Origin of the sequence: Gulosibacter massiliensis, from assembly GCF_900626105.1 — a bacterium.
Lineage (GTDB): Bacteria > Actinomycetota > Actinomycetes > Actinomycetales > Microbacteriaceae > Gulosibacter > Gulosibacter sediminis.
The window spans coordinates 1-115343 of the sequence record NZ_UYZX01000002.1 but is presented as its reverse complement, the minus strand read 5'-3'; the positions used below and the strand labels follow the sequence as shown (position 1 = coordinate 115343).

Annotated in this window: 99 protein-coding genes, 2 pseudogenes and 1 riboswitch (1 of these 102 running past the window's edge); of the genes and pseudogenes, 44 read left to right on the top strand and 57 right to left on the bottom strand. The window is 68.3% G+C overall.

What is annotated here, in order from left to right:
- The 9 genes from EJL01_RS10320 to EJL01_RS10280 all read left to right on the top strand — a co-directional run.
- Positions 1-441, top strand: the 3' portion of a protein-coding gene (locus EJL01_RS10320; protein ID WP_125107571.1) for a hypothetical protein. Its footprint begins 108 nt before the window's first position; only the last 441 of its 549 coding nucleotides appear in the window; its start codon lies beyond the left edge, outside the window; its stop codon occupies positions 439-441.
- The gene (locus tag EJL01_RS10315; RefSeq protein ID WP_125107570.1) at positions 441-1271 is read left to right on the top strand and encodes an HTTM domain-containing protein; all 831 of its coding nucleotides are present in this window, start codon (positions 441-443) and stop codon (positions 1269-1271) included. Before EJL01_RS10320 ends, EJL01_RS10315 begins: the two co-directional genes overlap by 1 nt.
- Positions 1272-1379: 108 nt before the next feature.
- Positions 1380-2504 (top strand): P-loop NTPase family protein, encoded by a 1125-nt coding sequence (locus EJL01_RS10310; RefSeq protein ID WP_125107569.1) that lies wholly within the window; start codon positions 1380-1382, stop codon positions 2502-2504.
- On the top strand, positions 2504-4204 hold the full coding sequence (locus EJL01_RS10305; RefSeq protein ID WP_241209202.1) for an ABC transporter transmembrane domain-containing protein: 1701 nt from the start codon (positions 2504-2506) through the stop codon (positions 4202-4204). Before EJL01_RS10310 ends, EJL01_RS10305 begins: the two co-directional genes overlap by 1 nt.
- Positions 4205-4312: 108 nt before the next feature.
- Positions 4313-5416, top strand: coding sequence for a hypothetical protein (locus EJL01_RS10300; RefSeq protein WP_125107568.1), 1104 nt, complete (start codon positions 4313-4315; stop codon positions 5414-5416).
- Positions 5417-5494: 78 nt separating this feature from the next.
- Positions 5495-7804 (top strand): phosphoribosylformylglycinamidine synthase subunit PurL, encoded by a 2310-nt coding sequence (gene purL / locus EJL01_RS10295; protein WP_125107567.1) that lies wholly within the window; start codon positions 5495-5497, stop codon positions 7802-7804.
- Positions 7805-7845: 41 nt separating this feature from the next.
- Positions 7846-8325 (top strand): hypothetical protein, encoded by a 480-nt coding sequence (locus tag EJL01_RS10290; RefSeq protein ID WP_125107566.1) that lies wholly within the window; start codon positions 7846-7848, stop codon positions 8323-8325.
- Positions 8326-8474: 149 nt separating this feature from the next.
- A complete protein-coding gene (locus tag EJL01_RS10285; RefSeq protein ID WP_413229352.1) occupies positions 8475-9590 on the top strand; it encodes a fatty acid desaturase family protein in 1116 nt (371 codons plus the stop codon).
- A gap of 61 nt (positions 9591-9651) precedes the next feature.
- A complete protein-coding gene (locus EJL01_RS10280; RefSeq protein ID WP_125107564.1) occupies positions 9652-10329 on the top strand; it encodes a metal-dependent transcriptional regulator in 678 nt (225 codons plus the stop codon).
- A gap of 6 nt (positions 10330-10335) precedes the next feature.
- On the opposite strand, the gene EJL01_RS10275 is transcribed toward EJL01_RS10280, so the two are convergent.
- Positions 10336-11574, bottom strand: a complete 1239-nt coding sequence (locus tag EJL01_RS10275; RefSeq protein WP_125107563.1) for an Nramp family divalent metal transporter — start codon at positions 11572-11574, stop codon at positions 10336-10338.
- A gap of 361 nt (positions 11575-11935) precedes the next feature.
- Here EJL01_RS10275 and EJL01_RS10270 point away from each other — a divergent pair, with 361 nt between their 5' ends.
- The 3 genes and pseudogenes from EJL01_RS10270 (at position 11936) to EJL01_RS10260 (ending at position 14547) form a co-directional block, all read left to right on the top strand.
- On the top strand, positions 11936-12790 hold the full coding sequence (locus EJL01_RS10270) for an ABC transporter permease (protein ID WP_241209201.1): 855 nt from the start codon (positions 11936-11938) through the stop codon (positions 12788-12790).
- Positions 12791-12949: 159 nt separating this feature from the next.
- Positions 12950-13726: pseudogene (locus EJL01_RS10265) on the top strand (ABC transporter substrate-binding protein); the annotation flags it as partial.
- A gap of 35 nt (positions 13727-13761) precedes the next feature.
- Positions 13762-14547 (top strand): ABC transporter ATP-binding protein, encoded by a 786-nt coding sequence (locus EJL01_RS10260; protein WP_125107562.1) that lies wholly within the window; start codon positions 13762-13764, stop codon positions 14545-14547.
- Between the two features lie 284 nt (positions 14548-14831).
- On the opposite strand, the gene EJL01_RS10255 is transcribed toward EJL01_RS10260, so the two are convergent.
- The 4 genes from EJL01_RS10255 to EJL01_RS10240 all read right to left on the bottom strand — a co-directional run bounded on the left by EJL01_RS10255 (position 14832) and on the right by EJL01_RS10240 (position 19468).
- Entirely contained in the window at positions 14832-15710 is an 879-nt protein-coding gene (locus tag EJL01_RS10255; protein WP_125107561.1) for a sugar phosphate isomerase/epimerase family protein, read from the bottom strand.
- Positions 15707-16927 (bottom strand): dihydrodipicolinate synthase family protein, encoded by a 1221-nt coding sequence (locus EJL01_RS10250; RefSeq protein WP_125107560.1) that lies wholly within the window; start codon positions 16925-16927, stop codon positions 15707-15709. Before EJL01_RS10250 ends, EJL01_RS10255 begins: the two co-directional genes overlap by 4 nt.
- Positions 16927-18117, bottom strand: coding sequence for a Gfo/Idh/MocA family protein (locus EJL01_RS10245; protein WP_125107559.1), 1191 nt, complete (start codon positions 18115-18117; stop codon positions 16927-16929). Before EJL01_RS10245 ends, EJL01_RS10250 begins: the two co-directional genes overlap by 1 nt.
- A gap of 313 nt (positions 18118-18430) precedes the next feature.
- Positions 18431-19468 (bottom strand): LacI family DNA-binding transcriptional regulator, encoded by a 1038-nt coding sequence (locus tag EJL01_RS10240; RefSeq protein ID WP_125107558.1) that lies wholly within the window; start codon positions 19466-19468, stop codon positions 18431-18433.
- A gap of 72 nt (positions 19469-19540) precedes the next feature.
- Here EJL01_RS10240 and EJL01_RS10235 point away from each other — a divergent pair, with 72 nt between their 5' ends.
- Positions 19541-20680, top strand: coding sequence for a glycerate kinase (locus tag EJL01_RS10235; protein ID WP_125107557.1), 1140 nt, complete (start codon positions 19541-19543; stop codon positions 20678-20680).
- A gap of 517 nt (positions 20681-21197) precedes the next feature.
- Entirely contained in the window at positions 21198-22622 is a 1425-nt protein-coding gene (locus EJL01_RS13365; RefSeq protein WP_125107556.1) for an HNH endonuclease signature motif containing protein, read from the top strand.
- Positions 22623-22752: 130 nt separating this feature from the next.
- Here the strand turns inward: EJL01_RS13365 and EJL01_RS10225 are convergent, their stop codons facing one another.
- Both EJL01_RS10225 and EJL01_RS10220 read right to left on the bottom strand, forming a co-directional pair.
- The gene (locus EJL01_RS10225; protein ID WP_125107555.1) at positions 22753-24312 is read right to left on the bottom strand and encodes a dihydrolipoamide acetyltransferase family protein; all 1560 of its coding nucleotides are present in this window, start codon (positions 24310-24312) and stop codon (positions 22753-22755) included.
- Entirely contained in the window at positions 24312-26501 is a 2190-nt protein-coding gene (locus tag EJL01_RS10220) for an alpha-ketoacid dehydrogenase subunit alpha/beta (protein ID WP_125107554.1), read from the bottom strand. Before EJL01_RS10220 ends, EJL01_RS10225 begins: the two co-directional genes overlap by 1 nt.
- Positions 26502-26652: 151 nt before the next feature.
- Between EJL01_RS10220 and EJL01_RS10215 the strand changes: the two genes are divergently transcribed.
- Complete coding sequence (locus EJL01_RS10215; RefSeq protein ID WP_125107553.1) at positions 26653-27168, top strand: VOC family protein; 516 nt, start codon at positions 26653-26655, stop codon at positions 27166-27168.
- On the opposite strand, the gene EJL01_RS10210 is transcribed toward EJL01_RS10215, so the two are convergent.
- Genes EJL01_RS10210 through EJL01_RS10185 form a run of 6 tightly spaced genes read right to left on the bottom strand, consistent with a single transcriptional unit; the run spans position 27165 to position 32702 of the window.
- Positions 27165-28436, bottom strand: coding sequence for an NAD(P)/FAD-dependent oxidoreductase (locus EJL01_RS10210; protein ID WP_125107552.1), 1272 nt, complete (start codon positions 28434-28436; stop codon positions 27165-27167). The genes EJL01_RS10215 and EJL01_RS10210 overlap by 4 nt on opposite strands.
- Positions 28433-29149 (bottom strand): type 1 glutamine amidotransferase, encoded by a 717-nt coding sequence (locus EJL01_RS10205; protein ID WP_125107551.1) that lies wholly within the window; start codon positions 29147-29149, stop codon positions 28433-28435. Before EJL01_RS10205 ends, EJL01_RS10210 begins: the two co-directional genes overlap by 4 nt.
- Entirely contained in the window at positions 29146-30150 is a 1005-nt protein-coding gene (locus tag EJL01_RS10200) for a dipeptidase (protein WP_125107550.1), read from the bottom strand. Before EJL01_RS10200 ends, EJL01_RS10205 begins: the two co-directional genes overlap by 4 nt.
- On the bottom strand, positions 30147-31289 hold the full coding sequence (menC, locus tag EJL01_RS10195) for an o-succinylbenzoate synthase (protein WP_125107549.1): 1143 nt from the start codon (positions 31287-31289) through the stop codon (positions 30147-30149). The genes EJL01_RS10200 and menC overlap by 4 nt, the downstream gene beginning before the upstream one ends.
- Entirely contained in the window at positions 31279-31950 is a 672-nt protein-coding gene (locus EJL01_RS10190; protein ID WP_125107548.1) for a MurR/RpiR family transcriptional regulator, read from the bottom strand. The genes menC and EJL01_RS10190 overlap by 11 nt, the downstream gene beginning before the upstream one ends.
- Positions 31947-32702 (bottom strand): GNAT family N-acetyltransferase, encoded by a 756-nt coding sequence (locus tag EJL01_RS10185; RefSeq protein WP_164509797.1) that lies wholly within the window; start codon positions 32700-32702, stop codon positions 31947-31949. The genes EJL01_RS10190 and EJL01_RS10185 overlap by 4 nt, the downstream gene beginning before the upstream one ends.
- 92 nt (positions 32703-32794) lie before the next feature.
- Here EJL01_RS10185 and EJL01_RS10180 point away from each other — a divergent pair, with 92 nt between their 5' ends.
- From EJL01_RS10180 to EJL01_RS10150, 7 genes are all read left to right on the top strand, one after another.
- Positions 32795-33868, top strand: a complete 1074-nt coding sequence (locus EJL01_RS10180; protein WP_125107546.1) for a M20/M25/M40 family metallo-hydrolase — start codon at positions 32795-32797, stop codon at positions 33866-33868.
- 348 nt (positions 33869-34216) lie between these two features.
- Complete coding sequence (locus tag EJL01_RS10175) at positions 34217-35902, top strand: ABC transporter substrate-binding protein (RefSeq protein ID WP_241209199.1); 1686 nt, start codon at positions 34217-34219, stop codon at positions 35900-35902.
- A gap of 20 nt (positions 35903-35922) precedes the next feature.
- Positions 35923-36966, top strand: coding sequence for an ABC transporter permease (locus tag EJL01_RS10170; RefSeq protein ID WP_125107544.1), 1044 nt, complete (start codon positions 35923-35925; stop codon positions 36964-36966).
- The gene (locus EJL01_RS10165; protein ID WP_206427730.1) at positions 36963-37871 is read left to right on the top strand and encodes an ABC transporter permease; all 909 of its coding nucleotides are present in this window, start codon (positions 36963-36965) and stop codon (positions 37869-37871) included. Before EJL01_RS10170 ends, EJL01_RS10165 begins: the two co-directional genes overlap by 4 nt.
- The gene (locus EJL01_RS10160) at positions 37871-39529 is read left to right on the top strand and encodes an ATP-binding cassette domain-containing protein (RefSeq protein ID WP_125107543.1); all 1659 of its coding nucleotides are present in this window, start codon (positions 37871-37873) and stop codon (positions 39527-39529) included. Before EJL01_RS10165 ends, EJL01_RS10160 begins: the two co-directional genes overlap by 1 nt.
- A 3-nt stretch (positions 39530-39532) precedes the next feature.
- A complete protein-coding gene (locus EJL01_RS10155) occupies positions 39533-40366 on the top strand; it encodes a serine hydrolase (RefSeq protein ID WP_241209198.1) in 834 nt (277 codons plus the stop codon).
- A complete protein-coding gene (locus EJL01_RS10150; RefSeq protein ID WP_125107542.1) occupies positions 40363-42408 on the top strand; it encodes a D-alanyl-D-alanine carboxypeptidase in 2046 nt (681 codons plus the stop codon). The genes EJL01_RS10155 and EJL01_RS10150 overlap by 4 nt, the downstream gene beginning before the upstream one ends.
- Here the strand turns inward: EJL01_RS10150 and EJL01_RS10145 are convergent.
- On the bottom strand, positions 42405-43316 hold the full coding sequence (locus EJL01_RS10145) for a DMT family transporter (RefSeq protein ID WP_125107541.1): 912 nt from the start codon (positions 43314-43316) through the stop codon (positions 42405-42407). The two genes, EJL01_RS10150 and EJL01_RS10145, sit on opposite strands and share 4 nt — an antisense overlap.
- An 80-nt stretch (positions 43317-43396) precedes the next feature.
- Here EJL01_RS10145 and EJL01_RS10140 point away from each other — a divergent pair, with 80 nt between their 5' ends.
- Entirely contained in the window at positions 43397-44062 is a 666-nt protein-coding gene (locus EJL01_RS10140) for an alpha/beta fold hydrolase (protein WP_164509796.1), read from the top strand.
- On the opposite strand, the gene EJL01_RS10135 is transcribed toward EJL01_RS10140, so the two are convergent.
- Complete coding sequence (locus tag EJL01_RS10135; RefSeq protein WP_125107539.1) at positions 44059-45468, bottom strand: MDR family MFS transporter; 1410 nt, start codon at positions 45466-45468, stop codon at positions 44059-44061. The two genes, EJL01_RS10140 and EJL01_RS10135, sit on opposite strands and share 4 nt — an antisense overlap.
- Positions 45469-45580: 112 nt before the next feature.
- On the opposite strand from EJL01_RS10135, the gene EJL01_RS10130 reads away from it, so the two are divergent.
- Entirely contained in the window at positions 45581-46189 is a 609-nt protein-coding gene (locus EJL01_RS10130; RefSeq protein WP_125107538.1) for a TetR/AcrR family transcriptional regulator, read from the top strand.
- 16 nt (positions 46190-46205) lie between these two features.
- Here the strand turns inward: EJL01_RS10130 and EJL01_RS10125 are convergent, their stop codons facing one another.
- Positions 46206-46514, bottom strand: a complete 309-nt coding sequence (locus tag EJL01_RS10125; protein WP_125107537.1) for an antibiotic biosynthesis monooxygenase family protein — start codon at positions 46512-46514, stop codon at positions 46206-46208.
- 16 nt (positions 46515-46530) lie between these two features.
- Positions 46531-47982, bottom strand: a complete 1452-nt coding sequence (locus tag EJL01_RS10120) for an aminobutyraldehyde dehydrogenase (protein WP_125107536.1) — start codon at positions 47980-47982, stop codon at positions 46531-46533.
- Positions 47983-48190: 208 nt separating this feature from the next.
- Between EJL01_RS10120 and EJL01_RS10115 the strand changes: the two genes are divergently transcribed.
- Complete coding sequence (locus EJL01_RS10115) at positions 48191-49690, top strand: CoA-acylating methylmalonate-semialdehyde dehydrogenase (RefSeq protein WP_125107535.1); 1500 nt, start codon at positions 48191-48193, stop codon at positions 49688-49690.
- 638 nt (positions 49691-50328) lie between these two features.
- Here EJL01_RS10115 and EJL01_RS10110 read toward each other — a convergent pair.
- Positions 50329-51855 (bottom strand): PucR family transcriptional regulator, encoded by a 1527-nt coding sequence (locus EJL01_RS10110; RefSeq protein WP_164509795.1) that lies wholly within the window; start codon positions 51853-51855, stop codon positions 50329-50331.
- A gap of 138 nt (positions 51856-51993) precedes the next feature.
- On the opposite strand from EJL01_RS10110, the gene EJL01_RS10105 reads away from it, so the two are divergent.
- On the top strand, positions 51994-53319 hold the full coding sequence (locus tag EJL01_RS10105; RefSeq protein ID WP_241209197.1) for an aspartate aminotransferase family protein: 1326 nt from the start codon (positions 51994-51996) through the stop codon (positions 53317-53319).
- An 802-nt stretch (positions 53320-54121) separates the two neighbouring features.
- Here EJL01_RS10105 and EJL01_RS10100 read toward each other — a convergent pair.
- From EJL01_RS10100 to EJL01_RS10055, 10 genes are all read right to left on the bottom strand, one after another.
- Positions 54122-55033, bottom strand: a complete 912-nt coding sequence (locus tag EJL01_RS10100; RefSeq protein WP_125107532.1) for a DNA-processing protein DprA — start codon at positions 55031-55033, stop codon at positions 54122-54124.
- A 189-nt stretch (positions 55034-55222) separates the two neighbouring features.
- Positions 55223-60148, bottom strand: coding sequence for a type ISP restriction/modification enzyme (locus EJL01_RS10095; RefSeq protein ID WP_164509794.1), 4926 nt, complete (start codon positions 60146-60148; stop codon positions 55223-55225).
- Between the two features lie 142 nt (positions 60149-60290).
- Positions 60291-61667, bottom strand: coding sequence for an NAD(P)/FAD-dependent oxidoreductase (locus tag EJL01_RS10090; protein ID WP_125107530.1), 1377 nt, complete (start codon positions 61665-61667; stop codon positions 60291-60293).
- Between the two features lie 13 nt (positions 61668-61680).
- Positions 61681-63030 carry a D-arabinono-1,4-lactone oxidase gene (locus EJL01_RS10085; protein WP_125107529.1) on the bottom strand — a complete coding sequence of 450 codons (1350 nt, stop codon included), beginning with the start codon at positions 63028-63030 and terminating at the stop codon, positions 61681-61683.
- Complete coding sequence (locus EJL01_RS10080) at positions 63027-64214, bottom strand: alanine racemase (protein ID WP_125107528.1); 1188 nt, start codon at positions 64212-64214, stop codon at positions 63027-63029. Before EJL01_RS10080 ends, EJL01_RS10085 begins: the two co-directional genes overlap by 4 nt.
- Before the next feature lie 2 nt (positions 64215-64216).
- Positions 64217-64528, bottom strand: coding sequence for a chorismate mutase (locus EJL01_RS10075; protein WP_125107527.1), 312 nt, complete (start codon positions 64526-64528; stop codon positions 64217-64219).
- 27 nt (positions 64529-64555) lie between these two features.
- On the bottom strand, positions 64556-65260 hold the full coding sequence (gene deoC, locus EJL01_RS10070; protein ID WP_125107526.1) for a deoxyribose-phosphate aldolase: 705 nt from the start codon (positions 65258-65260) through the stop codon (positions 64556-64558).
- Positions 65261-65264: 4 nt separating this feature from the next.
- Positions 65265-65852: a GNAT family N-acetyltransferase gene (locus EJL01_RS10065; protein WP_125107525.1), complete on the bottom strand. Its 588-nt coding sequence runs from the start codon at positions 65850-65852 to the stop codon at positions 65265-65267.
- A 2-nt stretch (positions 65853-65854) separates the two neighbouring features.
- Positions 65855-66652 carry a hydroxymethylpyrimidine/phosphomethylpyrimidine kinase gene (locus EJL01_RS10060; RefSeq protein ID WP_125107524.1) on the bottom strand — a complete coding sequence of 266 codons (798 nt, stop codon included), beginning with the start codon at positions 66650-66652 and terminating at the stop codon, positions 65855-65857.
- 75 nt (positions 66653-66727) lie between these two features.
- The gene (locus EJL01_RS10055) at positions 66728-67522 is read right to left on the bottom strand and encodes a tripartite tricarboxylate transporter permease (protein WP_431834733.1); all 795 of its coding nucleotides are present in this window, start codon (positions 67520-67522) and stop codon (positions 66728-66730) included.
- A gap of 36 nt (positions 67523-67558) precedes the next feature.
- Here EJL01_RS10055 and EJL01_RS10050 point away from each other — a divergent pair, with 36 nt between their 5' ends.
- Positions 67559-67897: an FCD domain-containing protein gene (locus EJL01_RS10050; protein WP_241209196.1), complete on the top strand. Its 339-nt coding sequence runs from the start codon at positions 67559-67561 to the stop codon at positions 67895-67897.
- 6 nt (positions 67898-67903) lie between these two features.
- On the opposite strand, the gene EJL01_RS10045 is transcribed toward EJL01_RS10050, so the two are convergent.
- Both EJL01_RS10045 and EJL01_RS10040 read right to left on the bottom strand, forming a co-directional pair.
- A complete protein-coding gene (locus tag EJL01_RS10045) occupies positions 67904-69193 on the bottom strand; it encodes an adenylosuccinate synthase (RefSeq protein WP_125107523.1) in 1290 nt (429 codons plus the stop codon).
- 44 nt (positions 69194-69237) lie between these two features.
- Positions 69238-69663, bottom strand: a complete 426-nt coding sequence (locus tag EJL01_RS10040) for a DUF3151 domain-containing protein (protein WP_268898496.1) — start codon at positions 69661-69663, stop codon at positions 69238-69240.
- Between the two features lie 48 nt (positions 69664-69711).
- Here EJL01_RS10040 and EJL01_RS10035 point away from each other — a divergent pair, with 48 nt between their 5' ends.
- From EJL01_RS10035 to EJL01_RS10015, 5 genes are all read left to right on the top strand, one after another.
- Complete coding sequence (locus EJL01_RS10035; protein ID WP_206427729.1) at positions 69712-70305, top strand: cysteine hydrolase family protein; 594 nt, start codon at positions 69712-69714, stop codon at positions 70303-70305.
- 48 nt (positions 70306-70353) lie between these two features.
- A riboswitch (FMN riboswitch) is annotated at positions 70354-70477 on the top strand.
- Between the two features lie 59 nt (positions 70478-70536).
- Positions 70537-71403 (top strand): ABC transporter permease, encoded by an 867-nt coding sequence (locus EJL01_RS10030; RefSeq protein WP_125107521.1) that lies wholly within the window; start codon positions 70537-70539, stop codon positions 71401-71403.
- Positions 71396-72424: an ABC transporter substrate-binding protein gene (locus EJL01_RS10025; protein ID WP_125107520.1), complete on the top strand. Its 1029-nt coding sequence runs from the start codon at positions 71396-71398 to the stop codon at positions 72422-72424. Before EJL01_RS10030 ends, EJL01_RS10025 begins: the two co-directional genes overlap by 8 nt.
- 17 nt (positions 72425-72441) lie before the next feature.
- Positions 72442-73080 (top strand): TrmH family RNA methyltransferase, encoded by a 639-nt coding sequence (locus EJL01_RS10020; RefSeq protein WP_125107519.1) that lies wholly within the window; start codon positions 72442-72444, stop codon positions 73078-73080.
- A 116-nt stretch (positions 73081-73196) separates the two neighbouring features.
- Positions 73197-74069, top strand: a complete 873-nt coding sequence (locus EJL01_RS10015; protein WP_164509792.1) for a type IV toxin-antitoxin system AbiEi family antitoxin domain-containing protein — start codon at positions 73197-73199, stop codon at positions 74067-74069.
- A gap of 77 nt (positions 74070-74146) precedes the next feature.
- Here the strand turns inward: EJL01_RS10015 and EJL01_RS10010 are convergent, their stop codons facing one another.
- Together EJL01_RS10010 and pyrE are read right to left on the bottom strand one after the other, a co-directional pair.
- Positions 74147-74626 (bottom strand): septum formation family protein, encoded by a 480-nt coding sequence (locus EJL01_RS10010; RefSeq protein WP_125107517.1) that lies wholly within the window; start codon positions 74624-74626, stop codon positions 74147-74149.
- 2 nt (positions 74627-74628) lie between these two features.
- Complete coding sequence (gene pyrE / locus EJL01_RS10005) at positions 74629-75180, bottom strand: orotate phosphoribosyltransferase (protein WP_125107516.1); 552 nt, start codon at positions 75178-75180, stop codon at positions 74629-74631.
- Between the two features lie 39 nt (positions 75181-75219).
- Here pyrE and EJL01_RS10000 point away from each other — a divergent pair, with 39 nt between their 5' ends.
- The 3 genes from EJL01_RS10000 to EJL01_RS09990 all read left to right on the top strand — a co-directional run bounded on the left by EJL01_RS10000 (position 75220) and on the right by EJL01_RS09990 (position 77316).
- A complete protein-coding gene (locus tag EJL01_RS10000; protein WP_125107515.1) occupies positions 75220-76056 on the top strand; it encodes an exodeoxyribonuclease III in 837 nt (278 codons plus the stop codon).
- Between the two features lie 70 nt (positions 76057-76126).
- Positions 76127-76882 carry a hypothetical protein gene (locus tag EJL01_RS09995; RefSeq protein ID WP_125107514.1) on the top strand — a complete coding sequence of 252 codons (756 nt, stop codon included), beginning with the start codon at positions 76127-76129 and terminating at the stop codon, positions 76880-76882.
- Positions 76879-77316, top strand: coding sequence for a hypothetical protein (locus EJL01_RS09990; protein ID WP_125107513.1), 438 nt, complete (start codon positions 76879-76881; stop codon positions 77314-77316). The genes EJL01_RS09995 and EJL01_RS09990 overlap by 4 nt, the downstream gene beginning before the upstream one ends.
- Here EJL01_RS09990 and EJL01_RS09985 read toward each other — a convergent pair.
- The gene (locus EJL01_RS09985) at positions 77313-78713 is read right to left on the bottom strand and encodes a serine hydrolase domain-containing protein (RefSeq protein WP_125107512.1); all 1401 of its coding nucleotides are present in this window, start codon (positions 78711-78713) and stop codon (positions 77313-77315) included. The genes EJL01_RS09990 and EJL01_RS09985 overlap by 4 nt on opposite strands.
- 72 nt (positions 78714-78785) lie before the next feature.
- On the opposite strand from EJL01_RS09985, the gene EJL01_RS09980 reads away from it, so the two are divergent.
- Positions 78786-79352 carry a nitroreductase family protein gene (locus EJL01_RS09980; protein WP_125107511.1) on the top strand — a complete coding sequence of 189 codons (567 nt, stop codon included), beginning with the start codon at positions 78786-78788 and terminating at the stop codon, positions 79350-79352.
- Between the two features lie 78 nt (positions 79353-79430).
- On the opposite strand, the gene EJL01_RS09975 is transcribed toward EJL01_RS09980, so the two are convergent.
- Positions 79431-81581 (bottom strand): ATP-dependent Clp protease ATP-binding subunit, encoded by a 2151-nt coding sequence (locus tag EJL01_RS09975; RefSeq protein WP_125107510.1) that lies wholly within the window; start codon positions 81579-81581, stop codon positions 79431-79433.
- Positions 81582-81832: 251 nt separating this feature from the next.
- On the opposite strand from EJL01_RS09975, the gene EJL01_RS09970 reads away from it, so the two are divergent.
- Positions 81833-82435 (top strand): SRPBCC domain-containing protein, encoded by a 603-nt coding sequence (locus EJL01_RS09970; RefSeq protein WP_125107509.1) that lies wholly within the window; start codon positions 81833-81835, stop codon positions 82433-82435.
- Positions 82436-82523: 88 nt separating this feature from the next.
- Here the strand turns inward: EJL01_RS09970 and EJL01_RS09965 are convergent, their stop codons facing one another.
- Positions 82524-83951 (bottom strand): maltokinase N-terminal cap-like domain-containing protein, encoded by a 1428-nt coding sequence (locus EJL01_RS09965; protein ID WP_125107508.1) that lies wholly within the window; start codon positions 83949-83951, stop codon positions 82524-82526.
- A 111-nt stretch (positions 83952-84062) separates the two neighbouring features.
- Here EJL01_RS09965 and EJL01_RS09960 point away from each other — a divergent pair, with 111 nt between their 5' ends.
- Positions 84063-84581: an 8-oxo-dGTP diphosphatase gene (locus tag EJL01_RS09960; protein WP_164509791.1), complete on the top strand. Its 519-nt coding sequence runs from the start codon at positions 84063-84065 to the stop codon at positions 84579-84581.
- On the opposite strand, the gene EJL01_RS09955 is transcribed toward EJL01_RS09960, so the two are convergent.
- A complete protein-coding gene (locus EJL01_RS09955) occupies positions 84578-85630 on the bottom strand; it encodes a class I SAM-dependent methyltransferase (protein ID WP_125107506.1) in 1053 nt (350 codons plus the stop codon). The two genes, EJL01_RS09960 and EJL01_RS09955, sit on opposite strands and share 4 nt — an antisense overlap.
- Positions 85631-85793: 163 nt before the next feature.
- Between EJL01_RS09955 and EJL01_RS09950 the strand changes: the two genes are divergently transcribed.
- The 3 genes from EJL01_RS09950 to EJL01_RS09940 all read left to right on the top strand — a co-directional run bounded on the left by EJL01_RS09950 (position 85794) and on the right by EJL01_RS09940 (position 88707).
- Complete coding sequence (locus tag EJL01_RS09950) at positions 85794-87026, top strand: NAD-dependent epimerase/dehydratase family protein (protein WP_125107505.1); 1233 nt, start codon at positions 85794-85796, stop codon at positions 87024-87026.
- An 8-nt stretch (positions 87027-87034) separates the two neighbouring features.
- A complete protein-coding gene (locus EJL01_RS09945; protein ID WP_125107504.1) occupies positions 87035-88264 on the top strand; it encodes a glycosyltransferase family 4 protein in 1230 nt (409 codons plus the stop codon).
- 110 nt (positions 88265-88374) lie between these two features.
- Positions 88375-88707, top strand: a complete 333-nt coding sequence (locus EJL01_RS09940; RefSeq protein ID WP_125107503.1) for a hypothetical protein — start codon at positions 88375-88377, stop codon at positions 88705-88707.
- 31 nt (positions 88708-88738) lie between these two features.
- Here EJL01_RS09940 and EJL01_RS09935 read toward each other — a convergent pair whose 3' ends face one another.
- Positions 88739-90157, bottom strand: coding sequence for an alanine/glycine:cation symporter family protein (locus EJL01_RS09935; RefSeq protein WP_125107502.1), 1419 nt, complete (start codon positions 90155-90157; stop codon positions 88739-88741).
- Between the two features lie 265 nt (positions 90158-90422).
- Here EJL01_RS09935 and EJL01_RS13295 point away from each other — a divergent pair, with 265 nt between their 5' ends.
- Positions 90423-90638, top strand: coding sequence for a hypothetical protein (locus EJL01_RS13295; RefSeq protein WP_241209195.1), 216 nt, complete (start codon positions 90423-90425; stop codon positions 90636-90638).
- A 14-nt stretch (positions 90639-90652) separates the two neighbouring features.
- Positions 90653-91645 carry a DDE-type integrase/transposase/recombinase gene (locus EJL01_RS09925; protein ID WP_125107500.1) on the top strand — a complete coding sequence of 331 codons (993 nt, stop codon included), beginning with the start codon at positions 90653-90655 and terminating at the stop codon, positions 91643-91645.
- Between the two features lie 369 nt (positions 91646-92014).
- Here EJL01_RS09925 and EJL01_RS09920 read toward each other — a convergent pair whose 3' ends face one another.
- The 12 genes from EJL01_RS09920 to hemE all read right to left on the bottom strand — a co-directional run bounded on the left by EJL01_RS09920 (position 92015) and on the right by hemE (position 104857).
- A complete protein-coding gene (locus EJL01_RS09920; RefSeq protein WP_125107499.1) occupies positions 92015-92584 on the bottom strand; it encodes a hypothetical protein in 570 nt (189 codons plus the stop codon).
- Positions 92585-92717: 133 nt separating this feature from the next.
- Positions 92718-94037: an ISL3 family transposase gene (locus tag EJL01_RS09915; protein WP_431834720.1), complete on the bottom strand. Its 1320-nt coding sequence runs from the start codon at positions 94035-94037 to the stop codon at positions 92718-92720.
- Positions 94038-94125: 88 nt separating this feature from the next.
- Positions 94126-94647 (bottom strand): thermonuclease family protein, encoded by a 522-nt coding sequence (locus EJL01_RS09910; protein WP_125107498.1) that lies wholly within the window; start codon positions 94645-94647, stop codon positions 94126-94128.
- A gap of 87 nt (positions 94648-94734) precedes the next feature.
- A complete protein-coding gene (gene serA / locus EJL01_RS09905) occupies positions 94735-95934 on the bottom strand; it encodes a phosphoglycerate dehydrogenase (protein WP_125107497.1) in 1200 nt (399 codons plus the stop codon).
- Positions 95935-96365: 431 nt separating this feature from the next.
- A complete protein-coding gene (hemL, locus tag EJL01_RS09900; RefSeq protein ID WP_125107496.1) occupies positions 96366-97736 on the bottom strand; it encodes a glutamate-1-semialdehyde 2,1-aminomutase in 1371 nt (456 codons plus the stop codon).
- Positions 97733-98725, bottom strand: a complete 993-nt coding sequence (gene hemB / locus EJL01_RS09895) for a porphobilinogen synthase (RefSeq protein WP_125107495.1) — start codon at positions 98723-98725, stop codon at positions 97733-97735. Before hemB ends, hemL begins: the two co-directional genes overlap by 4 nt.
- A complete protein-coding gene (locus EJL01_RS09890; protein ID WP_164509790.1) occupies positions 98722-99486 on the bottom strand; it encodes a uroporphyrinogen-III synthase in 765 nt (254 codons plus the stop codon). The genes hemB and EJL01_RS09890 overlap by 4 nt, the downstream gene beginning before the upstream one ends.
- 2 nt (positions 99487-99488) lie before the next feature.
- Positions 99489-100445, bottom strand: coding sequence for a hydroxymethylbilane synthase (hemC, locus tag EJL01_RS09885; protein ID WP_125107493.1), 957 nt, complete (start codon positions 100443-100445; stop codon positions 99489-99491).
- A complete protein-coding gene (locus EJL01_RS09880; RefSeq protein ID WP_125107492.1) occupies positions 100442-101698 on the bottom strand; it encodes a ferrochelatase in 1257 nt (418 codons plus the stop codon). The genes hemC and EJL01_RS09880 overlap by 4 nt, the downstream gene beginning before the upstream one ends.
- A complete protein-coding gene (gene hemQ, locus EJL01_RS09875; protein WP_125107491.1) occupies positions 101695-102411 on the bottom strand; it encodes a hydrogen peroxide-dependent heme synthase in 717 nt (238 codons plus the stop codon). Before hemQ ends, EJL01_RS09880 begins: the two co-directional genes overlap by 4 nt.
- 5 nt (positions 102412-102416) lie before the next feature.
- Complete coding sequence (locus tag EJL01_RS09870; RefSeq protein ID WP_125107490.1) at positions 102417-103721, bottom strand: protoporphyrinogen/coproporphyrinogen oxidase; 1305 nt, start codon at positions 103719-103721, stop codon at positions 102417-102419.
- Positions 103722-103723: 2 nt separating this feature from the next.
- Positions 103724-104857, bottom strand: coding sequence for a uroporphyrinogen decarboxylase (gene hemE, locus EJL01_RS09865; RefSeq protein ID WP_125107489.1), 1134 nt, complete (start codon positions 104855-104857; stop codon positions 103724-103726).
- A gap of 111 nt (positions 104858-104968) precedes the next feature.
- Here hemE and EJL01_RS09860 point away from each other — a divergent pair, with 111 nt between their 5' ends.
- The gene (locus tag EJL01_RS09860) at positions 104969-106249 is read left to right on the top strand and encodes a glutamyl-tRNA reductase (RefSeq protein ID WP_241209194.1); all 1281 of its coding nucleotides are present in this window, start codon (positions 104969-104971) and stop codon (positions 106247-106249) included.
- Positions 106250-106273: 24 nt separating this feature from the next.
- On the opposite strand, the gene EJL01_RS09855 is transcribed toward EJL01_RS09860, so the two are convergent.
- From EJL01_RS09855 to EJL01_RS09820, 8 genes and pseudogenes are all read right to left on the bottom strand, one after another.
- Positions 106274-106594: a branched-chain amino acid transporter permease gene (locus EJL01_RS09855; protein WP_125107487.1), complete on the bottom strand. Its 321-nt coding sequence runs from the start codon at positions 106592-106594 to the stop codon at positions 106274-106276.
- Positions 106591-107394, bottom strand: a complete 804-nt coding sequence (locus EJL01_RS09850) for an AzlC family ABC transporter permease (RefSeq protein ID WP_125107486.1) — start codon at positions 107392-107394, stop codon at positions 106591-106593. Before EJL01_RS09850 ends, EJL01_RS09855 begins: the two co-directional genes overlap by 4 nt.
- 88 nt (positions 107395-107482) lie before the next feature.
- Positions 107483-107797, bottom strand: coding sequence for a hypothetical protein (locus EJL01_RS09845; RefSeq protein ID WP_164509788.1), 315 nt, complete (start codon positions 107795-107797; stop codon positions 107483-107485).
- A 118-nt stretch (positions 107798-107915) separates the two neighbouring features.
- Positions 107916-109392 (bottom strand): annotated as a pseudogene (locus EJL01_RS09840) (NAD-dependent succinate-semialdehyde dehydrogenase).
- 4 nt (positions 109393-109396) lie between these two features.
- On the bottom strand, positions 109397-110128 hold the full coding sequence (locus EJL01_RS09835) for an HAD-IA family hydrolase (protein WP_125107484.1): 732 nt from the start codon (positions 110126-110128) through the stop codon (positions 109397-109399).
- A gap of 101 nt (positions 110129-110229) precedes the next feature.
- On the bottom strand, positions 110230-110898 hold the full coding sequence (locus EJL01_RS09830; RefSeq protein ID WP_125107483.1) for a GntR family transcriptional regulator: 669 nt from the start codon (positions 110896-110898) through the stop codon (positions 110230-110232).
- A gap of 71 nt (positions 110899-110969) precedes the next feature.
- Complete coding sequence (locus EJL01_RS09825) at positions 110970-113768, bottom strand: FAD-binding and (Fe-S)-binding domain-containing protein (protein ID WP_125107482.1); 2799 nt, start codon at positions 113766-113768, stop codon at positions 110970-110972.
- An 8-nt stretch (positions 113769-113776) separates the two neighbouring features.
- On the bottom strand, positions 113777-115045 hold the full coding sequence (locus tag EJL01_RS09820; RefSeq protein WP_125107481.1) for an aspartate aminotransferase family protein: 1269 nt from the start codon (positions 115043-115045) through the stop codon (positions 113777-113779).
- Positions 115046-115343 lie beyond the last annotated feature (298 nt).

Genomic DNA, 115343 nt, shown 5'->3' with positions numbered 1-115343 from the left:
GTCGACCGGGCGAAGGTCGAGGAGGATTCGTTTCCGCTGTCGACCTACCCGATGTTCTCGGCCGACCGCCGCGGCCGGCTCTACCTGCCCCATGTCGTCGCCTTCACGGCGGCGGGCGAGCGGCGCATCCCCCACTACCGCCACTACGGGGCCGGCGGGCTGAATCAGGTGCGCAAGCAGATCGCCCGCGCGGTGCGCGCCGGCCAGGCCGCGAGCGTCGCGCAGCAGTACGCCGACTCGCTCGCCGTCGCGGGCGAGCGCGAGCTCGTGCGCGTCGAGGTCGTGCGCGCCCGCTTCGTGTTCGACCGCTACTTCGCCGGCCGCACCGCGCCGAGCTCCGAGGTGGTGCACGCCGAGTGTGCCGTCGGCGGCACGGCCGTGCGCTGCCGCGTCACCCGCAAGTCCACCGCAGTCATCGACCCCAACCAGGAGCCACTGTGATGCCCATCGTTCGTGCCATGACGCGCACGCTTCGCCCCACTACCCACGCCGTCCGGCCCGCGCTGCTGCGGCTCGGCGTCGGCGCCTTCTCGGCGGTGCACAATCTGCGTCGCCGCGCGATGTTCCGCACGCTGCACCGGCAGGGCGAGGATCGCTGGGCTCCCGTCGGCGTCGCCCAGCTCGTGAACCTCGCCGCGACCGCGGGGCTCGCCCACCGCGTCACCGGCCCACTCAATGCCGCGCTGCAGCTGTGGACCATCACCTACCGCAACTCGTGGGGCATGGTCTTTCACAACGACAACACGCTCACGATGCACCAGATGGCGCTTGGGCTCGGGCGCAGCGCCGACGCGCTCTCGGTGGATGCCCTGGTCACGCAGCGCACCCTGCTGCCGAACCGCGTGAGCCGGCACTATGGCGGCATCGCGACCGTCATGAACCTCGCGACCTGCGCCGTCTATCTCATCTCGGGCGTCGCGAAGGTGCGCAGCCCGCAGGGGTGGGCTTGGGCGAGCGGCGACACCCTGCGCGAGCAGATCGCGGCCGACGCGATTCGCAAGGAGTCGTTCGGCGGGGTGCCGCCGAAGTTCGCGGGCGAAATGTATCGCAGCAAGGGGCAGTTCGGCTTGCTCGCGATCGGCGCCCTCGTCATCGAACTCGGCGCGCCGCTCTCGCTCGTCGACCGCCGGCTCGGCGCGCTGTTTAGCGCCGGCGCCTGGGGCATGCACGTCGGAATTCGCATGATCATGGGCATCAAATTCAGCTACAACACCTCCGGCGTCGCCTACCTGCCCTACCTCACGAACATGCCCGCACTCAGCCCGCGCTAGCGCATGAGAACGCTCTCACGTGCATCCCATTTGCACATCATGCGCGAGCGATTCACTCGGAATGAATCGGCAGACACCGCCGGTCCCCTCGCTCGAAAGGCCGCCATCATGACCACCTCCGCCACCGCCCCGGCACCCATCACCGCGAGCGCTCGGCAGCCGCTGCCGGCGCGCATCCAGCCCGCCTACACCACCCGCTTCGTCGGCGCCGCCGTCGAGGCGAACCGCGACGCCTTCCACCTCGTCTCGGGCGCCGAGGTGCACCCGCAGGCCGGCGACGTTGTCGTCGCCCGCGTCACGAAGATCGGCAATCACAAGCGCATCGAGACGCCCGAGTCGCGCAAGGCGATCCTGTTCGGCGACCACATCGTCATGGTCGCCTACGGCAACCGCTACGCCGCCGACCAGTTCCTCGCCCACGTGCCCGCCGACCTCGGCCCTTGCCACCTCGTCGCCGCCGGCGGCATCGCGGGCGCGGTCGAGACCCAGCACGACCGCATCGGTGCGCCGACGCAGCTCGAGCCGCTCGGCCTGCTCGCCGACCACCACGGCGTCGTGAACCTGCGTGACTACGCGCCGTTCACGGCATCCGCCACCGACGCGCCCGAGCGCCCGCTCGACGCCCGCGGCCGCAAGCGCCCCGAGGTGATCGCGGTGCTCGGCACCTCGATGAACTCGGGCAAGTCGACCTCGATGGCGACGCTCATCAACGGCCTCACGAAGTCGGGCCTGCGCGTTACGGCGGGCAAGGCGACCGGCACCGGCGCGGGCAACGACCCGACGATCTACCGCGACGCGGGCGCCGAGACCGTGCTCGACTTCAGCGACTTCGGCTTCGGCACGACGTTCAAGCTGCCAATGCCGCAGATTCGCGCGATCACCTTCGGGCTCATCGAGCAGCTCGCGGCGGCCGACCCCGACGTCGTCGTGGTCGAGATCGCCGACGGCGTGTTTCAGGGCGAGACCTCGCAGCTGCTGCGCGACCCGGGCTTCCACGCCGCGGTCGACCACGTCGTGTTCTCGGCCGTCGACGCGCTCGGCGCCCTCGCCGGGGTGCGCGAGCTGCAGTCGGCGGGCCTGCGCGTGAGCGCCGCGACCGGCGTCATGACCTCGTCGCCGCTCGCGAGCACCGAGGCCCGTGCCGTGCTCGACCCGCTCGGCGTGCGCGTGCTCGGCACCTTCGACCTCACGGCACCCGAGGTGGCGCTGTCGCTGCTCGAGCGGGCGAAGTAGTGGCCGACTCGACGCCGAAGATGCCCGCCGTGTGGCGGGGCCGGCGCCGTGGCATGCTGCTCACCCTCGTCGGGCTCGGCGTCGCGCAGGCGGCCCTCGCGCTCGTGATGGCCTTCAGCGTGGATGCGGTGCTCGGCGGCACCGGGGATGCCTCGGCCTGGCTCGCGCTCGTCGCGCTCGTCACCTCGGTGCTGCTCATCGGCATCGCGCGCTGGGCCGAGCGGATCGTCGCCGAGTCGCTCGGACAGGACTACGTGTTCGAGCAGCGTCGCCACCTCGTCGCGGCCGCGCTCGGCAATGTCGGCAACCGCTCGCTCGGCGTCATCGTCACCCGCGCCTCGAACGACCTCAACGCGGTGCGCAACTGGATCGCGCAGGGCATCGTGCCGCTGTGCACCGGGCTCAGCCTCATCGTCGTCGTCATCGGCGTGCTCGCCGTGACGCAGCCGCTCATCGCCCTCGCGATCGCGGTGCCGATCGGCCTCATGGCGCTTGTGCTGCCGCGGCTCGCGCAGCTCGCCCACGACCGGGCCCGCGCGCTGCGCCGCCAGCGCGGCAAGATGTCGGGGCACATCGCCGACACCGCTCGCGCCGGCGAATCGGTGCGCATCGCGGGGGCCGTGCGCCGCGAGCTCAGCGCCGTCGACCGCGCCTCGGCCCGGGTGGTGGATGCGGCGCTGCACCGCGCGCAGGTCACCGGCCTCGTGCGCGCGCTCACGGTCACGACGGCGTCGCTGTGCACCGCGGCGGTCGTGCTGCTCGCGCTACTCGGGCAGATCGAGGCGGCCGCGGTCGCCTCGGCGATGACGCTGCTCGGCGTCATGGCGACGCCGATGTCCGACCTCGGCCGCGTCGTCGAATATCGCCAGAACTACCGCGCGGCCCGGCGCATCCTCGCCCCGATGCTCGCGCAGGCGCGCGACCTCACCGCCGCCGAGCGCGCCCGCGAGCGCGAGTGGCGCCGCTCGCACGGGGATGCGGGCGCGCCCGCCGGCACCGGCAAGCTCCGCATCGAGGGCGTGCGCCCCGGCGGCGTCGCGGTGCCCGAGCTGCGCGCCGAGCCGGGCGAACGCGTGCTGCTGCGCTCCGAGCATCCGCCCCTCGTGCGCCGCGTGCTCGCCGAGCTGCTCGAGGGCGACCCCGAGTCGGGCGGCACGGTGCGCATCGCCGGTTTCGACCTGCGGCTCGCGCCCGCGCGCTTTCGCCGCCACCTCGTCGGCTTCGCGTCGAGCCAGCTGCCACTCGAGCGCGGCTCGCTACGCCGGCTCATCGGCTACCGGCTGCCCGACGCGAGCGACGCCGAGATCTGGCGGGTCGTGCGCGCCGTCGGCCTCGAGCAGCGCATCCGCACCGACCCCCGCGGCCTCGACCGCAAGCTCAAGAACGACGGCGCGCCCTGGTCGAGCGGCGACGTCGCGCGGCTCAAACTCGCGCGGGCGCTGCTCGGCACGCCGCCGCTGCTCGTGCTCGAGCACCTCGACTCGGCGCTCGACGCGAGCGGGCTCGAGGCTCTGCGCGGGGTGCTGCGCGAATATCCCGGCATCGCGCTCGTCGCCTCACACCGGCCCGAAGCGCTCGGCGTGGATGTACGCGACTGGCGCCTCGACGGCACCGACCCGGCCAGCCGTGAGCGCACGGCGGCGGCCGTCGCCGCGTTCGGTCAGCCCCGCGAGGCCGACGACGCGGACGACGAGGAGTAGCCTCCGGGCCGAGTCCGCTACAACCGCCGACCGACGATCGGCGTCGCGCACCTGCGTAGTCTTCAACTCGTGATGGGTTTTGGTGCGCGACGAACGTCGATTACACGGATGCGGTGGCTGCGCGCCGCCGGCGGGTTCGCGCTGGCGGGCCTCGCGCTGACCGCCTGTTCGGGCGGCGGCGAGCGCATCGAGCCCAACGATCACTCGACCGACGCCGCGCAGCAAGTCGCGGAGGCGCCCGAGGTGGAGTCGGTCATCACCGACCTCTTCACCGCGATCGACGAGCACGACGCCGACCGGCTCGACGAGCTCGTGCCCGACTACGACGACGTCGACGTGCAGGTGCCCGACGTGGCGCCCGAGCTCGTCGAGATCGGCGAGATCACGGGCAACACGGGCCACTTCGACGGCGCCTCGGCGACCGTGCAGGTCACCTATTCGCTCGCCGGCGAGGAGGCGTCGTGGGATGCGCAGCTGCGGTACGTCTCGAGCGGCAGCGACGACCCGGCCTGGCAGCTCACGAATGCCATCGTCGAGGTCGAGACGCCGAGCAGCGGCGGCAGCGGCCCCTTCGCCGACTACGAGGTGGTGCCACAGCAGGACGGCATCGAGCTCGACGACAAGATCGACTCATTGCCGGGCGCGTACCTCTACACCGTGACGCCACCGACCGGCGCGTTTGAGGTGACCACCGACGCCGAGCAGGTGCCGGTATTCGTCGGTGACCGCGAGAACGAGACACCGCCAACGCGCGAAGAGATCGCCTCGGCCGCGAGCATCCAGCTGTCGTCCGCCGGAATCGACCTCGTCTCGGGCAAGTACGCCGACGACGTGAACATGTGCTCGGGCTGGTGCAGCGAGCCGGCGAACGACAAGTGGCAGGCGATGGTGTGGTCGCAGGCCGTCGACGGCACCGGCATCTTCACGATCACGACCGGCCCCGGCGCCTCGTCGGTCACCCCGGTCGACCGCGACAACCCGGGCGACTGGGAGTCAGCGATTACCGAGCAGGGCGACGCAGCCGCGCAGTACGCCGAGGTAAGCCCGCTCAGCATCGACTACTCGAAGGTGACCTGCTCAAGCACGTCCGCGAGCAGCTGCTCGGTGTCGCAAGCCGACGGCCTGCCCAGCACCCGCGACTCCGTGCGCCTGCTCTACCGCGTCGGCACCGACGGCTCGATCACCCTCGCGGATGTGGCAGGCAACACCTAGGCGCACCGCGGCCCGCACGCCGACTAGACTCAGGGAAGGCGAAATCGCCGCCAGCATCCGTCTGCAAGGAGCCGTCACTTGAGCATCGAGCACGTTCCCGACACCGTTGAGCACGCCGAGGCATCCCCCGAGCGCGAACAGCCGTACGAGGCACTCGGGCTCAAGGCCGACGAATACGCGCAGATTCGCGAACTGCTCGGCCGCCGCCCCACGTCGGGCGAGCTCGCCATGTACTCGGTGATGTGGTCGGAGCACTGCTCGTACAAGTCGTCGAAAAAGTACCTGCGCCAGTTCGGCCAGAAGGTGAACGACAAGATGCGTGAGCACCTACTCGTCGGCATGGGCGAGAACGCGGGCGTGCTCGACCTCGGCGACGATTGGGCGGTCACCTTCAAGGTCGAGTCGCACAACCACCCGAGCTACATCGAGCCGTTCCAGGGTGCCGCGACCGGCGTCGGCGGCATCGTGCGCGACATTATCTCAATGGGCGCGCGCCCGGTGGCAGTCATGGACGGCCTGCGCTTCGGTGCCATCGACCACCCCGACACCTCGCGCGTCGTGCACGGCGTCGTCGGCGGCATCTCGTTCTACGGCAACTGCCTCGGTCTGCCGAACATCGGCGGCGAGACCTGGTTCGACAAGACCTACCAGGTGAACCCGCTCGTCAACGCGCTCGCCGTGGGTGTGCTCAAGCGCGATGACCTCCACCTCGCGAACGCGCGCGGTGCCGGCAACAAGGTCGTGCTCTTCGGTGCGCGCACCGGCGGCGATGGCATCGGCGGAGCCTCGATTCTCGCGTCCGACACCTTCAGCGAGGGCGGCCCGACGAAGCGCCCCGCCGTGCAGGTGGGCGACCCGTTCGCCGAGAAGGTGCTCATCGAGTGCTGCCTCGAGCTGTTCGCGAGCGACTCGGTTGAAGGCATTCAAGACCTCGGCGCGGCCGGCATCTCGTGCGCCACGTCTGAGCTCGCGGCCGCGGGCGACGGCGGCATGCACATCGACCTCGACAGCGTGCTGCTGCGCGACCCGACGCTCACCGCCGAGGAGATCCTCATGAGCGAGTCGCAGGAGCGCATGATGGCGGTCGTCAAGCCCGAGAAGCTCGAGGCGTTCCTTGCCATCACGAGCAAGTGGGAGGTCGAGACCTCTGTGCTCGGCGAGGTGAACGACTCCGGTCGCCTCACGATTGACTGGCGCGGCGGCCGCATCGTCGACGTCGACCCGCGCACCGTCGCCGTCGACTCGCCCGTCTACGACCGCCCGGTTGTCTACCCGACGTGGATCGACGCGCTCCAGGCGAACAACGCCGAGGGCCTCCCCCGCCCGACATCGGGCGAAGAGCTCAAGGCACAGTTCCTGACGCTGCTCGGCTCGCCGAACGCGGCCGACCCGGCGTGGATCACCGACCAGTACGACCGCTACGTGCTCGGCAACACCGCCTTCGCCTACCCGGAGGACGCCGGCGTCGTGCGCGTCGACGAGTCGACCGGCATGGGCGTCGCCCTCGCGATGGATGCGAACGGCCGCTACGCCCAGCTCGACCCCCGTGCGGGTGCGCGACTCGCGCTCGCCGAGGCGTTCCGCAACGTCGCCGCGACCGGCGCCGCACCGATGGCCGTCTCGGACTGCCTCAACTTCGGCTCGCCCGAGAACCCCGAGGTGATGTGGCAGTTCAAGGAGGCCGTTGAGGGCCTCGCCGACGGCTGCCTCGAGCTCTCGATTCCGGTCACCGGCGGCAACGTGTCGTTCTACAACCAGACGGGCGATGTGCCCATCCACCCCACCCCCGTCGTTGCGGTGCTCGGCAAGTTCGACGACGTCGCGCGCCGCGTGCCGAACGGCTGGCAGGAAGAGGGCCACAACCTCTACCTGCTCGGCGAGACCCACACCGAGCTCTCGGGCTCGCTCTGGGCGGATGCGGTGCACGGCCACCTCGGCGGCCACCCGCCGGTCGTCGACTTCGACCGCGAGCAGGCACTCGCCGACCTCATCGACGGCGCCTCGCGCCAGGGCATCCTCGGCTCGTCGCACGACCTCTCTGAGGGCGGCCTCGCGCTCGCGCTCGCCGAGTGCGTGACGCGCTTCGGCATCGGCGCGCGCGTCGTGCTCGACGAGATCATCTCGCGCGACCACGTCGATGCCGCGACGGCGCTCTTCTCGGAGTCGACCGGCCGCGTGCTCGTGTCGGTGCCGCGCGAAGAAGACGTGAAGTTCACGTACATGTGCGAGGCGCGCGGCTTCCCCGTAATCCGCATCGGCGTCTCCGACGGCGTGGATGCGGATGCGCAGCTCGAGGTGCAGGGCCAGTTCACCGTGCCGGTCGCGAAGCTCCGCGAACTGCGCGGCGCGACGCTGCCGAAGCGCTTCGGCGAGCGCGTCGAGGCGTAGCGTTTTCCGGCGCGCAACGCGCGTCGTTTATTCTGCGCAGCATGCGTGATGGGCAGAGCGCGGCGGTGCCGTGGTGGAAGAATTTGTGGACCTGGGTGGTCGTCGCGGGCGCGGTCATTGCGATTGTCGTGCTGATTCGCGTCGCAGCGCCGACCGTTGAAGCGAAATCGGGCACGCCGGACAACGACTCCGCCGCGACCCCCGCGGCTCCCGCCTACGACGGCACCGCCCTCGCGAGCGCGAGCGAGCAGGCCGTGCTCGACGCGTACGAGGTCGACGAGTTCAGCGAGATCGAGGCGACCGACAACACGACGATCCTCATGGCGTACATCGGCTCGTGGGACTCGTTCAGCGAGGGCCGCGTCACCGTCGTGCTCAGCGAAAAGGTGCGCCCTAACGACCTCGAGGCGTTCGCAACAACCGTGCTCGAGCACGCCGACAGCGTCGCCGACCTCGACGCCGTAGTCGCCGTCGACAACGAGGGCCTCGCCATGTCCGCCAACCGCACCGAGGGGCCGTAGCAGACGCGGGGTAACCGCATCCACAGGCGATGGGCACGTTGCGCCCAGTTTCACGCGGCCCTCGCTCGGTACGGTGAGTTGAAGCGATCGGTAATCTGCCTTTGGCTTCCCAAGGGCCGAGTTGCGGCCCGCGACGAAAACAGGTACCGATCATCTCTCCCACCGCCACGCCCGTTGTTAGCGGGCTCGGTCCGCTGCGCACGACCAAGCGCGCCGACACCACCGACTTCCCGCCCATCGCGAAGGCCTACACCGAGGTTTCGGCCGTGGTGCGCGAGACCGGATTGCTGCGCCGCACGCCCTGGTTCTACGGCCTCGTCGGCCTCGCGATCGTGCTCGCGCTCGGCGGCGCGGTGACCGGGTTCATCCTGCTCGGCCCGAGCTGGTTCCAGCTGCTCATCGCCGCGGCGCTCGGCATCATCTTCACGCAGGTCGCGTTCCTCGCCCACGAGGCGGCGCACCGGCAGATCCTCGAGTCGGGCCCCTCGAACAAGCGGCTCGGGCGCATCCTCGCCTGCAGCGTCGGCATGAGCTACGCGTGGTGGGACTCGAAGCACACCCGCCACCATGCGAACCCGAACCGCATGCGCAAAGACCCCGACATCGAGGTCGACACCATCTCGTTCCTCGAAGAGGATGCGGTCGAGGCCCGCGGGCTCCGGCGGGCCATCACGAAGCGCCAGGGCTGGTTCTTCTTCCCGCTGCTCACGCTCGAGGGGTTCAACCTGCACCTCCACAGCTTCAAGCACCTCTTCCAGCGCGGCCCGGTCAACGGCCGCTGGACCGAGCTCGGCATCATCTTCGCGCGCTTCGTGCTGCTGCTCACCCCGATCTTCCTGTTCCTGCCCGTCGGCATGGCGTTCGCGTTCCTCGGCGTGCTCTACGCCGTGTTCGGCGTCTACATGGGCGCGTCGTTTGCCCCGAACCACAAGGGCATGCCGGTCATCGCCGAGAGCGCGAAGCTCGACTTCTTCAGCAAGCAGGTGCGCACCTCGCGCAACATCCGCGGCGGCTGGTGGGCCACCTGGCTCATGGGCGGGCTCAACTACCAGGTCGAGCACCACCTGTTCCCGAGCATGCCGCGGCCGCACCTCGCGAAGGCCCGCGAGATCGTGCGCCAGCACTGCAAGACCCTCGGCGTGCCCTACACCGAGACCTCGCTCTGGCGCTCGTACGCAATCGTGATCGAGTACCTCAACCGGGTGGGGCTCGCGGCGCGCGACCCCTTCGACTGCCCGGCCGCGCAGCAGTTCCGGCGGGTCTAGGCAGGGTTCAACCCCCGCTGAGTTTGACTGCCCGAACTCGAAACTTTGGTACGGTTCATGCGTGTCGAACGCGCCGCTCTCGCCGAGCAACCTCAGCTACCTCAAGGCCGTCTGGGCCCTCGGCGAGTGGTCGCATGAACCGGTGACGGCGACGATGATCGCGGCCCGTGTCGGCGTGCGCACGTCGACGGCGTCGGATGCGATCAAGAAGCTCTCGGAGCGCGGTCTGCTCGACCACGCGCCCTACGGTGCTGTGACGCTGACCGAGGAGGGCACCGTGCACGCGGTGCAGACAGTCCGCCGCCACCGACTCATTGAAACCTTCCTGGTCGAGGCCCTCGGCTACCGCTGGGATCAGGTCCACGACGAGGCCGAGCGGCTCGAGAACGAGGTCTCGGACTTCATGATCGAGCGCATCGACGCCTCACTCGGCAACCCGCGGCGCGACCCGCACGGCGACCCCATCCCGGGCCCCGACGGCACCGTCGACAGACCCGAGGCGACCCCGCTGAGCGAGGCGAAGCCCGGGCAGTCGCTGCTCGTCGAGCGCGTCTCCGACAGCGACCCAGCACTGCTCGAATACCTCGCCGAGCAGGGCGTCATCTACGGCGCTGAGCTCGAGGTGCAGGGCTCGGCCCCGTTCACCGACGCGGTCAGCCTCACGGTGCAGCCCACCGGCGCGAGCCTGTCGATCAGCTCGACGGCCGCACACGAAGTCTGGGTGAGCGAGCGCGCGTAACGCGCCCTACTGCATCCCAAACTGCAGCACGATCAGGCCGATGTTGAGCACGATGATCGCCGCGGTGATGATCCAGGCGAGCGCCGTCGTCCACCACGCGTTGACCGCCTCGCCCATGACCGACTTGCGCGCGGTGAGCCAGACGAGCGGCACGAGCGCGAACGGGATGCCGAACGAGAGGATGACCTGGCTCCAGACGAGTGCCTGGGTCGGGTCGATGCCGATCGCGAGCACGATGATCGCGGGGATGATCGTGATGAGCCGGCGCGTGAGCAGCCGCATGCCTCGGTTGAGCAGGCCGCCCATGATGTCGCTGCCGGCGTAGGCGCCGACCGCGGTCGAGGCGATGCCCGAGGCGAGCAGGCCGATCGCGAACATCCAGGCCGCCGTCGTGCCGAGCGCGTGCTCGAGCGCGGCGTGCGCGCCACCGAGCGTATCGGTGCCCTCGACCCCCGGCAGCACGGTCGCTGCGACAAGCAACATCGCGAGGTTCACCGTGCCGGCGATCGTGAGCGCGATCGTGACGTCAACGCGGGTCGCGCGGATGAGCGTGCGTAGCGGCTTCTTCGTGTCCGCACCGAATCGGTCGCGGGCGAGCGAGGAGTGCGCGTAGATCGCGTGGGGCATGACGGTTGCACCGAGGATGCTCGCGGCGAGCAGCACCGAGTCGGCGCCTTCGAAGCGAGGCACCATGCCGCCGAGCACGTCGCCTACGGCGGGCGGCGCGAGCCAGAGGCTCCAGCAGAAACCGATCGCGATAACCAGTACGAGGCCGATGATGACGAACTCAAATGTCTTCGCGCCGCGGCGTGACTGAATGAGCAGCAGCACGGTCGAGACGACGCCGGTGATGATCGCGCCGACGACGAGGGGAATGTCGAACATGATCCAGAGCGCGACGGCGCCGCCGATGACCTCGGCGAGGTCGGTCGCGATCGCGACGAACTGCGCCTGCAGACCGTAAAGGATGCGCCCGGCACGATTCGAGATGCGGCGGCCGAGCAGCTCGGCGAGGCTCGCGTGCGTCGCGAGGCCGAGCTTCGCCGAGAGGTACTGCACGAGCCAGGCCGCGACGTTCGCCGCGACGAGCACCCAGACGAGCAGGTAACCGAACTGCGCGCCGGCCGACATGTTGACGGCGACGTTGCCCGGGTCGAGATACGCGACGCCGGCCACGAGCGCGGGGCCGAGCAACCATGCCGGCTTCGCCTTCGTTGCTCGCTGCGTGCCGGTCGTACTCGCCATCGTGTCGTCCACCTTTTCGCCATTTGCGACAAAACTTCGTCGCGCCGAACTTTTGAAAACAGTAGCACCGAATATTTATCGCGCGTGACGCTGCCCCTTGCATCTCACTCCCGCATTCTGCGTCGGCGCGGCCGGGCTGCTCGCGGTGGCGACAGCCCTCGCCGCGCGCCGCTTGCAGATCCCGGCTCCCCGCTGGCCGAGGCACGGCGACGCAAGCTAGGACGCGACGCGAGCCGAGTCGGAAACCTTTCCCGGGCATCCAGATGGTTGCCGATGCCACTCGCGCCGTTGTAGGCTAACGTCACCGGAAAGCGTTTACCCATCGCCTCTCAGATCTCTTACAACGATGTAAGGAGTGCACATGACAAGTGCAACCACTGCAACTCCGGTGATCGACTCACCAGACGCGCCCAAGCCCAAGGCTCGGCGCAGGGCGAAGTCGGGCTGGCTCCAGCAAACGAGCGGCTACGTCTACCCGACCATCTTCCTCGTCATCGCATTCATCGCGTGGTGGATCGTGACCGAGGCGGGCCTGGTCGCCCCGTACATCCTGCCCTCGCCGGCCGACACCCTCGCGGCGTTCACCGACAACACGGCCTACATGTGGCAGCACACCTGGGTGACCCCGACCGAGACCCTCATCGGCTTCGCCCTCTCGGTCGTCTTCGGTGTGCTCGTGGCCGTCGTGATGGTCTACTCGCGCACCCTCGAGCGCACCTTCTACCCGCTCATCCTGTTCGCCCAGGTGATCCCGAAGATCGCGATCGCGCCGCTGTTCATCGTGTGGATGGGCTTCGGCCCCGAGCCGAAGATCCTCGTGGCCGTGTTGATGGCCTTCTTCCCGATCGTCATCTCGGGCATCAGCGGCCTGCGCACGATCGACCCCGAGATCCTCGAGCTCACGAGCACGATGGGCGCCTCGTGCCTCAAGACCTTCGTCAAGGTGCGCTTTCCCGCCGCGCTGCCCGAGTTGCTCTCGGGCATGAAGGTCGCCGCGACCCTTGCCGTGACCGGTGCGGTCGTCGGTGAGTTCGTCGGCGCGAACGAGGGCCTCGGCTACGTGATCCTCCAGGCCAACGGCAACGTCGACACCGCGATGCTCTTCGCAGCGCTGTTCATCATGTCGCTGCTCGGCATCCTGCTCTTCGCCGTCATCATCGTCGCCGAGCGCTTCCTCGTGCCCTGGCACTCGTCCCACCGCAACCTCGAGCAGTAACCCCACCCACGATCACATTCAACGACGAATTCGATCCTCACCAACCCGAGAGGCACTCCATGTTGAAGAAGAAGTCCACCCGAATGGCCCTCACGGCGGCCGCCACCGGCGCGGCCCTGCTGCTCAGCGCCTGCTCCGGCGGCGCGGGGAACGACGCCGGCCGCGGGCCAGGGCCAGGTCGACTTCGGCTGGGCCGACACCCCCGCGGTGCTCTCGAACATCGACAAGGGCGTCAAGGTGCACAGCGTCGGCGTGTTCCTGCAGACCACTCCCTCGGCCGTGCAGGTCTTCACCGACTCGGGCATCACCAAGCCCGAAGACCTCAAGGGCACGACCATCGCCGTATCGGCCGGTGACGCACCGACCACGACGTTCCCGATGTACCTCGAGGCTGCTGGCCTGCAGGAGAGCGACGTCACCCAGCAGAACCTGGATGCGGCCGGCAAGATGGCCGCCATGATCAACGGCCAGGTCGACGGCCTCATCGGCTTCGCCCACGACCAGGGTCCGACCATCGCCGCTGAGAGCGGTAAGGACGTCACCTACCTGCGCTACTCCGACGTCGGCCTCAACTTCTACAGCAACGGCCTCATCGCCAGCGACTCGATGATCAGCGACAACCCCGAGCTCGTCTCGGCGATGGTCGCCGCGACCTCCGAGTCGTTCCAGGCCGCGATCGACGACCCCGAGGGCGCGGTTGCCGCGATGGACGGCAAGGACCCGCAGATGCCCGACGCCGAGGTGCTCGCCGAGCAATGGGCTGGCACCATTGAACTGCTGCAGTCGCCGACCGACGGCGAAGTCACCCCCGGCGTGAACTCGACCACCGACTGGGAGAACACCATCTCGGTGCTCGCCGAGGCGGGCCTCATCGACGAGGCGAAGCCGGTTGACACCTACTTCAACGCCGACTTCCAGCCGGGCGGTGCGGAATGACCCTAATGGCAGTTAGAGAGGATGTGGGGACTCGCATGGGATCTCGCAAGGACGTGCCGCTCGATGTCGACAACGTCGGCATCCGGTTCGAGACGAAGCGCCGCCAGGTGCAGGCCCTCGAGCACGTGGACCTCAACGTCAGCCGTGGCGAGTTCATCTCGATTGTGGGCCCCTCGGGCTGCGGCAAGTCGACGCTGCTGCGCGCCGTCGCCGGCCTGACCCTGCCCACCGAGGGCACGATCGAGCTGCGCGGCTCCAAGGTCACGAAGCCCCGGCAGGACGTCGGTTTCGTGTTCCAGCGACCGGCGCTGCTGCCCTGGCGCGATGTGCGCGGCAACATCATGCTGCAGGCCGAGATGCGCAATCTCGACAAACGCGCCGCGACCCAGCGCTGCGATGAGCTGCTCGAACTCACGAGCCTCACCGACTTCGCGAAGGCACTCCCCCACGAGCTGTCGGGCGGCATGCAGCAGCGCGTCTCGCTCTGCCGCGCGCTGCTCCACGACCCCGACGTGCTGCTCATGGATGAGCCGTTCGGAGCCCTGGATGCGCTCACCCGCGAGCACCTCAACGTCGAGTTCCAGCACGTCTGGGCTGAGACCGGCAAGACCGTGTTGCTGGTGACGCACTCGGTGCCCGAGGCCGTCTACCTCGCGAGCCGCGTCGTCGTGATGGGGCCCCGCCCGGGGCGCATCATCGAGGAGTTCGAGGTCGACCTGCCGCACGAGCGCGAGTACGAGCCCACGCTCGAAGACCCGCGCTTTCACGCGGTCGCCGGCCGCGTGCGCGAGCTGCTCGGCAGCCCGATGGGCGGCGACTAGGCGGTCGTTCACTGATAAGCACGGCGTGGGCCCCGCATCCTGAATTGGATGCGGGGCCCACGCCGTTCTGCCGGTTCGGCGGATGCGGTGGGCTGCGCCGCGCCCTCGCGTCCGCCCATCCGCCACTTGCGTGCCAGGTTCTGTGCGCTGTCATTAGCGTGATGACTAGTCATGTGCCGTCTACCGCTGATCAGTCGCCGCGAGACGAGACTTCGCCGCGCGCGCACAACGAAGTGGCGGCCTCCCCGCGTTGGGGAGGCCGCCACTTCTTGCCGCTGCGTTGGCTACGCCGGCACGACCTCGGCGAGGTGCACGCCGACTGCGGCGTTGAACTTGGTCCAGGTCGCTTCGAGCGCCTCGGTGTACGGGGTGTCCCAGAGCTCACCGTTAAACACCTCGACCTCGACGTCGCCCGTGTAGCCAGCGGCGTTGACCGTCTCGGTGAGCGAGGCGAAGTCTATGACGCCGTCGCCGGTCAGGTGGCGACTCAGCAGCACGTCCGCGGGCAGCGGCGTCTTCCAGTCGCACACCTGGTAGGTCGCTATCTGGCCGGCCGCGCCGGCGCGCGCGACCTGCGCCGCAACATCCGGGTCCCACCACACGTGGAACGAGTCGACGAACGCGCCGACCGCCGGGCTGCCGATCGCATCGGCGATGTCGAGCGCCTGGCCGAGCGTCGAGAGCACGCAGCGGTCCGACGCGAACATCGGATGCAGCGCCTCGAGCGCGAGCGTCACGCCGGCGGCCTCGGCCTCGGGCGCGAGCGCCGCGATGCCCTCGGCGAAGCGAGCCCGCGCATCCGCGATGGTGCCGCCCTCGGGAATCCCGCCGGCCACCACGACGAGCACCGCGGCCGAGCCGGGCGCGCCCGCGGCGGCGAGCGTCGCCGTCTCCTCGATCGCACGCCGGTTCTCGTCGAGCGAGACGCGCCAGGCGGCGTCATTCGGGTCGGTGAGGAAGCCCGATCGGCAGTGGCTTGAGAAGCGCAGCCCCGAGTCAGCGAGCAGCTTCGCCGACTCGGCGAGGCCCACCTCGTTCACGGGTTCGCGCCAAAGCCCGATGCTCTGCACGCCCTGCGCGACGCAGAGGTCGAGTGCCTCGCGCAGGTTCGCGTACTTGATCGTCGCCTGGTTCAGCGAGAAGCGGGCGTGCGGGGCGGTCATGCGCGCACCTCCCCCGCGTCGACGCCATCGAGCCGCAGCATCGCGTGCCAGCGCTCGGCCGCGAGCTCGGGGCGCTCGAGCGCACCCGAGGCGTTCGCGAGCTCGACGATGCGCGAGAGGTGCGGCAGGCTGCGCGCCGAGTGCAGGCCGCCGACCATCTTGAAGGCGGGCTGGTGGCCGTTCAACCAGCTCATGAACGCGACGCCGGTCTTGTAATAGCAGGTCGGCGCGGCGAACACCTGGCGCGAGAGCTCCTGCGTGGGTTCGAGGATGCGCGTGAAGCTCTCGACGTCGCCCGCGTCGAGCGCCTGCACGGCCGCCGAGGCGTTCGGCGCGAGCACGCTGAACGCGCCGAGCAGCGCATCCGAATACTCGCCCGACTCGTCGGCACGGATGAGCTCGACGTAGTTGAAGTCGTCGCCCGTGAACATCGTGACGCCCTCGGGCAGCTGCCCCCGCACGTACCGCTCGGCATCGGCGTCGAGAAGGCTCATCTTGATGCCGGCGATCTTCGCGGCGTGGCTGTCGACGATCTCGAGTAGGTAGTCGGCGGCGGTGCGCCAGTCGCTGTACCCGAAGTAGCCCGCGAGCTGTGGGTCGAACGCGGTGCCGAGCCAGTGGATGATCACCTTGCTCGACGCCTCGCGCAGCACGTGGTCGTAGACGCGCAGGTAGTCGGCAGCCGACGTCGCCGCGCGGGCGAGGTGCCGGCTCGACATGAGCACGGGCGTGACGCCCTGCTCCTGCGCGAACGCGAGCTGCTCGAGGTAGGCCGTCTCGATCTCCTGCAGCGAGAGCTGCTCCTCGGTGCGGCCGTCGGTGTTCACGCCGACGGCGACCCGGCCGCCCGCCTCACGCGCGCACTCCGCCGACTTCGCGATGAGCTCGCGGGTCGCGGCCGCGTCGAGACCCATGTTGCGCTGGGCGGTGTCCATCGCATCCGCGACGTCGAGGCCCCACGAGAAGATCTGGCGCCGGTAGTCGAGCGTCGCATCCCAGTCGATGTCGGCCGGTGCGCCGGGCACGTTCTCGGCGTGCGCCTTCGGAATCACGTGCGCCGCCGCGTAGAGCGTGCGCGAGCGCAGCGGGCCGGTCGGCTTCGCGAACGCCGGGGCCGCGAGCAACTCGGTGGCGCGGGTCGTGCCGTCGGCGTCGAGCAGCTGCAGCGTGATGTCGGTGGATGCGCGGCTCGAGTCGAACGTCTGCGTCGCGGTCATCAGGCATCCACCTGCTCTGCGGCGCGGTCGACGGCGTTGCCGAGCGCGAACTCCTGCAGGCTCACGCGACGACCCTGCGCATCCGACTCGAGGGCGGCCTCGGCGAGCAGCATGCCCGCGGCGCCCGAGCGGAAGTCGTAGTGGTGCTCGCCGTCGCCGACGACGTAGCGGAGGAACTCGACCCACTGCAGCTTGAAGCCGTTCTCGATGGCGTCGTTCTGCGGCACCTCGACCCAGTTCGACTGGTAGTCGTTCGCGTCGGGCAAATCGGGGTTCCACGTCGGCTTCGGCGTCGCGTTGCGCGGCTGCACCTTCGCGCCGAAGAGGCCGACGACGGCGCTGCCATGCGTGCCGTCGACGTGCAGCTCGACGAGCTCGTCGCGGTTCACACGCACCGTCCAGCTCGAGTTGAACTGCACGATGGGGCCGTCCTCGAGGTCGAAGATCGCGTAGGCGGCATCATCGGCGGTGGCGGTGTAGGCCTCGCCGCGCTCGTCGACGCGGGTGGGGATGTGCGTGCGCTTCTCGGTGTAGACCGAGGAGATCTTGCCGAAGAGGTTCTCGATGACGTAGTTCCAGTGCGGGAACATGTCGACGATGATGCCGCCGCCGTCTTCGCTGCGGTAGTTCCAGCTCGGGCGCTGGGCGGGCTGCCAGTCGCCCTCGAACACCCAGTAGCCGAATTCGCCGCGCACCGAGAGGATCTCGCCGAAGAAGCCGCTGTCGATGAGGCGCTTGAGCTTGAGCAGGCCGGGCAGGTAGAGCTTGTCGTGCACGACGCCGTTCTTGATGCCCGCGGCCTCGGCCTCGTCAGCGAGGGCGACGGCCTCGGCGTAGCTCTCGGCGGTGGGCTTTTCGGTGTAGATCGCCTTGCCGGCCGCGATCGCCTTGCGGATCGCGGGCACGCGCAGCTGCGTGACGAGCGCGTCGAAGTAGATAGGGAAGTCGGGGTCGGCGAGCGCCTCGTCGAGGTCGGTCGTGTACTTCTCGACGCCGTGCTTCTCGGCGACCTCGCGCAGCTTCTCTTCATTGCGGGCCACGAGGTAGAGCTCGATCGGCTGGCGCGAGCCGTCAGAAAGCGGGAAGCCGCCTTCGTCGCGCAGCGCGAGCAGCGAACGAACGAGGTGCTGGCGGTAGCCCATGCGGCCGGTCGCACCGTTGACGATGATGCCAATCGTGTTCTGAGTCATGTCGGTCCTCTCATGCGAGACCTCGTCGTTGAGGTTGTGGCAATCCTATGGGAAAGCGCTTACCCGAGCAAGCGATGGATGCGAAACCGGCCTCCGCGGGTGGGCGGGGGCCGGGTTTGGGGGGTTGGCGCGGGTGGCGGATGCGCGGTTCGGCGCCGCGAAGCGGGGGCGGTCGGGCCGGTTAGGCGGGGCCGGATGCGCGCGGTTCGGCGCCACAGGGTCAGGCCGGTCGGGCGGCGCGGTTAGGCGCCGCGGGGCGGGGCCGGATGCCCCCCCGGGGTCGACGCCGCGGGGCGGTGCCGGTCAGGCGCAGCTAGGCACTGCGGGGCGGGGTGCTCTCGCGGATCACGACCGACGTGTTCGCCGCGAGGGCGACGGGGGCGCGCTCGGGGTCGTCTTGCATCGCGACCTTGACCGCGCGGTAGCCCATGTCGTCGAGCGGCACGACGACCGTGGTGAGGGTCGGCGTGACGTCTCGGGCGGTGTCGATGTCGTCGAAGCCGGCGACCGAAACGTCGCGGCCGGGCAGCTTGCCGTGGTCACGCAGGGCGGTCATGGCGCCGATCGCCATCACGTCGCTCGTCGCGAAGATGGTGTCGACGTCGGGCATCCGCGAGAGCAGCTTGCGGGCGCCGGCGTAGCCGCCGTCGCGGCTGAACTCGGCCTCGACGTGGTGGTCGCCGCCGAACTCGATGCCCGCCTCGGCGAGTCCCTCGATGAAGCCCTCGACGCGGTCGACGTTGGTAACAAGGCGGCGCGGGCCCGAGACGATGCCGAACCGCGTGCCGCCGAGCTTCACGAGTGCGAGCGCGAGGTCCTTCGCACCCTGACGGTTCGAGAGCTCAACGACGTCGAACGGCGGGTGGTGCTGCGAAATGAGCACAACCTTGCCGCCGGTCGCGATGTAGTCGCTGAGGTGCTGGTCGAGCGCCGACTGGCTCGCCGCATCCGTCGTGCGCGAGCCGGTGAGAATGATCGCCTTTGGCCGCTGCGTGCGCAGCGTGCGCACGATCTCGACCTCGGAGCCGGTGTCATGATGGGCCGTCGCGACCGTCACGACCAGGCCTTCTTCGGCCGCGCCGCGCATGACACCGGCGGCGATCGCGCTGAAGTAGGGGTCGGCGATGTCGCTCACGACGACCGCGATCGTCGACGAGGCGCCTTTCGCAACCGCCTGCGCCGAGAGGTTCGGCAGGTAGCCGAGGCGATCTGCGGTTTCCTGCACGCGCGCGCGGATGTCTTCGTTCACGCGCCGAGTGCTGCCGTTGATCGCGCGCGAGGCGGTCGCGATCGACACGCCCGCCTCACGAGCGACATCCCCGAGCGTCACCGGCTGCTTCGCTGCCGCCATGCGTCCCTCCGAATGTTCGTCGTTGTCGGAGTTGATTCTAGCGGGAAACGGCTTTCCGGCTAACCTTGACGCATGCATCGTCGCATCGTCATCTGCCCCGACTCGTTTAAGGGCACCTGCCCCGCCGCCGATGTGGCTGCCGCCATCGTACGGGGCTGGCGCTCGGTGCGGCCCGACGACGAGTGCGTCGCCGCCCCGATGGCCGACGGCGGCGAGGGCACGATCGAGGCGATGGGCTCAGCGAGTGACGGGGCCTCGATTGAGCGGGTGCGCGTGCGCGGGCCACTTGGCGCGCCGGTCGACGCGCAGGTGCTCCGGCTCGCCGACGACACGTGGGTGGTCGAGCTCGCCGAGACGAGCGGCATCGCCTACCTGCCCGAGGTGACGCGCGCGACGGCCGCCTCGGCCACGACGTTTGGGCTCGGCGAGGCGATTCGCTTCGCCGTGTCGCACGGCGCCAGGCGTGTGCTCGTCGGGCTCGGCAGCAGCGCGTCGACCGACGGAGGGCTCGGGGCGCTGGTGGCATTGGGGGCGCGGGCTGTCGATGCTGCGGGGCGCGAGGTGTCGCCGGGCAACGCGGGGCTGCACGAGCTCGCCTCGGTTGACTTGAGCGGATGTGTCTCGCTGCCGGATGAGCTGCTAGCGCTGACCGATGTTGAGAGTCCGTTGTTGGGTGATGCCGGTGCCGCTGCCGTGTTCGGGCCGCAGAAGGGCGCCTCGGTAGAGGACGTCGCGCGCTTCGACGCGGGCCTTGCGCGCCTCGCCGAGCTGCTCGACGCCGACCGGGATGCGCCGGGCGCGGGCGCCGCCGGCGGAACCGGCTTCGGCCTGCTCGCGCTCGGGGCGCGCATCCGCCCCGGAGCCGTCGAGATCGCGCGAACGATCGGGCTCGCCGACGCCATCGCCGGCGCCGACTTCGTGCTGACCGGCGAGGGCAGCTTCGACACGCAGTCGCTCGCGGGCAAGGTGCCGTCGATCGTGTTCGGCATGGCCGACGCGGCGGGCGTCCCGGCGGGCGTGATTGCGGGCCGCGTGACCCCGGATGCGCTTCAGTTGCGCCGCGCGACGGGCGAGGTCGAGGCCTGGTCGCTCACCGAGCTGGCCGGCGGCGCGGATGCAGCGATGCGGGACACCGAGCGCTGGCTCGAGGCCGCGGGGGCGCGGGCCGCGGAGTCGTTCGAGCGGGTTGGTGCGGGCCAGTCTAGCCGCTGAGCGCTGAGCTGCCGTGCTGCCGACCTATGTCGGTGGCTCGTGATCTCGTGAAGTCAGTCGCCCGATCACCCGCTATCGGCCGCGGCCGAGCAATGTCGGAGGCCCGTGATGGAGTGGAACTCATCCCCCCCCCAGAACTCCTCCGATTCCAGCGACGCTGATGCATGTCGGTGGCTCGTGATGAGCTAACTGCGATCCCCAGAATTCCTCCGATTCCAAGACCGCCGATACATGTCGGTGGCTCGTGATCAAGTAGAACCAGTCCCCCGAACTCCCCCGATTTCCCGCACCACTGGCCATGTCGGTGGCTCGTGGTGAAGTGGAACCAGTCCCCCAGCACTCCCCCTGAATTCCGTCGCCGACTCGTCCTTGCCCACACCCTCGTGGTCAGGAAAATCCCAGCAAAAAGACTCGCACCCTGGTTCACGTTTTGGGCCGCTCGTGCGTCTCCAAGGCAACAACGAAGAGCTCCACCAGACCCGGCACGCTGACGAACAGTTTTGAGGAGGTGACACCCATGGCATCCACCCGGCACCGACCCGACGGCACCACCCCCGACCCCGAATACGACGACCTCACCGAACGCACCAGGCGTTTCACCACCGGTTATCTCGACTACAACCAGCAGCGCCGCCACGCCGACGTCGGCGAGATCCGCATGCTGGCGGTCGCCTACGACATCGCCGCCGAACACACCCGCCGCGACACCACCGCGGGCGCGCACCTCATCTCCGACGAACACCGCCTCCACTCCCACCTCCGATCCATCGTCGGCACCGCCGGCATCCGCACCAATGACAGCGACCTCACCCTCGCCAACCGCGCCCGCGACGCCCACCGCCTCACCACCGCCTTCCCTGCCTGGATGACCGCGCTCGACGACGGCACCGTCACCCTCCGCCACGCCACCGCGCTGCTGCGCTACGCGAACAAGGTCAACGACGACCGACGCGATGACTACGGCACGAAGGTCCTCGACTACGCGGCGACGCACACGCCAGGGCAGACCGACACCTACGCCAAGAAACTCGCGGCACGCCTCAACGCCGCCGACTTCGAAACCGCATTCGAACGCGCCTACGATGACCGCGCGGTCACCATCCAAGACCTCGACGACGGCATGTCGATCCTCTCCGCGACCATCCCAACCGTCGCCGCACACGCGGGCTACGACCTGCTCAGCAAACAAGCTACCCAGCTGCGCGACGACCACCACGATGACGCCAAAGCGCACCGCGCCCGCGTCCGCGAGGCGCAAGCAGCCGGGGAGGAACTCTCCCCGGAGGATGCCGCGTTCATTGACGATCCGCGCACCGTCGCACAGCTCCGCGCCGATGTGTTCATCGAGACGCTCCTCACCTCGACGCCGCAAAGCATCCTCGAATCCGTCGCGAAGGGGAAACCCCGCGTGCAGGCGACGGTGAGCATCATCGTCCCGATCACCACGCTGCTCGACCCAGATGCGCCGCGCGATATCGCGACCATCGACGGGATGGAACCCATCAGCGCGTTCGAAGCCCGCCAAATCGCGGGCACCGTGACCTGCTTCGACCGCATCCTCACCGACCCGATCACCGGGCACGTGCTCACCGTCGATACCCGCACCGCGACCCCGCAAATGCGGAAGTTCTTGCAAGCCCGCGACCACACCTGCCGGTTCCCCGGCTGCCGCCGCCCCGCGCACCGCAGCGACCTCGACCACACAGTGCCCTGGGCCGCTGGCGGCGCGACCAGCGTCGACAACCAAGCCCATTTGTGTCGGCGACATCACACCCAGAAACACCAACACCCGTGGAGAGTGCGGCACCACGGCGGCGGCGTCCTCGAATGGACTTCCCCGACCAGCGACGTGTTCATCACCCGACCCGAACCACCGGGGCCGATCTTCAAGCCCACCGACGGACTCGCCTACGACCCCGCCGTCGATCCCGCACCCTTCTGATAGGGGAGAACTCTGCCTACCGACATGGGCGAGGACCGCTGGCTGAGCAGACGAGCACTGCAGCAAGCCAACGCCAAACCCGCCCACGGACGCAGATGGAGTCCGTGGGCGGGTATGGCGTGCCGACGGCCTATACGAGCAGCGTCAGCGGGTTCTCGACTCGGCGCTTGAAGGCGGCGAGCCAGGTGGCGGCGAGGGCACCATCCATAACGCGGTGGTCGGCCGAGAGGGTGACGGTCATGACGGTGGCCGACTCGATTCCGGAGTCGGTCACCACGGGGCGCGGCGAGGCGGTGCCCACGGCGAGGATGCCCGAGTGCGGCGGGTTGATGATCGCCGCGAACTCCTCGACCCCATACATGCCGAGGTTCGACACCGAGAAGCTGCCGCCCTCGAGCTCGTGCTGTCGCAGCTTGCCGTCGCGCGCACGCCCCGCGAGCTCGCGGATCGTCGCGCTCAACGCGCTGATGCTCAGCTGCTCGACGCCGCGCACGACGGGCGTGAGCAGGCCTGCATCGATCGAGACCGCCACGGCGATGTCGACCGAGTCGAAGCGCTCGGTCGCGTCGTCGGTCCAGATCGCATTCGCCTCCGGAACCTCGACGAGTGCCCCCGCGACCGCCTTCATGATGAAGTCGTTCACCGAAATCTTCGTCTCGGTGTTCGCGGCATTCACGTGCTTGCGCAGCTCGAGCAGCGCATCGACCCGCACGTCGGCCTTGAGGTAATAGTGCGGCACCGTCGTCTTGCTCTCGGTAAGCCGCCGCGCAATCGCACGCCGCATGCCGGTGTGTGGGATGCGCGTCACGCCCTCGCGCTCGGGTGCAGGCGTCGGCGCGGGTGCAGACGTAGATGCAGATGCAGATGCAGATGCAGATGCAGATGCAGATGCAGATACCGCAGTATCAGTCGACACAGGAGCTGCAGTCGCCGAAGCCGACTCAACATCACGCCGAACGATTCGTCCGCCAGGACCAGTGCCGGTAAGCGCTGCGATGTCGAGGCCGCGTTCCCGCGCGAGACGACGCGCGATTGGGCTCGCGAACCGACGGATGTGGTCGCCCGGGTCGGCGGCTGAAGCAGGCGTCTCTGCTTGCGACACGTCGCCAGCCGAGCAGCTTGTTCCCGTCTCGCACGAGGCCCCCGGAGTCCCCGAGCCCGCAGGTGCAGCAGGTGCAGCAGGTGCAGCAGGTGCAGCAGGTGCAGCGAGCGTAGCAGAATCCGCAGGCGCTGAAGTAACCGCGGGAGTTGAGGTGTCAGCCACATAGCCACCAGCCGGAGCCGCGGCAGGTGCGGGCACAGTCGCAGAGCCACCGAAGTCGGCGCCGTTGCCAGAGCCAGAGCCAGAGCCAGAACCGGAACCCGCGGCCCCGGAGCGCGCCGTGTCGTCGGCCTGCGCGCCAGCCGCGCCAGCACTGCCAGCCGCCGCGAGCGCATCCGCCGCCGACTCGCCGTCGCCCGCCAACACGGCGATGGGGGTACCAACATCCACGGTGTCGCCGATCTCGGCGAGAAAGCCCGCGACGGTGCCGCCCTCTTCGACGGCGTACTCGATGGTGGCCTTGTCGGTCTCGATGTCGGCGATCGGGTCGCCGGGGGCGAGCGTGTCGCCGACCGACACCATCCAGCCGGCAATCGCGGCCGACTCGGTGCCGGCGGAAATCTCGGGCATGCGGATGAGCACAGGCATTAGTTCGTCCCTCCGAATCCCGCGCACACGCGTTCGAGGCCAGCGACGACCTCTTCGGTTCGCGCGATCGCGGCACGCTCGAGCACCTTCGAGATGCTCGGGCTCGCTTCCTGGCCAGTGACGCGCTGCACGGGCTGGTCGAGGTAGTCAAAGAACCGGCGCTGAATCTCGTCGGCAAGCCAGCCGCCGTACGAGGTGCCCTCGCTGCCCTGCTCAACAATCAGCACGGCGTTGGTCTTGCGCACGCTCTCGCCGATGGTGTCCCAGTCGATCGAGGCGCGGTCGAGCCAGCGCAGGTCGATGAGCTCGCCGTCGATGCCAGTCTGCTCGATCGCCTCGAGCGAGTGATCGACCATCGAGAGGTAACTAATGACGGTCACGTCCTCGCCCGCTCGGCGCACGGCGGCGCGGCCCGGCGGCAACACATAGTCGAGGTCACCCTCGGGTACCCGGTCGGACTTCGCATACAGGTCAACGTGTTCGATGACGAGCACCGGATCCTCGAGCGCGAGCGCGGCGTTCATGAGGCCGACGTAATCGGCGGCGTTCGACGGCGCCACGATGCGCCACCCGGGCGAGGTCGCAAAGATACCCGCCGGGTCCATGAGGTGCTGCGAGCCATAGCCCGAGCCCATCGCGACCTTGGTGCGCAGCACGAGCGGCATCGACGAGTCGCCGCCGAACATGTGCCGCGCCTTGCCGATCTGGTTAAACACCTGGTCGGCAGCGACCCACATGAAGTCGGGGTACATGAACTCGACGACGGGGCGCAGCCGTCCATCGAGCGCGGCGCCGCCGCCAAGGCCAGCGAACGCGTTCTCGGAGATCGGGGTGCCGAGCACGCGCTCAGGCCAGCGCTTCGCGAGCCCCTTCGTCGCGCCGTTCGTTCCGCCGCTGAGCCGGTGCACGTCTTCGCCGAGCACGACGATGCGCTCGTCCTGCTCCATTCGACGCTCCATGGTCTGCGCGACGGCGTCGACGAACTTCACGTCGCGCCACTCGCCAGCATGCGCTGCGGGTTCGGCGACGGTCAGCCCGTCGAGCTCGCTCGCGTCGCCGCGCACGCCGACGTTCACAAAGTCGGTCTCGGGCCAGAGTTCGGGGCGGATGCGGTTGCGGCCAGCCTTGTCGGGGTGGGCTTCGATCAACTCGGCCGCCACGTCGTTCATCGCCGCCTGCGCATCCGCGCGCACCTGCGCAACCTCGGCGTCGGTGATGAGGCCAAGCGCGACCATCTCGCTCGCGACCTTCGTCAGCGGGTCGCGCTCGCGCCACTCGCGCTCCTCGTCCTTGCTGCGATAGCCGAAGGCGCTGCCCGGGTACGGGCCGTTCTGGTGGAAAAAGCGGTAGACCTCGGCCTCGACCACGACGGGGCCGTTGCCGGCGCGCATGTGCTCGATCGCCTCCTCCATCGCGAGGTGCACGGCCAGCGGGTCCATGCCGTCGACGCGCCAGCCGGGCACCGAGAAGCCTTGGCCGCGGATCGACAGCCGGGTGTCCTTCGTGATCTCCGACACGTGCGTCGAGACCCCGTACAAGTTGTTTTCGATGAAGAACCCAACCGGCAGCTCCCATGCGGCGGCGAGGTTCATCGACTCGAGGATCGAGCCGATCTGGCTCGCGCCGTCGCCAAAGTAGTTCACGGTGACGTCGCTCGTGCCCGCACGCTTCTGCGCGAACGCGTTGCCCGCGGCGAACGGGGCGCCGCCGCCGACGATCGCGTTCGTGCCGAGCGCGCCCGCCTCGAACCACTGCAGGTGCATCGAGCCACCACGGCCGCGACAGTACCCCTGCGCCAGCCCGAGAATCTCGGCGAGCGTGCGCTGCAGCACGGTGCGCACCTCCCCAGACACGAGCGCCCGCGGGTCGATCTCGCCGCCCGACACGTGGGTGAGGGCCTTGGCAAGAAACTGGTGGTGCCCGCGGTGCGAGCCGCTCACCCCATCCGCCGAGCGCATGCCGACGATCGAGCCGACCGCGCCGCCCTCCTGGCCGATGCTCGAGTGCGCGGGGCCGTGCACGAGCCCCTCACCGGCGAGCTCGAGCACCTTCTCTTCAAAGGCGCGGATGAGGTGCAGTTGGCTCAGCATGGTGCCGAGCAGTTTCGGGTCGGCCCGCTTCCAGTCAGCCGTGGTGGTGCTCAGTTGTACCCACGGGACATTGGTTTCCAATTGGCGACGACGCGGCATCAGTATCTCCATTGATCGGCGGTTTGCCGGGTTGCGTGTAACACCACCACCCTAGATTGAATCCAATCCGCGCGCAATATCCAGATATTTCCGCGATTTTCCGCCCTATTGCCGCCAATCTGGCTAGAGTTGGATCCAGAAAGGACTACCAATGGCGCTTCCTGGCATGCACGGTACCGACCACATCGGCATCACCGTGCCCGATCTCGACGAGGCCGAAGATTTCTTCGTCCGCGTCCTCGGCGGCACGCTCATTTACACGCTCGGCGGCAAGCGCGCCGACGACGACTGGATGCTGCGGCAGATCGGCGTGCACCCGCGCACGGTGATCGAGGAGATCCGCTTCATTCGCCTCGGCAACGGCAGCAACATCGAACTGTTCAAGTACGACGCCGCCGATGGCCAGCGCCCGCAGCCGAGCAACAGCGACATCGGCGGCCACCACCTCGCGATCTACGTCGACGAGCTCGACGCCGCGGTCGCCTACTTGCGCGCAGAGGGCATCGAAGTGATGGGCGAGCCCGTCGCGAGCGCCGAGGCCGCCGCCGGGCAGCGCTGGGTCTATTTCCGCAGCCCATGGGGCATGCAGTTTGAACTCGTCAGCTTCCCCGGCGGCAAGGCCTACGAGCGCGATGCCGCGGTCAGGCTCTGGCACCCGGCCGACTAGAGCAGGCGCCGCACCGCGAACGGCCCGAGGTCGAACCGCCACCCGTCGACGCCCGGCTCACGCCCGTCCACCAGGTCAGTCACAATCTGCCCGGTGAGCGGCCCGAGCGAGAGGCCGTGCATGTTGTGCCCCGCCGCGACGATCACCTCGTCGCGCCCTGGCAGCCGGCCGAGCAGCGGCAGGCCGTCGGAGGTCATCGGGCGCGGGCCCATCCACTCGTCGGTGCGCGCCTCCCAGTCGGCGCCCGCGATCACCTGCGACGCGAAGCCGGCGAGCACGTCGAAGCGGTCGGCGTTCGTGCGCTCGGGCATGCCGTCGAACTCCATCATGCCGACGATGCGCAGGCGGTCGTGCATCGGAATCGCGACGCAGTGCAGGTCCATCGAGTGCACGAGCGTCGCCGGCATCTGCTCGACCGGCACCGTGAAGCTATAACCCTTGCCCGCGGTGACGGATGCGGCGCAGAAGATGCCCGAGCGGCGCAGCAGGCCGGTGGTCCAGGGCCCCGAGGCGAGCACGACTCGATCGCCGCGCACCTCGACCTCGCGCGCATCCTCATCTCGGCAGACGACGGATGCACCCGAGCCGAGCCGTACGGCCTCGAGGCCCGTGCGCACCTCGGCACCGAGCGCCTCGACCCGCGCGATCAGACTGGCCACGAACGTCACCGGGTCAAGCGAAAACTCGCCCGGCAGCATGAAGCCGTACTCGGTCTCTGGGGTGAGCGCGGGCTCGGCGGCCCGCAGCGCGGCGCCCGAGAGCGGCTCGCCCGGTGCCTCGGCCCAGCCCCGCGCGGCGCGGTCGGCGTAGAGCGCATGCGCCGCAAGCAGCGTCGGCTCGTCGCGCGCGGTCATGAGGTAGCCGGAGCCGCCACCCGAGGTGTCGACCCCATCGGCAGCCATCGCCTCGAGGCTCGGCAGCATGTGCGGCAGGAACTGCGCGAGCGCGGCGTCGCCCTTCGCTCGCTGCTGCGGCAGCGACGAGGCGAGGAATCCGAGGCCGAAGCCTGCGAGCTGCGGCAGCTTGAGCGGCGCAATAGAGAGGTACGAGTTCGTCGAGAACAATCCCGAGACGATATCGCGCGCCGTGTTGCTCGAGGCGAGCGGCGCGACCATCTGGGGCGTCAGCTCGCCCGCATTGCCGGTCGCCGCGCCGGCGCCGAGGTGGCTGCGCTCGACGATCGTCACGCGATGCCCGGCCCGCAGCAGCCAGTAGCTCGTGCAGAGCCCGATGAGTCCGCCGCCAACGACCACCACGTGCCGCGTCATCGCGACGCCTCCGCATACTCGAGCACCTGCTGCGCGAACGCGAGCACGAGCTTGCGCGACGCCTCGGTGTTCTCATCGTTCACGGCCATCGCGGCCGCCGCGAGCGCGGCCTTGTCGAAGCCCTTGCGGCCGAGCGCCGACTCGTCCCACTTCGCGACGCGCTCGGCGCCGACCTCGGGGTGAAACTGCAGGCCCCACATGCGCGGCCCGACCCGAAACGCCTGGTTCGCAACGTCGGCGGATGCGGCAAGATGCACCGCGGTCGGCGGTAACTGGGTGATCTGGTCGACGTGGTTCTCAATCATGTGCGCGCCCTCGCCGAGCACGCCGAGCACCGGGTCCTCGCGGCCCTCGGGCGTCGTCTCGATGAGCACGGCGCCGCTCTCGGGCGTGCCGTATTCGGCGCGCACCTCACCCCCGGTCACCTTCGCGATGACCTGGCCCCCGAGGCAGATGCCGAGTGTCGGCACCTCGCGCTCGAGAGCGGATGCGGTGAGCGCGCGCTCAGTCGGCAGCCACGGCGCCTCGTCGTCGGCATCGGGCATGAGGCCGCCGCCGAGCAGCACCAGGCCGTCGTAGCCATCGAGCTCGCCCGGCAGGCCCTCCTCGCCGATGCGCTCATCAACCTCGAGCCCCGCCTCGGCGAGCCATTCGCCGAGGCGGCGCGGCCCCGACTGCGACGAGTTCGTCACCACCAGCACCTTCGGGGTCATCGCCCAACCTCCGAGATAAAGGCCCGGTAGTCGTCGTCGGATGCCTCGAGCACCCGCAGCACATTCTCGGTGCCGAGGCCGCGCAGCTCCTGCTCGCTCCAGCCCCGAGTCTCAAGCTCCTCGAACAGCGCCGGATAGCCGCCGACGTCCTCGAGCCCGACGGGCATGTCAGCCGAGCCGTCGAAGTCGCCGCCGAGGCCGACGGCGTGCACGCCCGCCACCTCACGGAAGTGGTCGACGTGGTCGGCGGCGTGCTTCACCGTCACCGGCTCTTCGGTCGTGAGGAACGAGGGCACGAACGTCACCATCGCGACCCCGTCGCGCGCGCCAATCTCGGCGAGCACGTCGTCGGGCACGTTCCGCGGGTGGTCGTTGATGCCAATCGCGCCCGAGTGGCTCACCATCGGCGGACGCTGCGTCACCTCGAGCGCAGCCCGCATCGTCGACGGCGCGACGTGCGAGAGGTCGACGAGCATGCCGATGCGGTTCATCTCGCGCACCACCTCGCGGCCGAAGTCGGTGAGGCCGCCGTGGCGCGCCTCGTCGGTGGCCGAGTCTGCCCAGTCGATCGTGCGCGACCAGGTCAGCGTCATGTAGCGCGCCCCGAGCCGCGCATAGTTGCGCAGCACCGCGAGCGAGCCGTGAATCTGCGCGCCGCCCTCGACGCCGAGCAGCGAGGCGATCTTGCCGTCAGCGATCGCGGCGCGCGCCTCGGCGGCGGTCGGCGTGAACGCGAGCCGCTCGGGGTAGTCGTGGATGAGTCGGCGCACGAAGTCGATCTGCTCGAGCGTCGCGACGACCTGGTCGGCCCCGGCCACCTTGTCGGGGTTCACCCACACCGACCAGAACTGGCCCGCGACGCCGCCCGCCTGCAGCCGCGGATAGTCGGTCTGCGTCGTCGCGATCGGGCCCTCGAACGGCTCGGTCGAGTACGCGAACTGCTTGCGGCACTCCCACGCGAAGTCGTTGTGACCGTCGAAGACCTGGTATTTCGGGCTCATACTTCCTCTGCTTCCGGGATGCGCGCCGCGGCGGAATCCCACACTCGCTTGGCCAGTTCGGTAATGCGATCGGCCCGCACCTCGTAGCCGAGGCCGGGCGCGGTCGGCACCGCGACGGCGCCGCCGTGCGCGGCGACCGTTGGTTGGATGATGTCTTCCTCGTAGTACTTGTCGCTGCCCGAGACATCAGAGGGCAGTGAGAAGTTCGGCAGTGACGACACGGCGACGTTCGCAGCGCGACCGATGCCGAACTCGTGCATCCCGCCGCACCACACCGGCACGCCGAGTTCGCTCGCGCGGTCGTGCGCCCGGCGCGCCTGCGTGAGCCCGCCCATCCGCGACACCTTGATGTTGAGGATGCGCCCGGCGTCGAGCCGCACCATCGTCTCGAGATCGTCAAGCTGCACGACCGACTCGTCGAGGCAGATCGGCGTCGCGATGCGTCGCTGCAGCTGCTGATGCGCGAGAAAGTCGCGCACGCCGAAGGGCTGCTCAATCATCGTGAGCGCGCTCGCGTCGAGCCGCTCGAACAGCTCGGCAACCTCATCGCTCCAGTCGTACGCGCCGTTCGCGTCGACGTGCAGGTCGAGGTGCGGATGCGCGGCCCGCACCGCCGTGACGGGTTCCAAATCCCAGCCGGGCGCGATCTTCAGCTTGACGCGCGAGTACCCGGCGTCGAGCTGCCGCTGCACCTGCTCGAGCAGGGCGTCAATCGACGGTTCGATACCGAGCGAGACGCCGGCCTGCACGACCTCGCGGGTGCCGCCGAGCACCGAGGCGAGTGAGCGGCCCTGGTACTGCGCGAATAGATCCCACGCCGCGCCAACGAAGCCGGCCTTCGCAAACTCGTGGCCACGCACCTTCGCCCACGCGGCCTCGAGCTCTTTGGGATGCTCCCACTCGCGATCGAGCACGGCGGGCACGAGGAACTCGGGCGCGACGAGCCAGGCAGTGCCGGTCGTCTCAGCGCCAAAGAAGGGGTCCTGCGGCGTCGCGATCTCGCCCCAGCCAACCGCACCGTCGGCGCTCGTGGCTTCGACGAGCGCGTGCGTGATCGCGCTCTTGCGGTGCGAACTCGTCTCAAAGCTGCGGCGCAGCGGCAGCGAGACCTCGAAGAGGCGGATGCGGTCAATTCTCACTTAGCGCCTCCTCATCGGGTTCGTAGAGCCCGAGCTCCTGGGCGAGCCGGTCGCGCTCGGTGAGCCGACGGCGGGCCCCCTTCGCGCTCGCCGAGATGAGCGTGCTGAGCAGGTGCGCCACGGCGACGACCGGCGTGGGGCTGTCGGCGTACGAGGCAGAGCCGGTGTCGACGATGATCACGACGTTCGCGAGGTCGACAAGCGGCGCCGACTCACTGTCGGTGATGCAGATGAGCTGGCCCCCGGCCTCGTGGAAGAGTCGCCCGAGCCGGATCACTTCGGCGCTGTAGCGGCGCATCGCGAAGACGATGAGCACGTCGGTCTCGCGCACATCGGTGAGCGCCACGATCGGGGTGAGCGCGCGGCCCTCGATGAGGTGGATGTTCGAAAGTGTCGCCGAGAGGTCGGTCGCGAGCAGCAGCGCGTAGGCAGCGCTTTTGCCCTCGCCTGCAATGAAGCGCCGCCGCGCGCCGAGCATGACGGCGGCGGCCTGCTGCGCCGCCCCGCTCTCGTCGAGGCGCGCGTAGGTGTCCGCGAGGGCGCGGGTGTCGCTCGTGACGACGCGCTCCTGCATCGTCGCGGCGCTCAGGTTCTTGCGCACGCGATTGCCGAAGCGGTCGCGTGGCGAGACGAGGCTGCGGTTGAGGTCTTCTTCGCTCATGCCCGGCCCCCTGGTTCTCGCGGCACCGCGAGGTACACCGAGGTGTCTTCGGAGACCACGAGGCAATCCACGAGCACATTGCCGGCCCGCAGCAGTCCGTCGAGGGATGCGCGCACCCGGCTGGCGACTCGCTCGCGTTCGGTCGAGCCCAGCGGCGGCGTATGGCGCGGCACGCCGATCCAGGCGCGCTCCTCGTCGCGGACGATCGCACCCCAGTCCGCGGTCGTCAGCATCGGGGCCGGACTGGCCCCACGCGCCGTCGAACCAGTGAGGTCCCACTCGACCATGACGCGGTCGGTGTCGGCCCGGTCGTAGTAGTCGGGGTGAAAGCCGAGCCCGACCGCACCGAGGGTGTTGAGGTTGAAGTGGCCGTTGCGCGCGACGAGCGGGTCGAAGGCCCAGCGCATCCGCTCGTGCCCCCACTCGAGCGCGACATCACGCTGCAGCAGCTTGAGCCGGCGCCCGATGCCGCGGCCCTGGTATTCGGGCGCCACGACGGCCGCCTGCGAGTAGTGAAAGTCGACGCGATCGCGGTCGCGCCCCGCGAAGCCATAGGCAAAGCCCACGATGCGGTCATCGTCGTAGACGCCGACGGCCGAGCCACCGTTGCGAATCATCGCCTGCACAAGAAGGGGATTCAGGTTGACCCGCTTTGGCTCGTACCGAAACACCCGGGTGTAGAGCTCGGCGGCCTCGTGCAACTCGTCGGCACCAGCCAGGCGCCGCCCCACGAGTGACGACTGATGCGCCATCATACGTCTCCTATAGTTCCCCGTCGTGCAGAGTTGATCGTGAGCATATAGCGCCATTGCGTCGCTCACAAGGGAAGGATACGTTTCCTAACATGCGTGATTCCGAACCCTTAGCACTGCTGCATCGCCTCGTGCACATCGAATCACCGTCGAACGACACCGCCGCGAGCGCGCGGCTGGCCGAACTGCTCGCCGTCGAGTTCGAGTCCTGCGGCGCCACCGTCGCGACTGAGGTAACCCCGGCGGGTACGAACCTGCGCGCCGAGCTCGCAGGCGAGGGCGCCCCGGTACTCCTGGTCGGCCACCTCGACACCGTATGGCCCGTCGGCACGCTCGCGGGCGAGGTGCCGTGGCGAGTCGACGGCGACGTCGTGCACGGCCCCGGCGTCTTCGACATGAAGTCGGGCATTGTCGTCATGGTGCACGCGCTGCGCGCCCTGCGCGGACTGCCGCATCGGGCCGTGCGCATCGCCCTCGTGTGCGATGAGGAGGTCGGGTCGCCGAACTCGCGCGACTTCGTGCTGCGCTGCGCCGAGGGCGCGTCCGCGGCCATCGGCTTCGAGTCACCGCACCCCGACGGCGCTCTGAAGATTGGGCGCCGCGGCAGCTGCCGGTTGCGCCTCGAGGTCACCGGCCGCGCATCCCATGCCGCCCTCGACCCCGAGGCCGGCGTCTCGGCCATCGACGAGCTCATCGACCAGCTGTTGCGCGTGCGCGCCATCACGAGCGACCCGGGCCTCTCGAGCCCCGTGCTCTGCAATGTGGGCACGGTGCACGGCGGCGGGCGCGCAAACGTGATCCCCGATGCGGCACACGCGGAGCTCGGGCTCCGCTTCGCCGATGCCGAGTCGGAGGCGCGGGTGCTCGACCACCTCGCCGCGCTCGCGCCCATCCGCCCCGGCGCGACCCTGCGCGTCACTCGCCTCAGCCAGCGCCCAACCTGGCAGCCGAGCCCCGGCGACGAGGCGCTCGCCCGTGAACTCGGCCTTGCGGGGCGCCCCGCCGCCGGCGGCGGCGACACGAACTTCCTCGGCGCGGCAGGCATCCCGACAGTCGACGGGCTCGGACCGCGCGGCGCCGGCGCTCACGCCACCACCGAGCACGCGAGCCTCGCATCCCTCAACGAGCGAATCGTTCAATTGCAGCAATTCCTGCAAATTCGGTGATTCCCACCCGCGGTTCCGCGACAGCACGTGCCAAGATGCGTTACGCATCCTGCATCAATGAGCGCGCATGAATATGGGAAATCGCGAGCATCTCGCGGATTCCAATCGCATTTGGGTTCAGGATACGTAACGGATCTATTGACCGCTGGTAATCCGCCGGTAATAATCAAGTGCAACCGCGGGTCAAGGGTGAACGCGCGGCTGAAAGGATCCACGATGCGAACCAAACATCGACCACTGGCATTTCGCACCGCGGCCGCGTTAACCGCCGCTGCAGTCGGGCTCACGCTCTCACCGGCAGGGCCCGTCACGGCTGCGCCATCCGAATCCGCGGCCAGCGCCACCACGATGCGCATTGCCACCTCCGGCTTCATCGACTCGTTCAACCCGTTCACGTCGATCTACCTCACGCCCACGAACGCGCTGCGGTACATGTACGAGAACCTCGTGCAGTACAGCGCCGAAGACGGCTCACCGACCGGTGGCCTCGCCGAATCGTGGGAGACCGAGGAGGACGGCGCTCGCTGGGTCTACAAGATCCGCGAGGGCATGACGTGGTCCGACGGGGAGCCGATCACGGCCGAGGACGTCAAGTGGACCTACGACCAGATGATGAACGACGACCTCATGGGCACCGCCAACGGCAGCCTCGTGAGCAACTTCGAATCGGTTGAGGCCCCCGACGACACGACCCTGATCATCAACCTCAACGAGCCGCAAGCGCCCGTGCCCGGCCAGGAGATCCCGGTCGTGCCGGAGCACGTCTGGAGCGAGATCGACAACCCGTCGGAGTACGCGAACGACAGCGACGTAGTCGGCTCGGGCCCGTACATCCTCGAGAGCTACTCCGCGAACGAGGGCTTCGTGCTCAAGGCGAACCCGGACTTCTGGCGCGGCGCCCCGAGCATCGATAAGCTCCAGTACGTTTACTACACCGACAGCGACGCGTCGATTCAGGCGCTGCGCGCCGGTGACATCGACTTCATCTCGGGCCTCACGCCGCAGCAGTTCAGCGCGCTTGAGGGCGAGGAAGGCATCACGACGAGCTCCGGCGAGGGCCGCCGCTACACGTCCATCGCCATCAACCCGGGGCAGGTCACCCGTGACGGCGAGGCCTACGGCAACTCGAGCCCCGCGCTCGCCGACGTCGAGGTGCGCCAGGCGATCCGCAAGGGCATCGACAGCCAGGCATTGCTCGACAACGTCATGGACGGCCAGGGCGTGCATGCCACGAGCTTCGTGCCCGCGAGCTACGAGACCTGGATGCTGCCCGAGGACGACCCCTCGATCATGGAGTTCGACCCCGAGGCCGCGCGCACGCAGCTTGACGAGGCCGGCTGGACCGAGGGCGCCGACGGCATTCGTGAGAAGGACGGGGAAAAGCTCACGCTGACCCTGCAGATCGACGGTTCCAACCCGACCGAGCAGGCGCTCTCGGAGTACATCCAGCCGTGGATGACTGACATCGGCATCGACCTCAAGGTTGAGGCCACCGACAGCGACACCCTCTCGGCGAACACCACCGCGGGGAACTACGACATGTACTTCTCTGGATGGTCGCTCGGCCCCGACCCCGACTACCAGCTCAGCATCAACACCTGCGCCAACCTGCCCACCGACACCGAGGGCAACGGCGGCACGACGCAGGACGGCTACTGCGATGAGGAGTTCGACTCGCTCTACGAGCAGCAGCGCACCGAGCTCGACCATGATGCTCGCGTCGAGCTCGTGCACGAGATGCTCGCGATGAACTACACCGCTTCGGTGCAGGTCGCGCTCTACTACCCGAACCAGCTCGAGGCCTACCGCTCGGACCGCTTCGAGAACTTCACGAAGATGCCGACCGACAACGGCATCATCGCGAACCAGTCCGGCTACTGGGGCTTCATGGACGTGACTCCGGTGGGCGAGAGCGGTTCGGGCGGCGGTTCGCAGACCGGCCTGTGGATCGTCATCGGCGGTGTCGTGGTGGTTGCCGCGATCGTCGTCGTGGTGATGATCTCGCGCCGCAAGAAGTCCGCCGACATCGAGTAACAACGCCGAAGCGAGCCGACATGTCGAATGCAGTACCACCGTCAACATCCGCTATTCAAACCACCGCGCAGGCGGAGGAACCGCAACGCGATTCCTCGTTCTGGCGCTACCTCGGCGCCAAGCTTGGCGGTGCGGCGATCAGCCTCGTGATGGTGGTACTGCTCGGCTTCTTCGCCTTTAAGCTGCTCCCGGGCGACCCTGTCGCCAAGATCGCCCGGGAGCGGCCCATGTCAGCCGAGCAGATCGAGACGCTGCGCGAGCAGTACGGCCTGAACAAGCCGCTGTTCCAGCAGTTCTTCGACTTCATTGGCAATGTCTTCACCCTCAACTTCGGCGAGAGCTACGTCTACCGCCGACCGGTGTCGGAGCTCATTGCCCAGTACTTCTGGCCGACGATCCTCCTCACCGGCACCGCCGCCATCATCGCGATCGCGCTCGGCCTCTGGCTCGGGCAGCGCGCGGCCTGGCGCCACGGCGGCACGTTCGACAAGATCGCCTCGGGCATCTCGCTCGTGTTCTGGTCGGTGCCGACCTTCTGGCTCGGCCTGCTGCTGCTCATGGTCTTCGGCGGTACCCTGCGCTGGTTCCCGACCGGCGGCATGCGCTCGCCCGGGGCACCCACTGATCCGCTCGGGCTCACGCTCGACGTCATCTCGCACATGGTGTTGCCGGTGCTCACGATGGTTGCGGTGGTGTTCGCCCAATACCTCATGGTCATGCGCTCCTCGCTCATCGAGGAGATGAACGCCGACTACCTCACGACCGCTCGCGCAAAGGGACTGCGCGAGGACCTCGTGCGCAAGCGCCACGCCGTGCCGAACGCGCTGCTGCCCACCGTAACGCTCGTGTTCATGCACATCGGCGGCCTCATCGCCGGCGCCGTGACGGTCGAGACGGTCTTCTCGTGGCCCGGTCTCGGCAAGCTCACCTTCGAGGCCATCCAGGGCCCCGACCTCCCGCTGCTGCAGGGCACCTTCGTCGTGTTCTCGGGCATCATCATCGTCATGAATCTGCTGGCCGACCTCATCTACCGCCAGCTCGACCCCCGAGTGAGGCGCGCATGACCACCACGGCAACCCGCTCTCCCGGCCAGATGGCCCGGGCCCGACAGTGGAAATCGTTCTCGCAGTTCTGCCGCGACTTCTCGGCCTACAAGGCCGGCATGTTCGGCTTCGTGTTCCTCGTCATCGTCGGCGCCATCGCCCTCATCGCGCCGATCATTGCGCCCGACTGGATGCTCGACGTCACGAAGATCGGCACCCCCGACCGCTTCGCGCCGCCTTCGGGCGAGCACCTGCTCGGCACCGACAATCAGGGCCGCGAGCTCTGGGTGCGCATGGTCTGGGGCGCACGCTCCTCGCTCGCCGTCGGCATCGCCGCAACCGCGATGTCGATGATCATCGGCACGATCGTCGGCATGGCCGCGGGCCACTTCCGGGGCTGGTTCGGCGGACTGATGATGCGCATTATCGACTTCTTCCTCGTGCTGCCCTCGCTGATCCTCGCGATCGTGCTTTCGTCGGTGCTTGAGCGCGGTACGCTCACGATCATCATCGCGATCGGCCTCACCTCGTGGGCCGGCACCGCCCGCGTCGTGCGCGCCCAGACCCTCGCCGTCGAGTCGCGCGACTACATCGAACGCTCGCGCGCACTCGGCGCCGGCCACTGGCACCTCATGCTGAAGCACCTGCTGCCGGGCGTGCTGCCGCTCGTGCTCGCGAACACCACCCTCACGATCGGCTCGGCGATCATCGCCGAATCGACCCTCGCGTTCCTTGGCCTCGGCGACCCTCTCACGCAGTCGTGGGGCACGATCCTCAAGAACGCGACCGACGCATCCAGCGCCTCGAACGGCTACTGGTGGTACATCCTCATCCCCGGCCTCGCGATCGTGCTCGTCGTGCTCGCGTTCACGCTGATCGGCCGCGCCGTAGAGAACATCCTCAACCCGACGCTAAGGAAGCGCTGATGCCCGACCTGCTGTTTGAAGACGTCTCGATCGTCTACCGCACCTCGGGCCGCAACGACCGCGGCGAGGTGCACGCGGTGAAGAATGTGACCCTCGAACTCCCCGCCGGCTCGACCCTCGGCATCGCGGGCGAGTCAGGCTCGGGCAAGTCGACGCTCGTCATGAGCGTGCTGCGGCTGCTGCCGAAGACCTCGAAGCTCACGGGCCGCGTGCTCATCGGCAACACCGACCTTGCCGACCTCAACTTCGGCCAGCTGCGCGCGCTGCGCTGGGCAGAGGCATCGATCATCTTCCAGGGCGCGATGCACTCGCTCAACCCGGTGCGCACCGTCGGCCAGCAAATCATCGAGGCACTCGAGCTGCACCTCTCCGACTCCTGGAAGACCGAGTCGGCGCGCAAGCGGCGTGTCGCCCAATTGCTCGCCGACGTCGACCTGCCGGCCGAGCGCGCGCAGTCCTACCCACACGAGCTCTCGGGTGGGCAGCGGCAGCGCGTCATGATCGCGATGGCGCTCGCCTGCGAGCCCGACATCATCATCGCCGACGAGCCGACGACGGCCCTCGATGTGATCGTGCAGGAACAGATCCTCACGATGATCTCGAACCTCGTCGCTGAGCGCGGCATCTCGCTGCTCATGATCAGCCACGATCTCTCGGTGCTCGCGACCGCCTGCGAGCGCATCGCGGTGATGCGCGGTGGCGAGCTCATTGAGGTCGGCCCGTCGCAGCAGATCTGCCTCGAGCCGCGTGAGCCGTACACCCGCAAGCTCGCGAGCGCCTTCCCCACCATCGGCGACCCCAACTCGCGCCTGCGGCCGGTGACCCGGCACGCTGATGCCGACGAGCCGGCGGATGCGGGGGTCGCCGACGATGCGCCGCTGCTGCTCGACGCGAAGAACGTCGGCGTCACCTACCGCTCCGGCGGTCGGCTCGTGCGTGCCGTGCGCGACGTCGACCTGCAGGTGCGCCGCGGTGAGATCCTCGCGCTTGTCGGCCAATCGGGCTCGGGCAAGTCGTCGCTTGCCCGCACGCTCATCGGGCTGCAGCCCGCCGACGCCGGGTCGAGCATCCAGTTCAACGGGGCACCCCTGCCCACGCGCGGCCGGGCGCTGCGCGCGTTCCACAACCAGGTGCAGCTCGTGCTGCAAGACCCCTCTGCCGCGCTCAACCCGAAGATGAGCGTCTACGAGTCGGTCGCCGAGGGCCTGCGCATCCAGCGCTTCGTCGGCGACGAGATGGAGCGCGTGCGCCAGAGCCTCATTGACGCCGAGCTTTCGCCGCCCGAGCAGTTCTTCAACGCGATTCCTCAGGAGCTCTCGGGCGGGCAGCGCCAGCGCGTCGTCATCGCGGGCGCCCTCGCGCTCGGACCCGAGATGCTCATCGCTGACGAGCCGGTCGCGTCGCTCGACGCCTCCGTGCGCGGCGAGATCCTCGGCCTGCTGCTCTCGTTGCGGCGGCGCCTCGGGCTCGCGGCGCTCGTGATCACCCACGACCTCGGGCTTGCCTGGAACATCGCCGACACGGTCGCCGTCATGTACCACGGCGAGATCGTCGAGCACGGGCCGACCGAGCAGGTGCTGCTCGACCCGCAGCACGAGTACACGCAGACGCTGCTCAATGCCGCCCCGAGCATCCGCCCCGTGGCCGACGAGGTGTAGCCAGTGACCTTCACGCTGCCGCCGCTGCGGCCCGAGGTGCGCTGGAGCATCCGCATCGTCGCGCTCGACAGCGACGAGGTGCTGCTCGAGCACGAGCCGGATGCGCAGCTCAAGACCGCGAGCGTCGGCAAGATCTTCCTGCTCGTCGAGGTCGCGCGCCGGCTCTTCGACGGCACGCTGCGGGCGGATGCGCGGGTCGAGATCCCGGCGGAGCATCGCGTCGCCGACTCGGGCATCCTCTACCGCTTCACCGACCCGCGCGTCGCGGTCGCTGACGCGGCGCTGCTCGTCGCAGCGTTCAGCGACAACCTCGCGACGAACGCGCTCATTCACCTCTGCGGGCTCGAGCGCGTGCGCGCCGTCGCGGGTGAGCTCGGGCTGCGCGACACGGCGCTGCTCGACTACATCCGTGACGAGCGCGCCCCCGAGCATCCGTGGACCCCGTCGTACGGCACCGCGCGCGAGCTCGCCGACGTGATGCGCCGCCTCGACCGGGGCGAGATCGTCTCGCGCGACGTGTCGCGGCAGGTGCTCGACTGGCTCGGCTCGGACGCCGACACGTCGATGCTCGCCGACGCGTTTCTGCTCGACTCGCTCGCGCACGTCGGCCCCGAATACCAGGGCATGGTGCTGCGGCATAAGACCGGCAGCATCGAGACCGCCCGCATCGACGTCGGCGTGCTGCGCGGGCCGCGCGCGGGCGTGGCCTACGCGGTCGGCGCGAACTGGGCTGTCGGCGACAAGCGGGCCTCGACCATTGACACCATGCGCGAGCTCGGCGAGCAGATTCGCCGCCACGTAACCGGCCTCGCGCGCGACGAGGAGGGCGACGCATGACCATCGAGTTCCCGAACGACTACGGCTGCCGCTGGTCGGTGCTCGTGCGCGACATCGACACGGGTGAGGAGCTGCTCAGCCACAGGCCCGACCGCGTGCTCAGCACCGCGAGCATCGGCAAGGTGTTTCTGCTGCACCGGCTGCTGCGCGAGGTCGACGAGGGCACGCGCTCGCTCGACGAGGTGGTCGCGCGCCGACCGAGCGAGCTGATTGGCGGCTCGGGCATCTGGCAGCTGCTGCAGCAGCCGACGTTCTCGCTCTACGACCTCGGTGCGTTCATCGGCGCGGTAAGCGACAACTCCGCGACGAACACGCTCGCGCGGGTCGTGGGGCTGGACGCGGTGACCGAGCACACCCGAGCGCTCGGCTACGAGCACTCGCGGCTCAACGACATCATTCGCTGGCCGATTCCGCCGGGCATGGCGCCACGGCTGTCGGAGGGCAACGCGAGCGAGCTGGTCGACTTCGTCGAGCGGGTGCAGCGGGGCGACGGGCTCTCCCCCGCCTCCTCGGATGTGCTCCGCGGCTGGTTCGGCGCGGGCATGGACCTGTCGATGGTCGGCTCGGTCTTCGACCTCGACGGCCCCGACCACAACACCTTCGACAACGGCGTGTGGTTCTGGAACAAGACCGGCACGCTCACGACCGTGCGCGCCGACATCGGCATGGTGATGACGCCGACGCAGCGCGTCGCCTACGCGGCGCTCGCGCAGTGGGATCGCGACGAGGACGCGCGCGGGCCCGTACTCGAGACCATGGCCGAGATCGGGCTGCTGATTGGGGATGCGCTCGGCTGGGTCGACCCGCGGCCAAAGCGCCGCGCGGCGCGGGATGCGGCGGTGCCGGTCGCGACGCCCACGAGCGCGCCGTCGCTCGAGCGCCTCCAGGCCGCCGCCGCGGATGCGCGCCTGCGCGACCCGCGCATCCTCGTGCTCGACGCGGAGACCGGCGAGGAGCTGCTCGCGCGCAAGGCCGACGAGCCGACGCCGACCGCGAGCGTCATGAAGACCCTGACCGGCGCCGCCGCGCTGCACGTGCTCGGGCCCGACCACCGCATCCCGACCCGTGTGCTCGCGGGCGCCGAGCCGGGCGAGATCGTGCTCGTCGGCGGCGGCGACGTCACCCTGAGCCGCGTGCCGAGCGGGCAGCCGACGTTCTACCCGCAGCCAGCGCACCTCGACACGCTCGCCGCGCTCGTGCGCAAGCGAGTCGGTGACGTGACGCGCGTCGTGCTCGACGACCGGCTGTTCGCGGGGGCCGAGTGGCACCCGTCGTGGGACGTCGAGGGGCGCGCGCCGGAGGGGTACATCCCCTTTATCAGCGCGCTCGAGGTCGACGGCGACCGCGACGACCCCGTGCTTGCCGACAGCCCGCGCACCGACAACCCCGTGGGCCGCGTCGGCAAGCACTTCGCGGCGCTGCTCGGCGGGCCGGAGCTGCGCCGCGCGCGGGCCGACGAGGTGTTCATGGGCGAGGAACTCGCGCGGACCGAGTCGGCGCCGGTCGAGATGCTCGTGCGGGAGATCCTGCGTTCGAGCGACAACGCGCTCTCGGAGGCGCTCGGCAAGCTCGTCGCGATCGCGCGCGGTGGCGACGCCTCGTTCGCCTCGGTACACCGCGAGCTCACCGCCGTGGCAGCCGAGCTCGGACTCGACGTCACTTCGGCAAACATCGTCGACGGCTCGGGCCTCAGCGACGAAAACCGCGTGACTCCGCGCACAATCGCCGAGTTGATGCGACGCGGCCACCGCGGCGACGGGCCCGCCGGGCTCATGTTCGAGCGGCTCATGCGCACGGGCAGCACCATGTCGGCGAACCGCTTCGTTGGCGCGAACCGGGTGGTCGGCGACGCCGTGGCGGCGAAGACCGGCTACATCAACTCAGTGCACTCGCTCGCGGGCGTGGTGCGCACCGTCGGCGGGCGCGAGCTCGTGTTCGCGGTGTTCGGCTGCGACCTCGAAGTGCCGGTCGAACCGTCCACGCGGCAGGCGGTCGACGATCTCGTCACGCGGCTGCACCTCGACGGGGATGCGCTCGGCTAGTTGCCGGGGCGGCGCACCGTGCGCAGGTTGGCCACCACGATTCCGAGGAACGCGAGGGGCACGCCGATCAGCACGAGGATGCTGACATGGCCGGCCGCGAGGTCAAACAGCAGGGCGCCGATGAGCTGGCCCGCGACGACCGAGAGCGTGAGCAGGAAGACGCCGAGGTGCCGCACGACTGCGGCGACGACGATGAGGTAGAGCACGCCAAGCGCGCCGCCGACGTAGAGGTACCACTCGTCGGCGCCCGGCAGCGGAGCGAGTCGCACCCAGCCCACCGACTGGGCAATGACGGCGGCGATCGCGAGCACGACGGTGCCGACGAAGAAGTTCACGAGGCCGGGCGCGACCGCCTCGCGCGAGTGCGCATTGACGAGGCCGGTGACGGCCATCTGCAGCGAGATGCAGGCGCCGGCGAAGACGCCGAGCACGAGCAGCGGAATCTTCGCGGCCGTGAGCTCGGTGCCGAGGCCGATCGCGACGACCGCGATGGCGGTCAGGATCGCGCCGAGCACGCGGAACAGCGAGATGCCGCGTTTCGGGGCACCGAGAAACCCGGTGGCATCGACGAGCAGCGAGCCGAGTAGCTGCCCAAGCACCATCGAGGTCATGAACATCGCGACGCCAAGGGTCGGCACCGAGACACCCTGCGCGAGCACGAACACCGCGCCGAGCACTCCACCGCCCAGGCCGTACCAGGGCAGCTTGCGGGTACGCACGGCCTTGACGACCGCGAAGAGACCCCGGCGTGCGCTCGGCACGCACAGGGTGATGAGGATGAGCACGATGAGGCCGACGAGGAACGAAATCGTCGCGGCGTGCACGCCCGAAGCGACCGAGGCGCCGAGCGAGCCGTTGACGCGAGCCTGGGTCGCACTGCAGATTCCAACAACCACAGCGGTCAACATGAACACGATTCTTCGCGGGGTTGTCAATTCGCTCACTGTGTGAGCCTACTCTTCGGGTGCGTCCGTGAAGAATGGAATGCATGACCTCACCTACCTGCGTTGAATTCATCCATGCCGGTCCGCAGTCGCCGCGAGTTTGGGATCCGGTGATGGCGCAGCTGCCCGAATCCATCGACGCGGTGGCCCAGACCATCCCCGGCATCAGCGCGCCGGCGCCCGAGGGGTTCTCGCTCGATGCGGCCGCGCGGTGGGTGCTCGACGATCTCGCCGACCGCACCGACGAGGAGGGCGTGCTCGTCGGCATCTCGGTGGGGGCGCTCATCGCGATCCGCGCCGCCGCGCTCGAGCCCGGGCTGGTGAAGGGCCTCGTGCTCTCCGCGCCGTTCGCGCGCTCGCCCCGGGCGCTGCTGAAGATGCAGCGCACGATCTCGAGCGCCCTGCCCGAGCGCTACCTCGCGGGCCCGACGATCGAGGAGGGTGGCTCGGGCATTACGAAGCAGGACCTACTGTCGGTGCTCGACGGCATGTCGGGCCTCGACCTGCGGCCTGAGCTTTACCGCATCCAGTGCCCCGCCCTCGTACTCGTCGGCGGCAACGACCGCGCGAACCACAAGGGCTCGGGTGAGGTCGTCGAGTCGATGCAGGATGCGCAGCTGCAGATTGTGCCCGGCGAGGGCCATCTCTGGAACGAGACGAACCCGCAGCGCTTCGCCGCCGCGGTGAGCGGTTGGGTCGAGTCGCTCTAGGCCGTCGCCTCGGGGTGCTTGCGGATCGTCACCGCGAGCCCGACCGTGATCAGCGTGAGTACGCCGCCGATGATGAAGGGGTAGCGGCCCGCGTCAGCCACGTCGCCGAAAGCAGTCTGTGCGATACCGAACGCGGTGAGGAACAGCGCCGTGCCGATGGCGCCGGCGAGTTGCTGCCACGTGTTGAGGATCGCCGAACCGTGGCCGTACATGTCGCGCGGCAGCGAGCCGAGCGAGTGCGTCAGCAGCGCCGAGATGATGAGGGCCATGCCCGCGCTGAAGACGCAGTGGCAGAGGATGACGAACCACGCCTCGGTGCTGGCGCCGACGGTAGCGAGGCCCCACTGCCCGGCGGTGAGCAAGAGCGCGCCGGGAATCACAAGCACGGCGGGGCCCTTGCGGTCGTAGATGCGGCCGGCGATCGGCGCGATGATCGCCTGTGTGAGACCGCCCGGCAGCAGCGAGAGGCCGACTGCCGCGGTGCTCAGGCCGAGCCCGTTCTCGAGGTAGACCGGCAGCACGACGACCGTGCCAAGCATCGCGCCGAAGGTGATGCCGATAATGAGCAGGCTGCGCACGAACGTGCCGTCCTTGAGCGGGGCGAGGTTGAGCAGCGGCGCCGCCTGCCGGCGCACGAGCGACTGCTGCCGCACCGCGAAGACGCTCAGCGCGGCGAGACCGACGACGAGGGCGACGACCGGCACGAAGTCTCCCTCGCCGATCTCAGAGATGCCCGAGACGCCGTAGACGAAGCTGCCGAAGCCGACGACCGAGAGCAGGATCGACACGGCGTCGAGGCGACCGGCGGGCTGGCCCTTACCGGCCGGCAGCGCGATGCCGCCGCCGATGAGCGCGAGCAGGGCGAACACCGCCATGCCCCAGAACAGGGCGTGCCAGGTGAAGGCGTCGATGACGAGGCCCGCGAGGGTGGGGCCGACCGCCGGGGCGACCGAGATGACGACGGTGTTGAGGCCCATAATCGAACCGCGGTGCTCGGCCGGCACGAGCTGCAGGGTGGTGGTCATGAGCAGCGGCATGATCACCGCGGTGCCGAGCGCCTGCACGACGCGGGCGACGAGCATCGTCTCGAAGTTCGTCGCGAGCGCCGCGACGAGCGTGCCGACGCCGAAGAGCACAATGGCGACGAGGAAGAGCATCTTCGTACTGAACCGCTGCATCAGGTAGCCGGTGAGCGGAATGCAGATGGCCATGGTGAGCAGGAAGCCCGTGGTGAACCAGCCGGCGGTGAGCGACGAGATCGAGAAGTCGGCCATGAGCGACGGCAGCGCGACGGTGAGCACCGTCTCGTTGAGGATCATAACGAACGCCGCGACCGCGAGCGTGCCGATGATGGCGACGAGTTTGCCCGTCGAAAGTGTGCGTGGCTGCGTCAGCGTCTGCGTCATGTTGTCGCCCTCTCATTTTTGCGAACGACCAAGTATGGCACACTGTGACACTCTGACGTAATATGCCAAGAGAGAAATTTTCGAAACACCCCGCAAACCGGAGCGTGACAAAATGACGACCATGGCCAACGACGGACGCTCGCTCAACGATCGCCGTCGTGTGCAAACGAGCAACGAGATCCACGAGGCAGCAATGGCGCTGTTCGAGCGGCAGGGCGTCGAGGCCACGACGGTCGCCGAGATCGCCGAAGCGGCGGGCATCTCGGCCCGCACGTTCTTCCGCTACTTCGACAACAAAGAGCACGCCGGCATCCCCGGTCAGCTCGACTTTCAGCACCGCATCGAGGCGTTCGTGCCGGTCGATGGCTCGCCGAGCAGCGTGCTCCAGCAGATCGAGGCGATGCTCGAGGCCGAGATCCGCGAGTCGGCCGAGCGGAATCAGATCTCGATCCGCACCGCGCTCATGTTCGCGAGCGAGCCCGCCCTGCTCGAGGAGGCGGCGGCGCAGCTGCAGCGCACGTCGAAGGTGCTGCAGGCGATCGTGCTCGAGCACTGCCCCTCACTGAAGAGGTCGGTGACGCTCATCATCACCGACCTCGCCATGACGACCTGGCACACGAGCTGGGAGGCGCTCGGGCAGCGGTACCAGGCGGGCGAAACGATCACGCCTCTCGACAACTACCGCGAACACTGCGCCATGCTGCGCGAGATCGTGCAGTAATTACTCCGCAGAAGACCTACGGTGTGGGCTCAACGTTAAGCACGACCTCGAACTCAAGCAGGTTCGCGCCGCTTGCCACGGGCTTGCCGTGCTCGCCCGAGTGCGCGGCACGAGCATCCCCGTCGCGCCACGCGACGAACGACTCCTCGTCTTCCCACTCGGTCACGACGAAGTAGCGCGTCTCGCCGGCGGTCGGGCGCAGCAGCTTGAAGCCGCGGAATCCCGGCGACGTCTCGACGGTGCCGGCGCGCTCGGCGAAGCGGCGCTCGAGTTCGGGGCCCGCCTGCTCCGGCACGTCAATGGCATTGATCTTCACGATAGGCATGCCCCGAAGCCTAGCCCTACTCCCCCGCAAAAATGATGCGGTGCCAGTCCTTCTTCGCCACCGCGGTGATGTCCTGAATCACGTGCTTCACGTTCGTGTACTCCTCGAGCGAGTACGCCGACATGTCCTTGCCGTAGCCCGAGGCCTTGTAGCCGCCGTGGGGCATCTCGGAGATGATCGGAATGTGGTCGTTGATCCACACGCAGCCCGCGTCGATCTCGCGCGAGGCGCGGTTCGCGCGGTAGACGTTGCTCGTCCAGGCGGATGCGGCGAGGCCGTAGGGCGTGTCGTTCGCGAGGTCGATCGCCTCGTCGTCGCTTGAGAACGGCAGCACCACGAGCACGGGGCCGAAGACCTCGTCCTGCACGATTTCGGAATCCTGGGCCGCACCAGTGATCAGCGTCGGCTCATAAAAGTAGCCGGCAGCCTCGGGCACGTGACCGCCGCGCACGACCGTGGCGCCAGCATCCACCGCCCGCTCGACCATCGCGGCGACCTTCTGCTGGTGGCCGCGCGACGAGAGCGGGCCGAGGTCGGTCTGCTCGTCGTCGGGGGTGCCGAGCTTGACCGTGTCGATGACGGCGGCGGTCTTCGCGACGAACTCGTCGATGACCGACTCGTGTACGTAGGCGCGAGTCGCGGCGGTGCAGTCCTGGCCGGTGTTGATGCACGAGGCGGCGACCGCGCCGTTCGCGGCGGCGTCGAGGTCGGCGTCGTCAAACACGACGAACGGGGCCTTTCCGCCGAGCTCGAGGTGGAGGCGCTTGCCGGGGATCGTCGACGCAATCGAGCGGCCGACCTCGGTCGAGCCGGTGAACGACACCATGTTCACCTCGGGGTGCGTCGTGAGGTGCGTGCCGACCGAGCGGCCGCCGCCGGTGACGATGTTGATGACTCCGGCGGGGATGCCCGCTCGGGCCGCCGACTCGGCAAACAGCAGGGAGGTGAGCGGGGTGATCTCGGCGGGCTTGAGCACGATCGTGTTGCCTGCCGCGACGGCGGGCAGGATCTTCCAGGCCGCCATCTGCAGCGGGTAGTTCCACGGCGCGATCGAGCCGACGACGCCGATCGCCTCGCGGCGGATCGACGAGGTGTGGTCGGCCGAGTACTCGGCCTGCGCCTTGCCCTCGAGCTGGCGGGCGGCGCCCGCGTAGAAGGCGACGTTGTCGATCGAGCCGGCCACGTCGAAGAGTGTCGTGAGTTTGAACGGCTTGCCACACTGGCGCGACTCCCAGCGCGCGAGCTCGCCCTCGTGCTCGCGCAGGTCGCGCACCCAGGCGTGCATGAGATCGCTGCGCTCGCCCGGAGTGCGGCGCGACCAGTCGGCGAAGGCGCGACGCGCGGCCGCGACCGCCGCATCCACCTGCTCAGCCGAGGCCTCGGCCTGCTCGACAATCACCTCGTCGAGGGCGGGGTCGCGCACCTCGACGCGGCGCTCGCCGGCGCCGGTCACGTACTCGCCATCGATTCAGTTGAGTGGCTGCTGCCAGGTCAATTCAGCGATCTTGGACATCTCGTATCACTCTTTCAAAGCTTCGGTACCCCTATCTCACCAGATCGATTCCGGCGCGGTCATGACAATCTGGCAACTGGAGCCACGAGATTCGACAATGCCGACAGTTTGCCGGAGCACGGGCCCCCGTAGCGTCCATGACAGACCCGATGAAAGGACTCTCATGACGAACCTCCCGGTTGTTCCGCACTGGATCGGTGGCAAGGAAGTCACCCCCGAAGGCAGCCGCACCGCCCCCGTGTTCGACCCGGCGCTCGGCGAAGAGACGAAGCGCGTCGTGCTCGCGGAGCAGACCGACGTGGACGTCGCCGTGAAGAGCGCGCACGAGGCCTACCACTCGTGGCGCGACGTGTCGCTCGCGAAGCGCACTTCGATCATCTTCAAGTTCCGCGAGCTGCTCGACTCACGCAAGGGCGAGCTCGCCGAGATCATCACCGCCGAGCACGGCAAGGTACTCGACGATGCTCTCGGCGAGATCTCGCGCGGCCAGGAGGTCGTCGAGTACGCATGCGGCATCACCGCACACCTGCGCGGCCACTTTTCCGAGCAGATTTCGACCGGCTTCGACATCCACTCGGTGCACCAGCCGGTCGGTGTCGCGGCGATCATCTCGCCCTTCAACTTCCCCGCCATGGTGCCGATGTGGTTCTTCCCCATCGCCATCGCCGCGGGTAACGCCGTGATCCTCAAGCCCTCCGAGAAGGATCCTTCAGCGGCGATCTGGATCGCGAAGCTCTGGCAGGAGGCCGGCCTGCCCGACGGCGTCTTCACCGTACTGAACGGCGACAAGGTTGCGGTTGACGGCCTGCTCACGCACCCGCAGGTCGACGCCGTCTCATTCGTCGGCTCGACCCCGATCGCGCGCTACGTCTACGAGACCGGCACCGCCCACGGCAAGCGCGTGCAGGCGCTCGGCGGCGCCAAGAACCACATGCTCGTGCTGCCCGACGCCGACCTCGACCTCGTCGCCGACTCGGCAATCAATGCCGGCTTCGGCTCGGCGGGCGAGCGCTGCATGGCGATCTCGGTCGTCGTCGCGGTCGAGCCCGTCGCCGACGAGCTCATCGAGAAGATCACCGAACGCATGGGCAAGCTGCGCGTGGGCGATGGCCGTCGCGGCTGCGACATGGGCCCGCTCGTGACGCAGGCGCACCGCGACAAGGTCGCCGGCTACATCGATGTCGCACTCGAGGATGGCGCCGACGTCGTTGTCGACGGCCGCGGCATCGAGGTCGATGGCGAGGCCGGCGGCTTCTGGCTCGGCCCGACGCTCATCGACAAGGTACCCACGAGCTCGCGCGTCTACACCGAGGAGATCTTCGGCCCAGTGCTCTCCATCGTGCGCGTCGCCTCGTTCGACGAGGGCGTCGACCTCATCAATAACGGTGCGTTTGGCAACGGCACCGCCGTGTTCACGAACGACGGTGGCGCGGCCCGCCGCTTCCAGCGCGAGATCGAGGTCGGCATGATCGGTGTCAACGTGCCGATTCCCGTGCCGATCGCGACCTACTCGTTCGGCGGCTGGAAGGAGTCGCTGTTCGGCGACACCAAGGCTCACGGCGCCGAGGGAGTGCGCTTCTTCACCCGCCAGAAGGCGATCACGACTCGCTGGCTCGACCCGAGCCACGGCGGCATCAACCTCGGCTTCCCCAAGAACGACTAGGGACACCACCCAAAGTGAGTCGAATTTACGGATTCTCGCGTCAAAATCCGTAAATTCGACTCACTTTGTTTCCCGCTTCCGATAGACGTATTCCTGACCGGAGCACAGCAACTGTTGGGGAGACAGTCATGGAGCTCGGTTCAGTCGCGGAATGGGTCGCGGTTCTCGCCGCGTTCATCGCCGGAATCTTCGCGTTCACGGCATGGAGATCGGCGCAAAGCCAGGCGCAGAGTGCGTCGGAGCAGCTCAACATCGAACTCACTCGCGAGAAAGAGCGTCACACCTTAGAGACCCGGCACCAGGCGTCCCTGATCTCAGTGTGGGGAGTGAAGGATCCGTCTGGCCCAACCACGAAGTACGGCTTCCACTTCGAGAACGGTTCGACCGCCACGGTCTTCGAAGTGAAGGCCAAAGTTCGCAAGCTCGACGGCACCGAGCTGACCCCCATCAGGCTGCGCCAGCTACCGCCCGGCCCGTACGAGGTCTGGGACGACGAAAGTACAAGTGGGGCAACCTCTGCCCGACGAGTCCGTCCGCGCCTGCCTATGAGGTGCCGAGGAACGGTAAAGAGCCGGTCCAAAGCGTCACTTTCACCGACGCCCAGGGCAACCGGTGGCTCCGCGACGCGTCATGGGCCCTCACCCAGCTGTAGGCGTAGGGCCCGCCAGCTGCAGCGCCAGCCAGAGCTGCGCGCGGGCCGAGAAGTCCTCGAGGTCGTAGCCCGTGGCGGCGGCCGCGGCCGCGACTCGCGCCCGCAGGGTGTGGCGGTGGATGCCGAGCTCGCGTGCCGCCGGATCCCACGCGCAATTGTGGGCGAACCAGGCGCGCAGGGCGGCGAGCAGCTCATCGGCGTCGTCGCGATCGCGCAGCTCCGCGAGCATCCGGGCCGCGAGCAGCCGCCCCTGCTCGGCATCGAGCCAGGCGAGCAGCCCGTGCTCGGCGAGCTTGTCGAACTCGACGACCTCGCCGGCGCGGGCCGCGCGCTGCAGGGCGTGCCGCGCATCCTCGTAGCCCTGCGCGATGTCGGCAACGTCGACCGCGGTGGAGACGCCGGCCGTGAGTTCCTCGCGGGCGAGCGGCTCGGGCAGCTCGGCGTCGGCGGGCACGACGAGCAGCAGCTCGTCACGGTGGCGCGCGAACGTGAGGTCGTTGGCTGCTGCGAGCAACTCGAGTTCGTCGAGCACGCGCGTCCACTCGGTTACGCCACGGGCGACGATGACCCGCACGCGGCCCACCGGCACCCAGGTACCAAGGTCGCGCAGCGCGTCGCCCGCCGCGGCCGTCGCGCCGGCGAGATAGAGCTCGGCGACGCCGGTGCGCAGGCTGCGGCGCGCACTGTCGAGCACGCGCGACTGCTCGATCGCAATCGAGGCGATGCCGACGACGCTCGCGAGCAGCTGCGCGCCTGCGGCGTCGAGCGGCGCGCCCGAGCCAATCGCCAGCACACCGCGCAAGCGGTCGGGCTGGCCGATCGTGTGCAGCGTCACGCTGTGCTCGGCTGAGGCGAGGCGGGCCGCGGCGCGCCGGCGGCCGCGCAGCTGGCCTGCCACGGCATCCGCGAGCTCGGCCTCGAGTTCGGGCGGCACGGGGCGCCCCAGCTGCACCTGCACGCGGCGGCCGAGCGCGTCATAGAGCGCGACCCAGCTGTCGAGTTGCGCCGAGAGCTCGCGCAGGGTGGCGGCGAGGCCGTCGGGCCGCAGGGTCGCGCGAGCGATCGCGCGCTGCGCCCGGTTCGACCACTCGAGGCGCTCGTTGCGCTCGGCAGCGATCGCATCGGCGACGGTGCGCGAGATGCGGATGAACGGGGTCGACGAGGGCACGATGAACAGCGGCAGCTCATGTTCGAGGCTCGCGTCGATGACCTCGGCCGGCACGCGGGCGTGCGCGACGTTCACTGCGAAGCCCAGCCCGACGATGCCCGCGTCGCGCAGGCGCCGCACGTACTCGCGCGCGTACTCTGTCTCGGCGGCCGCGTCGTGCTGGCGGCCGAACTGCGTGCCGTCGGTGAGTAGCAGCTGGCCCGCCTCGAGCCAGGGCGAGGGATGCTCGAGGTTCGACGAGTGCGCCCACGACACCCTCTCGTCGAGCTGTTCGTCTCGTACCTCGAGCGGCCGGGCCAGGCGCAGGCCAAGCGCGGAGTGGGCCAGGAGTGTTCGCAGCGTCATCACCACACCGCCAGCGTAGCCGACGCACGGTGCGGATCTGTCTACGAGCATCCGTCATGTTCGACAGAACGGCACTCGCCACCAGGCAGCGGGGGCACAATGCTGGGAGCAGACCACCCCACCGTCAAAGGAGCCGACGTGACCGACACCACCCTCACCAACCTGAGCAACGCCGAGGTCGCCAAGTACGACACCTCGCACGTGTTCCACTCCTGGTCGGCCCAGGGCAAGCTCGCCCCGCTGCCGATCAAGACCGCGCACGGCTCGACGGTGGTCGACTTTGACGGCAACGAGTACCTCGACCTCTCAAGCCAGCTCGTGTTCACGAACCTCGGGCACCAGCACCCGCGCGTCGTCGAGGCGATCAAGAAGCAGGCGGATGAGCTGCTCACGATCGCGCCGGCGCACGCGAACCAGACTCGCGCGGGGGCGGCCGAGCTCATCCTCGAGCACGCCCCCGAAAACATGGACCGCGTCTTCTTCACGAACGGCGGCGCCGACGCAAACGAGAACGCGATTCGCCTCGCCCGCCAGGTGACCGGCCGCGACAAGGTGCTCTCGCGCTACCGCTCATACCACGGCAACACCGGCGCCGCGATCGTCGCGACCGGCGACTGGCGCCGCCAGCCGAACGAGTACGCCACCGGCCACGTGCACTTCTTCGGCCCCTACCTCTACCGCAGCGAGTTCTGGGCCGAGACCGAGGAGCAGGAGTGCGAGCGCGCCCTGCAGCACCTCGACTCGGTGATTCGCCACGAGGGCCCGACCACGATCGCCGCGATTCTGCTCGAGTCGATCCCCGGCACCGCCGGCATCATGGTGCCGCCGGCGGGCTACCTGCAGGGCGTGCGCGAGCTCGCCGACCGCTACGGCATCGTGCTCATCGCCGACGAGGTGATGGCCGGCTTCGGCCGCGCCGGCGAATGGTTCGCGTTCCAAGCCCAGGGCGTCACGCCCGACCTCATCACCTTCGCGAAGGGCGTCAACTCGGGCTACGTACCCCTCGGCGGCGTCATCATCTCGAAAGAGATCGCGGCGGCGTTCGACGAGCGCGTGTTCCCCGGCGGCCTCACCTACTCGGGCCACCCGCTCGCGACGGCGGCGGCGGTGGCGACCATCGAGACGATGACCGACGAGGGCGTCGTCGAGCACGCCCGCGAGCTCGGCACCGACGTGATCGGCCCGCGCCTGCGCGAGCTCGCCGAGGAGCTCGACGTGATCGGCGAGGTGCGCGGCACCGGCGTGTTCTGGGCGATCGAGCTCGTGTCGGACGCGGCGGCGCGCACCCCCGTCGCGGCAGAGTATATGGGCCGCGTCAAGGCGGCGCTCGTCGCGCGTGGCGTGATTCCGTTCACGAGCGATAACCGCATCCACATCGTGCCGCCGTGCACGATCTCGTCCGAGGAGCTGAACCGTGGCCTCGACGTCGTCGCCGAGGTGCTGCGCAGCGAGGCTGTCAGCTAGTTCTGCTCGTGCTGCCGTTAATCATGAGCTCGCGCCCCGAAGTGTTATGGGCAGTCCGATCCGGTCCAGGGACATCGGGACTTGTCGAATGATGGGGGCGCTAAGTGACTCTTGATGAAACGACGGTTCGCGTCCCAGTTGCTATCAAGGACATTCGCGACGGTAAAGATGGAGACTTGCGAGACTCCTGCAGTCTTCAGCGCGCTGGCCACTCCTTGCGCATGCGAACCTGTTACCCAGGAGTCATCGACAAGAAGCACATGATCAGGGACCTCAGCTGATGTATCCACCTTCCAGAATTCTGGATGCAGCGCTCGGTCGGATCGCGAAGACCCGGTGAAGTCAATGTGGATCTCTCGTGCGCCAGCACGAGCTATCCGTTGGACGAGGTCGTGAAGCACAGCACGCCCCCGCGTGGAGGGAACTACTGCCCAGCCCTGGACGCCGGCGCCAACAAGAGCGGACAAGCACTGAGTGTGTCCCTTGAGCCCCAGCGCCAACAGGGCCGCCATCTGGAGCTTGATGCTCGGTCCTGCAGCTAGCGTCTTATAGTTCCGCACTAGGAGATAGGACTGCGAGTCCGGCTTGCTCGCGTAGATCAGGGACCCTACTCTGTCGGCGAGTGGGTGGCCACTCTCCGCGTGCTTTGTGCAATGAACACATCGCGCGTATGACGAGCTCACTGGACTACCGCAGACGTCGCAGGTATGCCCCGGATCACGAATCGTGCTTTGAAGATAACTACCGGCCGTCAGCTCCAACTGGTCAGCGACCGCCTGGACGTTCTCAGGCAGGTCACGGCTCATGAGGCGAGCAGTGCGCCGAGCGCGTTATTGAGACGATCTGGGGCTGATCGGATACTCCGCACTGCGTCCTGCATTTCGGCGAGGTTACTCACCACGGAGACGTGAGGGGCAGCTGCGAGAGCGCGACCCCACTGGGTGGACTCCACTACGTCGCTCGTGAGGATAACCGGGCGCCCATGCTCGCCGGCGAGACGAGCCTGGATGCGCGTACCGGAGTGTTCGCCCGCCTCGATCACGATCGTCGCCAGTCCATAGCCGGACATAGAGGCATTTCGCATCGGAAAACTACTCTTCGTCGGCGGGGCGTCCGGGTAAAACTGCGAGAGCACCAAGCCTCGCTGAGCAATTTCCTCTTGCAGGGCCGCGTTCTTCGCCGGATAACGTCGTGAAATCCCGGTGCCGATGAAGGCAACCGTACGTCCGCCGGCGTCCAGAGCCGCGCGGTGCGCCGCGGTGTCGATTCCTTCGGCCAGGCCTGCGATTACCGTCAAGCCTTCGCTGACCAAGAACTCTGCGGTGGCCTGAGCGAAGGCTCGACCGCGCTCGGTGATGGCACGGGAGCCGACAACTGACATCCCATCGTCATCCGCTCGGAGATCCCCCTCATAGAATAGGAAGGGCGGCATCTCGCGAATATCCCGAAGGCGCCGGGGGTAGTCCGAGTCGAGAACCGTAGTGAGCCGGTAGCCCGCTGCGGACCATGCAGCTAGGTCTGCAGCGCTTGTGCTCAGCTCTGCATCGACCGCAGGGTTCGGGATAAGCGCGTCATCTTCTTCTCGCAGGATGGCGAGCGCGCTTCCTTCGGCTGCAACTTCGAACGCAATCGAACCCCAGCTGCGCCCCTTCGGGCGCGAACGCAAGAGGGCAAGAAGCGCAGCTGCTTCATTCTCGTAAGTGTTCGTCCCCACAGGTCAACGCCGCCTCTCCAAGGTCTGCACGAGCGCCCCACCTAGATGCCGTCTTCCCGCAACGGTAACCGAAGCCACTGACACCAGATGCGTCACCAGCCTGGTGAGCGCCAGTTGCGTATCCCACCGTAGTGGAATGAAATCCAGCCCACTCCAGACAACTGGGCGGGCTGAACGATTGGCTCAAGGCTACTCGATGACGTCGAACGTTGGGAGTGCGCGAACGAGCTCTTGCGTGCGCATTGAGACGGTCACAAGCGAGGCGATGAGGTCGACTACGTAGCGCGGATTCTCGTGTTCGCGTAGCCAGTCGTTCGGATCGTTCACGATGCCCGAGGCCTTGTCCTGCTTGACCTGGTAGCGATCGATGATCCACTCGAGCGGGCTGCGGCCGCCGATCTTGTAGTCGTTCGCGGCTTCGGGAATGCCGGTGATCGTGAGGTAGTCGTTGTACTTTAGCCCGGCGCGGCTCGTACGCTTCGTCCACGACAACTTCTTGATTCGGTACAACTCGTAGGGGTCGTCGGGCGTCGAGACGGCAAGCTCCGACTCGAGCCCGTCCCACGCCGGCACGTTTTCATAGTCCAAGTGCAGTTCGGCAAGTCCGCGACCGATGCGCACATACTCCGCGAAACCGCGGCAGCGAGGGATGTGCGGCAACAGCTTCTTGAGGTCGGCCTCGTACCGCTCTCGGTACTCTCCATGGTGCAGCAGCGCGTACACGTAATAGAAGATGTCGTCCTTTGACAGCGCCGGCGCTTCGTCGGCGTAGGCCAGGCGGTAGGCAGCGAGCGTCTCGTCGGTGATGTTGTCGACTCGCCTGTAGCCGTCGACCTCCACGGCTTCGTCGGATGCGCCGAGCAGGTCGAGGTTGAACCCACCGTCATCGGCGCTGACCGGCTCCCAGGTGTATCGGGCGAAGTATTGAGCCTTAGACACCGACTCCAGATCAACCAGTTGATTAGCAAGGAGTACAGAGAATTCTCGCCGGTTCTCTCGCTGCACGCCGATAGCCACGTTCTCATGAGCCGGTGTCGGCCAGAGTCGGGGGAGCTGATAGATCATGTCGTTCATGGGACGGTCGAAGTAGACCCACTGGCGTGTAAATGGTCGGTACGTACCGAGTCGCACGGCATCTGGTCGATACTCATGCAGGCGCTGGCGCCGAGCGTCTGACCTTAAGCTTCGGTTCCAGTTGATCTGCGCTGCAGAATCAACTGATGTGTCGCCTGAAACAAAGCGGTTGTAATTGGCAATCATTCGAGCCATGTTCGACTCGACAGCACTGCGCGAGTAGTTGTAGCACCACGCGTCTCTATTGGTCTTCAGACCAGCTGAAGCGACATCGAAGACTGATCCGGCCATCTTCGACCCAATTGCCTGGAACGTCGTGAACCGTTCGTCGCGCTGGTTGATCCAGTCGCCCTGTTCGTTCGGCGTGATCTCGGTGAACGTGGTGCGCTCGACGCTCCCATCGTCAACGAGGCGCTGCAGCTTCTCTTCGCGGGTGAGGTAGTCGCCAATGTCGCAGTAGTGCACCCGGGCGGGCTCAGAACTGTTGCTTGACTTCACGAGAAGCGTGATCGCGACTCCCGTGCGACTGCCTTCGCCGAATACGTTGCCGGCTTCCTTCTGCCGAGAATCGCCTTGCGTTCTCGCATTGCCTCGCAGGTTGAACACGAATATGTCGTCGAACTCGTCGGCCCAGGTGAGCCGCACGCCGTCGGCGGTGTTGCCGTCGACAAAGCCGCTATTCGAGACGAAAGCGACGATGCCGCGACCATCGCTGTCGTCGCGTTGGCCGGTGATGCGGTCGGTCGCCCACCGAAGTGCTCGGTAATACGAGTCGTAGAGTCCGTTCTTATTCTGTGCGGTCGACTTCGCGGCGTACGTCGCGCGAATGCGCCCATCCACGCCCGGATACTTCGCATTCTGGTTATTGTCGTTCGCGCTCGACTGCCCGACTGAGTACGGCGGGTTCATCACGATCACGTTGATCGACGAGTCGAGCTGCCCCGCGATGCGCTTCGAGTTTGCGGGGAACACATCGCCCGCGACCCGGTTCTCGCGGTCGTACATCGCGAACGTGTCGACGAGCGAGATCCCCGGGAACCCGACGTCGCCCTCGGGTTCGACCCCCGCGTCGGCCAACACCTGCCGGAACACGGCTTCGATGTTCACCGCCGCGATGTAGTAGCTCAACAACACAATTTCGTTCGCGAACAACTCGTGCCGGTACTTGCGCTCGAGGTCTTCGGGCCGAATCAGCCCGATCTGCAGCAGGCGCGTCAGGAACGTGCCGGTGCCCGTGAATGGGTCGAGCACGGTCACGCCCTCGTCCGAAAGTGATTTACCGAACACGCTGCGCGCGAGCACGTCGGCCGAACGCAGAATGTAATCGACCACCTCGACCGGCGTAAACACGATGCCCATGCGGTCGCGCAGCTTCGGGAACGCCTGCGAGAAGAACCGGTCGTAGAGCGTCACGAGCATCTGCTGCTTCGCCGACACATTGTCGAGCCCGCGGATTCGGCTCGTGACCTTCGCATAAAACGCCTCGAGTGGCACGAGCTCTTTCGCGAAGGCGTCATTCTCGCTGAACTGCGCAATCACCTTATCGAGTGCCCGCGAGACCGGGTTCTCGGCTGAGAACTCGCTTTCGGGGAACATCGCGTCGAAGATCGGACGAGTGATCATGTGCTGGGCGAGCATCTCGATCGCCTCGTCGCGTTCGACTTCGGGGTTGACGGTTTGGGTCAGGGCCTTCACGAACCTCTGGAAGGGTCGCGGGTCGGTCTCGGGCGCATCGAGGTGGGCAGTGATGAGCGTGATGAAGCGCCCAGCAATCTCGTTGATGTCGTGCGCCCAGTCATCCCAGTACATGCGGTCGCCGACCTGCTTGACGAGCTTCGCATAGACCGAGTCCTTCCATGCCGCGTCGAACGCGCCACCGAGACCGGGCAGCGTAGTGAGCCCGTTGCTCGGTGCGCACACGGTAGCGCCGCCCGCATCATCACCGCTGTCTTCGCTCGCGTGCTCGCCGATCGTGTTCTCGGCACCCTGACGCGGCTTCGGGGTCAGATCAATTGTCTGCACGACGATCGTCTCGGGCGCCTTGCCGCTGATCGGCATCTGGTTGATCGCCGCATCGAGCCGCTCATCGTGTGCGCGCAGGGCCTGCAGCACCTGCCAGACCACCTTGTAGCGCTCGTTCTCACCCAGCGCCTGCTCGGGCGTCACCCCGGCCGGAATCGCGATCGGCAGAATGATGTAGCCGAACTGCTTGCCCTCGGCGCGACGCATGACGCGGCCAACTGCCTGCACGACGTCGACCTGCGACTTGCGCGGGCTCAGGAACAGCACCGCGTCGAGGCTCGGCACATCGACGCCCTCGCTGAGACAGCGCGCGTTCGTGAGCACGCGTGCGATCGGTCGCCCCTGTCGGTCGGTCTTGACGTCCTCCTTCAGCCAGTCGAGTCGTTCCTGGCGTTCTACCGACCGCATTGTGCCGTCGACGTGCAGCACCTGTACCGTGAGGTCGTCGGTCGGGTCGTCATTGTCGATGTCGGATAGGTGATCTTCGACGAGCGACTGGAACTCGTTCGCGATGCGCGTCGACGCCTTAATGTCTTTCGCGAACGCGACCGCGCGTCGCATCGGCGCGGTGTCGCCACCGAAGCCATCGGCGAGCTCGCCCGACTGTCGCTTCGCCATGCCATTCCAACATCCGACGAGTTTCGCAACGTCGGTGATCGGCAACTCATAGGTGGTGTCGGCAAGCTGCGCCTGGAATGACGTGGCAATCTGATCTTCGGCGACCCCGAGCACAATCACCTTGTAATCGGTCAGCAAGTTCTGCTCGACGGCCTGGCCGAACGACAAGCGGTAGAGCTCCTCGCCGTAGAGCTCTGTGTCGTCCATCGATACCAGCTCGGCGTCTTTCTCGCGGGCCGTGTTCTTCACATTGTCGTTAAAGATGCGCGGTGTCGCGGTCATGTACACGCGTCGCTCGGCATCGATGTAGTCGTTGTCGTGCACACGCACGAACGCCGATTCGTCCTCGTCGGTGAGCGTGACCCCGGTGGTGCGATGGGCCTCGTCGCAAATGACGAGGTCGAAGCGTTCGAGCCCGAGTTGTTGCGCCTCGTGCACCGCCTGAATCGACTGGTAGGTCGAGAAGACCACCGTCATACCTTCGGCGCCAGAGGCGTGGTTCTCGTACTCGCGGGCGAGCACCTTGCCGTCGGTGGTGGCCGGCACCGGCAACTCGTCGAGGCGCACGCTCGTAATGTCGCCGGTCTTCTGGCGCCCGATCGTCTCGTCTGAGCCAACTACGAATGCCGTGAACTCAACCTCGGGGTCGTGCTCCTTCGACCACTCTTCGAGGGTCTGCTGCAGCAACGCGAGCGAGGGCACGAGGAAGAGGATGTTCGCGGTGCCGTGGCTCAGGTCACGCGTCACCCGCTCAGCGAGTTTCAGCGCCGTGAATGTCTTACCTGTGCCACAGGCCATGATCATCTTGCCGCGCTCAACCTCGCGACCGAACGCATCCATCACCTGCTGCACCGCACGATGCTGATGTGCGCGCAGTTGTTTGCGTTCGAACTGCTTCGGTGCGTTGCTCGGGTTGAGCACCTCGTAAGTTGACCAGTCGATGTTCGAGTGCCGAAGCTGGTCGAGCCCAACCGTACGAACCGGCTTGTCACGATTCTTCAGTGCCTCGGTCGCGTGGCCCGACCAGGTGACAGCGGTCGTGTCGACCCAAATGCCGTCAGTGAACATACCGCGACCCATGACCTCGAGAAACGAATTGAGGTCGTTCTTGCTCACACGGTGTGACTCGGCAAAGAACTTCGTCTGCACTGCCGTGAGCGTGCCATCGGGCCGCTGCGCAACAAGGTCGACGCCGATATCTGCACCCGACCTGCCCGGCCACTGGTTCCAGAGCCAGACGTGTTCGAACTGCGCGCCCCACGTCGCATCCTGCTCGAGGAAGTGCCGCACGAGCTCTTCAAAATAGTTGCCCTGCATGCGCTTCGAATCGGCAAGCCCGCGCAATTCATCGAGCAGCCGATCGAACTCGGTGTGACCACTCGACGGCGTGAACTCAACCATGAGACTCCTTGTGCTCGGCAATTGCGCAGTACGTAGAAGCGCTGATCTGAGCATAGTTGTGGCCAGCGACGCCGGTGATGCGCACCGAGCGGGCACCGATCCATTCGGCCCGGCTATTTCTCCGTTTGGGAACCGCGAGTCGCTAGTGCGATCGTCCAGACACGAGGTCAGCGATGCGCGCGAGGGGTGAGGTCGTCGCCCGGCCGCCGTATTCGGCTCGATCGGCGGCACCGTAGGCACCGTAGATGACGCGGGTCGCGATCCAGCGCAGGGGCTCGGGCTCCCAGCGGCGAACGCGGTGGCCGACCCAGGGCAGCGCGGTGAGTTCGGTCTCGCGACCGAGCACGAGGTCGCGCAGGGTGCGGCCCGCGAGGTTCGTTGTGGCGACGCCGGTGCCGACATAGCCGCCCGCGTGGCCGAGACCGGTCGCGGGATCGAAGGTGACGGTGGCCGCCCAATCACGGGGGACGCCGAGGGTGCCCGACCAAAGGTGGTCGATGTCGACGCCGTCGAGCACGGGGAAGAAGCGCACGAGCAAGTCACGAAGCGAGCCGGCGGTGACCGGCTGGGTGCGGCCGTCGTCGTCGGTCGCCGAGTTCCAGCGGTACGGCACGCCGCGGCCGCCGAACGCGATGCGGTCGTCGGCGGTGCGCTGCGCGTACATGTAGACGTGCGCGAAATCGCCAAGCACCTCGCGGCCCTCCCAGCCGATGTGCTGCCACTGCCCCTCGCTGAGCGGCTCGGTCGCGATGAGCGACGAGTTCATCGGCAGCCACTCGCGGTGCAGCCCGCGCAGCCCTGCGGTGAAGCCCTCGGTCGCGCGAATCACGGCCCCCGCGTGCACGGTACCGGTGGCGGTCACGGCTTCGCCGGGCCGAATCTCATCAACACGCGTGCCCTCGTAGATTTCGACCCCGAGCTTGGCGACGACCTCGCTCAGCCCGCGGGCGAGCTTCGCGGGATGGATGCGCGCGGTGTGGGGCGACCAGAGCGCGCCGAGCGTGCCGGCCACGTTGATGCGCTCCTTCGCCGCGGTGGCGTCGAGTCGCTGCCAGCCGCCAATGCCGTCCCACGACTCGTCGTCGGCGAGCATCCCCTCGAGCCGCGCGAGTTGCGCGGGCGCATAGGCGACCTCGTGGTCGCCACCCTTGACGATGTCGGCGTCGATGCCCTCGGCGGCCGCGACGCGAATCACCTCGTCGACGGTCGCGTTCATCGCGAGTTGGAAGTCGCGCGCCGCTTCGCGCCCGTGCGTCGACACGTACTGGTTGATGCCACCGGTCACCGAGTTGGTGAGCCAGCCGCCGTTGCGGCCCGACGCCCCGAACCCGCAGAAGCGCGCCTCGAGAATCGCGATGCGCGCATCCGGCTTCGCCTGTTTGAGGTAGTAGGCGGTCCACAGGCCGGTATACCCACCACCAACGATCGCGACGTCAACGTCGAGATCACCCTCGACCCCGGGCCGCGGCACGGGCGTGCCCAGATCAGTCCACCAGTGCGAGACGTTGCCGTTGATCATGGGCCCGGGCCCCCTACTCCCCCAGCGTGCGGGTCAGGTATTGGTTCGCGAAGACGCGGTTGGGGTCGACGTCGTTGCGCAGGGCGACGAAGTCGTCGAAGCGTGGGTAGAGCTCGCGCAGTTCGTCGGCGCGCAGCGTGTGCAGCTTGCCCCAGTGCGGGCGGCCGCCGGCGGCCTGCAGCACCTCTTCGACGGCGCCGAAGAACTCGAGGTGCGGCTCGCGCACGTACTGGTGCACCGAGATGTACATGGATTCGCGCTGGTACGCGGTCGACAGCGGCACCTCGTCGGCGCCGGCGCAGCGCACCTCGATCGGGAACGAGACGTTCCAGTCGTTCGCGTCAATGAGCTGCTGAATCTCGCGCACGACCTCGGGGCCGTCCTCGAGCGGCACGGCGTACTCCATTTCGTTGAAGCGCACGCGCCGCTGGCTCACGAACACGCCGTGCGAGTCGTCGACGTAGTGGCGGCGGCCCATGAGCGACGCCGAGAACTGGTTGATCTTCGGCACGACGCCGGGCACGACCGAGCCGAGCGACGCGACGAGCTGGTGCGCCCAGTTCTGCACGACCTCTTCGTCGACGAACTTCGCGAGCGCGGTCTGCGGGGCGAACGACTCATCGGGCTCTTCGCCGGGCGCGAGTCGGCGGTTCGTCTTCACGAGCGCGGTGTCGGCGTGTGGAAACCAGAAGAACTCGACGTGGTCGTTCGAGCGGGCGCGCTCGATGAAGCTTTCGACGACCTCGTCCATCGGCATGGCGTCCTCGCTCGCGGCGACGCGGAACGCCGGCACGCACTGGATGCCCACCTCGAGCACGACGCCGAGCGCGCCGAGGCCGAGGCGCGCGAACTCGAACAGGTCGGGATGCGTGCGCTCGTCGCAGTACACGATCGAGCCGTCGGCGAGCACCATGCGCAGCGACTTCACCATTTCGGCCAGGCCCGAGAAGCCGAGGCCGGTGCCGTGCGTGCCGGTCGAGATCGCGCCGGCGATGGTCTGCGCGTCGATGTCGCCCTGGTTCGCGAGCGCGAGGTCGTACGGGCCGAGCAGCTTCGGCAGTTCGTGCAGCTTCGTGCCGGCGCGGAAGGTCGCGACGTTCGTGTCAGGGTTCACCGAGACGAGCCCGCGGTAGTCGTCGAAGTGCAGGCGCAGGCCCTCGGTCGTCGCGATGTCGTTGAACGAGTGCCCCGAGCCGACCGACTTGATCTTCAGGCCCGAGCCCGACGCACCGATGACCAGCGCCTTCACGGCGGTCTCGCTCGTCGGTCCAGCGACGAGCGTCGAGGTCTCGGTGACGCCACCCGACCAGTTGCGCCAGGCGTTGGGCCGACGCTTCGGCTTCGCGGTCTCGTCAGCGCTCATAGGTACGCGAATCCCTCTCCTCGATACGTCTTCCAGAATTGTTCGATTATTCCACCCTTTACCACGGCGAAATCGGTGATGCGTTCAGCGAGTTCGCCAGCTTTTACGTGCCGCAGCCATACACGATCTCCAATTTCGAGCCCGCGGGCCGCGTGGCCGGTGATGGGCGTCTGCACCTCACCGGCGCCCTCCTCGTGCAGGTAGTGCAGCCCCCGCGGCCAGTCGATGACGGGCAGGCGGTCGGCCCCGGGCTTGCCGGATGCGCTCCAGCCGCCGCCGTGCAGGGTCACGATCTCGGCGGTCGGCTTGCGCACGACGTCGAGGCCAAAGAACGCGGCCGCCTCGTGCTGAAACCCGCGGAATCGGTCAAACGAGGCCGGCGAGAACAGGCCGCTGCCCGCAGCGATCTCGGTCACCGAGGGGTCGGCCGAGGTCGACTCGAGCGAGCCGGTGCCGCCGCCGTTGACGAACTCGAGCTCGCCGACGACGTCGCGCACGGCCGCAACCATCTCGCCCCGGCGCCGCGGCACATCCGCCAGCGACTGCTGCCGAATCACCCGGATCGCGGCGCCACGTGGGGTGTGCGCCGCATCCGGGAGGCCCGCGACCTGCGACTCGTAGGCCATCAAGCCGACGAGCTGCACTCCCTTTCGTGCCTTCACCGTGCGGGCGAAGGCGGCCGCCTGCGCGGCCTCGCGGATGCTCGAGCGGAAGACGCCGTAGTGCAGGTGGCCGCGCAGCAGGGGCTTCGCCGGCCACCAGCTCATATCGCCCTCCATCGCGACGCGAAGCACGCCCGGCCCAGGCGCGACGGCGTCAAAGAAGTCGAGGTGCTCCACCGCGTCGATCATGAGCGTGATGCGCTCACGCAGCTGCGCGTCCGAGCGCAACTCGCGTAGCGCATCCCGGTTCGTCGTCGGATAGCCGAGCACAACATCCTCGTGCCCGTCGCGCGCGAGCATGATCGCCTCGGGCAGCGTGAAGGCAAGGATGCCGCGAAAGCCCGGGTGCTCGAGCACACGCTCGAGCGCGGCCCGGGTGCGCAAAGATTTCGACGCGACGCGGATGGGCATGCCGCCGGCGCGCTGCGCCATCGCCAAAATGTTGCGGTCGAACGCCTCGAGGTCAATAACCCCGCAGGGCGCGGGCAGCGACGCGGCCGCCCGCCGCACAGATGCGCGCACGGCTAGTTGCTCTCGGCGGCAATCCGCTCATGATGCCGGATGACCTCCGCGATGATGAAGCCGAGAAACTTCTCGGCGAACTCGGGGTCAAGGTCAGCGTCGTGCGCGAGCTGGCGCAGGCGCGCGACCTGCTGTTGCTCGCGGGCGGGGTCGCTTGCAGGCAGTTCGTTCGCGGCCTTGAGCTCGCCCACCTGCTGCGTGCAGCGGAAGCGTTCGGCGAGGATCGAAATGAGCGCCGAGTCGATGTTGTCGATCGACTTACGGATGCGCCCGAGCTCTTCGAGGGCCTGTTGTTGCTGCGCTGCTGACACCATGCTCACGATGGTATCGGCATCCGGCAGCTACTCGGACGGCGCGTCGGCGAGCACTTGTGCCGACGATGACATGCCGAGGCGAGAGGCGCCAGCCTCGATCATCTTCAGCGCATCTTCGTAGGTGCGCACGCCGCCCGAGGCCTTCACGCCGAGGCGGTCGCCGACCGTCGCGCGCATGAGGCGCACGGCCTCAACCGACGCGCCGCCGGCCTTGTGGAAGCCGGTTGACGTCTTCACGAAGTCGGCGCCGGCAGCCTCGGCCGCCTGGCACGCGGCAACAATCTCGGCGTCGGTGAGCGCGGCCGATTCGATGATCACCTTGAGCAGCGTCGGCGCGGGTACCGCCCGGCGTACGGCCTCGATGTCGGCCTTGACGAGCTCGGGGTTGCCCGCCTTGAGCTGCCCAATGTCGATGACCATGTCGATCTCGTCGGCACCCTCGGTCACGGCCTTCGCGGCCTCGACGGCCTTGATGTTCGAGTGGTGCTTGCCCGAGGGGAAGCCGACGACGGTGCAGATCTTCGGGCCCGCAGCATCCGCCACCTCGGTCTCGACGTCAGGGTCGAGCCCGGCCGACCACGCGCCGCCGACGGGCAGCATGTTCGGCGAGACGCAGATCGAGAAGGTGCCGAGTTCGGCGGCCTCGCGGTAGAGCGCGATGACGTCGTCGTTCGTCGCGTCGGTGGCGAGCAGCGTGTGGTCAATGTACTTGGCGAGTTCCGCACGGTTCATGTCGCTAGTCTCCCACGCGTGCATCGAGACCGGCCCGCACCTCGGGCCACTCCTGCTCAAGAATCGAAAACACGACGGTCGACCGCTTCGAGCCGTCGGCGCGCGGGCGATCCTCGCGGAGGATGCCGTCGAGGTGCGCGCCGAGCTTCGTCACGGCCGCCCGCGAGCGATCGTTGAGGTTGTCGACCTCGAATACGACCCGGTGCGCGCCGCCGTCGAACGCCGCCGAGAGCATCGCCCGCTTCGCCTCGGGGTTCACGGTCGTGCCCCACACGTCGGGGCTGTATGCGGTGTAGCCGATGACCACCGATTCGCGCCGGTAGTCGGCGTTGTAGAACGAGGTGGTGCCTACCGCGCGGCCGTCGAAGCGCACGAGGTAGGTGCGCGACTCGTCGCCACTCGGGCGGTAGCCGTCGAACCACTCGGCGAACGAGTCGTGGTTGCGAAACGCCGCGACACCGCCGCCGAAGCCGCCCGCGAAGACGTCCTCGCGCCACAGCGCGGGCGCGAGTTCCTCGAGCCCAGCCTGGTCGATCGGCTCGAGCCGCACGCGGGTGCCCTCGAGCGTGGCGGCGCGCTCCGGCAACTGCATGGCTACTCGCCCTGCCAGACGACGTCGAACGGGGTGTTCGCCGAGATCGCACGCTGGATGCCCGCGGTCACGAAGTCCTTCGCCGCGTCGACCGCGTCGTGGAGCGACTTGCCCTGCGCGAGGCCCGCCGAGACGGCGGTCGCGAGCGAGTCACCGGCACCCGAGACGCCGGCGGTGCCGACCTTCGGGCGCGAGTACTCGACGAGCTCCGAGCCGTCCCAAAGCACGTCGACGGCATTGTCGCCGGGGGTCGCGAGGCCGCCCTTCACGAGAACGGCCTTCGTGCCGAGCTCGGAGATCTTCTTCGCGGCATCACCAAGGCCGGCGACGGTGTCGATCTCGTCGACGCCCGCGAGCGTGCAGGTCTCGAAGTAGTTCGGGGTGATCACGTCGACGATTGGGAGGATCTCGGCGCGCAGCGCGTTATCGATGTCGAGCGCCGCGCCGGGCTCCTGGCCCTTGCAGATGAGCACGGGGTCGCAAACGATGTTCGGCAGCTGCGCCGCGGCGAGAATGTCGCGCGTCGTCTCGATGGTCGGCACCGTGCCGAGCATGCCGATCTTCACGGATGCGGGCTGCCAGTCGGCGAGGATGGCCTCGGCCTGGTCGCGCAGCACCTGCGGGTCGATCGGCACGAAACGGTGGTTCCAGCCGTCCTTCGGGTCGAACGAGACGATGCAGGTGAGGGCCGCGGCGCCGTAGACGCCAAGCTGCTGCAGCGTGCGCAGGTCGGCCTGCACTCCCGCGCCGCCAGTGGCTTCCGAACCGGCAATGACAAAGGTGACGGGTGGCGTGGTCATGGAACTTCCTCGACGTTGGGGTGGTGAACGACGTTCATTAGCCTACGCGCGTCACCACCCCACCGCATCCGATCGTTACTTCGCGTCGAGGTGTTCGGGGATGCGCACGGCGACGGTCTGCGCCTCGAGCTTCGCCTTGCGGCGGTGTCGCAGGTGCTGCACACCCGAGATGACGAGCGCCGCGGCGAGCACGAGGTAGAGGCCGATCGTGAATGGCGAGCTCCAGAGCACCGAGACGTCACCCTCCGACACCGCGAGCGCGCGGCGCAGCTCGGTCTCGGCGAGCGGGCCGAGCACCGCGAGCACGGTGATGCCGGCGTAGAGGTAGTGGTTCGGCACGCTGAGCAGCTTCGCCCACACGCCGGCGAGCGACATGTTGATGAACAGCAGCACGAGCAGGCCGATGATCAGCGAGGCGAGCAGCGTCCACACGAGGTCGGCGTTGTTCGTCAGCAGCAGCGGGCCGGGCTGCAGGCCGAACTGCTGGAACGCGGCGAGGATGATCGCGGCGGTCGACGAGACCGGCAGACCGAGCGCGAGCAGGGTACCCATCGCGGTTCCGGTGGTCGCGTTCCCCGCGGCCTCCGGCGCGGCGAGACCGCGGAGCGAACCGGTCGTGCCGAACTCCTTGTCGCCACGACGCTTCGCGAGCGACTTCTCGGTGCCGTACGCGAGGAACGTCGGCACCTCGGAGCCGCCGGCCGGCACGATGCCGAAGGGCAGACCGAAGGCGGTGCCGCGCAGCCAGGCGGGCAGGGCGTAGCGGAAGTCCTTCCAGCCGAGCATCGCGCGGCGCTGCTGGATGGGCTTGACGACGGCCTCGGTGCCCGAGGGGCCGTCGATGCCGATGAAGGTGAGTGCGAGGCCCATGCCGAGGCCGCCACGAACCGCCAGTTTGGTGACCTGGTGAAGCTCGAGGGGCTCGTGCGGCGCGACAGAGCGCTCGAGTCGCCGAGCGACGCCGAGCGGCTTACGACGAACCTCGAGTTTCACGCCGCGATCTGGGATGCGGCGCACAACCCCGTACTCGTCGACCTGCTCAACCGGCTCGCGCTGCACCTCACGCACGCGCCGCACTCGACGCTCTCGGTCGGCGACCGCTGGGAGCGCTCGCTCGACGAACACGAGGCCCTCGTCGCGGCGATTGACGCTCGCGATGAAGGCCTCGCGCGGCAGCTCGCAAGCGACCACATGCGGGCCGCGCGCGAGCTGCGCATCCGGTTGTTGCGGGGGTTGCCCGGTTAGCTCTAGCTAGTCGCCGAGCAGGTTGTGCAGCTCGATGATGTGGTCGCGGGCCGGGCCCGTGCCGATCGCCGAGATGCGGGCGCCCGAGAGTTCCTCGACGGCCTTGACGTAGTCCTGCGCGTTCTTCGGAAGGTCGGCGAAGTTCTTGACGCCCGAGATGTCCTCTTGCCAGCCGGGGAACTCCTCGTAGATCGGCTTGGCGTGGTGCACGTCGGACTGCGACATCGGCATCTCGTCGTAGCGTGTGCCGTCGACGTCGTAGGCGACGCAGACGGGAATCGTGTCGAAGGTCGACAGCACGTCGAGCTTCGTCATGACGATGTCGGTGAAGCCGTTGATGCGCGACGAGTAACGGGCGACGACCGAGTCGAACCAGCCGGTGCGGCGCGGGCGACCCGTGGTGGTGCCGAACTCGCCGCCGCGCTGGCGCAGCTTCTCGCCGACCTCGTCGTCGAGCTCGGTCGGGAACGGGCCCGAGCCGACGCGGGTGATGTACGCCTTCTGGATGCCGACGATGCGATTGATCGCGCGCGGAGAGACACCCGAACCCGTTGCGACGCCGCCGGCCGTGGCCGACGAGGAGGTCACGTACGGATAGGTGCCGTGGTCGATGTCGAGCATCGTGGCCTGGCCGGCCTCGAACACGACGATCTCGTTACGGTCGAGTGCCTCGTGCAGTTCGAGCGCGGTGTCGCCCACCATGGGGCGCAGCCGGTCGGCGTACTGCAGCAGGTTGTCGGTGATCTCGTCGACGCTGAACGCGCGGCGGTTGAACGCCTTCACGAGCAGCTCGTTCTTCTGCACGAGCGCGCCCTCGACCTTCTGGCGCAGGATGTTTTCGTCGAAGAGGTCTTGAATGCGGATGCCCACCCGGGTCATCTTGTCGGCGTAGGTCGGGCCGATGCCGCGGCCGGTCGTGCCGATGCGGCGCTTGCCGAGGAATCGTTCGGTCACTTGGTCGAGCGCGCGGTTGTACTCGGGGATCACGTGGGCGTTGCCCGAAACGCGAAGCTTCGAGGTGTCGACGCCACGCTCGTCGAGGTGCTCGATCTCTTCGAACAGCACGCCGAGGTCGACGACGACGCCGTTGCCGATCACCGGCGTGACGCCCGGCGTGAGGATGCCCGAGGGCAGCAGGTGCAGGGCGTACTTCTCGTCGCCAATGACGACCGTGTGCCCGGCGTTGTTGCCGCCGTTGAACTTGACGACATAGTCAATGCGGCCGCCGAGAAGGTCGGTCGCCTTGCCCTTTCCTTCGTCGCCCCACTGACTACCAATGATTGCTACGCCTGGCATGAGCTCCCTACCCTTTGCTAGCTAACACTTAACTCTACGTCGAGCTAGCCTCGCTCCGCCTCAATCGCGCCGATCGCGCTCGAATCGGCGTCGTTGAGCAGGTCGGTGAGGCGGTCGACTTCGCTCGTCTCGCCGATGGCCCGGGCCGACTCACGCAGCAGGTAGAAGCAGCGCAGCACGCCGCGGTTCGGCTCGTGCGACCACGGCACGGGGCCCTGGCCACGCCAGCCCGCCTTGCGCAGCGCATCCAGCCCTCGGTGGTAGCCGACGCGCGCGAACGCGTAGGCCTGGATGGTCTGGTCGGCCGAGAGCGCGAGGCTCGCGAGCTCCGACCAGGCAAGCGACGATGCGGGATGCTTTTCAACAATCGCCTCGGTCGCCGCCTCGTTGTCGGGGAGGTTGCCGAGGTCGTCGAGAACCTCGGGTTCCTCGGGCAGCAGGGTTTCCGGAATGCCAAGCAGGTTGTCCATGCCGCCCATTATCCCAAGGTTGTATTGACGGTAGGGGAAGTGACCCCAGTGGCAGAATCACGAGCGAGCATCCTTCAACTCGATCTCGGAGGCAGCACCGTGATTCCCACCGACGCACAACTCATTGCCATCGACATGCAACGGGTCTTCCGAGACCCCGACAGTGTGTGGTGCTGCACCGGCTTCGACGCCGCCCTGCGCAACATCGAACGGCTCGCGACCGCCGTCTCGACGCCGCCCATCTTCACCCGCTTCGTGCGCGACCCTGCCGAGGTTGGCACCTGGCGCGAGTACTACGACCGCTGGCCCACCACTCGACTCCCGCCCGACGACCCAGCGTGGGAGCTCGAGATCGGCTCGCTCACCGCATCCGACACCCTCGACGCCCCAACGTTCTCGAAGTGGGGCAACGAACTCGCCCGCCTGCCGATCACGACGCCGCTCATTCTTACTGGCGTCGCCACCGACTGCTGCGTACTCGGCACCGCCCTCGGCGCCATCGATGCGGGCCGCAAGGTCATCGTTGTCACCGACGCGTGCGCCGGCGGCACCGACGACGCGCACATCAAAGCGCTCGAACTCCTCGGCCTGCTCGACCCGCTCATCACACTCGTCACCACCGACGAACTGCTCGCGCAGTAACAAACCGTCGCCCCCTTCCGGGGCGCGTGTACAGTGAACGAACGAGTACACGTGCTCCGGGGTCGGTGAAAATCCGAGCCGGCGGTAAAGTCCGCGACCCGCATCTCACGATGCGGCTGATTCGGTGCAATTCCGAAACCGACGGTTAAAGTCCGGATGGGAGGCGCGCGGTACCTGACGTTCACGAACGTCGAGCAGTGCGTATCCCCGGGGCCAGATCTGGAGGACCCGATGGAGCGCACGAGCCGCGCCTGGCCGCGCTTTGTCGCGCCGGCGGCCCTCGCCGTCGTGCTCCTCACGGTTTGGGAGCTCGCGGTGCGCAGCGGCGTCATCAGCGAGGAGTTCCTGCCCACGCCCAGCGCGCTCGCGGTGCGCTTTTTCACCGAGATCGTCGACGGCCCGCTGCTGCAGTACACCGGCGTCACCCTCGTCGAAGCGCTGCTCGGCACGCTCATCGCGGTGCTCGTGGCGGTGCCCCTCGGCTACCTCATCGCCCGCGTCGTGTGGGTCGACCTCGCGCTCACGCCCTACGTCACGGCGTCACAGGCGATCCCCGCCGTCGCGGTCGCGCCCCTGCTCGCGCTCTGGATCGGCTACGGCCTCACCCCGATCGCCATGCTCTGCGCGGTCGTCGCGTTCTTCCCGATGCTCGTCACGACCATCCTCGGCGTGCGCGCCCTGCCGAGCGACGTCATCGAAGCGGCGCGCCTCGACGGCGCGAACTGGTGGCAGACCCTGCTCTGGGTCGAGGCACCGCTCGCGATGCCGAGCGTGCTCGCGGGCCTCCGCGCCGGCACCGCCCTCTCGATCACCGGCGCCGTCGTCGGCGAATTCACGATGGGCGGCCGCGGCCTCGGCATGCTGCTCACCCTCTTCCGCGACGCGAACGACACCGAGGGCCTGTTCGCGACCCTGATCATGCTCGTGATCCTCGCCGTCGGCCTGTTCACGATTCTGCGCGTGCTGGATACGGTGCTCACCACCCGCTCGCGCGCCCGCTCTGCCGACACCCTCAACTCGCTCGATTCGCTCGACACTGACGAGATTCACCTCGTCCCACCGGCCGAGCCCTCCCCCAAAGGATCCGCGCATGTCTAGGTTCACCCGACTCGTCCGCGCCGCCGCCGTCGCGGCCGCCGCGGCGCTCGCCCTCGCCGGCTGCCAGGGCGTCGCCTCCTCGCCCGACGCGAGCGGCGCATCCGGCGACACCCTCACGGTGGGCCTCACCTACACGCCGAACGTGCAGTTCGCCCCGTTCTATGTGGCCGAAGACCTCGGCTACTTCGACGAGGCCGGCGTCAACGTCGAGCTGCGCCACCACGGCGAGAGCGAGGAGCTGTTCGGCGCGCTCAAGGCCGGCACCGAGCAGCTCGTCTACGCCGGCGGCGACGAGATCACGCAGGCTGCCGCGGGCGGCGTCGACCTGCAGTCGGTCGCAACGCTCTTCAACACCTACCCCGCGGTGCTCATCGTGCCAGAGGACTCCGAGATCACGACGCCCGAGGACCTCAAGGGCCACACCGTCGGCCTGCCCGGCCTCTACGGCCAGACCTACTTCGCGCTGCTTGCGATGCTCGACGAGGCGGGCCTGAGCCAGGACGACGTGGACATCCAAGCCATCGGCTACACGCAGCAGGCCGCGCTCACGGGCGGCCGCGTCGACGCGGTCATGGGCTTCTCGAACAACGACGCCGTGCAGTTCGAGGCGGAGGGCTTCCCGATTCGCACGATCGACGCGGTCGACCCCGCGCATCCAACCCTCGTCGGCCCGGCCGTGGCCGCCGATGCCGCGACAATCGCCGACCGCGGCGACGACGTGCGCAAGGTGCTCGAGGCCGTGCAGCGGGCGATCGAATACATCGCCGAGAACCCCGAAGCGGCCGTCGAGATCACCGCGAAGTACGTGCCGACGCTCACGAGCGACGAGCAGAAGGCGGCCGCGCTCGCGACGCTCGAGGCGACGATTCCGCTCATGGAGCCGCTCGGCGACGCGCCACTGCTCACGAACGACCCCGACACGTGGGCGGCGATGGCCGAGTTCATGTTCTCGTCGGGCCTCATCGACACCGAGGTTGCGCCCGAGTCGCTCTACACGAATGCCCTGCTGTCGAGCGCATAGCGGCACAATAGAGCGAGATGAATGAGCAGTCACCAACGCACGAGCTGAGCACGTGGGGCGTCGGCCCCTGGCAGGGCGAATGGCCCAACGACCCTCGCTACGACCCCGAGTTGCTGGAGCACGGCGACACTCGCAACGTCATCGACCGGTTTCGGTACTGGAAGATGCAGGCGATCGTCGATGACCTCGACACGACGCGGCACCCGTTTCACGTCGCCATCGAGAACTGGCAGCACGACATGAACATCGGCTCGATCGTGCGCAGCGCGAACGCGTTCGGCGCGAACACCGTGCATATCGTCGGCCGCAAGCGGTGGAACCGCCGCGGCGCCATGGTCACCGACCGCTACCAGCACGTCGTGCACCACGAGACGATCGAGGCGTTTGCCGCCTGGGCGCGTGAAGCCGGCATGCCGATCCTCGCCATCGACAACGTGCCCGGCTGCGTGCCGATCGAGACCACCGCGCTGCCCGAGCGCTGCGTGTTCCTCTTCGGGCAGGAGGGGCCGGGGCTCACGCAGGAGGCGGTGGATGCGTCGGAGCAGGTGATTGAGATCACCCAGTTTGGTTCGACTCGCTCGATCAACGCGTCGGCGGCCGCGGCCGTGACGATGCACGACTGGGTGCTGCAGCACGTCTACGGTCGCCGGCCGTAGTTTCGGGGGTTGACGGGGTCGTCTATTCGGCTCCCGGGTCGCCTGTGGGATTGTCGTCGTCCACAGCCGCACGCCGACCATGCCTGCCCGGCCGTCTGCCGGGCTTCACTGGCAGTGTGCTCGACCTCACTCCCCTCTTTGCCGCCAACTTCGGCGTTCTCTCCAACGCGCAGCTGCGGGCCGTGCCGCTCGACAAGGTCGAGGTTCGTCAACTGACCCGCTCGGGGCAACTGACGCAGCTGCGCCGCGGGTGGTGGTCAGGAACTGACCCGCATGCCGACGTAGTGAGCGCCGTCAAGGCGGGCGGTGTGCTCACCGGCCCATCGGCGCTGAAACTTCACGGCGCCTGGACGCCCGAGGGCCTCGGCGTCAACGTGCGCGCGGCGCGCGACGACCGCATCAAAGTCACAACCGACCTCACCACGCACCGACTGCGCGGCGAGGCGGCTCGCCCATGCGATACCGCCTGCGACTCGGCACTCGTCGCGCTGTTCGTCACCATGCTCGACTTCCCCGCCGACACTGCGACTGTGCTCGCCGACTCGCTGGTGCAGCAGGGCATCTTGAGCGAAGCCCAGATCGAGCGCGCTGCCTTGCTCACCGGCCCTCGCGGTCAGGAGGTGCTCGCGCGATTCGATGCGAGCGCGGAGTCCGGCACCGAGACGCTGGTGCGACTCTGGCTGCGCTCGCATCACATTCGCTATCGCACGCAGGTCGAGATTGGCGAGGTCGGTCGCGTGGACTTCCTCGTCGGCAAGTCGCTCATCATCGAGGTCGACAGCAAATCGCACCACACGTCTGAGGAGGCGTATCAGAACGACCGCACCCGCGATCTCGCGCTCACCAGCCTCGGCTACCGCGTGATTCGCGTGACCTACGAGGACGTCGTCTCGCGGCTCGACGAGGTCGGACAGAGCATTCTGAGCCTCGTGCGTGATGGCGTGCACCGGCGCGGGCCCAATTCGGGCGAGGGCACCGAGGCTGCGTGACCCAGCTGTCCCATATACGCGACAGAAGGGATATATACCCCTCCGGCCCGTATATGGGACAGCTGGGTCAACGCGGGCTACTGCGTTGGTGTGGCGGAGGGCGTTGCGGCCGCCTCGTCGGTCACCGAGAAGCAGACGTAGTTGCGCTCGCCGGCGGCCCAGTCTTCCTCGAGAGGCCAGCGCACCTGCAGTTCGGTGATGTCGCTCGGGTAGTCGTCGAGGCCCTCGCACGCGAGCACGGCCCAGTCCGCGAGCGCGTCATCGCCGGGCCAGTCGGCACCGGCGTCGACGTAGTCGGTCACGTCGACCGTGCCGAACACCTCGGCGGCGTGCGGCTGCGAGCACGGCACCTCGTCAAACTCGAGCTGCCAGGCATCGTCGAACTCGGCGACGCACGTGCCCGCCTCGGCCTCGAAGATGCTCGGCGTCTCGGTGGGGGTCGGCGTCGGCGAGGCCTCGGGCACGCCGAGCGGTCGCCAGAGCCAGCCGACGGCGGCACCCACGAGCAGCACCACCACGGCGGCGGCGATCGCGATGCCGCGCCGGCCTGCGGTCACGGTTACGACTCGGCGAGGCCGAGGTCGTCGAGCCCGATCGCGTAGCGGTACGGGTAGCCCGCTTCCTCGATGCGCTCACCCGCGCCGGTCGCGCGGTCGACGATGGTGCAGACGCCGACGACGGTCGCCCCGGCCTTCTCGAGCGCGGCGGCGGCGGCGAGCGGCGAGCCGCCGGTCGTCGAGGTGTCCTCGAGCACGACGACGCGCTTGCCGTCGACGTCGGGCCCCTCGACCTGCTTGCCGCGGCCGTGGTCCTTCGGCTCCTTGCGCACGACGAACGCGTTGATCGGCGCGCCCTGCGCGACCGACTGGTGCAGCACCGCGTTCGCGAGCGGGTCGGCGCCCATTGTCAGGCCGCCCACCGCATCCGGCTCGAACTCGGCGACGAGGTCGATCAGCACCTGGCCGATCAGCGGCGCAGCGCGGTGGTCAAGCGAAAGCTTGCGCAGATCGATGTAATAGCTCGCCTTCTTGCCGCTCGTGAGGGTGAAGTCCCCGTGGAAAACGGCCTCGTCGGAGATGAGCTGAATGAGCTGAGTACGCGCGTCGGTCACGTGACCAAGCGTACCGGCCAAGGCCGATACGGTAGAGCCATGCGCATCGCCACGTGGAACGTCAACTCCATCCGCACCCGCAAGGGCCGCGTCGTCGACTACCTCCAGCACGCCGACATCGACGTGCTCGCGATGCAAGAAATTAAGTGCAAGCCCGAGCAGTTCCCCTACGAGGAGTTCGAGCAGGCGGGCTACGAGGTCATCGCCTACGGCAAGAACCAGTGGAACGGCGTCGCCTTCGCTTCGCGCCTGCCGATCGAGGAGGTCGTGCACGACTTCGCCGACATGCCGGGCTTCGGCAAGCCGCTCGACGACGGCTCGCTGCCCATCGAGGCCCGCGCGCTCGGCGTCACGATCGAGGGTGTGCGCCTCTGGTCGCTCTACGTGCCGAACGGCCGCGAGATCGACAACCCGCACTATCCCTACAAGCTCGAGTGGCTCGCGGCGCTGCGCCGCTCGGTGGCAGTGCGCCGCGACTCGCACCCGGGCGAGCCGCTCGCGATCATGGGCGACTTCAACATCGCGCCCGAAGATCACGACGTGTGGAGCATGGAGTTCTTCGAGGGCCGCACCCACGTCACGAAGCCCGAGCGCGACGCATTTCAGGCGTTCCTCGACGACGGGCTCATCGACGCGCTGCGCAGCCGTGGCGTCGAGGGCTACACCTACTGGGACTACCAGCAGCTTCGGTTCCCCCGTAACGAGGGCATGCGCATCGACTTCATCCTCGGTACGCCCGAGTTCGACGAGCTCGTCGTCGACGCCTGGATCGCGCGCGACGAGCGCAAGGGCGACGGCCCGAGCGACCACGTGCCCGTCGTGGTTGAGCTCGACATCGACACCGCACTCGACGACGACGCCCCGATGATCTTCTAGCGCGCTTGGCCGATCTGCGCTCATCCGTCGCGGTGATGCGCCGACGGCCCGCGCCCGCTTGGATAGTTCCATGACCATGCCACTGTTGCCGCCGATCGGGAATTCCCCGGGGTTCGAGGAGCCGCGCGAGGCTCCCCGCGCCGCGCCCGCCGCACCGGCCACACCCGCACCTGCCCCCGCTGCTTCGCCTGCGCCCGCTGCGCCCGCTCCGGGCCCGCTGCCGTCGCCGGATGGCCGCCACCACGTCGTGGCACAGGCACGCGTCGTGCCCTGGTCGGCCGATGCTCCGGCCGACACGAACGGAGAGCTGCCCGCGCCGCATCCGGTCACCACGAACTCGTCGACGACATCGGCAGGCCCCGTCGCGACCAATGCGCGGCCCGCCGCGAGCGCATCCGCCGCCGCATCCCCAACTCAGCCTGCGCAGGCGAGCAAGCCGGCGCCCACCAGCAAGCGCCGCGGTGTCGGCCTGCCCGCCCTCATCGGCATCGGCGTCGTCGGGCTCGTACTCGGCGCGGGCGCGGTGTACGGCATCCAGGCCCTGAACCAGCCGTCGGCGCTCGCAGGCATCCCCGCAAAGTGCTCGCTCGGCGAGGGCAACTACGAGCTCAGCGACAGCGAGCTCGTGGTGCACGCGCCGGCCGCGGTGTCGGACGCCGGCCGGTTTGCCGGCGACGGCGCCTGCGTGCTCTACGAACTCGGCGCCGAACCCGAGGGGCAGACCTACGTCGACTACCTCGCGACGCTCGAGGAGCCCGCCACGATCGGCGGCTTTACGGTGCACCTCGACCCCGAATCCGGCGAGCTGAAGGTGGCGCAGTCATGACCGAATCGACCACGACGCGCCGCTTCGGCGTGCTCGGCATGACCATCGCCGCGGTTGCCGGCATCGCGGTGGGCGCGGGTGTCAGCGTTGGCATCGGCGCATTCACCGGCCCGAACACCGACTCCGAGCGCCTCGCGAGCGCGGTGCGCGGCTGCACCGCCGAACCGGGCAGCGAGGCCGACGTCGCGAACTTCACCACCGTCACCGACGCGAACCACCTCGAGTACGTCGCCGATGGCGAGGTCGAGGGTGGCGAGGGCAACGCCCACTACGCGAACATGTCGTGCCTGCTCTCGAGCGTCGGCGTCGGCGCGCTCGAGTTCCCGGCGATCCTGCAGGGCCCGTACGACCTCAGCTTCGAGACCGAGCTCGCGACAGCCACCGTCACGGGCGACGACTTCGACAGCGCGACCCTGACGATCGACCTGCACTAGCAGTCGCGCGCGAGCGCCGCATCCGCAATGTCATAGGCGAGGTGCACGCGCTCGTCGTTGTCCTGGTTGATCTCGGAGGCGGTCCAGAACACCGTCACCTGCCGCAGCCCGTCCGGACTCGACAGCGTGAGCGCGCGGTAGCCGAGGCCCGAACCCAGGTGGCCGTAGACCATCCCGGGCTCGCCGATCTGCACGCCGATGGTGCCGAGGTCGTCCTCGATCACACTGCCCGAGCCGTCGTCGGGCGCGTCTGGCCAGCTGGCGGGGATGCTCGGGCTCGGGGCGGCCGCGACCCCTTCCGTCAAGGTCGGGGTCGCCGTCGCGTTCGGCGCGATCGTCGGATCGACCTGCTCGGAGTTGATCATCGTCGCGTCGCTGGCCGGGCACTTGTCTTCGCGCGCCTGGATGCCGAGGCCATAGCCCTCGTCGTTGAGCCGCAGCATGTAGCCGACGAGCTGCGGGGGCAGCACCTGCCCGGTGAGGAGCGCGCGCATGAACGTGTTCACGTCGGCGGGGGTCGACACGACGGCGCCGGCGCCGTTCCAGAGCGACGCATCCTGCTTCGTCACGTCGATCGAAAGGCCCGACTCGACGACGTAGCCGTGCAGCGAGTTCGACGGCATCGAAGCGCCGTCGGGGATGCTCGTGTTGACGAGGCCGAGCGGTGTCGTGATGCGGGTGGCGAGCTCCTCGTCGAGCGAGTTGCCGGTGATTTCCTCGAGCAGCATCGTGAGCACGACGTAGTTCGAATTCGAGTACTCCCAGCTGGTGCCCGGGTCGAAGCGCCACTGCTGGCTGAGGGCGAGGTCGACGAGTTCCTGCTGCGTGCGACCGTTGTCGAGCACGTTGAGGATCTGCGTTGGGTCGCCGAGCGCGAGTGCCTCGACGTAGTCGGGCATGCCCGAGGTGTGCTGCAGCAGCTGCTCGACGGTGACCTCGCGCCCGCCGACGACGCCCGGCAACACGTCCTGAACGTCGGTGTCGAGCGTGAGCTCGCCCTCGTCGACGAGCTGGAGGATCATCGTCGCGACCATGGGCTTCGTCACGCTCGCGACGCGCGAGGTGTTGCTCGCGCTCGCCGGCAACTCGCTGTTGCTCGACTGCACGCCGACCGCGCTCGTCCAGACCTCGTCGCCATCGCGCACCTCGATGGTCACGGCGGGAGCGCCAGCGTCGGTGAGCTGGTTCATAAGGGCGGTGAGGTCGTCGGTTTCGAAGCTCGCCGACTCGGTGGGGCGCAGCGGCACGGCCGTCGGACCGGGCAGCGCCGTGCCGACGCAGGCGGTGAGCGCAAAGACCGCAGCGATGCCGGCCGCGACGGCGGCCCGCCAGGCAAGGTTCGTTCTGCGCATCCCATAAATCGTGCCACGCGCAGGTGAGGTGCGCGTGAACGTCATGCGGCGGAATGTTGCTTCGACGCGAGGCGTTGCGTGACTACGCTTGCACTCGTTCGATTCGAAAGGACTCGCATGTCGACCCCTCGCAATGAGACCACCCGACCGATTCACGGCCTCCTCGCCGACCGTTGGAGCCCCCGCGGTTTCGATTCGAGCTTCGAGCTCGACCGCGAGCAGATGCGCACGCTGTTCGAGGCCGCGCGCTGGTCGCCGTCGGCATTCAACTACCAGCCGTGGGCGTTCATTTCGGGTCGCCGCGGCACCGACACGTTCCAGCACATCCTCGACGGGCTGCTGCCCTTCAACCAGGCGTGGGCCGAGCGCGTTTCGGCGCTCGTGCTGACGCTCGCGCAGGTCGAGCGCGAGGGTGAGCCCGTCCCGACCGCGTACTACGACCTCGGTCAGGCCGTCGCCCACCTCACGTTCCAGGCCGAGGCGCTCGACATTGACGTGCACCAGATGACCGGCTTCGACGTCGCGAAGTTCGAGTTCGAGATTCCCGAGGGCTACGAGATCGTCACCGCGGTCGCGCTCGGCCGCTTCGTCGACTCGGAGGAGATCCCCGAGAAGGTCCGCGAGCGCGACGCCGCTCCCCGCGCCCGTAAACCCATCGAAGAATTCGTCCTAGTCCGCGACTAAAAGCAGTTGAGTGGTCGGTTTTTGTAGTTCTGGCGGTGCCAGAACTACAAAAACCGACCACTCAACTGCTTGAGGGCACTACCGGACGGTGTCGAGCTGGAGGGAGTTGTGGTCCGAGGCGACGCGCACCTTGACGGTATCGCCGTCGTGCACCTCTCCCGCCAGGATCGCCCGGGCGAGCCGGTCGTCGATCTCGTGCTGCATCAGGCGACGCAGCGGTCGGGCGCCGTAGATCGGGTCGTAGCCGCGCTCGGCGAGCCACTCGCGCGCATCCTCGTCGACGTCGATGCGCAGTCGACGCTCGGCGAGCCGGGCCTCGAGGGTGCGGATGTTGAAGCCGACGATGCGGGCGAGCTGGTCGCTCGAGAGGGCGTCGAACACGACGATCTCGTCGAGGCGGTTGAGGAACTCGGGCTTGAACGCCTTGCGCACCACGCCGAGCACCTCCTCGCGCTGCTGCTCGGGGCTGAGCTGCGGGTCGATGAGGAACTGCGAGCCGAGGTTCGAGGTCAGGATCAGGATCGTGTTCCGGAAGTCGACCGTGCGGCCCTGGCCGTCGGTCAGGCGACCGTCGTCGAGCACCTGCAGCAGCACATCGAATACCTCGGGATGCGCCTTCTCGATCTCGTCGAACAGCACGACCGAGTACGGGCGTCGCCGCACGGCCTCGGTGAGTTGGCCGCCCTGCTCGTAGCCGACGTATCCCGGAGGGGCACCGACGAGCCGCGAAACCGAGTGCTTCTCGCCGTACTCCGACATGTCGATGCGCACCATGGCGTGCTCGTCGTCGAAGAGCAGCTCGGCGAGCGCCTTCGCGAGCTCGGTCTTGCCCACGCCCGTGGGGCCGAGGAACATAAACGAGCCGGTCGGCTTCGTCGGGTCGGACACCCCGGCCCGCGAACGACGAATCGCATCCGAGACCGCCTTGACCGCCGCATCCTGCCCGACGACCCGCTCGTGCAGTTCGTCCTCGAGGTGCAGCAGCTTCTCGCGCTCCGACTGCATGAGCCGACCGACGGGAATGCCCGTCCACGCGGCCACGACCTCGGCGATGTCCTCCTCCGTAACTTGGTCGTTCACCATGCGCGCCTCGTTCTGCTCGGCGGCCTCGGCCTGCGCCACCTGGCGCTCGAGTTCGGGGATCTCGCCGTAGAGCACGCGGCTCGCGAGCTCGAGGTTACCCTCGCGCTGCGCCCGGTCGGCCCGGATGCGCGCATCGTCCAGTTTCGACTTGAGGTCACCGACGCGGTTCAGATCGCTGCGCTCGGCGTCCCAGCGCGCCTGCAGCGCGTCGAGCTCAGCCTGTCGGGCGGCGATGTCTTCGCGCAGCTTCGCGAGTCGCTCCTTCGACGCGTCGTCGTGCTCTTTCTTCAGCGCGAACTCCTCGAGCTTCATGCGCTCGAGCTGCCGCTTGAGCTGGTCGAGCTCGAGCGGCGACGAGTCGATCTCCATCCGCAACCGCGACGCAGCCTCATCGATGAGGTCGATGGCCTTGTCGGGCAGTTGACGGGAGGGGATGTAGCGGTTCGAGAGGGATGCCGCGGCAACGAGCGCCCCGTCGCTGATCGCGACCTTGTGGTGCGCTTCGTACCGCTCCTTGAGCCCGCGCAGGATCGCGATCGTGTCTTCGACGCTCGGCTCGTCGACGTAGACCTGCTGGAAGCGACGTTCGAGCGCTGAGTCCTTCTCAATGAACTCGCGGTACTCGTCGAGGGTCGTCGCGCCGATGAGACGCAGCTCACCGCGCGCGAGCATCGGCTTGAGCATGTTCGCCGCCGAGACGCTCGATTCGCCGCCACCGGCACCCATGAGCGTGTGCAGCTCGTCAATAAAGGTGATGATGCGGCCTTCGCTCGAGACGATCTCGTCGAGCACCGCCTTCATTCGCTCCTCGAAGTCGCCGCGGTACTTCGCGCCGGCGAGGATCGCCGACATGTCCAGCGAGATGACGTCCTTCTCTTTCAGCGACTCGGGCACGTCGCCAGCGACGATGCGCCGGGCGAGCCCTTCGACAACGGCGGTCTTGCCGACACCGGGTTCGCCGATGAGCACGGGGTTGTTCTTGGTGCGGCGCGTGAGCACCTGGCTGATGCGCCGAATCTCACTGTCTCGACCGATCACGGGGTCGAGCTTGCCGGCGCGAGCGATGTCGGTGAGGTTGACACCGAAGCGTTCGAGGGCTGACTGGCTTTCCTCATCGGGAGCCTGTGCGCCTTGCATGTTGGCCATTAGTGTCTCCTTTCGCTGATCTGAATCACAACTTGAGCGTACTTGACTCAAGTTTACGACTTTGTCCAGGCCGCGCAAGCATTTGAGCTGAGATTTTCCTGCGCAACACGCCCACACATCAAGGAAACCCTGCCACCTCGTTAACCTCCTGTTAACCTAGTGTTCAAGCAGCGGTCATCACTGCTCCTGTTGCGAACCCGCAACAGCCCAAACATCTGCCAAATGGCAGCCAGAAATAGGAGGCGACAACAATGGCTGAAATCATCGGCAAGATTGGTCGCGAATCTGGCGGCTTTCGAGTTGTGTTCGACATCGATTCACAGTTCGGTCGCCGCGAGCTCTGGCGCGCGATTAGTGACCGTGACGCCCTCGCATCGTGGCTTGGAACGTTCTCGCACGACCTCGTGGCGGGTAACCACTTCACTGTGGAGTACCTTAACGATTCGCACTACGACATCGAGGGCAAGGTGCTCGAGTTCGAGCCGCTACGCGCCCTCGACTACGAGTGGAAGTTCGGGAGCTACCCGGCCTCGAACGTTCGCTTCGACCTCGAGAACGGCCTCGTCGGCGGCACGCATCTGCGACTGACAGTGTCGGGGCTCGACGAAGACGACGTCGTGCGCGCGGCATCGACCTGGCACGCCCAGCTCGAGTTCCTGCGCCTGTTCCTCAATGAAATCCCCGTGCCGGCCTACGCGCTGCGCTTCCGCCGCGATGAGCTTCTCGCCGCGTACGACCAGCAGGTGCGCAACTTCGGCACCGCGCTGACCGACAGCGACGCCGCGTCGCCGAGCACGCCAGCGCACCGAAACCCCATGGTCTCGGTGCTCCACGCGCACTCGTACCTCGCGTAGCGCCTGAGCCACGACCCGGTGGGCGTCGCAGCACTTGCTGCGGCGCCCACCGTTCGTTTCCGGCTCGAGGCCAGGCGGATGCGCGAGGCTAGTGGCGCGCAGAGCGCTCGGTGAGCCGGCGCACGGCCAGCGCGGGAATCGTGAGCCAGTCGGGTCGGTGCCGGGCCTCGTAGATTACTTCGTAGACGGCCTTGTCGAGTTCGTACGCGATGAGCACGGCCTCGAGGTCGGCCTCGCCCGGCGCATCCTCACCCGCCTCGACCGCGTCGAGCGCGACGAGGCCGTCGGTGTATCCCTGCAAGAAGGAGGCGCGAGCTGAGTCGGCCCAGGCCCGCGCGACCTCGCGCCCCGCGCGCACCGACAGCGCGCCCGAGACGTAGTCGAACGAGCGGAGCATGCCGGCGAGGTCGCGCTGCGGCACGTCGGGTGAGTTGCGCTCGGCGAGCGGGCGCAGCGGCTCGCCCTCGAAGTCGAGCAGCACCCAGCCGCGGTCGGGCACCGCGAGCACCTGGCCGAGATGGAAATCGCCGTGGATGCGCTGCAGCAGCGGCCAATTCGCGCGGCGCGCCCGCTCATAGACGTCGTCGACCGACTGCACGAGCGACTCGAGCTCGGGCAGCGCCTCGACCGCGAGGCCGAAGCGCGCGCGCATCTGCTCGACCGCGGCATCGACGTCGTCCTGCTCCGGCTCGACGACCGGCATGACGCGACCGAGCGTCGTGTGTACCTCGGCCGTCGCCGCGCCGAGCGACTGCGCGAGCTGCGAGAAGTCCTCGCCCGACTCGGCGGCCCGCAGCGCGACGCGCCACGCGTCCTCGACGCCCGCGAAGAACTCCTGCGCAAACGCGAAGTGCCCCGAGAGCCGACCGAGCTGCGGGTCTGACCACGAGCCCGAGACCTGCCCGAACGTTGGCGGCACGCGCAGCGAGCCGGCCGCCGCGAGCGCGGTCTGCAGCGTCACGTCGGGATTGTCGCCGCCGTGCAGGGTGCGGAAAACCTTGATGATGAGTGGCACGGCGGGCTCGCCGCCGTCGTCGCGCAGCTCGCAAATAATCGAGGTGTTCGACTGCTCGCCGCCGAGCACGCGCGACGACGCAAAGCGGTGCGCCCGCGCACCCGGCATCGGCTGGCCGTACGCCTCGACCGCGCTGTCACCGGCGCCGATCGAGCTGCCCTCGTCGGCGACGAGCGACATCAGGGCGCGCGTGAACGCGGGGTCGTGCGGGCCGTCAACGAGCGCCGCGCGGTCTCCGTGCTCGGTCGCCGCGCCGATGTAGCCGAGCGGCTCGACCGCGGCGTCGATGTCGCGCACGACAAGCGGCACCTGGTAGGTCTGCGCGTGCTCGAGCGCGGCGTCGCGCACGAGGGCGACGGTGATGAGTCGCACGCCGGAGTCGTGCTCCGACGCGCTCAGTTGGTAGCTGCCAAGCAGCTCGAGCCGCTCGGGTCGGGCGTCGCCCGCGAACCACCGCTGGTTCGGCAACCAATCGCTGAGCAGATCCAGAACTTCAGACATAGATGGTCCTCACTCGTGTGACGTGCACTGCCCAGCGTAGTTGGCGAGTCCGAGCGCGACCGTCGAACCGGGGAGTGTTGCCGCGGCGCATCCTGGAATATGCTCATCGCTATGGCACTGCCACAGGTCTGCGTCACCTATTTACTGCGCGATGGCGCGCAGGGAACCGAGGTGCTGCTCGGACACAAGAAGCGCGGGCTCGGCTTCTCGAAGATCGTCGGCCTCGGCGGCAAACTCAAGTTCGGCGAGCACCCCCGGGTGGCGGCCGTGCGCGAGATCGAAGAGGAGGCGAACCTCTTCGTCGACCCGAACCAGCTGCGGCACGTTGCGCTGCTCACCTACATCTTCGGCAGTAAGCCGGCGCTCTCGCAGGAGTCGTGGGTGTACCTCTGCCGCGATTGGATCGGCGAACCAGCCGAGTCCTCCGAGATCGCGCCCGTGTGGTTCCCGCTCAGCGACCTGCCGCTCGACAACATGTGGTCGGATGCCCAGTACTGGCTGCCGCGAGCGCTGCGCGGCCAGTTCATCCGCGCGAGCTACATCTTCGGCAACGACCTCAACACGGCGGTCGCCTCGGACGACCCCGACACAGGGCTGCCGCGCCTGCCGCCGCCCGGCACCGTCGACTAGCGGGTCGTTGCCGTCACGGTGAACTTGCTCGTGCGCGCGAGCTGCCGCGTGGGTCCGACGATGCGCTCGAGGTGCTCGCGGTGGCGCAGGTGCGAGTTGAACACTGTGACGAGGGTGCCGCCCGGCCGCAGCATGCGCCGCGCCGCGCGGAAGAGCTCGTTTGCCATGCCCTTCTCGACGTCGCGCCCCTCGTGGAACGGCGGGTTGAGCAGTACGAGGTCGCAGCTCGCATCGTCGATTCCGGCGCCCGCGTCGCCGCGTACCACCGTGATGCGCCCGTCGAGCCCGTTCGCGGCGGCGGTTGCGGCGGCGGATGCGCAGGCCGCCCAGCTGCGGTCGGTCGCGATCACCTCAGCGTCGGGCAGCCGCTTCGCGAGCCAGGCGGCGAGGAGACCCGTGCCACAGCCGAGGTCGACGGCCCGTCTCGCGTCGAGGTCATCGACGTCGAGCGCCTCGATGAGGGCGCGGGTGCCGATGTCGTAGCCGGTGCCCGCGAACGCGGCGCCATGGGCTGCGACGGTGAGGTCGAGGTCGTCGATGCGCGCCTCGCGCGGGTAGCTCAGTTCGGCGGCGGGCTTTGGCTCGGTGCCGACGATCGCGCGCGCCTTGCGCAGGCCGCGCGTGGCCCGCACCTGGGCGAAGTGGCGCTCGAACTGCTCGTTCATCGAGCGGGTGAGGTGCTTCTCGCGCCCGGCGAGCATGAGCGCGACGCCCGGCGCCGCCTTCGCCGCGACGGTTTCGGCGATCTCGTCGAGCTCAGCGAGCGACTTCGGCAGCAGGCCGAGCACGAGTTCCGCGCCGTCGAACAGCTCACCGTCGAGCTCGGCACACTCGGTGATGGCCGCGTGCTCGAACACGTCGCGCGCCTCGGGGCTCACGCCGGCGTCGCTGAAGACCCGGATGCTCGGGCGCGCCTCGCCCGGCAGCTCGGCGAGGGCGCGGGCGAAGTCGAGCTGCGCATCCTCGACGATCGCGACGGTGCGCGGGAGGTCTTCGAGCTGGGTGACCCCGAGCTCGTGCAGGACGACGTCAACTTCCGGTGCACTCATTGCAGCATCCTGTCACGCTGCGAGCCCCGACGTGCCGAGGCGATGGGGGCCGCGCGACTTCATAGTCCGTTAACTGGGCCCCGTAGCATGGACGGAGTTTCCGTATCCCGTCGCTTTACTGCGCGACGCTGGGACTCGGATCCGCGACAAACCAGGAGAACACGTGAAGATCGCAATTCTCGGTGGCGACGGCTTCTGCGGCTGGCCCACTGCCCTGCACCTGTCGAACGCAGGCCACGACGTTGTCATTGTCGACAACCTCTCGCGCCGCCGTATCGACGAAGAGCTCGGCGCGAACTCGCTGACCCCCATCGCCCCCATCGAGGAGCGTCTCGCGGTGTGGAAGGACGTTTCGGGCAAGGACGTCACGTTCAAGAACATCGACGTCGCGCAGGACTACGACGCCCTGCTGCAGCTCATCGTCGACGAGGAGCTCGAGGCGATCGTGCACTTCGCCGAGCAGCGCGCCGCGCCGTACTCGATGAAGTCGCCGTGGCACAAGCGCTACACCGTCGACAACAACGTCAACGCAACGAACAACGTGCTCACCGCGATCGTCGAGTCCGGTCGCGACGTGCACCTCGTGCACCTCGGCACCATGGGCGTCTACGGCTACGGCACCGCCGGCATGAAGATTCCCGAGGGCTACCTCAGCGTCGAGGTCGTCAGCGATGAGGACGAGAACGGCAACAAGGTCGAAGAACACCGCGTCAGCCAGGAGATTCTCTACCCGACCAACCCGGGCTCGGTGTACCACCTCACCAAGGTGCTCGACCAGAATATGTTCGCGTACTTCGCGAAGAACGACCAGCTGCGCATCACCGACCTGCACCAGGGCATCGTGTGGGGCACGAACACCGCCGAGACCGCCCTCGACGAGCGCCTCATCAACCGCTTCGACTACGACGGCGACTACGGCACGGTGCTCAACCGCTTCCTCATGCAGGCGGCCGTCGGCTACCCGCTCACAGTGCACGGCACAGGCGGCCAGACCCGCGCGTTCATCCATATTCAGGACACGGTGCGCTGCATCGAGATCGCGCTCACGAACCCGCCGAAGCGCGGCGACCGCGTCATGATCTTCAACCAAATGACCGAGACGCACCGTGTGCGCGACCTCGCCGAGCTCATCGCGAAGATTGCGGATGCTCGGGTCGAGAACGTGCCGAACCCGCGCAACGAGGCGGCCGAGAACGAGCTGCACGTGCGCAACGACACGTTCCTCGACCTTGGCCTCAACCCGACCAAGCTCGCCGAAGGCCTGCTGCTCGAGGTCACCGACATCGCGCGCAACTACGCCGACCGCGCCGACCTGTCGAAGGTGCCGGCCACCTCGCTCTGGACGCAGAACCAGCACGCGGGCGTGCCCGCGTCGGTCGCCGCCGACACCAAGTAGGCGTCGGTATGCGGATCGCGCTGTTTACGGAGGTCTTCCTGCCGAAGATCGACGGCGTGGTCACTCGGGTGCTACGCACCATCGAGCAGCTGCGCGATCTCGGGCACGAGGTGCTCGTGTTCGCGCCCGGCAACGCGCCCTCGAACTATGCGCAGCACCGAGTCGTGCACGTGAACTCGGTGCCGATGCGCCCTTGGTACCCCGAGGTCAAGGTCGGCATCCCGACGCCGAACATTGCGCGCCAGATGGAGGAGTTCGCGCCACACGTCGTGCACCTGGTCAACCCCGTCGCGCTCGCCGCGTATGGCGCGCTGAGCGCGGCGCGGCGCGATCTGCCGATGCTCGCGAGCTTCCACACCGACACCCCGAAGTACGCGGATGCGCTCGGGCTCGGTGCGATCCGCAAGGCCGGCACCTCGTACATCCGCAAGATCCACAACCTCGCCGAGGTGAACCTCTGCACCTCGCCGCAGATGGTGGAGCGGGCACAAGCGCTCGACTTCGAGCGGGTCGATCTGTGGCCAAAGGCGATCGACACCGACTCCTACCGGCCCGACAACGCGTCGCTCGAGACCCGCAGCATCCTCACCGACGGGCATCCAGACGACAAGCTCATGGTCTACGTCGGTCGCATGTCGAAAGAGAAGAACCTGCGCGCCCTGCTCGAGCCGATTCGCCGACTCGGCGCTGAGGGCGTGCGGCTCGCCATGGTCGGATCGGGCCCCGATCGCGACGAGCTTGAGCGCGACTTCGCCGGCACGAACACGGTGTTCACCGGCTACATGTCCGGCGCCGCGCTCGCGTCGGCGTTCGCATCGGCTGACGTCTTTGCGTTCCCCTCAACCACCGAAACGCTCGGCTTCGTTGCCCTCGAGTCGATGGCGTCGGGCGTACCCGTCGTCGGGGCACGAGCCGGCGGCATCCCGTTCGCCGTGCCCGAGGGGGTCGGCGGCCTACTGTTTAATCCCGACTCGGCCGTGGACTTCGAGACCCAGCTGCGGCGCCTGCTGTTTGACGACGAGCTGCGCAAGCAGATGGGACGGCAGGCGCGCGAGGAGGCGCTGCGCAGCTCGTGGCGTTCGGCGACCGAGTCGCTCGTCGACTTCTACGAGCTCGCGATCGACCGCCACTGGCGGCGCGCCAACACGCTGTCGACGTACTCGCGACCCATGCGCTTGTTCGGCAAGCCCCTCCCCCGGCCCACCGACCTGCCGGCCGGGCTGACGCACCGCGACTAGCGCATCCGTACATCCCAGGGCCGACATCTCGCGCGCCAGCGGTTGATTTTGCATCGGCGCCGCGCCCGAACGGTCACGAGGCGCGCTCAGGTTCTTTTAAGCTGTGACGCATGAACATCAAACTTCGCCGCCTCGCCGTCATCCCCATGATCGGCGCCGCCCTCGCCCTTACCGCCTGCTCGGGTGCCGCTGAGCGCCCGACCGCCGACGAGCTCAAGTCCACCATTGAAGAAGAGCTCGGCAGCACGACGACCGGCCTCGACGCCGAGACGCAGGACGCGTTCCTCGACTGCATCTCGCAGGGCCTCGTCGACTCCGACCTCTCGGACGACCTGCTCGCCAAGGCAGCCAACAACGAGTACGGCACCGACGAAGAGCGCGCCGAGTTCGAGGCCGTCGTGACCGACGTCTCAACCTCCTGCGTCGACGAGACCATCAACTAGTCACGCCGGGCGCCGCGAGCGGCGCGACGCGTTAGTCGTGCCGCTCGTGGCCCACCATGAACTTGTCGATCTGAGCTGACGTTGCCGTGAGCTTCGGGTCGTGATCGAGATAGTGCTTCGTCTCGCGGGCAATGAGGCCCGAGAGGATGAGCAGGCCAATGAGATTTGGCAGGGCCATGAGGCCATTCGCGACGTCGGAGAACGACCAGACGATCGACAGTGGGATCGTGCAGCCGACGAACACCACGAGGGTGAAGAGGATGCGGTAGGGATACACGCCCTTCACGCCAACGAGCATCTCGACCGAGCGCTCGCCGTAGTACGCCCAACCGAGGATGGTTGAGAAGGCGAAGAAGGCGATCGCGACGGCCACGATGGCCGAACCAAACGCGCCGAAATGCTGTGCGAACGCCTCGGAGGTCATGAGGCCGGCCTCGCCATTCGCGTTGCCCTGCTGCCAGACGCCGCTCGAGACGATGATGAGGCCGGTGAAGGTGACGACGATGATCGTGTCGATGAAGGTCTGCGTCATCGAGACGAGGCCCTGACGCACCGGGTGGGTCGTCTTGGCCGCGGCTGCGGCGATCGCGGCCGAACCCATGCCCGACTCGTTCGAGAAGATGCCGCGGGCAACGCCCATCTGCAGCACGAGAATCAGCGCCGAGCCGGCAAATACGCCCACCGCCGAGGTGCCGCTGAAGGCCATCGTGAAGATCTGCGCGAACGCCTGCGGCAGGGCCGGGGCGTTGAGCACGAGGATCACGAAGCCGGTGATGATGTAGATCAAAATCATGAGCGGCACGAAGGCCGAGGTGAACGTGCCGATGCGCTTGATGCCGCCGAGCAGCACGAGGCCGACCACGACCGTGAGCACAACACCGGTGACCCAGTGGGGCACGCCGAACGCGCCCTCGACCTGCCCCGCGACCGCGTTGCCCTGCGTGAGGTTACCGATACCGAAGCTCGCAATGAACGCAAAGATCGCAAACCAGTAGGCGAGGAACTTGCCGAACGGGCCCTTGATGCCGCGCTGCAGGTAGTACATCGGGCCGCCCGACTTCTCGCCGCGCTCATCGGTGGTGCGGAACCGCACGCCGAGGAACGCCTCGGCGTACTTCGACGCCATGCCGAGCAGGCCGGTGATCCACATCCAGAACAGCGCGCCCGGGCCGCCGATGGCGATCGCCGTCGCGACGCCGACAATGTTGCCGACGCCGACCGTTGCCGCGAGCGCCGTCGTCAGCGCCTGATACTGCGAGATGTCGCCGCCCTCGGTGTCGTCATTGCGACGAATGATGCCGAGATTAAGCGCGACGCCGAGCTTGCGAAACTGCAAGAAGCGCAGCCGAATGGTGAGGAACAGGCCCGTGCCGAGCAGCAGGGGGATGAGGAACCATGGCCCCCAAACGATGGTCGAAATGTTGTCGAGGATGCTCTGCAACTGGTCCACACGTGCTCCTTCGCCCCTCTTTGCCAGGCTGGTTGTGAGTCATTCGTGGAGCACGAGAGTAGGGGCAGGGAGTATGTCACTCACGCCGGGATGGACCGATGACGAGGTCCGGGAGTTTGTATACGAGTACGCGCGGCAGCCGTGGGGCACGCGGCGGTCGTGGCTGGTGGAGCAGGGCGTGAGTTGGAACCGGTTCCGACGATGGCGCAGCGCGGTGGAAGACGGGGACCTCGACCGGGGCCTGGTTCCGCGAGAGGGTAGTGCTATGACTACCGAGAACGAACGTCGACAGTTCGTGAACGAGCGGCAACGGCATGCCGCGGAAACCGAGCGCCTGAGGGAGCGGGTGCGGGAGCTGGAGGCGACGAACGAGGCGTTGGGAAAAGCTATCGGGCTCTTGCATCAGTTGAACGCGCAAGAGCCCGACACTGTCGAGACGAACGAGCCGAGGGATTCATTCGGGCCGAGAACGAGCTCGTAACCACGCTCACGACCGTGGTGGGATCGCAGCGGCAAGCGCTGCTGCTGGCGGGGGTGTCGCGGGGGACGTGGCAGTACCGGCAGCGGCCGCGGGCGCGGGTCACGGCCCCGATCCGGCAGGCGGATCGGGCGTATCCGTCGAGGATTAGCGAGACCGATCGTGCACGGATCGAGGAGCGGATCAAGTTGGCGTGGGCCGCGGGTGAGTCGGTGGACTGGGCGTTCGCGACGGCGTGGGACGCTGGCGTGATGCTCGCGTCGCGCAGGAGTTGGTGGCGGGTCGGGGCGAGTATCGAGGACCAGGTGTTGCGGCCGAGCCCGCCGAAGAAGACCAGCCATCGGGGGCCGCGTGCCGCGCCCGTGCTCACCGCGACCGGGCCTGGGCAGGTGTGGTCGTGGGACATCACGGATCTGTACTCGCCGTGGCGGGGAACGAGCTACAAGGCGTACAAGATCATTGATGTGTTCTCCCGCGAGATCATGGGGTATCGAGTCGAGCGTCGCGAGGCGGACCACCTCGCGGTCGAGTTGTTCGAGGACGCGATCCGTGAGCACGGCGCCCCGCGGGTCGTGCATGCGGATAACGGGGCCACGATGACTTCGACCGTGTTGCGGGACCTGCTGCGCGGGCATGGTGCCGCGCTCACGTTTAACCGGCCGTATGTGTCGAACGATAACCCGTTCAGCGAGGCCGCGTTCAAGACGATGAAGTATCGGCCCGGGTATCCCCGGATCTTTGCCACGTTGGAGGACGCGCGTGCCTATGTTGCTGGCTACGTGGGTTGGTACAACACGAGCCACAAGCACACGGGGATCGCGTTGTTTTCCCCGGCCGAGGTCGGTGACGGTTCCTGGGAACGCAAATGGGAGATCCGGGACCGGGCGCTCCAGGCGTATTACGACCGGCATCCAGCGCGCTTCGCTCGCCGGCCCCGCACCCCGTCACCCGCCACGCTGGTCGGGATCAACCACCGGAAACCACAAACCGACCAACAACCATCCCGGTGACTCAACACAGCTTGACAACGAGCGCGCGGCGTCATTCTTCAGCAAAAGTGGCCGTTGCCGTTCACTGAGAACGGTCATTGGGCTCACAGCATATACGCAGCGAACGGTGATTTACGGCGCCCTGTTAGGAAACGAACAAGGCGAGTGCGGCCGTGCCGATACAGAGCACCCCGCCGAGAACGGCCGTCAGTTTCCATGGTCCGAGCACCAGTCCCATGGCGGCCATGGTGGTGTACCCACCACGCTCGTACCACTTCAGATTCGGGTCGTACTCCGGCTCCCGTGAGCCCGACATCGCGCACCTCCGGACTAACTTGGCGCCGACGCTACGCCGTTGTCCCGGACCTCGCCGCTAAACGAGGCGACGATCTAGTCACACATTCGGAACGTTTCGCCTCCAGGCATGCCGTAGCGCTTGCCCGTGTAGCCGCCATCGTTGGAGTACGGGATCTCGGGGCCATAGGGCACGCAGGTCGAGCCACCGGAATCCGAGGAGTCGCTGGGCGGCGAGACGGGCTCGGGGGCCGGTTCTTCTACCGGTGGTTCCACCCACTCCTGCTCGGGCGCGGGCTCAACTTCGGTGCCGGAACCATAGTTTTCCTCCGGAGTGACAGTTTCAACATCCGCCGAGTCGGTGTCCGTCACGTCTTCGGTTTCGACGGGAGGAACCTCTTCAACGACCGACCATCGCTCGACCAGCAGATCATCGTTTGCGTCATCTCGCGATCGCACCGCGTCGAAGAGCGCACCCGTTAGGCTCTCCGATGAATCCTCAAGATCGTTGCGTTTTGTTGACAGGTAGTCGCTTGCGGATGCTGCTGCGAACGTCGTGTTCAAGAGGTCACCAACGTGCTCTGGTGACAGCTTGCTCGCAAGATGTTCGTGCTCATTCAGGGCCGTGGCGGCCGCGACTATGGTGTCAACTTCACCGCCTTCCACGGCCGACAGGTCGATGTCTGCAGCAGCAATTGCAGCATCGACCTGGCTTGCGATAGTGCAGTCAATGTTGCTCGAGAAGAGACCGATTTGGGCCCTTTCTGCAGATTCCGGGCTCTTCGGACATTCGGTGGGGTCATGGGGTGAGTCCGCCGGCGGCGAGGAGCATTCGTAGGCGGTAGTTCTCGCGGTTGCGGAAGCCGCGAGCGAGGCGACGATGCAGCTCGATGATCCCGTTGATTGCTTCGGTGCCGCCGTTGTTTGCTCGGCTGGTGGTGAAGTAGGCGAGGAACGCTGAGCGCCAGCGTCGCAGGGTGCGGCCGAGGCGTGCGATCTCGGGGATCGGACAGGTGTGGAACGACTCGACGACCTTCTCGGCGATCTGTCGCCCCTCAGCGAGGTCCTTCTGGTGATAGGCCGAGCGAAGTTGCTGCGCGCACTGCCATGCGACGAACACCTCGTCGTGGGCCGGGTTCGCCTCGATGGCTGCGGTCAGGCGCGCCCACTGCTTGTCGGTGAGGTTCTCAGCCCCGGCGCGGAGGATGGTCTGGATCCCGTAGAGCGGATCACCTTTCCGACCGCGATGGCCGAGAGTGTCTTGCTGGACCCGACGGCGAACCTCGTCGACCGCGACGGTGCCGAGCTTGACGACATGGAACGCGTCCAGCACGGCGGTGGCATCTTGCAGTTTGTCGTCGATCGCGGTCTTGTAACCGGCGAACGGATCCAGCGCCGCGACCTTCACCTGCTCGCGGAATGCGTCGCCACGTGCGCTGAGCCAGGTCGCGTAGGCCTTCCCCGACCTGCCCGGCACGAGGTCCAACAGCCGGGCCCGCGTCTTCCCGGTGCTGTCGCGGGTGAGGTCGACCATCCCGGTCAGCTCTTTCGGACCGCGCTTGCGCGGGTCGACGTGATGCCAGATGTGCTCGTCAACGCCCAGCGTTGTCACGTTCTCGAACCGGGACTCATCGGCCGCGAGCTTCACAAGCTCCGGCTCGACGGCCCGCCACACCGTCTTCCACGACGTGCCCAGCTGGCGACGCAATCCTTCGATCGTGGCGTGTTCGCGACGCAGCTGACCGACTGCCCAGACGACCGCGCGTCGGGTGAGTGCCCCACGCGGGGCGACAAGAGACGGCAGCTGTTCCACGAACGTCTGTCGTGCACAGCCCGACTCGTCGCACCGCCAGACTCGCTGCCGCCACACGATTCGCACCCGTGTCATGCCGGGCACGTCATGAAGCAGCCGGCGGCGACGTCCACGGCCGGTCGCCACGGTCCCGCACGACGGGCAACCGGCAGGCGCCGCAGGACTCGAGACCGTCACGATCAGTAGTCCGTTGCGGCGGTCCACGTGCTCGACATGGACGCCGTCGAGGCCGAGCAGGAGGTCGCAGCGGGAACACGGGTCAGTGGCAGAGCGCGCGTCAGCGCACCCCGAAGTAGGGTGAAGCACGTCGAGGTCCTCGTAATGGATCAGGTGGTTAGCGCTTCTGATCCTCGGGGACCTCGACCCCTACCCGTCGAACCTCACCCGGCGAGCCCTACCCCCACCGAATGTCCGAAGAGCCAGATTCCGAGGCAACAAGTACTTCGTTGTAGAACCGATCATTCGGCTCAAACAGGACAGGTAGGCCGAGGCCCTCTGCTGCGATCTGCGCGTTTACCAGTTCACCGTCGAGAAAAACGGCTGCAAGCGTTCGGTCGTAGGGGTCAAGGACGACCTCGTCATAAGCGAGTTCGATTCTGGTGCCACGGGGAAGCAGGTGTTCGAGGAAGTCAGTCGCCTCAGGTCCAAGGCATTGAACCGGCAAGTCTGGGTCCTTGGTCTCAGGAGTATCGATGTTCAACAGACGTACACGCACCTCTTCGCCGTCGCGCGTGACGTCGATAGTGTCGCCATCGACTACGCGAACGACCCGCGCGGAGTCCAGGTCACCGCCACTTCCACCGCCAGTGATACCTTGCACCGCGGCCCGGACGACGACCGTTCCGACAACTGCCGCAATTGACCAAGTAACAACCTTGCCGACCGTCGCAGTACCTGCTGAATGCGCCGCGCCCATTGCCCGCGCCCTTTCTTGGAACCAGATCGGCGCGATGAGCGACCCTGGTTGGCGCGCCGACCAACCAGGGACTACTTGAGTTAGCAGCTACGCCGTGAGCACGGTGAGGCGGGTCGTCGCTTCGAGGTCGCGGATCTCGTCGAGAGCCGACTGCGGCACATCGCCCGAGGCGTCGGTGACCACGTAGCCCTGCTGGCCACGGGTGGCGAGCTGCTGACGGTCGATGTTGACGCCGTGGTTGCCGAGCACCGAGTTGACCGACGACATGACGCCCGGCACGTTCTGGTGCAGGTGCAACAGGCGCGAGCCATGCGTGAGCGGCTCGAGCGAGATCTCGGGCAGGTTCACCGACATGTAGGTCGAGCCACCGCGCACGTAGTCGCGGAACTTGCCGGCGACGAAGCGGCCGATGTCTTGCTGCGCCTCGGCGGTCGAGCCACCGATGTGCGGGGTGAGCAGCACGTTCGGGATGTTCTGGAGCACCGACTCGAAGGGATCGCCCGCCTTCTTCGGCTCGACGGGGTAGACGTCGAGACCGGCGCCGGCGATGTGGCCCGAGAGCAGGTTGTCGCGCAGCGCCTCGAGGTCGACCACGTGGCCGCGCGAGAGGTTGAGGAAGATGGTGCGGGGGCGCATCATCGCGAAAGTCTCGGCGTTGAACATGTTCGTGTTCTCGACGCGACCGTCGACGTGCACCGAAACCGTCTCGACAGTGTTGAGCAGCTCCTCGAGCGAGTTGCAGCGCACCGCATTGCCGAGCGCGAGGCGGTCGACGGCGTCATAGAAGTAGACGCGCATGCCGAGCGACTCCGCGAGCACCGAGAGCTGCGAGCCGATGTTGCCGTAGCCGATGATGCCGAGCGTGCGCCCGCGCACCTCGTGCGAGCCCTTCGCCGTCTTGTCCCACAGCCCGTTGTGCATGTTGCGGGTGTGGTCACCGAGGTGACGAGCGAGGTTGATGATCTCGCCGATCGCGAGCTCAACGACCGAGCGGGTGTTCGAGTACGGCGCGTTGAAGGCGGCGACCGAGGCATCGGCGGCGGCCTCCAGGTCGATCTGGTTGACGCCGATCGAGAAGGCACCCACCGAAAGCAGCTTCGGCGCACTCTCGAGCACGCGTCGCGTCACGTGGGTCTTCGAGCGGATGCCGAGCAGCTCGACGTCCTGCACCGCCTCGATCAGCTCCGACTCGTCGAGTGCGCCCTTGCGGGTTTCCACCTCGATCCCTTCGGATTCGAGCAGCTTGACGGCGTCGACGTGGATGTTTTCGAGGAGCAGCGCTTTCACTCGGTCAATTCTAGCGATCCCGAGGCGGATGCGGTGGCTTAGTCGACCACGAGGGTCACGTGCTGCGTCGCGTCGCCACGATGCTCGTTGTTCGCGCTGAGAGTCATCTCGAATGAGAACTCGACGAGCGTGTCGTCTCCAACGCGAACCACACCTCACTCGTATCCATGACGTAGTGCTGCTTGATCGCCTCGATAGCAATGCTCACGTCGATGGAGTCGGCATCGTTGAGCCACTCCTCATAGTCGAGTTCGTCGCGAACGTCGGGGACCCCCGGCGTCATGTCCGGTCAACACTTCGCTGCGGCTCGCCAACTCGACGCAAATGTCGCTGATCCGGCTGTTGAAGACCCCGCCACGAGGGCGGGCGCGAGCGCCCACCATGCCCTCCTCGCGCATCCCCATGCGCGACTTCGTACTTGGCCGGAAAACCTAGACTGCCGTCGCCGCCGCTGCGGCCTCAGCAGCCTTCGGCAGCGCCGCCGCGATCGCGTCCATCGCCTCGTCGTCGTGCGCGGCCGAGAGGAACCAAGCCTCGAAGATGCTCGGGGGCAGGCTCACGCCGCCGTCGAGCATCGCGTGGAAGAACGCCGGGTAGCGCCACGACTCCTGGCGCTTCACCTCGTCCTCATTGAGCGGCGCGGGGTTGCCGAACTCGTCGGTGCCACTCCAGCCGAGGGCCGCGCCGTCGCCGAACTTGAACGAGAACAGGTTGCGCACGCGGCCGACCGCGTGCGGCAGGCCGACGCGGTTCAGCTCGGTGTGCACGAGGTCGATGACCCGGGCCGCGGCGAGGTCGATCTTCTCGTACACGGCGGGGTCGGCGAGGCGCAGCGTCGCAATGCCCGCGGCGACGGCGACCGGGTTGCCCGAGAGCGTGCCAGCCTGGTACACCGGACCGGTCGGCGCGAGGTGCGCCATGAGCTCGTGCGAGGCGCCGAGCGCCGCGACGGGCATGCCGCCGCCGATGACCTTGCCGAAGGTGAAGATGTCGGGGGTCCAGCCGCCCGTCTCCGAGTCCTGCTGCTCGCGGCCCCACCAGCCGGCGGGGCCCGTGCGGAAGCCCGTGAGCACCTCGTCGCAGATGAGCAGCGCACCCTGCTCGTGGCAGAGGGCAGCGAGCGAGCGGTTGAAGCCGGGCAGCGGCGGCACGACGCCCATGTTCGCGGGCGAGGCCTCGGTGATCACCGCGGCGATCTGCCCCTCGTGCTCGGCGAACGCGGCGCGCACGGCCTCGATGTCGTTGTACGGCACGACGATGGTCTGCGAGGCGATCGCCTCGGGCACGCCGGCCGAGCCGGGCAGCGCGAGCGTCGCAAGGCCCGAGCCAGCGGCCGCGAGCAGCCCATCCGAGTGCCCGTGGTAGCAACCCGCGAACTTGATCACGAGGTCGCGGCCGGTCGCGCCGCGCGCGAGGCGAATCGCGGTCATCGTCGCCTCGGTGCCGGTCGACACGAGGCGCACCTCGTCGATGGCGGGGATGCGGTGGATGATCTCCTCGGCCAGCTCGACCTCGCCGGTCGCGGGGCCGCCCGGGCACATCATCCGCGAGGCCGTCTCGGTGACGGCTGCCACCACATCCGGGTGGGAGTGGCCGAGCAGCATTGGGCCCCAGCCGCAGATGAGGTCGACGCGGCGGTTGCCCTCGACGTCGGTGAGCCAGGCGCCCTGCGCCGACGCCGTGAACGGGGGCACGCCGCCAACCGACCCGAAGGCGCGCACGGGCGAGTTGACGCCGCCCGGCGTGAGGCTCCGGGCGCGGTCGAACCAGTCCTGGTTCGTGGTCGGCTCAGTCGTGGTCATCGTGCTCCTTGGGCCGTGCGGATTCGGCGCGCGTAGTCGGTCGCGTAGTAGGTGAGGATGCCGTCGGCGCCGGCGCGCTTGATCGACAGCAGGGCTTCGTCGATCATGCGATCGCGATCAATCCAGCCGTTCGCGGCGGCCGCCTCGATCATCGCGTACTCGCCCGAGACCTGGTAGGCCCACACGGGCACGATCGACTCAGCCGCAACATCCGCAAGCACATCAAGATACATCGTGGCGGGCTTCACCATGACGATGTCGGCGCCCTCCTCGATGTCGAGCAGCGTCTCGCGCAGGCCCTCGCGGCGGTTCGCCGGATCTTGCTGGTAGGTCTTGCGGTCGCCCTGCAGCTGCGAGTCGACGGCCTCGCGGAACGGCCCGAACAGCGCCGACGCGTACTTCGCCGAGTAGGCGAGCAGAATCGCGTCGTCGTGGCCAGCGACGTCGAGCGCCTCGCGCGCCTCGCCGATCTGGCCGTCCATCATGCCTGACATGCCGATGATCTGCGCGCCGGCCTCGGCCTGCGCGACCGCCATCAGGTTGTAGAGCTCAAGGGTGGCGTCGTTATCGACGCGGCCGCGCTCGTCGAGCACGCCGCAGTGGCCGTGGTCGGTGAACTCGTCGAGGCAGAGGTCGGCCTGCACCGTGATCGCGTCGCCGGCCTCTTCGGCCACGACGCGGATCGCGCGGTTGAGGATGCCCTCGGGGTCGATCGCGCCCGAGCCGGTCGCGTCGCGCTCGGCGGGCACTCCGAAGAGCATGATGCCGCCGACGCCGGCCTCGGCGGCCTCGTTCACAACGCCGCGCACCGAGTCGAGCGTGTGCTGGAACAGGCCGGGCAGCGAGGTGATCGCCTGCGGCTCGTCGATGCCCTCGCGCACGAACACGGGCAGGATGAGCTCGTTCGGGTGGATGTGCGTCTCGCGCACCTGGCGGCGAACGGCCGCGCTCTGGCGCAAGCGGCGGGGTCGAGAGATGGGGAACGTCATGCGAACTCCTGTGAGGTAGTGGGATCGGCGCCGAGCGCGCGGGCGGTGGCGTCGAGGAGTGATTCTGCCGTGGGTTGCTGCGATTCCGCGGCGACGGTGAGGCCGTGGGCGCGCAGGTCGGCGGTGGTTTGTGGGCCGATCGAGACGATGCGGGTGTCGGGGTGGGCGCGCAGCTGGTCGGCGATGGCGATGCCGACCGAGCCGCTGGTGACGAGCACGGCGTGCACACGACCCGCCGCGAGCGCGTCGGCCGCCTTGGGTGCGAGCGGCCGGGTCGCCGTGACGTAGGCGGTCACGACGTCGACCGCGTAGCCGCGGGCGGTGAGGCCCTCAAACACGGTCGGATGCGCGCGATTCGAGTTCGGCAGCAGCACGCGGCCGGGCCCGGTCTCGGGCCATTCGGCGACGAGGCCCGCGGCCGACTCGTCCGTGGGCACAAAGTCGCAGCCGACGTCGGCGTCGCGCAAGGCGAGCGCGGTGGCGCGGCCGACCGACGCGACGCGCGTGCCCGCAGCGAGTGGGAAGGCGTCGGCGGCGCGCACCACGCCGACCGCGCGCGGCGAGGTGACCACGAGCCAGTCGTAGGCGGCGCCCCGCAGCCCGGCCAGCGCATCCTGCAGCCGCTCGAGCTCGTCGCCCTCGGGCGCTCGAAACTCGAGCGCCTTCGACACGAATGCCTCGCCGCCGCGCTCGCGCACGAGCGCGGCGCAGCGGTGCGCGAGGTCACCCGCGCCGGGAATCAGGATGCCGGTGCCGGCCAAGCTCACAGCGTCAGGTCACCGACCCCGCGCTCGAACAGTCGCTGCACGAGGCGCTGCGCGAGCTCGAGCCCGGCGCCGCTCGCGACGCTGCGGCTCGCGACGGGGTCGAGCGGCAGCTTCGTGCGGGGCACGGGCACGCCGCCGGATGCGGTGATGGCCGACACCTGGTTCGGGTCGCGGTCGTCGTAGACGGCGGCGTGCAACTGTAGCTCGCCGCCGACGAACTCGCCGTGTACGCCAACGGGCGCCTGGCAGCCGGCGTCGAGGCCCGCGAGCACGGCCCGCTCGGCCTCGACCGCAAGTCGCGTGGCGGGGTCATCGAGTTCGACGAGCCCGTCGAGGTCGAATCCCTCGCGCACCTCGACCGCGAGCGCGCCCTGGCCGGGAGCGTTCGGGAAGTCGACGAGGTCGAAGCGCTCGGTGATCTGCCCCGTGCGCTCGTAACGTGAGAGGCCGGCCGCGGCGAGCACGACGGCGTCGAGCTCGCCCGAGGTGACGAAGCCGATGCGGGTGTCGATGTTGCCGCGAATGTCGCGGATGTCGAGGTCGGGGCGCACCCGGCGCAGCTGCGCCACGCGCCGCGGCGAGCCGGTGCCGACCTTCGCGCCCTCGGGCAGCTGCGCGAGCGTCAGGCCGTCGCGGGCGACGAGCGCGTCTCGGGCGTCCTCACGGCTCGGATGCGCGGCGAGCACGAGGCCGGGCGCCGGCGCGGTCGGGAGGTCTTTGAGCGAGTGCACGGCGATGTCGACGTCGCCGTCGCGCAGGGCCTCACGCAGCTCGGTCGCGAACACGCCGCGGCCGCCAAGCACCCGGAGCGAGGCGCGGTTGACGTCACCGTGGGTGGTCACCGTGACGATCTCGACCTCCCGGCCCGAGAGCTCGGCGAGGCGCTCGGCGGTCTGCGTCGTCTGCGCCACCGCGAGCTTCGAACCCCGCGTGCCGATGCGCAGCGGGGTCACGGCTGCAGGCCAGCGACGGCCGGGCGGAAGCCGAGGCGCTCGTTCTCGCAGCAGCCCGCACGGCACACGTCGTACCAGGGGCCGAGGTCGGTGCGACGGGGTCGCTCGGCCTTCGGCGTGCCCTTGATGCGCTCCTCGACGAGGTCGATCAGTCCCGAAACGTAGGCGGGGTGAACGCCGGGGGTCGGGGTGCGACGGAAGGCGAGCTCGGCCTCCTCGGCCGACTCCTTCGCCTCGTTGTCGAGGTCCCAGAGCACTTCCATGTGGTCGCTGACGAAGCCGAGCGGCACGACGATGACGGCCTTGCGACCCCGCTCGGGCAGGCCCTCGATGACGTCGTTGATGTCGGGCTCGAGCCACGGCTGGCTCGCTGGGCCCGAGCGCGACTGGTAGACGAGTTGCCAGTTGAGCTCGACGCCGCCCTCGCCGCGCTCGGCGAGCGCCTGCACCACATCGGCGACGACGACCTCGGCAACCGCGAGATGCTGCGCCGCGTAGGCGCCGCCCTCACCGAAGCTGCGGGTGTCGGGGCCCGACTTGTTCGCGTCGCTCGTCGGCACCGAGTGCGTCGTGAAGAGCACCTCGACATCGGCGAGCGCGAGCTCGTGGTGCTCGGCACGCAGCGAATCGATCGCCTCGAGCACGCCGTCGTCGAACGGCTGCACGAAGCCGGGGTGGTCGAAGAACTGGCCGACCTTGTCGATCTCGAGCTCACCCTGCAGGCCGGTCGCCTCGAGCGCATCCGCGAAGTCTTCGCGGTACTGGCGGCACGAGGAGTACGACGAGTACGCGCTCGTCGCGAGCGCGATGAGCTTGGATGCGCCGGTCTCGCGGGCCGCGGCCAACGCGTCGGTGACGTAGGGCTCCCAGTTGCGGTTGCCCCAGAACACCGGCAGGTTCAACCCGCGGCGCGCGATCTCGGCCTCGAGCGCCACCTTGAGCTGGCGGTTCTGTTCGTTGATCGGGCTCACACCACCGTAGTGGCGGTAGTGCACGGCGACCTCTTCGAGGCGCTCGTCCGGGATCCCCCGGCCCGAGGTGACGTTGCGGAGGAACGGAATGACGTCGTCCTGCGACTCCGGCCCGCCGAAGGAGGCGAGCAGGATGCCGTCGTACTCGGTCGGCGTCTCGACCCAGGGGGCGCCGCCGCAGGCCGCGGGGGTCGCGGCCGACACGACCGCGCCGGGCGCGAGCGGCGCATCCTTCGCCGGGGCAGCCTTGCCGAGCGTGCGGCCGATGTTCTCTGCGGTCATGCGCCAGCCTCGCTCTCGAAGCGAAGCACGAGCGGCAGTTCGCTCGCGGGCACGCGGCGGCCGGCGTAGAACGGCACTTCTTCGCGCACGTGGCGGCGCGCCTCGGTGTAGCGCAGGTCGCGCATCATGTCGACGAGGTCGGTCAGCTCGTCAGCCTCGAACGAGAGCATCCACTCGTAGTCGCTGATCGCAAACGAGGCGATGGTGTTCGCGAGCACGTTCTTGAACGCCGCGCCGCGGATGCCGTGGTCGCGCAGCATCACGCTGCGCTCCTCGTCGGGCAGGAGGTACCACTCGTGCGAGCGCACGAACGGATAGATTGTGATCCACTTCGCCGGCTCCTTGCCGAGCATGTAGGCGGGCGCGTGGCGCTCGTTGAACTCGGCGGCGCGGTGCACACCGGTCACCTGCCAGGTGAGTTCGAGGTCGGCAAACAGCGGCGTCGCGCGGATGCGGCGCACGGCGGCCTGGAGTGCTTCGGGGTCTTCGCCATGCAGCCAGACGAGCACGTCGCCGTCATAGCGGAAACCCGAGATGTCGTAGAAGCCGCGGAGCGTCACCTCGGCGTCGGCCGAGCGCTGTACTGCCGCTTCGAGCTGGCTCACCGCGCCGGCGAGATCACCCGGAGCCGAGGTACCAGCGGGACGACGAAAGACCGAATAGTTCGCGTACTGCGTCAGCGGGCCGTGGGCCCCATCCTGTGGAGTTGGCATGCTCCCTAGTCTACGTTCTGTAGTTGCTGCACGACACGGTTCGCGTCGGGGACGACACTCGCGAGGCCGGTGCCCGCGATCCAGGTGCCGATGCAGCGGATATTCGGGGGCAGATCGGCCACCGCATCCTGCAGCTTGGCGCGGGCATTCGCGGCGCCAATGCGGGCCGGCGGCGGGGGCATATGCCACAGCTGCCGCGCATGGTCGACGAGCTGCTCGGCCGCGAGCGGGCTGCCGAGCAGGGCGGATGCGTCAGCGAGCGCCCGCTGCAGGCTCGCATCGTCGGGGTTGGCGTACGACAGCCGCACGACGTGCCGGCCGGGGCCGGTGGCCTCGTCGAGCCACGGCCACTTCGCGGTGACGTGGGTGAGCGCTTTCGCGCGCACGGGGTCGGTGCCGCTCGCGCTCGGGGCGACGAGTAGGCCCGTGCCACGCGGATGCGCGTCGAGCACCGGAGCGTCGAGCAGCAGCGCGACGACCTCGCTCTGCACAGACCGGCCCGCGCGCACGTCGCCAAGGTAGGGAAAGCCGTCGCTCGGTGGCACCGTGATGACGGCCGCGTCGTGCTCGGGCAGTTCGTCGAGCTGCCGCAGCCGGGTGCCGTATTCGAACGCGACGCCGAGGCGCTCGCAGTCGGCGACGAGGGCCGCCACGAGGCGGTGCATGCCGCCGCGCACCGAGCGCACGAGGGCACCGGGCGAGGCCGCCGCGCGACGGTCGCGCACGACGGCGCCGAGCGAGCCGTGCTCGCGCAGCTGCTCGAGCACGCCCGGCAGCAGTGCGTCGACACGCACGAGTTCGGGGTCGAGCGAGTAGACGCCGCGGGTCACGGGCGCGACGAGGCGGTGCAGGATGCGCTCACCATAGCGGGCGCGCACGAGGTCGGCGAGGTTGGCCGCGTCGGCGCCGATACGCGGGTCAAGCAGTGCTTCGTGGGCGACGGCCGCGACGCCCTCCGGCCCGACCGCGGCCTCGAGGCCCGCAGCCTCCGGGCCGGGCGGGAGGCCGAGGAGGCCGCCTTTCGGCTGCGCGTAGGCCTCGCCGTCCTGGTATCCCCACGAGCCAAGCGCACGGGGCTCAACGAGCTCGCCGGTGAGGCCGAGCTCGTCGACGAGCTCGGCGACCGCGCCGCCGCGCACCGCGAAGGCCTCGGCACCGATGTCAATCTGCAGGTTGCCGAGGTTGGCAGGCTGAATCATGCCGCCCGGCGCATCCGCGGCCTCGAGCACCAGCACCTCATGGCCGAACTGCGCGAGCCGGCGCGCGGCGACGAGCCCCGCGACGCCGGCGCCGACGATGGCGACGCGCACGGCTAGGCCTCGAGTCGGCCGTCGCCCGGCAGGGTGTGGATGAACTCGACGAGCTCGGTGAGCACGGTCGCGTCGGTCTCGGGCGGCACGCCGTGGCCGAGGTTCACGATGTGGCCGGGCGCCGCGGCGCCCTGCGCGACGACGTCGCGGGCGTGCGCGTGCAGCACCTCGGCGCCCGCGAACAGGGTCGCCGGGTCGATGTTGCCCTGCACCGGCACGTCACCGCCGAGGCGCTCGATCGCCTCGTCGAGGCGCGTGCGGTCATCGATGCCCTGCACATCGCCGCCAGCCGCGTGCATGTCGGTGAGCAGGTGCGAGGTGCCGACGCCGAAGTGGATGCTGCGCACGCGTTCGCCCTCGGGCGTCACGAACTGCGCGGCGCGGGCGAGCGGCACGGCGCTCGAGGGAGCGACGGCCTGGCCGTACAGCTCGCGCGAGAGCGAGCCGGCCCACGAGTCGAACAGCTGCACGACCGAGGCGCCCGCGAGAATCTGCGTCTCGAGGAACGCCGACGAGAGTTCGGCGATCGCGCCGGCGAGCTCGCTCCACAGCGCGGGCTCGCCGCGCATGAGGGCGCGGGCGCGCAGGTGATCCTTCGAGGGGGCGCCCTCGACGAGGTAGGCCGCGAGCGTAAACGGCGCGCCCGCGAAGCCGATGAGCGGGGTCGAGCCCAGCTCGGCGATGGTCAATTCGACGGCGTCGCGGATCGGCGCAAACAGCTGCGCCTTCGCGTCGTCATCGGCAAGCGCGTCGCGCACCTTCGCGACGAAGCGGGCCACCGCATCCGCGTCGCGCACCGGCTCGGCAAACACGGGCCCCCGGCCCGGCACGATGTCGACATCGATGCCGACGAGCTTGAGCGGCACGACGATGTCGCTGAAGAAGACGGCGGCATCGACGCCGTGGCGGCGCACCGGCTGCAGCGTGATCTCGCTCGCGAGCTCGGGGCGAACGCAGCTGTCGAGCATGTCGACGCCCTTGCGCAGCTCGAGGTATTCGGGCAGCGAACGGCCGGCCTGGCGCATGAACCAGACAGGGAGCGTCTGCGAGCGCAGCCCCCGAGAGGCGCGGACCAGCGGGGAACCCCCGGTGCGGCCGTCGACAAGGGGATGGGATGCGGGCAACTGCGTAACCATGGCTCCAAGTCTGGCATCTCGGCGCCGCTCCCGAACTTTCGTGCCCGAAGCTATGATGAGAGCATCATGCTTGTTTGCCTTTCTGCGAGTCACCGCAGTGCGGGCTTTGCGTTGCTTGAACGGCTCTCGCAAGTTCCCGTGCAGGCCGTCGAGGACAGCACCCGTGAGGTGCCCGGTCTCAACGGCGCCGTCGTGCTCTCGACCTGCAACCGGGTCGAGCTCTACCTCGACGTCGCCTCCGCGGGCGCGATCGACGCGATGTTCGCGCGCCTCGCGACGCTCTCGGGCGTCAACGAAGACCAGCTGCGCGCCCACATGCGCGTGCTCGGCGACACGCACGTGCCCGAGTACCTCTTCTCGGTGTCGTCAGGCCTCGAATCCGTCGCCGTCGGCGAGGGAGAAATCTCGGGCCAGGTGCGCCGCTCACTGCAGCGTGCACGCCAGCAGCAGCTGACGACGGGCGCCCTCGAGGGCGTGTTCCGCATCGCCGCCGAGACGTCGAAGGGCGTCAAGGCGAACACCGACCTCGCCGGCACGGGCCGTTCGCTCGTGAGCCTCGCGCTCGACCTCGCCGGCTCACAGGTGCGTGATTGGGCCACCGCGCGCATCCTGCTCATCGGCACCGGCGCCTACGCAGGCGCTTCGCTCAAGGCCCTCGAGGCCCGCGGCGCCGGCACCGTCGGCGTCTACTCACCCTCGGGCCGCCAGCACACGCTCGGCGAGCGCTACGACGTCACCGAGGTGACGAGCGGCGAGTTTGCCGAAGAGGTGTCGAGCGCCGATGTGATCATCACCTGCTCGACCTCCGACAAGTACGTGCTCGAGCACGGCTTCGTGCGCAACACGCGCCTCGCCGCCGGGCACTCGCAGCGCCAACTCATCATCGACATGGGTATGCCGCGCAACGTCGACCCGCTCGTCGGCAAGCTGCAGGGAGTCGATGTGCTCGACCTCGAGACGATCCGCCTGCACGCGCCCCTCGACGACCTCGACACGACCGACCTCGCCCGCTGCATCGTGGCCCGCGCCGCGCGCGACTTTGAGGACGAGCGCCGGGTGCAGCGCGCATCCGCCCTCATCGCCTCGTTCCGCGAGACCATTCAGGGCCGCGTCGAGCATGAGATCTCGCGCCTCGGCGTCGACGAGACGACCGCCATCGCGATGCGCAAGCTCGGCAACTCGCTGCTCCACGAGCCGACCGTGCGCATCAAGGAGCTCGCCCGCGAACGCCGCAGCGACGAGGCCGTCGACGCGATGCGCGTGCTGTTTGACATCGATGCGCCCGCGGCGCCTGCGACCGGCGCGATCTCGGTGATCGCGCAGCTGCCCGACCGCGTGCCGGCGACCGGCGACGAGCGCGGCGGCTGCCCCGTCGGGCTCGACGAGCAGTAGCGCGGGGCCGTTGCTGGCGGGCCGCTAGGGCACGACGAGCAGCAGCACGCCGTAGGCGGCGATGCCGCCGACGAGGCTGAGCAGCACGCTGTCGCGCCAGAGGTGCAGCGCCGCGGTGACCGCGACGCCAGCGATCGACGGCACCCAGCCCCAGCCTTCCCACGGGGTGTCTTGCAGCATGCCGACGACGAGCACGGCCATGACGCCAACGGGCAGCAGCAGGCCGAGGTCGCGCACGAAGTCGTTCTCGCGCAGCCAGCGAGACGCCGCGAACGGCGCGGCGCGCAGGGCGAAGGTGACGGCCCAGATGACGGCGAGCAGGGCCGCGGTGTGCCACGGGTTCATCGGTCGTCCTCCTCGCCCTGGGCATTGCCTGGGGCGTCGTCGCCGACGATCGGGATCTCGCGGGTGTGCGCCGGGATCGTCGTGCCGGGCATCGTGCGGTTCGGCTGCGTCGTCGCGTGGATGCCCCGCCGGCGGCGCACGATCACGCCGCCGACCGCCACGACGCAGTAGGCGATGAGGCCGACGAACATCATCGCCTCGGGCGCCACGAACGCCGCGACGACCGCGAGCGCGAGGCCGACGCCGAGCAGCGCCCACTCCCCCGACGCCTTCGCCGCGTTGATCGCGAGAATCACGAACAGCGCGACGATGGCGAAGCCCATGAACGAGAGGTCGAACGGCACGAGCGTCGCGAACACGGCTCCGACAGTCGTGCCGAGCACCCAGTAAAACTGGGCGGATGCGGCAATCGCCACCAGCCGCGGGCCCGTGAGCGCTTCGCGCGGCAACGAGATGCAGACCGCGTACATCTCGTCGGTGAGCGCGTGGATCGCGTAGGCGCGCAGCAGCGGGTTACGCACCCGCTCGAGCGGCACGCTCAGGCCGTAGACGAGGTGGCGCGAGTTGACGAACAGCGCCGTCGTGGCGGCCGTGGCGAGCGGCGCGCCGCCCACGAGCATCCCGGCCGCGACGAACTCCATCGAGCCCGCGTAGATGACGAGCGCCGTGATCGTCGCGAGCCACCACGGCAGGCCGACCGAGTGGGCGAACATGCCGTACGAGATGCCGAGGGGCACGTACCCGAGGGCGACCGGGAGTGCGTCACGCAGCCCAGCTCGAAAGTCCTCGGATGCGCGCATCCACCCATTCTGCCCGACCGGCCCGGCCGCGCGGACCGCGCCCGTCACACCCCGACTCTCGCCGCGGCGCGACGCCAGGGCTGTCGGTTTAGTAGCCGCTGAAGTTGCGCATCACGATGACGCTGGGAAGCACGAGCAGGAAGGGCATGGCTTCGCCACTAAACCGGCCAGCCGCGTCTTCGAGCCACTCACCGTGTCGTTGGATTCGCTCGTGGTCTGCCCAACCCGCCGCGATGTCGGACTCGTGATAGATGAGTCGGTGGTTACCGACGTACATCCGGCCCCAGAAGATGCCGAGGCCGAGCGAGATCACCATCCACATCAGGCGGTGGAGCCAGGGCCACCGGTCGATCCAGCGTTCACGTTCGGCGGTGTCGGGGCGTTGCGAGTCCATGGCATCCACGCTCAGCAACCTAGGCAGCCAGCCCGGGCTGCCGCACCGCCCCCCTGGGCTGGTCTGCCTACGACCTTCGAATGACCGCGCGCCGTGCCCCGCGCATCCGCGGGGCACGGCAGGGCGGCTACTCGTTCGGGATGAACGTGTACTTGTACTCGAGGAACTCGTCGATGCCGAGGATGCCGCCCTCTCGTCCGAGTCCCGAGGCCTTGACGCCGCCGAGGGGCGCGGCGACATCCGAGATGATGCCCGAGTTGATGCCGACCATGCCGATCTCGAGCTTGCGCGAGACGCGCATCGCGCGGGCGAGGTCGTTCGTCATGAGGTAGCCGGCGAGGCCGTACTCGGTGTCGTTCGCGATCGCGATGGCGTCGTCCTCGTCGGTGAACGTGATGATCGGCGCGACCGGCCCGAACAACTCGGTGCAGCTGAGCTCGGCATCGCGCGGCACGTCGGCGAGCACGGTCGGCGGGTAGAACGAACCCGGGCCCTCGGGCAGCTCGCCACCGATGAGCACGCGCGCACCGCCAGCGACGGCGTTGTCGACGAGGCCCTGCAGCCGGTCGCTGCTCGCGTGGTCGATCATCGGGCCGACGTCGACGCCGTCCTCGAGGCCGTTACCGACGGTGAACTGCGAGAACCGCTCGGCGAGGCGCTCACCGAACTCCTCAGCCACGCTCTCGTGCACGAGGATGCGGTTGGCGGCCGTGCAGGCCTCACCCATGTTGCGCATCTTGGCCGCGGTCACCTCGACGACGGCCTTGTCGAGGTCGGCGTCCTCGAACACGATGAACGGGGCGTTGCCGCCGAGCTCGAGCGAGGTGCGAATCATGTGCGCCGAGCACTGGTTGTGCAGCAGGCTACCGACCTTCGTCGAGCCCGTGAACGAGAGGTGGCGTACGAGGCCGTCCGCGAGAATCGGCTCGGTGAGCTCGCCCGAGGTCGAAGTCGTCACGACGTTGAGCGCGCCGGCGGGCAGCCCAGCCCGCTCGAACAGCCGCGCCAGGAACAGCATGGTGAGCGGCGTCTTCTCGGCCGGCTTCACGATGACCGCGCAGCCGGTGGCGATGGCCGGCGCGATCTTGCGGGCGCCCATGGCGAGGGGGAAGTTCCACGGCGTGATCAGCAGCGAGACCCCGACGGGCTCGCGGCTGAGCACAATCTGGCCGCGCCCGCTCGGCGACTGCCCGTGCGAGCCCTGCACGCGCAGGCCCTCCTGCGCGTACCACTGCAGGTAGCCGGCCGAGTAGTCGATCTCGCCCTTGGCCTCAGCGAAGGGCTTGCCCATCTCGGCGGTCATGATCGCCGCGAGCTCGTCCTTGCTCTCGAGCAGCAGGGCGTGGGCCTTGAGCAGAATCTGCGAGCGCTGCTGCGCGGTCATCGCCGCGAACGACTCCTGCGCCGCGTTCGCCGCCTCGGCCGCGCGCCGCCCGTCCTCGGGGCTCGCGCCGCCCGTCCTCGGGGCTCGCGTCGGCCACCCGGGCGATGACCTCGCCGGTGGCCGGGTTGGTGACGTCGATGAGCGAGTCGGTGGAGGCGTCGACCCACTCGCCGCCGATGAACAGCTGGGTGGGCACGTTGTCGAGCTTGAGCGTTGCCATGCGTTTAGGCCTTTGCTGCGAAGGCGGCGTCAACCGCGTCGGCGAAATCGGCGAGCGACTTGTACTCGCCGTCGGGCGTCACGCCGACCTTGGGGTCGGGGGTCGCGCCCCAGCCCGGCCGGTCGTGGCGACGGTTGATCCAGATCGAGTCGAGGCCGGCGTTCTTGCCGGGCACGTGGTCGTGGAACAACGACTGGGCGACGTGCAGCAGCTGCTGCTGCTCGAGACCGAGCTCGCCGAGATTCTCGATGAGCACCTTGAAGTTGCGGGGGTTCGGCTTGTACGAGCCGATCTTCTCGGCGGTGTTCACCTGGTCGAACTCGACGTCCATGCGCTTGATCGAGCCTTCGACGCCCTGCTGGTGCACGTTCGAGAGGATGATGAGCTGGTAGTGCTGCTTGAGTCGCGTGAGCGCCTCGTGCGTGTCGTCGAACGCGGGCCATTCGGGCACCGAGCGGCCGAGCACCTGCACTTCTTCGTCGGTGACGGGCGGGCCGAGATCGGATGCGGTGCGACGGAACGCGGCCTGCAGCACCTCCGCGTAGGCGAGCGACGGGTATTCGCGCTCGACGGCCGCCTCGTTGTCGGCGTACGCCAGCAGCAGCGCCTCGTCGTCGAGGTTGGAGCCGCGTGCCTCGGCCCACTGCTTGAGCACCGTCGCGATGCCGGCCTCCCAGTCGATGAGCGTGCCGTACACGTCGAAGCTCAATGCGGAGAAGGATGTCAGATCAACCATGATCACTCCTGTCGTAACGTAGGCGGCACCTCTGCCCCTGCCTTACTGTATAACAGTGTTTCAGCGCGCGGAAGAACCCGCGCAACTCAGTGTTCGGATGCTCAGTCGTCGCTCGGCGACAGGTGCTGCGCCAAGAACTGTTCGGCCGACGAGAGGTGCGCGAGCCAGTCGCGCTCGACGTTCTCGAGCGGCGTCTCGTCGCCGAGGCTGCGGTAGAGCTCCTTGTGCTCGGCGTAGAGCGCGTCGCCGCCGGTGTACTGCTCCTTGAGCAGCGCGATGAGCAGGCGAATCTCACTCGTGATCGCCGCGAAGTAGGACTGCAGGCGGTGCGAGCCCGCCGAGTTTACGACCGCCGCGTGGAACGCGACGTCGGCCTCGGCGATGCGCGACCAGTCGTCTTCGCTGCCCTGCAGCCCCGCGAATCCCTCGAGGGCCCGAGCGACGCGGTCGAGCGAGGGCCGGTTCAGCTTGATCTCGCGCACGGCGTCGAGCTCGATGAGCCTGCGCACCCGATAGATGTCCGCAACCTCGCCCGGGTCGAACGACCGCACCCGGGCACTGTACCCGGGAGGCCGCACGAGCATCCCCTCGTTGATCAGCTGCTGCACCACGACGCGCGCCGTCGGCCGGGCGATGCCGTAGGCGGCCGCGACCTGGGTGTCCTTGATCTCTTCGCCGGCCTTGAACTCGCCGGCGAACAGGCTGTCGCGCAGGCGATTCGTCGCGGCATCGGCGACCGACACCGTCTCGAGAGACTGGGACATGGGCATGGCTGACTCCTCGGGGCTCAATACTCGACCCTAGTGAAAAATGCCCCACTGTATGGCGGTATTCCTGTCAATCACGCAAGATGCGCCCGGCGGGCTCCCTCGGGATCCAGCGCGATGGCGAGGTGCTCGGTCTCGCGCTCGGGGTCGATCTGCGACACCTGCATGGTGCAGCTGAAGCCGTCGGTGAGCACGAGCGCGTCCTTGCCGCCCCGCTCGAGCGCCGGGATGATCGAGTGCTCGGCGACCTGCATCGACACGTCGAAGTGTTCGGCCTCGAAGCCGAAGTTGCCGGCGACGCCGCAGCACGACGACGACTCCGAAACGTCAGCGACGCCCCACTTGCCGAGCACCCGGCGCGCAACCCGCTCGGCCGCATCCCCGCCGACGAGTTTCGGTGCTTCGTCGCGGATCGTCGCTGCGCAACTCGGCTCGAGCACGACGATGTCGCGCTCGGTGCCGTCGTCGAGCTTGTCGACGAGGTTCGCGAGCCTGCGTGTCGCCCCGTCGCGCTGGCCGGTCGACACCCAGGTGAGGCCGCAGCAGGCGTCGGCGGTGCAGCCGACCCTAGCGCCGGTCGAGCGCAGCACGCGCGCCGCGGTCGGAATCACCTCGGGCCGGAACGCCTTCGTAAAGCTGTCGGCAAACACGAGCACGTCGGCATTCTTGCTGAATTGCGCCTCGGCGACCCGACGCGTGAGGTCGCGGTGCCGGGCAAACGCGGGCAACCGACGGCGCGCGCTGATGCCAAGCCGTTCGCCGAGCCAGCGCAGCGGTTTCAGCTTTGCGCCCACGTTCGCGAGCGCGCTCACGCGCGTGATGAGCGGCCGCCAGCGAGGCAACCAACCGATCGAATAGTGCGTGAACGGCCGCAGCTTGCCGCGGTAATGGTCCTGCATGAGCTCAGACTTCGCCTCGGCCATGTCGACGCCGGTCGGGCAGTCGGTCGAGCACGCCTTGCACGACAGGCAGAAGTCAAGCGCCTCGCGCACCTCGGGCTTCGACCAGCCGCCGGCGCTGCTGCCCTGGCCGCGCGCGAGCTCCTGCAGCACGCGTGCGCGGCTGCGGGTCGAGTCCTTCTCGTCCTTCGTGGCCCGGTAACTCGGGCACATGAAGCCGCCCGTGGTCGAGCGGCACCGGCCGACGCCGATGCAGGCGTGGGCGTTGCCGACGAACGTGCCAAGCTCGTGCGCGTGGCCGTCGCGCGCATCCGGCTCACCGGCGGTGCGGATACGCGGAATCGGCAGCAGCGTCGGGTCGGGCAGGCCGTCGAGCACGAGGGCGTCGGTGTAGGGCTCCGGGTCGACGATGATGCCCGGGTTGAGCAGGTTCGTTGGGTCCCACGCCCGCTTGAACTCGGCGAAGAGCCGCATGATCTCGGGCGAATACATGACGTCGAGCAGCGCGCTGCGGGCCCGGCCGTCGCCGTGCTCGCCCGAGAGCGAGCCGCCGTGGCGCACGACGATCTCGGCAGCGCGGCGCATGAACGAGTCGAAGTTCGCGAGCCCGGCCTCGGTGCGCAGCTCAAAGTCGAGGCGCATGTGCACACAGCCCGCGCCGAAGTGGCCGTACATCGAGGCCGTGTAACCGTGCTCATCGATGACGGGGAGGAGTTCGGCGAGGTAGTCGGCGAGGTTCTCGGGTGCGACAGCCGAGTCTTCCCAGCCCGGCCAGGTCTGCACGTCGTCGAGGCGCTTCGACGAGAGCCCGGCGCCGTCTTCACGCACGCGCCAGAGCTTCGCTCGCTCGGCCGGCTCGGTGGCGATGACATGGTCGTGCTCGAGGCCACGCTCGCGCAGGTGCTCGAGCAGCGCGGTGCATTTCTCGGCGGCGGCCTCGATCGTGTCGGCCGAGAACTCGATCATGACGTAGGCGTCGCCCTCCGGCAGCGAACTCACGCTGGCTTCGCCGCGGCGGTGGCGCATGATGTCGACGATCGCGCTGTTCAGGCCCTCGATCGCGCTCGGCTTGTGCTCGAGCATCATCATGACGTCGCGCGCCGAGTCGACGGTGTTTGCGTAGCCGACGCAGAGCAGCGCCGTCGGGCCGGGCTTCGGCACGAGTCCGACTCGGGCCCGCAGGATGATCGCGCAGGTGCCCTCGCTGCCCGCGAGCGCGCGGGCGATGTTGAGGCCGTTCTCGGGCAGCAGGTTGCCGAGGTGATAGCCCGAGACCTGGCGCGGGATGGTCTGCAGCTCGAGGCGGAGGGCCGCGAGGTTCGAGCTGGCGAGGGCGGTCAGCGCTTCGTTGAGTTCGACGGCACGGGCGATCGAGTGCCGGTGCGTCGGGTCGGCGCTGCGCACGCCACCCTCCGAGGCGAGCAGGTGCGCGCCGTCGGCGGTGAGCAGCTCGACCTCGACGACGTGGTGCGACATGCGACCGTATTCGACCGAGTGGTTGCCGCACGCGTCGTTGCCGATCGCGCCTCCGATCGTCGCGCGCGTGAGCGATGAGGGGTCGGGCGCGAACGTGAGTTTGCCGGCGGATGCGCGCTCCACCTGCGCGCGCAGCTCGCCGAGGATGACGCCGGCGTCGACCCAGACGGAGTTCGAGTCGAAGTCGATCTCGTCGACCGCGGTCATGCGCCGCGAGAAGTCGACGACGATGCCCTCGCCCACGGCGTTGCCCGCCATCGAGGTGCCCCCGCCGCGCGTGGTGACGGCATGCCCGGTCTCGGCCGCCGCCTGCAGAATCTCGCGCAGCTCGTCGAGGGTTCGCGGGAACGCGACGAGGGTTGGGCGCACGCGGTAGTTCGAGGCGTCGTAGGAATAGGCCTGGCGACGATGCTCGGATGCGTCGACTTCGATTCCTGCGGCCTCGAGCCGGCGCTGCAGTTCGGCGGCGCAGGTCGCGCGCTCCTCGATGACGGGCATGGTTGGTCCTAGTTCGCGTAGGCGGGCGTGACGACCTTCGCGAGGGTGCGCTCAAGGCGCTCGAGCGCGAGGTCGACCTCCTCGGCGCTCACCGTGAGCGCCGGGACGATGCGGATCACATTACCGAGTGGCCCGCACGGCAGCAGCAGGAGCTCCTCGGCGACGGCGCCCTGCTGGACGGCCGCCGCCGTGGCGGCGTCGGCTTCGCCATCTGGCGTCGTGAACTCGATCGCCTGCATGAGGCCGAGCCCGCGCACGTCGCCGATGACCGGGAACTGCTCCTGCAGCCGCTTGAGTCCGGCCTGCAGCTGCTCGCCACGCTCGGCCGAGTTGTGCACGAGCTGCTCGTCGTCGATGACGTCGAGCGTCTCGATGGCCGCGGCGGCCGCGACGGCGTTGCCGCCGTAGGTGCCACCCTGCGAGCCGGGCAGGCCCTTCGCCATGAGCTCCTTGCTCGCGGCAATGGCCGAGATCGGGAAGCCCGAGGCGATGCCCTTCGCGGTGATCAGGATGTCGGGCGAGACGCCCGAGCGCGTGTGCGCCCAGAAGGCGCCGGTGCGGCCGACGCCCGACTGAATCTCGTCGACGATGAGCACGATGCCGTGCTCGCGGGCGCGCTGCTCGATGCCGCGCAGGAACTCGAGCGGCACCGGCAGGTATCCGCCGTCGCCGAGCACTGGTTCGATGATGAAGCCCGCAACCTCATTCGGGTTCGTGACGGTGGCGAAGATGTAGTCGAGCTCGCGCAGGGCGAAGCGCACCGCATCCGCCTCGCTCATGCCGAGACGGTAGGCGTAGGGGAACGGCGCGATCACGACGCCGCCCATCAGCGGCACGGTGCTGCTGCGGAACTTCGTGCCCGCGGTCGTGATGCTCGAGGCGCCCGAGGTGCGGCCGTGGAAGCCGCCCTGAAAGGCGATGATGTTGGGGCGGTTCGTCGCCTGGCGGGCGAGGCGCAACGCGCCCTCGACGGCCTCGGCGCCGGAGTTCGCGTAGAAGACGGAGTCGAGGTTCTCGGGCAGGTAATCGCTGAGCTTCTCGGTGAGCTCGAGCAGCGGCTTGTGCATCACGGTCGTGGCCTGCGCGTGGATGACTTTGCCGACCTGCTCGCGGGCGGCCGCGACGACGCGCGGGTGGCAGTGGCCGGTCGAGGTCACGCCGATACCGGAAGTGAAGTCGAGGTAGCGCACGCCGTCGGTGCCGACGATCCAGTTGCCCTCGGCCTTCTCTACGACCACGGGGGTGGCCTGCTTCACGATGGGGCTGATCTGAGCCATTCCTACTCCTTTGTGTCGCCCCGGTACTTGCGCATATCGAGGATCCGATCGGACTCTGAGTAACTGTATAACAGTAAGACTTTGCGGGCAATTGGTTGGATGCGGTGGTGCCGGTCGGACAGTCGGGCGCGCGCCAGGAACGCGGGGAGTCGGGGCTTGGCGCCTGGGGCAGGCCGCAAGGTGGCGACAGGGACAGCCGAGCGGCAAGAAATGGACAAGGGATGAGTAGGGCAGGCCCTGGGATGAGCAGGGACAGTGGCAGGGCAGGGACGGCAGGGGCAGGGGCAGGGGCAGGGCC

Coding starts and splice junctions, on each gene's coding strand:
- EJL01_RS10315 (WP_125107570.1), top strand. CDS start 441: ATGCCCATCGTTCGTGCCATGACGCGCACGCTTCGCCCCACTACCCAC.
- EJL01_RS10310 (WP_125107569.1), top strand. CDS start 1,380: ATGACCACCTCCGCCACCGCCCCGGCACCCATCACCGCGAGCGCTCGG.
- EJL01_RS10300 (WP_125107568.1), top strand. CDS start 4,313: ATGCGGTGGCTGCGCGCCGCCGGCGGGTTCGCGCTGGCGGGCCTCGCG.
- EJL01_RS10290 (WP_125107566.1), top strand. CDS start 7,846: ATGCGTGATGGGCAGAGCGCGGCGGTGCCGTGGTGGAAGAATTTGTGG.
- EJL01_RS10275 (WP_125107563.1), bottom strand. CDS start 11,574: ATGGCGAGTACGACCGGCACGCAGCGAGCAACGAAGGCGAAGCCGGCA.
- EJL01_RS10270 (WP_241209201.1), top strand. CDS start 11,936: ATGACAAGTGCAACCACTGCAACTCCGGTGATCGACTCACCAGACGCG.
- EJL01_RS10260 (WP_125107562.1), top strand. CDS start 13,762: ATGGGATCTCGCAAGGACGTGCCGCTCGATGTCGACAACGTCGGCATC.
- EJL01_RS10255 (WP_125107561.1), bottom strand. CDS start 15,710: ATGACCGCCCCGCACGCCCGCTTCTCGCTGAACCAGGCGACGATCAAG.
- EJL01_RS10250 (WP_125107560.1), bottom strand. CDS start 16,927: ATGACCGCGACGCAGACGTTCGACTCGAGCCGCGCATCCACCGACATC.
- EJL01_RS10245 (WP_125107559.1), bottom strand. CDS start 18,117: ATGACTCAGAACACGATTGGCATCATCGTCAACGGTGCGACCGGCCGC.
- EJL01_RS10240 (WP_125107558.1), bottom strand. CDS start 19,468: ATGGCGGCAGCGAAGCAGCCGGTGACGCTCGGGGATGTCGCTCGTGAG.
- EJL01_RS10235 (WP_125107557.1), top strand. CDS start 19,541: ATGCATCGTCGCATCGTCATCTGCCCCGACTCGTTTAAGGGCACCTGC.
- EJL01_RS13365 (WP_125107556.1), top strand. CDS start 21,198: ATGGCATCCACCCGGCACCGACCCGACGGCACCACCCCCGACCCCGAA.
- EJL01_RS10225 (WP_125107555.1), bottom strand. CDS start 24,312: ATGCCTGTGCTCATCCGCATGCCCGAGATTTCCGCCGGCACCGAGTCG.
- EJL01_RS10220 (WP_125107554.1), bottom strand. CDS start 26,501: ATGCCGCGTCGTCGCCAATTGGAAACCAATGTCCCGTGGGTACAACTG.
- EJL01_RS10215 (WP_125107553.1), top strand. CDS start 26,653: ATGGCGCTTCCTGGCATGCACGGTACCGACCACATCGGCATCACCGTG.
- EJL01_RS10210 (WP_125107552.1), bottom strand. CDS start 28,436: ATGACGCGGCACGTGGTGGTCGTTGGCGGCGGACTCATCGGGCTCTGC.
- EJL01_RS10205 (WP_125107551.1), bottom strand. CDS start 29,149: ATGACCCCGAAGGTGCTGGTGGTGACGAACTCGTCGCAGTCGGGGCCG.
- EJL01_RS10200 (WP_125107550.1), bottom strand. CDS start 30,150: ATGAGCCCGAAATACCAGGTCTTCGACGGTCACAACGACTTCGCGTGG.
- EJL01_RS10190 (WP_125107548.1), bottom strand. CDS start 31,950: ATGAGCGAAGAAGACCTCAACCGCAGCCTCGTCTCGCCACGCGACCGC.
- EJL01_RS10185 (WP_164509797.1), bottom strand. CDS start 32,702: ATGGCGCATCAGTCGTCACTCGTGGGGCGGCGCCTGGCTGGTGCCGAC.
- EJL01_RS10180 (WP_125107546.1), top strand. CDS start 32,795: ATGCGTGATTCCGAACCCTTAGCACTGCTGCATCGCCTCGTGCACATC.
- EJL01_RS10175 (WP_241209199.1), top strand. CDS start 34,217: ATGCGCATTGCCACCTCCGGCTTCATCGACTCGTTCAACCCGTTCACG.
- EJL01_RS10170 (WP_125107544.1), top strand. CDS start 35,923: ATGTCGAATGCAGTACCACCGTCAACATCCGCTATTCAAACCACCGCG.
- EJL01_RS10165 (WP_206427730.1), top strand. CDS start 36,963: ATGACCACCACGGCAACCCGCTCTCCCGGCCAGATGGCCCGGGCCCGA.
- EJL01_RS10160 (WP_125107543.1), top strand. CDS start 37,871: ATGCCCGACCTGCTGTTTGAAGACGTCTCGATCGTCTACCGCACCTCG.
- EJL01_RS10150 (WP_125107542.1), top strand. CDS start 40,363: ATGACCATCGAGTTCCCGAACGACTACGGCTGCCGCTGGTCGGTGCTC.
- EJL01_RS10145 (WP_125107541.1), bottom strand. CDS start 43,316: ATGTTGACCGCTGTGGTTGTTGGAATCTGCAGTGCGACCCAGGCTCGC.
- EJL01_RS10140 (WP_164509796.1), top strand. CDS start 43,397: ATGACCTCACCTACCTGCGTTGAATTCATCCATGCCGGTCCGCAGTCG.
- EJL01_RS10135 (WP_125107539.1), bottom strand. CDS start 45,468: ATGACGCAGACGCTGACGCAGCCACGCACACTTTCGACGGGCAAACTC.
- EJL01_RS10130 (WP_125107538.1), top strand. CDS start 45,581: ATGACGACCATGGCCAACGACGGACGCTCGCTCAACGATCGCCGTCGT.
- EJL01_RS10125 (WP_125107537.1), bottom strand. CDS start 46,514: ATGCCTATCGTGAAGATCAATGCCATTGACGTGCCGGAGCAGGCGGGC.
- EJL01_RS10115 (WP_125107535.1), top strand. CDS start 48,191: ATGACGAACCTCCCGGTTGTTCCGCACTGGATCGGTGGCAAGGAAGTC.
- EJL01_RS10110 (WP_164509795.1), bottom strand. CDS start 51,855: ATGACGCTGCGAACACTCCTGGCCCACTCCGCGCTTGGCCTGCGCCTG.
- EJL01_RS10095 (WP_164509794.1), bottom strand. CDS start 60,148: ATGGTTGAGTTCACGCCGTCGAGTGGTCACACCGAGTTCGATCGGCTG.
- EJL01_RS10090 (WP_125107530.1), bottom strand. CDS start 61,667: ATGATCAACGGCAACGTCTCGCACTGGTGGACTGATCTGGGCACGCCC.
- EJL01_RS10085 (WP_125107529.1), bottom strand. CDS start 63,030: ATGAGCGCTGACGAGACCGCGAAGCCGAAGCGTCGGCCCAACGCCTGG.
- EJL01_RS10075 (WP_125107527.1), bottom strand. CDS start 64,528: ATGGTGTCAGCAGCGCAGCAACAACAGGCCCTCGAAGAGCTCGGGCGC.
- deoC (WP_125107526.1), bottom strand. CDS start 65,260: ATGAACCGTGCGGAACTCGCCAAGTACATTGACCACACGCTGCTCGCC.
- EJL01_RS10065 (WP_125107525.1), bottom strand. CDS start 65,852: ATGCAGTTGCCGGAGCGCGCCGCCACGCTCGAGGGCACCCGCGTGCGG.
- EJL01_RS10060 (WP_125107524.1), bottom strand. CDS start 66,652: ATGACCACGCCACCCGTCACCTTTGTCATTGCCGGTTCGGAAGCCACT.
- EJL01_RS10055 (WP_431834733.1), bottom strand. CDS start 67,522: ATGGGCCTCGCACTCACCTTCATCGGCATCGACGGCCCCTCGGGCACC.
- EJL01_RS10045 (WP_125107523.1), bottom strand. CDS start 69,193: ATGCCAGGCGTAGCAATCATTGGTAGTCAGTGGGGCGACGAAGGAAAG.
- EJL01_RS10040 (WP_268898496.1), bottom strand. CDS start 69,663: ATGGACAACCTGCTTGGCATTCCGGAAACCCTGCTGCCCGAGGAACCC.
- EJL01_RS10030 (WP_125107521.1), top strand. CDS start 70,537: ATGGAGCGCACGAGCCGCGCCTGGCCGCGCTTTGTCGCGCCGGCGGCC.
- EJL01_RS10025 (WP_125107520.1), top strand. CDS start 71,396: ATGTCTAGGTTCACCCGACTCGTCCGCGCCGCCGCCGTCGCGGCCGCC.
- EJL01_RS10020 (WP_125107519.1), top strand. CDS start 72,442: ATGAATGAGCAGTCACCAACGCACGAGCTGAGCACGTGGGGCGTCGGC.
- EJL01_RS10000 (WP_125107515.1), top strand. CDS start 75,220: ATGCGCATCGCCACGTGGAACGTCAACTCCATCCGCACCCGCAAGGGC.
- EJL01_RS09995 (WP_125107514.1), top strand. CDS start 76,127: ATGACCATGCCACTGTTGCCGCCGATCGGGAATTCCCCGGGGTTCGAG.
- EJL01_RS09990 (WP_125107513.1), top strand. CDS start 76,879: ATGACCGAATCGACCACGACGCGCCGCTTCGGCGTGCTCGGCATGACC.
- EJL01_RS09985 (WP_125107512.1), bottom strand. CDS start 78,713: ATGACGTTCACGCGCACCTCACCTGCGCGTGGCACGATTTATGGGATG.
- EJL01_RS09980 (WP_125107511.1), top strand. CDS start 78,786: ATGTCGACCCCTCGCAATGAGACCACCCGACCGATTCACGGCCTCCTC.
- EJL01_RS09975 (WP_125107510.1), bottom strand. CDS start 81,581: ATGGCCAACATGCAAGGCGCACAGGCTCCCGATGAGGAAAGCCAGTCA.
- EJL01_RS09970 (WP_125107509.1), top strand. CDS start 81,833: ATGGCTGAAATCATCGGCAAGATTGGTCGCGAATCTGGCGGCTTTCGA.
- EJL01_RS09965 (WP_125107508.1), bottom strand. CDS start 83,951: ATGTCTGAAGTTCTGGATCTGCTCAGCGATTGGTTGCCGAACCAGCGG.
- EJL01_RS09960 (WP_164509791.1), top strand. CDS start 84,063: ATGGCACTGCCACAGGTCTGCGTCACCTATTTACTGCGCGATGGCGCG.
- EJL01_RS09955 (WP_125107506.1), bottom strand. CDS start 85,630: ATGAGTGCACCGGAAGTTGACGTCGTCCTGCACGAGCTCGGGGTCACC.
- EJL01_RS09945 (WP_125107504.1), top strand. CDS start 87,035: ATGCGGATCGCGCTGTTTACGGAGGTCTTCCTGCCGAAGATCGACGGC.
- EJL01_RS09940 (WP_125107503.1), top strand. CDS start 88,375: ATGAACATCAAACTTCGCCGCCTCGCCGTCATCCCCATGATCGGCGCC.
- EJL01_RS13295 (WP_241209195.1), top strand. CDS start 90,423: ATGACTACCGAGAACGAACGTCGACAGTTCGTGAACGAGCGGCAACGG.
- EJL01_RS09910 (WP_125107498.1), bottom strand. CDS start 94,647: ATGGGCGCGGCGCATTCAGCAGGTACTGCGACGGTCGGCAAGGTTGTT.
- hemL (WP_125107496.1), bottom strand. CDS start 97,736: ATGACCACGACTGAGCCGACCACGAACCAGGACTGGTTCGACCGCGCC.
- hemB (WP_125107495.1), bottom strand. CDS start 98,725: ATGACGTTCCCCATCTCTCGACCCCGCCGCTTGCGCCAGAGCGCGGCC.
- EJL01_RS09880 (WP_125107492.1), bottom strand. CDS start 101,698: ATGACCGCAGAGAACATCGGCCGCACGCTCGGCAAGGCTGCCCCGGCG.
- hemQ (WP_125107491.1), bottom strand. CDS start 102,411: ATGCCAACTCCACAGGATGGGGCCCACGGCCCGCTGACGCAGTACGCG.
- hemE (WP_125107489.1), bottom strand. CDS start 104,857: ATGGTTACGCAGTTGCCCGCATCCCATCCCCTTGTCGACGGCCGCACC.
- EJL01_RS09855 (WP_125107487.1), bottom strand. CDS start 106,594: ATGAACCCGTGGCACACCGCGGCCCTGCTCGCCGTCATCTGGGCCGTC.
- EJL01_RS09850 (WP_125107486.1), bottom strand. CDS start 107,394: ATGCGCGCATCCGAGGACTTTCGAGCTGGGCTGCGTGACGCACTCCCG.
- EJL01_RS09835 (WP_125107484.1), bottom strand. CDS start 110,128: ATGGTTGATCTGACATCCTTCTCCGCATTGAGCTTCGACGTGTACGGC.
- EJL01_RS09830 (WP_125107483.1), bottom strand. CDS start 110,898: ATGCCCATGTCCCAGTCTCTCGAGACGGTGTCGGTCGCCGATGCCGCG.
- EJL01_RS09825 (WP_125107482.1), bottom strand. CDS start 113,768: ATGCCCGTCATCGAGGAGCGCGCGACCTGCGCCGCCGAACTGCAGCGC.
- EJL01_RS09820 (WP_125107481.1), bottom strand. CDS start 115,045: ATGGCTCAGATCAGCCCCATCGTGAAGCAGGCCACCCCCGTGGTCGTA.